The organism is Vibrio sp. 947 (assembly GCF_033339115.1).
Taxonomy (GTDB): Bacteria; Pseudomonadota; Gammaproteobacteria; order Enterobacterales; family Vibrionaceae; genus Vibrio; species Vibrio alginolyticus.
This window is the reverse complement of the sequence record NZ_JAWOTX010000005.1, coordinates 142,128-257,470: the sequence shown is the minus strand read 5'-3', so window position 1 is coordinate 257,470 and position 115,343 is coordinate 142,128. Positions and strand designations below refer to the sequence as shown.

Here is a 115,343-nt window from a genome sequence, read left to right as displayed (position 1 = left end):
TGACGCTTCGCTTTACCACAATCGATACAAGAACTCGTTGTACTACATCGACAGCTTGATTGGTGATGTGCTGAAAAACGTCGACTTAGACAACACCATTGTGGTGATTTCATCAGATCATGGTGAAGAGTTTAATGACCATAAGATGAACTATTGGGGCCACACGGGTAATTACAGTGACGTTCAAGTGCATGTGCCTCTTTACGTGTACATGCCAAATCGTCAGCCAGAGCAAGTTGATTACCGCACGACCCATTTTGACGTCGTGCCAACCATGATGAATACGCTGTTTGACGTTCAAGGCACAACGAGTTCATACAGCGTTGGTCATAACTTGTTTGATAGCTCTGCCTCTCGCGATTGGTATATTGCAGGCAGCTACTACAACTATGCATTGGTCGGCAAAGAACTGATGCTTGTGGTCAACCCTGGCGGGCACTCTCAGCAACTGAATCGCCAGTTAAAAGTCGAGAAAGAACAGAAAGTTCCTGTCGATATTATTCGTCATTCTCTGGATGAGATGTCGCGATTTTACAAAAAAGGCTAGCGTCCAACATCGACGCCGATTGAAATAAAAAAGCCTCTTGGTTGTAAGACCAAGAGGCTTTTTCCTATCTGCTATTTAAGCGTGATGAGCGTGCATCAAGCGTGGCTGAATCAACAAGTTGTTGATGTATTGTAAGGCCACATAAGAGACAACAAATGTTGCCACAATCAACTCAAGGCCAGCTAAGCCTCGCACTTGTTGAACATAGTGCGCAGCCAATCCTTGCAACTCCATCCAATTCGCCATTTTAAACAGCGCCGTCGCACCGATCACCATCGGGAAGGTAAACGCTGCATAGCCAGGGCTGAATGGCAGTCTAAGCAATTTAAAGAACGCGAGATATATGATGGCTGTCATCAATACCGCGATACCAAATAGCATAGCGATGATCACTGGTGATGGTGTCGCAGTGACCGTTAAGTACCCTGCCAATGATAGACTTGCTGGCGCTGCCATGATTGCCATTGTTGGTTTCGCTGCATCCGGAATTTCATGGGTGAACATGAAACGGTAAATCATCATCGGCAACATGATCGCGTACGCCACCATACCAAACATCAATGCACCTTGTGCCACTGGTGCTAGCATCGGGTTGCCAGAGAAAGACACATCCGCAACGATGATACCCACAGGCGGTACAAACCAACTAGGAACCATGTGGTGCAATTCAAAATCTTTGGCGCGATGGTAAACAAAGCTCACCAAGAATACGATGTGCAAAACCACCGCAATCAGCCAAAGCGCATCGCCAGCTAATGGGTAAAAATGGCCGAGAGAGTTCGATACCACCATAGTGCCCATCGCAAATGTCGGAACCACGCTGCCCACAACCGGATGAGCAAGATCTTGTCTCAATAGATGATTATGTAGCAAAAACTTGGTTGCCAATATAGCCAACAATATGCTCGCGATACCCGCACTAATCCACTGTCCGTAGCCATGTAATTCGGCGAAGTTTTCCCAACTCCAGCCCAAGCTTGCAATACCAAGAGCCAAACCCGCCATTGGAGTTGGCGCTCCCATTACTTTTGCTTTTGTTCTTTGAATCATGATGACCTCAACCAGACTCACTCTTGATGAGACGTATAATACGCTTGCACTTCGTTCCGATATATCTAATTATTTAAAACAAACGTTCAGAATTACTTAACGGTGGGGTATGGCAAGTCACATTTCTCTTAAACAACTGAAAGTGTTTACGACGATCACGCAGCACAAAACGCTCACAGCGGCTTCTGATAGTCTCTTTTTATCGAAAGCCGCAGTGAGCATGGCACTCTCAGAATTAGAAAAGCAGATCGGCCATCACTTATTTGATCGTGTTAATAACCGACTGATTTTGAACCAAGAAGGTCAAAAACTACTGCCACTGGCGGATGAATTACTCAACCGAGCCAAGGACATCGAGAGCATTTTCGATGGTGACCAAGCGCTATCGGGCCAACTTCGCATTGGTGCCAGCGACACCATTGGCAACCAAGTCGCGCCCTATTTGCTTAGCGAATTTCGTCAGCAAACGAACCATCGTTCTCAAAGTCTGTTCATTTCTAACTCCGCACAAATCTGCGACATGCTGACCGATTACGAGTTAGACATAGCCCTCATTGAAGGCAAAACACTTCACCCTGAATTGCAGTCTACCCAGTTTAGCGAAGATGAAATGTGCGTGATTTGCGCGCCCAATTCCCCAGCCGCGCACGAAGGGCCAGTAAACTTAACCGAGCTAGAAAACAGTGAATGGATATTGCGAGAGGCAGGCTCTGGTTCACGCGAATTTTTTATGCGCGTTGTCGCGCCGCGCTTGGAACATTGGCATGAAGCTTTTCAGCTCAATACCACCGAAGCGTTGATCAACTCAGTATCGGCAGGGTTAGGCTTGGGCTGTTTGTCACGTTTGTCTGCAGAACCTGCTATTCGTGACGGCCGCGTAAAACTGCTCGACATGCCTTTAGATATGAAACGTCGCTTCTGGTTACTGGTTCATAAAGAGAAATATCAAAGCCCATTGCTCAAAACGTTTATCGAATTTTGCCAAGATTGGGAGCGACCAACAAACCTTCCTTTGGCGGACAAATCCGCAAAGTGAAACCAAGATAGTTTAAATGCTAGTCAGTTAGTTGTACGTGTCTCTCATTCTGAGGCTTGTCGCTAGACTTGATTGGTCAAAAACTGTATAAAAAGCCAGTATCAATACACCAAATTAGGGGACCAACCATGGCTGTAATCGTCAAGTACGTGGTAGAACGCAATGGAGAAGAGAAAATGACTTTTACCTCTAAAGCGGAAGCTGACGCATACGACAAAATGCTGGATATGGCAGACGAGTTATTCTCACTGCTGGGTAAAAGTGAACTTCTAGAAGACGAAGGTAAGCAAGAAGATCTTGCAATGTTCCTTGCGCAAAACAAAGAAGAAGTGCTTTACGCTCTTGGTGCAAAACGTAAACCTGCACCAAAAAAAGCAAAGAAGCTTGAAGCTGTTGAAGAAGATAGCGAGCAAGAAGACGCTGCATAAGCCTCTTATTTGTTTAGAAAAAACGTCGCATTATGCGGCGTTTTTTTATTCCTTCCGTTTATCTCCATATATCTCTGAGAATATAAAGAACCGATTTAATATCCCAAATTGCTCTAAATTTCATGTTGCGGATTAGTGTGACTTAGATCTAGTCTAAATGGGTCCGGTGATGGGGTGCCACCGGAATCGAAAGATTCGAACCGCTGTTAAAGCTAATAACTCCTACAGAAACGAAAACAGGTCAGCCCTGTTGGAAGTGCTTTCGCTTATGTTGTGAAAGCGAGAGTTCTGTAGTGAGCAATTCAACTCTTCTCCAACCCCGCTCCTGTTTTCTCAAAAATTAAAAAGATATCCAAAATAGTTGTTAACTCAACAAGGCGACAAACGCATGAACCTCCTGAACATAGTTTTCTATTTGATGGAGCGAATAAGAGCAGTCAACGCCGTTGAGACTGACAAATAGGCTGGATATCGTACACTGGGAAAACATTATGCAATATTCACACGAAATCCAATCAATGTGCCCGATTCAACGCGGCGAGCTTCATGCATCTGCACCGATCCCTGTTGAAGGCGCAATGATCAATCCAAAAGACGTTATCGCGATTTCTGGTCTTAGCCACGGAGTTGGCGCTTGTGCTCCTCAACAAGGCGCAGCAAAACTGACCCTTAACGTCAAAAACGGCATCATCGAAGAAGCTTTGATCGAAACGATCGGCTGTTCAGGCATGACTCAATCAGCAGCGATGGCCGCAGAAATCCTAACAGGCAAAACCATTCTTGAAGCACTGAATACCGACTTGGTATGTGATGCTATTAACGTCGCGATGCGCGAAATCTTCCTTCAATTTGTTTACGGTCGTACTCAATCTGCTTTCTCTGAAGGCGGCTTGGAAATTGGTGCGGCACTGGAAGACCTTGGTCAAACTCAACGCAGCCAAGTGGGTACTAGCTACTCAACTAAAGCAAAAGGCGTGCGTTACATGGAGTTAGCTGAAGGCTACGTAACAAAACTCGCGCTAGACGAAAACAAAGAAGTGATTGGTTACCAATATCTCAACCTCGGCAAGATGATGAAAGCCATCAACGAAGGCGTACCTGCAGCAGAAGCCGCAGACAACGCAACGGGGACTTACGGTCGTTTTGACGAAGCCGTATCTACCATCAACCCACGCCAACAATAATTGCCACCAAGAGGAAAGAGATTATGAACACTCCAATTACTGAATCTGTACGTCGCACATTAGACGAAATGCAACTTTCTTCTCTGGAAGAGGCTTACCAATACTGTATGGATCGTGGTATCGACCCTAAAGCGCTGGTTATGGACACTCAACCTATCGCGTTTGAAAGCGCTGCCGATGCCTACACGCTAGGCACTGCTTTGGCGATTTTCCGCGGTGCAAAAACAGCAGAAGAAGCTGCAAACATCATCGGTGAAGGCCTTCAAGCCTGCACAAAACCGGGCAGCGTAGCAGAGCAACGCCGAGTGGGTATCGGTCACGGTGCCTTGGCGGCTCGCCTACTGAATGAAGAAAGTGGCTGTTTCGCTTTCCTTGCGGGCCATGAGTCATTCGCAGCGGCAGAAGGCGCAATCAAAATCGCATTGAACGTAAACAAATCACGCAAAAATCCGTTGAAAGTGATCCTAAATGGCTTGGGTAAAGACGCCGCTTACCTAATCTCACGCATTAACGGTTTCACTTACGTACGCACTCAATACAACTACCAAACTGGAGAGTTAGTGGAAGTAGAACGTCGCCGTTTCTCCCAAGGTCCACGAGGTGAGATCCTTTGCTACGGTGCAGACGATGTACGTGAAGGCGTGGCTATCATGCATAAAGAGCAAGTAGACGTGAGCATCACCGGTAACTCAACCAACCCGACTCGCTTCCAACACCCTGTAGCAGGTATCTACAAAGCAGAACGTAACCGTGAAGGCATGCCTTACTTCTCTGTGGCATCAGGTGGTGGTACTGGTCGTACTCTACACCCAGATAACGTGGCGGCGGGTCCTGCCTCTTACGGCATGACCGACACTATGGGTCGCATGCACGCCGATGCACAATTCGCGGGCAGCTCTTCAGTACCTGCACACGTAGCGATGATGGGCTTCATCGGTATGGGCAACAATCCAATGGTAGGTGCAACGGTTGCACTTGCAGTAGAGGTCGGTGAGCTAAGTCTCTAAATCGATTTATCGCTTTACAATCTAAAGCCAGTAAATCCAACAAACCCAGTGTAGGGGGAGTGACTTCGGTCCTCCCCTTATTTTTTGCTAAGCCCCCTTCTTCAACTTCACTTTGTCTTTACCCCAAATCGGTCTGATAAGGCTTTTGCGACACATTTCTCATCAGACAAACATATCTCTAAAAAGACAAAAGGTATCCATCTACGGACTTTCTCCAATTCCCCTCTTTAAACTCCCCAATACTCTCTTTATGATGACTGACAACTTAATTATTTCTTGTCAGTGAACAGACGAGACACAAGACTCAACACATGGAGATCAACTATGGCTTTCTTCTCTCTAGCCTTTGGTACGGCAACTAAAAACCGCGACGGCAAAATCATCGAAGCGTTTTTCCCAAACCCAGTTCTTAACCCAAGCGAAGCGCTTGTTAACGCACTAGCAGCAGTAGCAGGTTACGAGCAAGGCAACCAAGCTATCGAGATCTCTGCAGCACAAAGCGCAGAACTGGCAGCAGCATTTGAAGCAAACGGCGATGCGGCAAACGCATCTTTCGCAGCAAAAGCAGCAGAATCAGCACAACCACTTGTACTGGTTATCCTTGCAACTGACGAGCAGCCACAAAGCGTTGCTGAAGGTTTCCTAAAACTTCAACTTATCTCTAACCGCCTAGTTCAACCGCACGGCACGGTACTAGACGGCATCTTCGGTCTACTACACAACATCGCATGGACTAACGAAGGTCCAATCGACCTACCTGAACTAGCAGAGCGTCAAATCGAAGCTCGCCTAGCGGGTCGTGCACTAAGCGTAGATTGTGTAGACAAGTTCCCTAAAATGGTGGACTACGTGGTACCAACTGGCGTTCGTATCGCTGACACTTCTCGCGTACGTCTTGGCGCACACGTTGGCGAAGGCACAACGGTAATGCACGAAGGCTTCATCAACTTCAACGCGGGTACAACTGGCGTGAGCATGGTTGAAGGCCGTATCTCTGCTGGTGTAGTGGTTGGTAACGGCTCTGACATCGGCGGCGGCGCATCTATCATGGGTACGCTATCTGGCGGCGGCAAAGTGGTGGTTTCTATCGGTGAAAACTCGCTACTAGGCGCGAACGCAGGTCTTGGCTTCCCAATGGGTGACCGTTGTACCATCGAATCAGGTCTATACGTAACTGCTGGTTCTAAAGTGCGCATGCTAGATTCTGCTGGCCAAGAAGTAGAAGTAGTGAAAGCACGCGATCTTGCTGGTGTGTCTGACCTACTGTTCCGTCGTAACTCTGTAACAGGTCAAATCGAATGTCTTGCTAACAAGAGCGCGGTTGAACTGAACAGCGAACTGCATAAAAACAACTAATAAATAGTTAAGAAAAATCCCCCAGCAGGAAACTGTTGGGGGATTTTTAGCTTACAGCAAAATGCGTGATTACTGATTTAAAAAGCTGACCGCTTTATCTGGGAAATCAGTAAACAAACCATCCACTTTTACTTGGTTGTAGTACACATCCATCATGCCTTCAAAGCTGTCAGTGTACGCGGGAATGCGTCCTGGATCGGCGCGGAACGTGTATGGATGCACTTGCAAGCCAGCGTCTTTTGCAGCCTTCATCAACGGCTTGATGATGATATTGTCTTTGGTTGATTTATCATCCACCAACATCGGCTTCCAAGGTCCAATTCCTTCCGCGTAACTCGCTACTTTCTTCATGCCGTCGGCTTCGAACATCCAGTCATAACTGTATGGTGTTGCCTTGTCACCTTTGTACACCATAGTTTCGTTCCAGTCCGTGTAAGCCATAAGCTGAACGAGCTTTAAGTCCATGTCCATTGCAGGCATGAGTTCACTGTTGATGCGTTGAAGTTCATTCGCATCAAAACACTGAAGGTAGACTTTGTCGTCTTGAGAGCCGTAACCGTACTGCTTCAAGACTTTAAGTACTGCTTTAGAAATGTCCTTACCTTCATGACGATGGAACCAAGGCGCTTTAATTTCTGGGTAAATACCGATGTCATAACCCAGCGTTTTGTTTAAGCCTTGGATCAGCTCAATCTCTTCAGCAAATGTCGGCACGGTGAAATCAGATTTCCACATAGGGAATCGGGTTGGATAGCCCGCTACTTTGTTGCCTTTCTCATCGATGTTGAACCCTTCGGTAACTCGCAAGGATTTGATTTCCGCCAGAGTGAAATCAATCGCGTAATAACGACCATCTTTACGTGCACGATCAGGAAAACGCTCCGCAACATCCGTTACGCGATCGAGATAATGGTCATGCAACACGACCAACTGGTCGTCTTTCGTCATTACCACATCTTGCTCTATGTAGTCAGGTTTCATTGCGTAAGCAAGTGCTTTGGCTTCTAGCGTGTGCTCAGGCAAGTAGCCCGATGCGCCACGGTGCGCAATGACAAGCGGCTTCGCAATCGCACCAGCAGAAAGGCTAAGTGCTAAAAAAGTAAGACATACTGACTTTGTTTTCATTGTTATTTCCTTGATAAAGCGAAGAGGCAGTATTCCACTGCCTCTTTAAATAAATATTACGCTAGCGCTTCCTTCTCGCGCTCTTTTTGCTCGTGGTGCGCACGTTCACCTAAGAAGGCGTACATCAAACACACGATAGAAGTAATACAAGAACCCACTAAGATGATAAAGCCACCATCCCAGCCAAAGTGGTCTACGGTGTAGCCCAAAATCGCGTTTGCGGCAACTGCCCCACCCAGGTATCCAAACAGACCAGTAAGACCAGCGGCAGTACCTGCGGCTTTCTTCGGAGCGAGTTCAAGTGCGTACAAACCGATCAGCATAACCGGACCATAGATTAGGAAGCCAATTGCAATAAGCGCCATCATATCTACTGTTGGGTTGCCTGCAGGGTTAAACCAATAAACCATCACTGCAACTGTCACTAACACCATAAATAAGATACCAGCAGGTGCACGACGACCTTTGAACAATTTGTCAGAGATCCAACCACACAATAGTGTTCCTGGAATGCCAGCCCATTCGTATAAGAAATAAGCCCATGACGATTTATCTACCGAGAAATCCTTCGCTTCTTTTAGGTAAACAGGTGCCCAGTCCAGTACGCCGTAACGAATTAGGTAAACAAATGCGTTTGCAATTGCAATCGACCAAAGAAGTTTGTTGTTGAAGACGTATTTGAAGAAGATTTCCTTCGCTGTCATTTCTTGTTCATGGGACTTGTCATAGTCATCTGGGTAATCGTCTTTGTATTCTTCAATAGGAGGCAGACCACAAGACTGAGGGGTATCGCGAACCGTCATCCAAACAAACACAGCAACCAACGTGGCGAAAAATGCAGGAACATAAAATGCAGTGCGCCAATCATCGTTAAATGCCCACAGGCCAAGAATAAATAGTGGACCAATCAAGCCACCACCCACGTTGTGCGCCACGTTCCAAACCGAAACGATCTCACCACGCTCTTTACGTGACCACCAGTGCACCATGGTTCGGCCACAAGCAGGCCACCCCATCCCTTGGAACCAACCGTTTAAGAAAAGCAAAATGAACATCGCAGTGACGCTACCAGTCGCCCATGGCATAAAGCCAAAGCAAAACATCACTAATGCAGACATCAATAGGCCGCCACTAAGGAAATAGCGAGGGTTGGAGCGGTCTGAAACGCTGCCCATTAGAAACTTAGAGAGACCATATGCAATGGAAACAGCTGCCAAGGCGACACCTAAGTCTCCGCGGCTAAAGCCTTGCTCGATAAGATAAGGCATCGCCAAACTGAAGTTTTTACGAACTAGATAGTAACCGGCGTAGCCAACAAAGATACCGATAAAGAGTTGCCAACGGAGGCGAGAGTAGGTGCTATCGATGCTGCCAGGGGACAGACGATCAATGTGCGCCTTAGGTTTGAATATTCCAAACATAGGAACCTCATTATTTTGTATGCGATGGTAAAAACACAAAAGGAGCGAACGAAACAAAATAAATCTTCGTTCGAGAGTTCATGAATTGTATGAAGTTAGGATTTTATTTCTGTGACAAATGTTGCACATGGATTAAATATAAGTAAATACAGTAAATTATATGAGCATTAATTAGATCATCGTTCAACTTTACTCAAGATTCGTTAATATGAAACTGATATTCAAACCTCTCACTTGAGCATTCCAATTCGAAACCTTTGAAACAAAGGCTCGAATTAGAACATAAACTAACCGTAAAAAGGGCGATTTACGCCTGCCCTACTCGCTCCGAACCAACTAATAACTAAAAAGCTGAAAAACGATCACGTTTAGCATCAAACGAAATAAAAAAACAATTTTTATTTGAATACAAGCCGAAGCAATGATTCACAAACACAAGACATTAACAGCGTTTATTCTCTTCTCAACTCATCCTATTGGTACCAATGGGATGACGATTTTTTCTAAAAGTCCAAACATGACAGCGTATTTTTTATATCACTGCTATCCCTTGATACATTTGACATTCCGCTACTCCTTTAGGGTTAATTGCTACACAAGTTCTGTGCAATAAGTCTCCAAGCACGTAGCAGCTTCACAAAACTCCTCTTACCAGTTGTGCATTCTTTTTCACATCGGTAATTTGAGCGCTCTCAACACTGGCCTCGTGACAAATAAATTATTTTCGTTGCGTTCTTTTCCGGTTAAAAGATGCGCTATTTAACAAAAACGAAGACTTTGATTAACAAATTTATGCTCAAACGCTCATTTTTAACGCTCGTTTGTTTTCGAAAACGTTTATATATGTACAATAGTATCGTGCTAGACAGGCAAAAATGATCAAAGGACTTTTAACATGACAACGAACAAGCACCCCTCTCTGCTTGGAGAATGTTTGGCCGAGTTTATCGGTACAGGACTACTTATTTTCTTCGGCGTAGGCTGTGTTGCAGCCTTAGTTCTAACAGGCGCATCATTTGGACAATGGGAAATCAGTATTGTATGGGGCTTCGGTGTCGCCATCGCTATTTACTGTACGGCTGGCGTCTCTGGTGCACACATCAACCCTGCCGTTACCATCGCACTTGCTATGTTCCATGGTTTTGATAAGGCGAAAGTGGTGCCATACATTATCGCTCAAATGCTTGGGGCATTCTGTTCTGCTGCATTGGTATACAGCTTATACAGCAACCTTTTCACCGACTACGAAATCGCTCATAACTTCGTTCGCAGCAGCCAAGATGCACTAGCAACTGCTGGTATCTTCTCAACCTATCCGCATGCCTCCCTCTCTTTCTTTGGTGCTTTTGCTGTGGAATTCGTTATCACTGCTGTGCTGATGTTTGCGATTCTGGCTCTGGGCGATGAAAATAACGGCGCGGCACGTGGCGCAATGAACCCTCTATTGATCGGTATTTTGATTGCCGTCATCGGTGGTTCACTTGGCCCACTAACAGGCTTTGCGATGAACCCTGCTCGTGACTTTGGACCAAAGCTGTTCGCTTACTTCGCTGGTTGGGATTACGCTCTGACAGGTGCTAAAGACATTCCTTACTTTATCGTGCCTTTACTTGCTCCGATTGCAGGTGCGTGTTTTGGTGGTTGGTTGTATCCAAAAGCGATTGCCGCTTACCTTCCACAACAAGGTCACGGTTGCACGATTCCAAACCAATGTGAGACGGAAGAAGAAACAGAAGAAGCTAGAGCTTAAAACTGACGTAACTCGAACATTTACTAAAATATAAATAACGAAACAAAAGGATTCTTACCATGACTGAGCAAAAATACATTGTTGCCCTAGACCAAGGTACAACAAGCTCTCGCGCAGTGATTCTTGATCATGATGCGAACATCGTAAGCGTCGCGCAACGCGAATTTACTCAGATTTATCCAGAAGCTGGTTGGGTTGAACATGATCCAATGGAGATCTGGGCAACACAAAGCTCTACTTTAGTAGAAGCTCTAGCTAAGTCTGGCATCCGTAGCGACCAATTAGCGGCTATCGGTATTACTAACCAGCGTGAAACGACCATCGTCTGGAATAAAGAAACAGGTAAACCCGTTTACAATGCGATCGTATGGCAATGTCGCCGTACTGCTGATATCTGTGAAGATTTAAAAGCACGCGGTCTCGAAAACTATGTACGTGACAACACTGGTTTGGTGCTTGACCCTTACTTCTCCGGTACCAAAGTTAAATGGATTCTGGACAATGTTGAAGGCGCACGAGAAGACGCAGAAGCAGGTAAGCTGTTGTTTGGTACTGTCGATACTTGGTTAGTTTGGAAGATGACTCAAGGTCGCGTTCACGTAACCGACTACACTAACGCATCGCGTACCATGCTGTTTAACATCAACGATCTATGTTGGGATCAAAAAATGTTAGATGAGCTTGGCATTCCAGCATCTATGATGCCAGAAGTGAAGCGCTCATCGGAAATTTACGGTAAAACCAACATCGGTGGTAAAGGCGGTACTCGTATTCCTATTTCTGGAATCGCAGGTGACCAACAAGCGGCGCTTTACGGCCAAATGTGTGTTGAAGCGGGTCAAGCGAAAAACACTTACGGTACGGGTTGTTTCTTGCTAATGAATACTGGCCAAGAAAAAGTCACTTCGACACATGGCCTTCTAACTACTTTGGCTTGTGGTCCTGCAGGCGAACCAGCTTATGCACTTGAAGGTGCCGTATTCATGGGTGGGGCTTCTATCCAATGGCTACGCGATGAATTGAAAATCCTAAACGGTGCAGAAGACTCTGAATACTTCGCGACAAAAGTGGATACATCAAACGGCGTTTATGTCGTGCCTGCATTTACTGGTTTAGGTGCACCATACTGGGATGCCTACGCACGTGGCACGATTGTCGGCCTTACTCGCGGTGTGAATTCAAACCATATCATCCGTGCAACATTAGAAGGCATCGCTTATCAAACTCGTGACGTACTGGATGCGATGCAAGCTGACTCAGGTATTAAGCTTGCGAACCTTCGCGTCGATGGTGGTGCAGTAGCGAACAACTTCCTAATGCAATTCCAATCCGATGTATTGAACACAGAAGTACACCGCCCTCAAGTAACTGAGGTTACCGCTCTTGGTGCAGCCTACCTTGCCGGCCTTGCAGTTGGTTACTGGGATAGCATTGATGAGTTGCAGAATAAAGCGGTACTTGATCGCACCTTTGAGCCACACGATGATGAAGAAAAACGCAATCGTCGTTACAAGGGTTGGAAACGTGCAGTGAAATGTGCACAAACCTGGTCTGAACTTCACGACGAAGAAGATTAATCTCATCTCCATAAGAAAAAAAGAGCGCCATTTGTGCGCTCTTTTTGCGCTTTATCCCCGATTCCTGAACTCGCTTACTTCTCACAACGAGCAAATTCGAGCACAATAGAGCTTCGAATTTGAAGCATTGGCCGTTACCAATGCACAAGGGAGTGGTAAGTGAAGCAAATACCTCGACACCAGCAGATTGTTGAGCTGGTGAAAAAACAAGGCTATGTCAGCACGGATGAGTTAGTAGAAAGATTCAATGTCAGCCCACAAACCATCCGACGCGATCTCAATGAACTCGCCGATGACAACAAAATTCGTCGTTATCACGGTGGAGCCACTATTCCTCTCAGTTCTGAAAACACATCTTACAACACGCGTAAAGCGCTCAACTTCAATGAAAAAGATGTCATTGCAGACGAGGTAGTCAAACACATTCCAGATGGTGCCACACTATTCATCGATATCGGCACCACACCAGAAGCAGTTGCGCGAGCGCTCAATAAAAACCATAAACAGTTGCGTGTTGTCACCAACAACATCAATGTTGCGACCATTCTTTTCCCTAACCCTGAAATCAAAGTCATCTTAGCGGGTGGAGAAGTCCGCAGCAGAGACGGCGGTATTGTTGGCGAGGCTACCCTCGATTTCGTTAAACAGTTCCGTCTCGACTTTGGTATTCTCGGCATTAGCGGTATCGACTTCGATGGCTCGCTATTAGACTTTGATTACCACGAAGTCCGGGTCAAACAAGCGATCATTGACAATAGCCGTAGTGTATTTCTTGCCGTAGACCACACCAAGTTCGGGCGCAATGCTATGGTGAAACTAGGCAATATTGCACAGCTCAACATGATCTTTACCAATAAGCAGCCACCAGAAGAAATCTTGTCAATTTTGAAGGAAGCTTCTATCCCACTTGAAGTGGTTGAAGCTAACGAATCAAACTCCGAAAACGAGTAACGTCAATCGTATAACTCCCCCTCAAATGACCTCTGTCTTAATTAGACAGAGGTTTTTTTGTGTCTAAATCACACAAAACGCTCACAAACGAAAATAATAGATGATCACAAACGAAACCTGAGCTAGGATTACATTATGTTCTAAAATGCTCGTTCGCTCACCAAGAGGTCAAATTTATGAGTATACAAAATAATGCTTCCACTACTAGCTCATCCACTACCTTAGACTTGATCGTAATCGGTGGCGGCATTAACGGAGCTGGTATTGCAGCAGACGCAGCTGGCCGAGGTTTGAGTGTTGGCTTATATGAAGCACATGACTTCGCATCTGCGACTTCTTCAGCAAGTTCTAAACTGATACACGGCGGTTTACGCTACCTTGAACACTACGAGTTTCGTTTAGTTTCGGAAGCGCTCGCAGAGCGTGAGGTTATTCTTCGTAAAGCACCACACGTCGCATTACCAATGCGTTTCCGTTTACCGCATCGCCCATTCCTACGCCCAGCTTGGATGATTCGTTGTGGCCTTTTCCTTTACGATAACTTGGGTAAACGTACGACGCTGCAAGGCAGTAAAACCGTCAACCTTGCGAAATCTGGCTTGCTAAAACCAGAGATGAAAACGGGTTTCGAATACTCTGACTGTTGGGTTGATGATGCACGTTTAGTATTACTGAACGTTCTTGCGGCTCGCGAAAACCATGCTGAAGTGCGTAACTACTGCCGCGTGGAAAAAGCACACCGTGAAGGTGGTATCTGGCATGTTACTATTCACGATGTGATGACAGACCAACGTTTCGAACGTAAAGCGAAAGCGTTAGTCAATGCTGCGGGGCCTTGGGTAAAACAGTTCTTTGATGATGGATTAGAGCAAGCCTCTCCTCGTAACATTCGCTTAATCAAAGGCTCGCACATCGTTGTTCCTCGTATCCACAACGAACCGCAAGCCTACATTCTTCAAAACAAAGACAATCGCATCGTATTTATGATTCCTTACTTAGATAAGTTCTCAATCATTGGTACAACAGATGTGGAATACAAAGGTGACCCACGTGAAGTGTCGATCTCAGATGACGAAGTCGATTACCTCATTGATATCGTAAACCAACACTTTGTCCACCAGTTGACTCGCGAAGATGTAGTTTGGACATACAGCGGTGTTCGTCCTTTATGTGACGATGAATCTGACTCTCCGCAAGCAATCACACGAGACTACACGCTAGAGCTCGATGCGGAATACGACCATGCACCTCTGCTTTCTGTTTTTGGTGGTAAGTTAACGACCTACCGTAAGTTAGGTGAAGCAGCAATGAAGAAACTTGCTCCGTTCCTACCTGAAATGGGTAAAGACTGGACGGCCAACCAAACCCTTCCTGGTGGTAACTTCAGCTGTAGTCGTGAACAATTAGCGAAACAAATTCATGCTAAATACACTTGGGCGCCAGAAGCATTGATTCTTCGTTATGTCACTCAGTTTGGTACCCAAACGTGGAACTTAATGGAAGGTACAACAAGTGAAGCTGACTTAGGACAAACGTTCTCGACACAAGCCGGTGGTGTTTACCAACGTGAGATCGATTACTTAATGAACCATGAAATGGCAATGACCGATGAAGACATTTTATGGCGCCGTACTAAGCTTGGTCTTTACATGAACGAGGAAGAAAAACAGGCCTTAACGGACTATTTAAAGAAAAAGCTACAACAGAAAGTGGTTAATCTTTCTCAAGTTGGCTAACAGCTCCCCTCCCTCCCCCACAATAAAGCCTGCTTAGTTGCAGGCTTTTTGTTTTGTTGTTTAAGCACAACACCTTGGTGCGCTCCACTCGATTGCAAATAAGAACAACTATTCATAGACATTTGGCGTTAAATACAATCATACTCATTTGAAAAATAATGCATCAATGACTTCAGAGTACCGTACTCAGAGTATTGCCTCTGTATGGCAATGCAATTCTCGCGAAAGAAGTATCTTGAGGTTATTTTGGTATCGGCTCAAACAAGGAAAAGAAAATGGGTTTTATGATTGAACATTGGGACTTCTCAACCCCAGAAGCAACTCAACAATCCACCACGGCAGAGCAAATTCAAGCTAAGCATTGGTACCATTGCGAACGGCTGCATCCTGATATTCGTGGTTGGCTGGAGCAGAACCAAGTACCTCGAGCTACGGTTGATCATCTATTAGCCGACGAAAGCCGACCATCTTTCCATCCTTTGGATGACGAGAACTTCATGTTGATTTTACGAGGCGTCAATATGAACGGCAATGCATCACCAGAAGATATGCTTAGTATTCGAATTCTCTACTTTCAAGGCGCACTCATTTCAACTCGTAAAATTCCATCACGCGCGATCATGGAGATTCGCCAAGCATTAGCGGAACACAAAGGCCCAAAAAGTCTTGCCAGTTTACTTCATCAGATCATTGAAGGATTAAACAGTAAAATAGACATTTACCTTGATACGATTGAAGAAACACTAAACCAGTTCGACGTGAATGATGAGTCGACGTACAAACATATGGCGACTCAAAAAGCACTGATTTCTATCAAGCGTTTTATTCGCCCTCAGCAGTACGCTATCCGTGATCTTGTGGAGTCAGAATCAGAATTGATTGCTTTGAGACCTCATCAATATCGCTTCGCACACAATAATATTACGCGCATAAATGAAACACTTGAGTTTTATCTTGGAGAAGTGGCGCTTTTCCAAGAAGAGATCAAACATCATCGTGATGAGAAAACCAATAAAAACAGTTACCTGTTTACTTTGGTAGCAACGATTTTTCTACCAACCAGCTTCTTAACAGGTTTACTCGGTATCAATGTTGGTGGAATGCCAGGCGTGGATTCCACCATGGCATTCACCTGGTTCTGCATCGCCTTAATTGTCATTTTTGGTCTAGAGTGGTGGCTATTTAAACGCTTGGGGCTCACGAATAAAGCGGACGACGAAGACGAATAAACACTAAACCTATAAAGAACAAAAACCAAAAGAGGAGCACGCGGCTCCTCTTTTCTCTACTCACATTAGAATCTTATCCGGGGTGACCATCCACACGAGGGGTCACAAGCATCACACCAAAGCGCCACACAAATAGCCCAAACGCAACAATCCATAATCCACCGCTGATATCAATCCACAGTATCATGTTCGCTGGATCAAAGATCACGGCGAAACTGCGAACCAAAGCTGCCGCGGTAATCGCTGCAAACGCAAGGCTCATGTTTGGCCCTTTGTAGATCATGCGACCAGTATGTCCCATCGTCACCCGTGTAATCATCGCTAAAATCAAACCGCCTAACGCACCTATCGCAAACAGGTGAATGAGGTTATGGCTGGCAAATGCATCTCCCCAGACGCCTCGCAAAATTAAGCTTAGTGGTAAACACAAATACGCAGCATGCAGCGACCATACTAAAGGCTCGTTCAGGGTTAACCAAGGTTTCCAGCGAACAAAACGCACCAACTGAGCAACACCTGCAAATAGCATCAAAGGACTACCTAGTTCTGCAAACGTCACAGGGAAAAAGCTCAGCACAAATAGCATTACCAATGGCAAGTTCGCGAACCACTCTAACCAAGCCAATGGTTGCGCTTTTTCGAAATTAAATCGACGCGCAGTAAAAAATGGAATTACACGTCCGCCCATCACTGACAACAGCAAGGTAAACCACCACAGCATTGCTTGCCACACCGCTGAAGAGCTAAAGGGCGGCATACCTTTTATCGTTGCGTAGCTTGCAAAGTTCGCAAAGATGGCTAAAAGAAACAGTGGAACGAAAAACAAATTACGCCAACCTTTGGCTCGATACACACGAATGCCCACCTCATAGGCGACAAACAGTAAAAATACCGCTTCGATACTGCTGGTTAACCATAACGGTGCTTGTGTCCAAAGCAATATGCGGGGCACTAACCACAAGCCAAATAAAGCCAGAAGCATGTAATGCTTGGTACCATTAATGCCAGTCCAGTTTTGTACCGCGGTCAGTACAAAGCCAACTACAATGGCCATCGAAAAACCGAACAACATTTCATGTACGTGCCACCATAATGCAGGCACGGCTAATGCGTTTGGCTGTCCGCCTTGGAACATCCACACCCACAACGCGATCGCAACAATGGCGTAAATCGACCCAAACAGAAAAAACGGCCGAAAGCCTAATCGCAGCCATGCGGGGATTTTTTCTTCCACTTTTTTATCGGTGATATTCAGCATTATCTTGCCCTCAAGCGTCTCTTGATGCTGGTTGACTCAACTACAATATTGATGCTACCACAAACATGCATAAAAAATACATGTTTATAATTAAGATTATACTTAAGAGGTAAAGTTGTGCTTCAGAGGCGGGTTAGGTATAAACGGTGAGAGACACAACCATCAGTTAAGGGATGCAACGAAGATGTACATATTTGGCTATGGCAGTTTGATTAATTCTGCGTCACGTAAGTTAACCGGACAAACGGGAGAAGCCATTCCCGTCATTGCTCATGGACTGGTGCGCTACTGGGGGAAGATTGACGACAGCTACAGCCTCTCTCCATTAGTGGTGAACCAAGGCGATGGACAGGTTAATGGCGTTTTACTCGAAGTGAATAAAGAAGCGCTCGCAGAATTCGATCGCCGTGAGCGAGGTTATCATCGTATTCAACTGCAGCCAGATCAAATCGAAACAGATGCGAGTTTTAACCAAGAACACGACATTTGGGTTTACGTAAAAGACGAGCCACTACCACCATGCGCAAAGAGCCCAATCATGCAAAGTTATGTTGATACCGTACTGGCAGGTTGCTTGGAAGTTTCCCACGCGTTTGCAGAGCATTTTGTGCGTCACACCATTGGCTGGCAACACGCGAAAGAAAATGACCGCCACCAACCCAAATATGGCAACCTTGCAGGCGTACAAGATCACCATTATGAGTTGATTGATAATCTGATCAAAAAAGGAGCCTAACGGCTCCTCTTTAGTATCTATGTTTTGCTTACGCAAGCTTAAAACTTGTAATCAACACCAACGTACAGGCTGTCAAAATCAAAATCTTCGCTGCCACCGTTTTCGGCATCAATACTTACCGAAGAAGCACGGTAGCCACCAGATACAACCAAACCTGAAGCGAACTCATAACCAGCCTCAACACCGTAGTTAAAGCCTACATCACGACCATCATCGGTAACAGTGCTAGATGATTTCACTTCATAAGAAACACTCATTACACCAAGGCCAGCAATCGCACCAACATAGAAGCCTGTACCTGCAAATTGGTATTTAGGCTTCGCATTGAAATTGAACGCAGAAGCATCAACACTAAATTTAACCGGCCACCCCATGTAAGAAAATGTTTCTTCAAAGTCGCCAAAGTATATGTACTCACCTTCAAAAGCTAGTTTGAAGTTTTCTGAATATTGAAGCTCTTTACCTACAGCAAGGCTAAGACCTGTCGCAGAAAGATCTTTTGACAAGCTTTTAACTTTAAGATCTGAATTTACCAAATCAGCACCAACATACCAGTTACCTTTTGCTTGAACTGATGCTGAAGCAACCACTGCACCTAAAGCCAATAATGGCAATACTTTTTTCATTATAATTTCCTAATTTTTCATACTGTTAGACAGCTTTTAAAAGCGCGGAGATTATAAATAGAGTTGAATACTTTCCTATTGATTTGTTTATAAAAGGAGACACAAAACATAAACATGAACAATAAAACGTTTGCTTGATTAAACTCTAAACAGCTCGAGTCCTATTAAGTACTAGAGTTACCACAAGTAGCAAGTTTCCAAACCAGTCGCGTTTTTCAGTATTTTTACAGCAATATAATCCTTACGTTTACGGCTTTATTTATTACTCAATAGAGTCTATTTCATGAAAACAATTTGGCTTGATATGATGATTTAAAGTGTTTAGGACTGTCTTACTAAAGGTTTGTGCATATCTAAGTAGCTGTTTAAAATAGTCAGATTATTGAGCTCACACTTGGGCAGTGCCAACGGGAAATTTACATGGCAAAGCTAAAAGATATCGCCATTGAAGCAGGCGTCTCACTTGCAACCGTATCGCGGGTTTTGAACAACGACCCAACGTTGAGCGTTAAAGAAGAAACCAAATACCGCATTTTGGAAATTGCAGAAAAACTGGAGTACCGCACCAGTAGCTCGAAGAAAGGCATCAAAGAAGCTAAGCAAAAACATCACTTTTTAGCCTTATATAACTACAAACAAGAAACAGAGGTGAATGACCCTTACTACTTATCAATTCGTCATGGGATTGAAACGCAATGCGACAAATTAGGTATTACGCTAACCAATTGCTATAACAGTGAAATTGATGTTGAAACGAAAAAGATAACAGGTGTCCTTTTAGTCGGAAATGTCGACCAAAAGGTAGTAGATAAATTACCTAAACGTCTAGCCGATAGCATTTGCTACATAAACTTTTCAGATCCAACCTGCCCTTATGATTGCGTTGATGTCGACCTTATTCGAATCAGTAGGCAAGTAGTTGATTTCTTTGTACAACGAGGCCACCGCCGCATCGGTTATATTGGCGGTCAAGACAAGCACGACGCAGCTGACACTCGTGAAAATGTGTTTTTGGACTATGGCTATCTAAAAGGCGTGGTCGCAGAACATGATATACACTATTGTGCCTGCTCTAGTTTGTCCGGTTATAACTTAGCGAAAGAGATGCTAGCCAAAGGTGACTTCCCGAAAGCAGTATTCATTGATTCAGACTCCATCGCGATTGGCATAGTACGTGCAATCCATGAATTTGGCTTAAAGATACCAGAGGATATTACGCTGATTAGTATGAATGATATTCCTACTGCTCGCTTTACCTTTCCGCCGTTGTCTACAATTCGTATTCACTCTGAGTTGATGGGAACTCAGGGAGTGAACTTACTAGTGGAAAAATACCGAGATGGACGCTTACTCCCTCTTCATGTATACGTTCAAACAGAGCTTAAACTACGTGGTACAACTCAATGATACCTTTTCCATTAATCTCTTTTATGAATTAAATCTGGAACATCCCCCCCTAACCCAAGATATTCATTTTGCACAATCAGTACTGTTTCGGCGTAACGCCGATAACTCAGCGGGTAGTAAGAAGTTCAACAACAAATCACTCTAAGCACCATGAGTGCCCCAAATGTTTATCATTTAGAGGTGATGGTCGAAGAAACCAACTCGCGTAGCCAAATGCCTTTGTCTTCATTGTTTCGGCTGGAATGCCACAGCATGGCAATATCAAAATCCGCAACGGCGATCGGCGGCTTAACAGTAATGAGATCGTCCGAAAAGCCCTCCGCCAACGCCATTTTTTCTGGCACGATGGCAATGAGATCGCGCTTTTTCAATAGATGCCGAATAGTGAGAAAGTTGCGCGACGCCACGGTGACTTTGCGGCTCAAGCCATGTTCTGCGAGCTTTTGGTCTACTTGTGTCTTTAAGCTCCCATCGGGACTTACCAGAGCTTGCTCGATGTTCGCGAACGCTTCCAGAGACAGCTGTGTTTCCCCTTTCAACACCTGTTTATCACACATGCACACGTGTTTTTCGGTGTACAAGTACAAGCTCTCAAAGTTGTCATCCAACACCGGCATGCTGCCAATAATGACATCGAGCTTTTCGTGCTCAGTTAATGCCACGTAGTTGCTACGATTGACGTTAATAAAACTGATCTGCGCCTCTGGGGCGCGCTGGCGTATTTCGTCATAAAGCCGAGGAGCAAAGATAAACTCGGCATAATCCGTTAACCCGATGCGACATACACCCGCGTAATTTTCAGGTTGGAAGGCAGACTTAGTGAGCAAGTCTTTGGCGATAGAATCCAACAAGTGATGCACAGTTGGCGCGATGTGGTGAGCGTGCTCGGTGGGCTCCATCTTGTGCCCTTTTCGCTCAAAAAGCGGGTCGTCAAACAACAACCTTAAACGAGACAAACTATGACTCATCGCCGACTGGCTAACGTAACTTTTCTCTGCCGCGACGCTAACGCTTCGATAGCGATACAAGTAGGAAAACGTCACCAATAAGTTCAAGTCAATGTTGCGCCACTGAATGTCCTCTTTCACTCCAACATCCTCATCCCATTTCATTCATAGATGAAATTAAAATCATCAATTTGAGTCATTTTAGAGCATTCGATAAATTAGCAACAATGCTTTTTAGATAAACAGGCTCGACATGTTCACCATATTCAAAACTTTTTTCTGGCTGGGTTGGTTCAGCTTCGGCGGCCCTGCGGCTCATATTGGTTATTTTCGCCAAACCTTCGTTGAGAAACTGAAATGGCTTGATGACAGCGAGTACGCGCAAATTGTCACGCTCAGTCAGTTTTTGCCGGGACCGGGCTCAAGCCAAGTTGGCTTTGCTTTAGGCTATAAACGTGGCGGTTTAGGTGGCGCATGCGCAGCATTTGTCGGATTCACGCTTCCTTCAGTGGTCATCATGTTGGCGCTGGCGATGGTGAGCAGCCAAATCACCGACACCGCAGTGTTCCAAAACATCGTTCACGGCCTAAAACTGCTCGCAGTCGTCGTCGTGACGGATGCGACTTGGGGCATGTACAAAAACTTCTGCCAAAGTAAACTGACCGCGGGTTTGTGCGTCGCGACTGCGATTGCGTTGCTGGTGGCACCAAGCATCATGACGCAAATGTTCGTGTTGATCGCAGCAGGTTTTGTCGGAATGCGATATCTGAAGAAAGACTCCGCGCCATCAGCCGAGTCGTTTAAACCGTCTATCGCGCCATTGGCTCTATTTGCGGTGCTTTTACTCGGCTTACCGTTAGTGGCTCATACGTTACCTTTGCTTGGGCTGTTTAGTGATTTTTTCCAAGCTGGTAGCTTAGTGTTTGGTGGCGGTCATGTGGTTCTGCCGCTTCTGCAAAACATTGTTGGCGACCAGCTCAGCCAAGATGCATTTTTAACAGGCTACGCCGCTGCACAAGCTGTACCAGGGCCAATGTTCACCTTTGCGACTTTTATCGGTTACGAGCTTTCGGATACGCCAATTTTAGGCGCTCTGATCGCAACGCTTGGCGTATTCCTCCCAGGGTTTCTTTTACTGCTTGGCGTTCTTAAAAACTGGCAAGCACTGGCAGGCAAACCGCTGGTCTCCGGCGCCATCAACGGTGTCAATGCCTCGGTAGTAGGGTTGCTACTCGCGGCACTTTACCAGCCAGTATTTAGCAGCGCAGTTGTTGCTCCCATCGACATGGCGTTAGTGGTTGCAGGTTTTTATCTACACAAAAAGATCAACCTATCGGTGCTATGGATGATCGTGTTTTTTGTGGCAGCAGGCCTTGTCACGGGCATGATTTAGCCTGCTGATACACCAACTATTGAATCCAGATAAACCACGGGCACTCAAATACGAGTGCCCTTGCTTAGATTAGATAGCGAAAACGGAACAGACCCCGATAAAAAGAGCATCCAAAATTATGACTTAACTTCTCTCGGTTAAGCCATTGTTCATTCTTACCAACTTAACCGCATCATGACGAGAATGGACATCGAGTTTTTTGTACAACTTGTATATATGGCTTTTCACTGTACTTTCAGATAAAAAAAGTCTTGAAGCAATTTGTTGATTTGAAATGCCGTACACAAGTAGCTCTAGAATCTGTTTTTCTCTGCATGTTAACTCATCATGCTGCTGTTCTTCGGACAAATTTGCATGCCGATAATTGAGGACTAACTTCTCTAGGTACATTCTTGGTAGCCACAACCCTCCTTTCAGTACGTATTCCGCGCCATCACATATATGTGTCACTGATGCACTTCGGAGCAAAATTCCTTTTAACAACTTCCAATGCAGTAAGTCCGTTTGTACTTTTTCACAAGGGACGTTGTGAAGCATAAAGGACCACCCAAATAGATCAAAATCTGGTAACTTTCCTTGAACTTCAAGCTGACGCATAAAATCGTAATCAATAAACATCAAATCGATACTGAGTGAGTGACTTCTGAACACCACTTCATCTGGTTGCATTATCTTTACATCGACATCATGAATGGAAGATAGTTGTTTTTTTATTAAGTTACTTTGTAAATTACTCTCAGCTAGCAGTATCAAGTGCTTCTTTTCCATAGTCCCACCACATTAACTTACCTGTTTCACCAACCCCCGTTAGAAAATTAATTGGGGATAGCAAAGAGAATTTATCTTCATTTTAAGTAGAAAATATAGCACTTCAGAATGATATCGCATTGCTTTTCAGCACCGAAAAAGACTTAAAAAGTATGAACCTGTTGTGTTTTTATCCATACTTTTCAACCTGTGTTAGCATAAGGATATGATTTATAATATTAAATAATAAAGATAATAATTGGATAAAATACCATTTATAAAAAATGGATGACTGCTCCGCTCAGTGCAATAGAACGAATTACTTCTTTATATTGGCTTCATTTCATACTTGATGAGTACTTAAAGTAAATACAAAAAATAACATTATGATTATGTTATTTTTTTCTTTAACACCTTAAAGAGACGCACCTAAATACTCCCTTCCAGCCTGAATCATTCTCAATAATGAGAACAGCTTTCACTGATCCTTTCTTATAATTTCATCGCTTCCCACAACATTTGAAGGAAGCAGCAAGAAGTTAAGTGCAGTCATTTTTAATCAGGAATAACAGGAAATGGAGTAATCGTTATGACTCTAAACAAAACAGGGCTTGCTTTAGCAATGTCAGCAATTTTATTTAGTGGCTCTCTAATCGCGAATGAGATCGATGATGGAGACGACAACATGCAATGGACTGACAGCGCTAATACCGATATCGGTTTATCTGGCAGCTTCAATGATAACAGTGACAATAGCGCATCTCTCGGTGTTGGTGATAGCTTCAACGACAACAGCGATAATAGTGCGTCACTAGGTATTGGTCATAGCTTCAACGACAACAGCGACACTGACAACAGTGCAACTCTTGGTGTTGATGACAGCTTTAATAACAACAGCGACAACTCAAACTCGAGCACTAACACAGCTCAAAGCCACAACGACAATAGTACGTCTAACGCTAACGACAACAGTACCAGTGCTGATCTTGATGTGAGCCTAAATAGTGATAGTAGTGATTCAAGTACTAACACAAATAGAAGCCACAACGACAACAGCGACTCTAGTACTACTGTAAGACGTAGCAACAACGACAACAGTGACTCTAGTATCAACAGTAGCTTTAACGATAACAGCGATAATCGTAATCAAAGCGACAACCGTAACCAGAGTGATAACCGTAGCTACGCTGATTCAAGCACAACAAACTCGAACAGCTTTAACGACAATAGTAACTATCAAAGTGACTCGAGCTCAACAAATGTTGATAGCTTCAATCAAGTCCATATGGATACAGATATGGTTGTTGCGAGCTCAAGCCTAATGGGTGGTGTTACAGGTGCATCAGTTATTTATGCAACTAACGCGGATGATACTCGAGTTCGAGTTGAAAACATGAACACCCTTGGTGGTCTTGGTGGTGCAGCTGGTATTACTACCGTTGGTCAGAATGCTGGTTCAAATTCACTTGTACAACAATCTGTTACAACTAATGCAAGTGTGTTTACTGGGGGTGAGTAACCGACTAGTAGGAGAAAGCGATGCGTTTGGCAATCTGTACTTTGAGTATGATAGTTGCCTGCACTGCACTCGCTGATGACATTGCATTATCTGGCGGAGAAGTTAGCTTGGATATCATGAATGAATCAAGAGGTGGACAAAATGTTGAACTCGACTTGGTTTATGCAGAATCAGATATCAATGGTATTTCGTCAGATAATGTCGCGTCAAACACCGTGAGTGGTAACAATATACTATCAAGTGGAGCGTTCGCAGACAGTTCGGGTATATCCAACGTAATTCAGAACAGCGGAAACAACGTTTTAATCCAGAACTCTACCGTCGTTAACCTGACACTCAAGTAAACAATATGAAAGTATTAAATAACTTAATTTGGCTGATGCTCGTTTATTCAGCATCAGCCATTTCATTAGAACTGCTACCTTACCGAGCACATTACTCTGTTCCTGTTAAAAGCTACAAAGAAATAGTGTTCGGTGATGTTTTTCGCCAACAGTATGACTTCAGCTGTGGCTCTGCCGCCCTGGCTTCTCTTCTCACTTTTCATTATGCAACAGAGTCATCTGAACAAGATATCTTCAAAAGCATGTTTGAAAAAGGTGATAAAGAAAAAATCAAAGAGAAAGGTTTTTCTTTGTTGGATATGAAGTTTTACTTGGATTCCATAGGGTTACGTTCTGACGGCTTTCAAGTAGGACTGGAGAAAATTAAAGAAGTCGGCGTCCCTGGGATTACTCTCGTTAATTTCGACGGGTATATGCATTTTGTTGTCATCAGAGGTATAAACAATCACTCAGTTATTCTAGGAGACCCTTCTAGAGGAACCATGATAATGAAACTGGATGAGTTTGAAAAATATTACCAAGGAATTGTGTTACTGGTCCGTAACGAAGCGGAAATGGGACGGTCTAGCTTTATAACCAATGATAATTTCACCGTATATCAAAGATCACCATTAAAAACAGGAGTGTCTAGAGATTCCTTAGGGGTATTTAGCATTACTCTCCCAGTTTCCGGTGAAAATTAATATAACATTGTTTTAAATAACTTTAAGAACTTAACAACCTGAAAGGCCTACATTATGAACTACAATAAATTTTTGTTAGTGCTTTGTATGCTAATACCTCATTTTAATGTGAATGCTAAAGATGTTGGCCTGAAAGAACTTACTCCTCTTTCAAATTTATCTTTAGAAGAATATCGAGGTGGTTTCCAAATTACGGACGAGTATATTATTAATATTGGATTAAGCATTACTACGACTATAAATGGCGATGATATTTTGAACACAAATATTGCCAACTTAGTAATTGAAAATGGTAATTTAAAAAACATTAGCGCAAATAGTGAAAATCAAAGTGGAGATGTTTTCAACCAGGGTATTGTTAACATCATACAATTTGGTGAAGGCAATATTATTGGAGATGATTCTATAGATTCACCCAAAATGCCTTCGTCTCAAAATCCTAATATAATAAGTTCAGACTTTATAAATTCAAGTATTATCAATATTATTCAAAACACGAAAGATAACAGTATTATTGGACTTAGCACGCTCGTAGACATTGATGCTCAAGTAAATGGGGTAATACGGGAAATCAAAGCAAACCAACAATTAGAAGACGCCTTATTGAACCACCTTCAATGAGCATTTCCATTTTTATCTGAAAAATTGTCACGTTAAGCTTCTTTGATATTAGAAACGACTGATATCTATGATTACATACCAAAAGAAAGTTCGATATATCAATCGGCCACCATCATTTTAAGAATATATACCTACTTTATCCAATATAATCCAATCAATTTATAATGCGAACACTAGGCGCTAACGATAAATTAGGCCCAAGACTCAAGGGCCTAATATCCATTTTACAAATTAAAAGGTACTCGTACTGTTAATTGAAAGTCGGGAGTATCTTCTGTAAGACCAGCTTGAGCACTAACATTGATAGATGAGCGTTCACTAAAGGCATAGTTTATACCAAAAGTTAATGCATCTAATTGAAGCAACTTAGCATCATCTGCCGATCTGCCATTTACTTTGCTTTTTAAAATAGTTTTATGGCTAAGTCCTAAAGAGAATGAAAGATCAGGATTCACCGCAAACCCCATTCCCCCTGAAAGAGAAATAGTGTCTCCAAGTTCAACATCAGCTTTTGTGTCGCCAACTGTAACAGTATCCTCTAAGTTATAAATATAACTTAGACTAGCGAACAAGACCGCAGGATCAACAGGGTGAATAAGAGATAAATTAGGCTCAAAACTCCAAAAACCCGAACCTGTAGGGACATCACTAAATGAGTTGCTTCCATCTTCAATAGAAACATCATAAGGCGATCGTCCTGTATCCGACTTTACTCTAAGGCCACCTACCCAGTATGGCGCAGACTCAAAGTTAAACTGGTGCCTCAATGCGAACTCTACATCACCAAGCCCTCCGCCATCCACCGTTGTGTTTACTACTTCACTGTTTGAACCATCTTGAATGGGGCGCGTAGAAACTTGGTCATTACGATACACATACGGCACTCTAACTTCTAACTCTGTGGCGTTTGTTAAACCGTACCGAGCAGTTAATCCAACGGTTACTGTAGTCCTATCCGAATCACTCACTTCAATTCGCCCAACAATCAGAGTTGGTAAGACTGTATACCCAACAACAGATACTTTGTTTGAAGAGTTTTGTGTATAGCTTAAAGACGAATCAAATGACCATTTACCTTTAGGTGTGAGAACGCCTGGGCGCTCAATAACATCACCAACCGTTTGGGCACGCTGAGGAATATCATCTCCTTCAGCACCATATGCATTCCCCGCAATGAATAAACTACAAAGATAGGTACCCAGTAAAGTCTTCCGTAACATCACATCTTTCCTTTTGCTGATGATCGTACCCAAGTAATCTCAGGCAATAGCTTGAGGTGAAGCTCCTAACTTTCCAAAGTAAGATTAGTATAGCTACTTCAAAACCACGACATACCTTTAAGTTTGGCGCTTTGAAGAAATTAGGAGACATTTATACTTATCTTCAACACTAAGCCACTAGTTAATAAATAATTAGGATAGATTCTATGTTTTCGCAATATTATTAATAAAATAAATTGCTTACCTGTGCTCTTAGTATGAAGTCGGTATGACATAACAGCTGAAAAGCCTGTTCTCTTTTGCGTAGCATCAATCACATTGCTTTTTAGATCGAGTCGCTCCGACTTCAACCATAACTAACGCTATCTTCCCCACATATTTCATCAAAATGCATTCCCGTGTCGCGATTTAACATGCTAAAGTTAACAATGCGTTAACAATTATAAATACAATGAGAAGACATGGAGTCACTTAAAATGAATCAGCCGAATCTAAATAGCGCTGCTGGTTGCGCTCTCCCACCACCAAATGAAATGATCCTCAAATGGGCTCAAGAGCGTCCAAATGAGGTCTACCTAAAACAAATTATTAACCGACAGTTTGTTGAGTACACATTCTCTGATGTTGCAGATCAAGCCTTAAAACTTGTCAGCGCACTACGCTCGCTTGGTGTAAAGCCTGGCGACAAAGTTGCGTTAGTATCTAAAAACTGTGCAGAATGGTTTATTTGCGATCTTGCTATGATGCTTGGTGACTATGTCAGTGTGCCAATCTTTCCTACCGCCGGTGCAGATACCATCGAATACTGTGTGACTCATAGTGAAAGTAAAGCGATCATTGGCGGAAAACTCGATGATCCCAAAGCAACTCAGCAAGTCATTGATGCTATGCCTGAACTCATTAGCATCGCTCTACCTTATGACACGGCACCAAAGTGTAAGCACGAATACCAAGCGCTCATTGCAGATGCAATGCCAAGTGAAGAGCGTCCGCAGCATTACGATGACAAGCTAATGTCGTTGGTGTATACCTCAGGCACATCAGGGTTACCGAAAGGCGCGATGCTAACTTACGGCGCATTCAGTTGGTCTGTTCAGCAACTGATCAATCATATTGGTATCCAAGAAAACGACCGATTGTTCTCTTATTTACCGCTCGCTCATATTACAGAGCGTGTTTATATCTTCGGTTCATCGATTATGGGTGGCGTGCCAACAGCATTTCCAGAGTCACTGGACACTTTTATCGAAGATGTGAAGATGCACCGACCAACTCTGTTTATCTCCGTCCCACGATTATGGACGCTATTCCAGCAACGTATTCAAGACAAACTTCCACAGAAGAAGCTCAATATTCTGTTGAAAATCCCATTCGTCAATTCTTTGATCAAGAAAAAGCTAGCAGATGGTCTAGGTTTAGATCAGGCTCGAGTATTAGGCTGTGGCTCTGCACCTGTCTCGCCAGCGCTGTTGGAATGGTACCACTCAGTGGGCCTTGATATCACAGAGGCTTGGGGGATGACGGAATCATTTGCCTACAGCACGCTCAACTACCCATTTAGAGCTGACAAAATTGGTAGTGTCGGTAATGCAGGGCCAGGCATTGAGTTAAAAATCGCAGCCGATGATGAAATCATGGTGCGTGGCAAAGGGCTATTTTCTGGCTACTACAAAAATGATATTGCCACCCAAGAGTCTTTTGATTCAGAGGGCTGGCTACACACAGGCGATATCGGCGCTATCGACTCAGATGGTTATCTAACGATTCAAGGCCGTAAAAAAGATAACTTCAAAACCGCCAAAGGTAAATTTGTCTCTCCGGTTCCTATCGAGAAAAAGCTTTTCGAGTACAGTCGCGTAGAGATGATGTGTCTCATCGGTTTAGGGCTACCCGCTCCGATTCTTTTGGTTGTGCCACATGACTTCCCTAACTTTGATCGAGAGCGATACGCACGTACCACACGTAAAGTTATTGCCAGGATGAATCAAGAACTCGCCTCTCATGAGCAAATCAAAGGTGTGTTAATGATTAAAGAACCTTGGAGTATAGAAAATGGCGTACTGACGCCAACGCTTAAAATTAAACGTCATGTGCTCGAACAAAAGTATCATGAGATAGGCCACAATTGGCCAAAAGATGAATTGGTCGTGTGGGAAGAAGACTTGTAATTTTGCTTGCACTCCTCAACACCATTGGGGAGTGCAACTTAACTTTGAGCTTGAATCAAACTCATAGACTACTCTCTCCAGAATGGCTTACTCACTTCACAACTAATCTCCCTTTCACCTAATCCAATATCGTCCCAAAGGTGCTTTGGTAACTCTCTCAAGTGACGACGTGTCTTATAGTTCCTTCTCCAAGCCGCCAGTTTAGAATAAATTAACTGTAACCCGCTCTGATGGGCAGTAGGTATAGTACGCTCACAAGTGTGTGTCATGTTTTCCATTTCAAAGATCCCTATACAATGTTGACCACTTAATAATCAGCGACTACGCTGATAACCTCAAGCGATAGAATCTGCCATAGAGTTAAGGAAAACTAATGTGAAAGATCGAATGCCTCCCTTACAAAGCTTGTATTACTTTTTCGTTGCAGCAAAGGAAGGAAGCTTTAAAACGGCAGCAAAAGAACTGTTTGTTACGCCAGCGGCCATTAGTCAGCAAATTCGTCATTTAGAAGAGTTCTTAGGCACGGACCTATTTGTTCGTCAGCACAGAAAAATCGTGCTCACACCAGAGGGAGAGCTACTGTTTAGTCAGGCAGAAAGAGGGTTTGCTCATTTGCAGCAAGGGGTAAGATTAGTCAATCAAGATCCAAACCCGAACCACCTTTCGATATCAACACTCCCCTCTTTCGCTCATCATTGGTTAGTCCCGAAAATTACGGCTTTTCGTCAGCGTCACCCTGATATCGCCTTGCTATTAGAACCAACCAATGATTTGGTGTCTTTTCAAGATAGCCAGATAGATTTATGTGTTCGTTACGGTTTAGGAAAGTACCCCAATTTAGAATCACAATGGCTAATGGACGAAGCTTTTTATCCAGCTTGTCATCCGGTGTACCAGAAAGAGCACGGGATCTATAACATCGAGGATTTAAGCAAAGCTGAGCTGATTGAAGATGTTTGGCCTGATCTTGATTGGAATATGTGGTTAGCAACCTTGGGTCACTGCGCAGCAAAGCCTACCTTAAAATACAGTGGATCACATCTCGTGCTTGAGGCTGCACTATCACTTCAAGGCGTGGCATTAGTAAAACACAGTTTAGCTCATCAATATTTTCGTTCTGGCAAATTGGTCCGAATTGGAGATATCGCTATCAAGCCCAACTTTGCGTATTACTTGTGTGCGCCAAAAGGCTACTTAAAAAGACCTAAAGCTCAATTGTTTGCGCAATGGTTGAAGGAAGAAATAGAAATATTTGAAAAGTCAGTGGTACCAGACTTTAGGACCATTGACCTAAAAGGCAACAGTACTAGAACGGCATCATAACAATCGTCAAAACAAACGCTAAATAGGAATAAAACAAACACACTCTGCGTATAAGACTGCTAAATACAAAAAGCCCCGCACTAAGCGGGGCTTTCAAGTTATAGAGTTAACTTAAGAATTACTTCTTAGCGTTACGCTCTTTAACGTCAGCAATTACTTGCTCTGCAACGTTTGTTGGACATGGTGCGTAGTGTGAGAACTCCATAGAGAACTGACCACGACCAGAAGTCATAGTACGTAGAGTACCGATGTAACCAAACATTTCTGATAGAGGTACATCACCCTTGATACGTACGCCAGTAGACGCTGCTTGTTGGTCTTTGATCATACCACGACGACGGTTAAGGTCACCGATTACGTCACCAACGTGATCTTCTGGAGTGAACACGTCAACTTTCATGATTGGCTCAAGAAGTTGCGCGCCAGCTTTAGGCATAGACTGACGGAATGCACCTTTCGCTGCGATTTCGTAAGCGATAGCTGAAGAGTCAACTGCGTGGAAACCACCGTCGAATAGTTCAACTTCAACGTCTAGAGTAGGGAAGCCAGCTAGAACACCGTGCTCCATCATTGACGCAAAGCCTTTCTCAACTGCAGGCCAGAATTCTTTAGGTACGTTACCACCAACAACTGTTGATTTGAACGTGAAGCCAGAGTTTGGCTCACCTGGTTTGATGCGGTAGTCGATCTTACCGAACTGACCAGAACCACCAGACTGTTTCTTGTGCGTGTAGCTATCTTCGATTGCTTGAGTGATAGTTTCACGGTAAGCAACCTGTGGAGCACCAACTTCTAGCTCAACGCCGTAAGTACGCTTAAGGATATCTACCTTGATGTCTAGGTGAAGTTCACCCATACCTTTCAGGATAGTTTCGCCTGAATCTTCATCAGTCTCAACTTGGAATGATGGATCTTCTGCAACCATTTTACCGATCGCGATGCCCATCTTCTCAGAACCGCCTTTATCTTTAGGCTTAACTGCGATAGAGATTACTGGATCTGGGAAGATCATTGGCTCAAGAGTACATTCGTGCTTAGGATCACATAGAGTGTGACCAGTTTGAACGTTCTTCATACCAACTACAGCGATGATGTCACCAGCTTGTGCTGAATCGATCTCGTTACGCTCGTCCGCGTGCATCTCAACCATACGGCCGATACGCTCTGTTTTACCAGTTGCAGAGTTAAGGATTGTGTCACCTTTCTTCATCTTACCAGAGTAGATGCGGATAAAGGTTAGAGCACCGAAGCGGTCATCCATAATCTTAAATGCAAGAGCACGTAGTGGCTCGTCTGCAGATACAGTCGCAACTTCACCAGTTGGCTCACCAGTCTCTGAATCAGTTAGAGGCTGTGGATCAACTTCTGTTGGAGATGGTAGGTAATCAATTACCGCGTCAAGAATAAGTTGGATACCTTTGTTCTTGTACGCTGAACCACAGTAAGTTGGGAAGAATGCTAGATCACGAGTACCTTTACGGATACAACGTTTGATGTCTTCTAGAGATGGCTCTTCACCTTCTTCTAGGTAAGCCATCATTAGATCTTCGTCTTGCTCTAGAGCAGTTTCGATTAGCATTTCACGGTATTCAGCAGCTTTTTCTACCATGTCTGCTGGAATATCTTGAACTTCGTAGTTCTCTGGTTGGCCAGACTCATCCCATACGTAAGCTTGTTGGCTTAGTACGTCTACAACACCTACGAAATCTTCTTCGATACCGATAGGTAGAGTCATAACTAGAGGTGTAGCACCTAGTACGTTCTGTACTTGATCTACAACTTTGTAGAAATCTGCGCCCATACGGTCTAGTTTGTTAACGAAGATCAGACGTGATACGTGTGATTCGTCAGCGTAACGCCAGTTAGTTTCTGACTGAGGCTCAACACCACCAGAACCACAGAATACACCGATACCACCGTCAAGTACTTTTAGAGAACGGTAAACTTCGATAGTGAAGTCAACGTGTCCAGGAGTATCGATGATGTTTAGACGGTGATCGTTCCAGAAACAAGTTGTTGCTGCAGACTGGATTGTGATACCACGCTCAGCTTCCTGCTCCATGAAGTCAGTAGTAGTTGAACCGTCGTGAGTGTCACCGATCTTATGGATCTTACCAGTTAGCTTTAGGATACGCTCTGTAGAGGTAGTTTTACCCGCGTCTACGTGAGCAAAAATACCAATGTTTCTGTATTTTGATAAATCAGTCATTGTCTTACTCTGTTAATAAGGTATAAAGTGCGCGCAGAGTATATCACATTCTGTCAATACTGATACCCTTGCGTGCGGATGGAAGAAAAAAAATTTTAACGTGAAATTTCCGTCCCCAAAGCATAGTCAAACACAGCAATTTATGTACTTTATTCGCATTTTATTGAGGACGGATAGAACAGTTTGTGATTGCACAAATACCATTCTTATGAGCATTACAGCTCGTCAAAAGCCTCTATAGCTTCCGACAATTTCTTAACGCCGTGAATTTGCATGCCAGGGATGCCACCTTTCGGCATGTTGGCTGCTGGCACGATGGCTTTCTTGAAACCATGTTTGAACGCTTCATTCAAACGCTCTTGCCCACTTGGCACTGGACGGATTTCGCCCGCAAGCCCTACCTCACCAAAAATCACCACATCTTTAGGGAGTGGACGGTCACGAAAACTCGATAAAAGCGCCATAACTAAAGCAAGATCAGCGCTTGTCTCCGTCACCTTAACACCGCCAACCACATTAACAAAGACATCTTGGTCTGCCATTTGTAAGCCACCATGCTTATGCAACACAGCGAGCAAAAGTGATAGGCGGTTCTGCTCCAAGCCGACCGCAACACGACGAGGGTTGGCTAACTGCGAGTAATCCACCAGCGCTTGAATCTCTACTAGTAGAGGGCGCGTGCCTTCCCAAACCACCATGACTGAAGAGCCTGATGTTTCTTCTTCACCACGAGAAAGGAAGATTGCTGATGGGTTACTCACTTCCTTCAACCCTTGGCCTGTCATTGCAAAGACACCAAGCTCATTCACAGCGCCAAAACGGTTTTTATGACTACGCAAAGTGCGGAATCGGCTATCCGTTCCACCATCGAGTAGTACCGAACAGTCGATAATGTGTTCAAGAACTTTGGGGCCCGCAAGGGTACCATCTTTTGTTACATGACCAACAATAAATACCGCAACATTATTCTGTTTTGCGTATCGTGTCAGAGCCGTCGCAGATTCACGTACCTGAGCAACACTGCCAGGCGACGATTGAACATCAGAAACGTGCATCACCTGAATCGAGTCTATTACCATTATACGAGGCTGCTCTTTTTCGGCGATTTGGCAAATTTTGTCGACGTTCGTTTCCGATAGCATTTTTAAATGATCTTTCGGCAAGCCTAATCGGGAAGCACGCATTGCCACCTGCTGTAACGACTCTTCACCGGTTACGTAAAGCGTTGGCATTTGCGCAGATAAACTACACATGGTTTGCAACAGAAGGGTTGATTTACCAGCGCCAGGGTTACCACCAATCAAAATTGCGGCACCTGGCACAACACCACCACCCAATACGCGGTCAAGCTCTTTAAACCCACTGGTGAAGCGAGGTACTTCTTGCAGATCAATTTCGGATAGCGTTTGAACCGTTGCTTCTGTTGCGGAACCAGCGTAGCCACTTAAGCGTTCGTTGCGAGCAACGGTTGGCGATGCAGCGATACGTACTTCTGTTATCGTATTCCATGCACCACATGCGTTACACTGCCCCTGCCAACGGGGAAAGTCCGCGCCACAATCATTACAAACATACGCTCGTTTTGCTTTCGCCATGATGCCTCAATTTTTTCTACAAATGTGACTAAGCACAGCCAAGTCAGACCTGAACTGAAATGAACTATTGATATACTTAAGTATTACTTCGCTTAGCCGATACAATTTAAAGTAACGACATACTCTAACAGAAATAATGCAGCAATCTGAAATTCTCTCGCTCGCAGAACGACTCATTCCCGTTTACGGTACGAATGACTTTGACTTTGTCCTTGGCCAACTGACCGAGGAAGAGCCGCCTTCGGCCAAAATTTTGGTTAAAATGGAACTTAACCGCTTAATGGCTCCATGCAAAAAAAGTATTGATTTGCGAGGTCGCGTTCAAGGCGAATGTCGCGAGTATATTTTGGATGGTATTCCACATTGGTTGGATGATGTTGCTTTCAACGCTTACCATAAAAACATCAAAAAGTTTGGCTGCTACACGGAAGGAATGTGGGAAGCATTGGTCAACACGCGAAATAACTTTCGCGTAATGAGCAAGCGCCTTACTCAGCAAAAAACGCAATCGTTAACGGATCCTAAAAGCCCGTTCTTAGCAGAACCCGTTCACCTAGGCTACGATTTAAAGCGCCAAGAAAAACGCTTGAAAGTCCAATCTCAAGTTGAAATTTGCCGTTCTAAAGGACAGCTTCTTCATGGATTAAGTATTGATTTATCTAGCTCTGGCGCAAAGTTCAAAGTCCCTAGCGCATTTAAATATAACCTTGGGGAAATTATTCAGGTCACGTTTACTGAATTTGCCAGCAAATCTAACGTTGCAGGTATAGAGAAACCGCTTGCATACCGCATACTCGCGGTTGATGACTGTTACGAAAATGACTCAGTTCGATACCTCAGAACCATACGCTTAACTGATACCAATGTCGTCACCAGAGTGATAGATGAAGCGCTCAACAGTGCTGCTAAAAGGGCTCGTCACGACAATCAAGACAAGATTATTCGAGCTCGAACTCGCGGTTATGAGCACATCGCACTAAAGCACACCAGCAGCTTGCCTCTATTCTTTGATGGTAGTGACCTAAAATTAGCAATGTTAACGCCAAACAATCAAAAGCTTTGGCAATACTGGCACGATGAGAGAAACCAGCAAATGTTTGGTTCCTTATTCAACGAGCAACGCATCGCGTCACTCATTAAGCCTGGTGTGAAAGGAACAACCAATGTCCTTTATTCATTTACTCACGAGCACGAGAATCGAACCTATTTCTATTCGATGTTTCGCCCTGAAGCAACTCGCGAACAGCGCCAGCTATTTTGGCATTTAGGTGGCAAACGAGAGAGTTGGCGCGCCTTTAGAATTTCAATCTTTGAACTATCAGAGCAAGAACAGGAAGACCTAGCAGCATTCTCTCCAGAGTTGGCAGAAACGTCTCAATCACTGACTCATATTGGTATTTTGCAAGAAATTGCTGACGAAAAGTCAGGGCAGGATTACCTGCTAACTGAAAAGCCGCGCTTACCCGCTAATACGTTAAACGCGTTTCGCCATCCGAGAAGAGTTATTGGCAATCCAAAGGGCATTTATTTTGATGCAAAGTCTCGTCGTAAAGAGCCTCGTTATCGTTTTAAAACACCTTTAGAGTTGTACTCAGGACAAACTAAAACAGGCGGCTGTACTGTTGACCTTTCCAAACGAGGACTCGGAATTAGGCTAAGTGAGCCCACGATGTTACGTTCTGGGCAAGAGGTAAGAATCAACTTTCGAGAATTACAACTCTACGATAAAAAATTGCCGTTAATGTCGGTACCATACCGAGTAATTCGTGTAAGCCCAGATGGTTGTAGCGTGCAGTTAGTTATTGATGAAAGCAGCCAAACCATGAAGGTAATCGCTTTTTTCAACAGCATTATCGAGCACAATCAAGACAAGCTAATCCCGCAAAAAGAGACGCTACCAAGTAATGCTCTACTTGAAAGGCTGCACTGCATGTTGCTCTCGCGTACGCTGAGCACGCCCATTTTTATCAGTAAGAGTACGTCATCTTCAATAAAAACCCCCGTTATCGGGGTGAACTTGCCGCTACCTAAACACATTGAACTTTTTGCCCGTCTTGGGCATGACCAACTGTTGTCACTTGAACCTATCTTTAAAGGCCGGACAAGCACATTAATCGCAGAGCCAATAAAACGTGTAGAAGGTGCTCAAGCCAGACATCAGGATATCTACATAAGCGCCGCAAAAGTAGGCAATAAAATTACAGGCATTGAGTCAAAGCTTCATCAAGAGTTCAACAGCGTAAAAGAGCGGATTCAATTTATAAAGAAAGCGCGAATGATGGGTGACTTTTACGTGATTCGCCTTTCTACTGCGCCAATTTTCGATCCGATGACATCATTACTGCAACAAGATTTAAGTGACTTAACCCAATTTGGTGTACATCAAGCAAGCAAGTTAGAAAAAGAGTTGACGGCGCTCGTTGGTTACAGTGAATTTGAAGACATTACTGAAGAGGTAGTAATTAGATTGGAGTTAACCGAGTAAATTCAAAGTCATACCAAATTGAAAAAAACACCGCCTTTCTGGCGGTGTTTTTGAATGGATGGTTAAGGTTTAGCTTTCCAGCTGACCTTTTGCTGCTTCACCAATGCTCCAGATAAAATACAGAGCACACCGCCCACCCCTGCAAAGCGAATCGCTGATTGCGCTTGAGCTTCCACTTTTGGTTTTGCGTGATACGCAATCCCTAATCCTGCCACCGACATCATCACAAGATCATTAGCGCCATCACCGACAGCAACCGTGTTGTGCTGCTCAATTTCATATTCATCCGCCAGTTCCACTAGAATGTCAGACTTCATCTGCGCCGTTACCACATCGCCAAGTACTTTACCCGTGAGTTTGCCGTCAATAATTTCTAATTGATTGGAGCGAGCAAAGTCTAAGTCGACTTTATCTTTGATGTAATCAGAGAAGTAAGTAAAACCACCGGAGGCAATCGCTGTTTTCCAGCCCAAGGCTTTCAACGTCGCAATTAGCGCTTCAAAGTCCGGCATGAATGGTAACTGGGAACGAACTTGTTCAAGAATTGATTCATCGGCACCTTTGAGCTTACCAACTCGCTGACGTAAACTTTGCTCAAAATCCAGCTCACCTTGCATGGCACGTTCAGTGACTTCAGCTACCTCATCCCCTACTCCTGCCAGTTTCGCGATTTCATCAATACACTCTATCTGGATCGCCGTTGAATCCATATCAAATACAATCAACCCTTGGGTTGATAGATCGGGCACTTCATTAAGCGAGGCGTAATCTAGGTTGAGACTTTGTAAGATCGTTTCATGTTGAGGAGTCAACTCTCCGGCCATCAAGGCTACTTCATATTGGCCAACTTTCCACGTTTCTAGTATCGGGTTGTAAAAGCCGGTGAAGAAATCAATGTCTTCGAAGTGACTTGGCGAAAGGTACTCAGCAAATACGATCCAGTTTGCTTTTGCTTTATCTAATTGGGAGGCAAATCGAGTCTCGGGTAATCGTTTTAAAAGTGTCGTATGTTTTCTGATAGGCAAGCTTTTTGACGCGTCCATGTATATAATCCCTTATGACTTTGCTAAAACGTTACCTCAACAAACTAAAAAGGCAAGTCTTTGTTTTATTTTAAATGGATGAGTAAAGAGCATGAGTGAATCTTTGTTCTCAGTAAGGAATGCCCTAAGAATTCTGGCACTAATCCTACTGTGTGTGATGTTGTTTATCACAATAAAAAACAGTGTTGTGATCAGTAAGGGTAATGAGAAAATTCAAGCACAACAGCTTGAAACACTCACCAAAGTTTTGATTTCACAGGCGTCTCTTTCTGCCAGTGAGATGATTTTAACTAAAGATCAAGAACGATTACTTCAGCTAACAAACCAGCTAGCACAAGACCGTTTAGTGTTTGATGCAACAATCTACGATGCACAGGGTGTACGTTTAGCGTCTAGTGAAGAGGCATTATCGGTACGCGAAGTTCTTGGCCTGGATACGCCTTTGGCAACAGCTTCCATTGGTCGCCAGCAGTTGGTTGAACCAGTTTTTGCAGATGGTGCGCTTATCGGTTTTGTTCGCGTGACCTTTGAGACGGGCCGGGTGACGGCAATTTCAGACCACCACTATCGCAAGAGCGATCGTTATATGTACATGATGGTCTTAATGAGCTTTGTCTGTGGTATGTTGTTCATCTTGATTTTACGTCGACAACCGATACGTCGTAAAAAAGCGCCAAACCTGCTGCTAACCAAGTAACTAGGTAGCGCTAACAACTCATATAAAAACAGCCCGCAATGTGCGGGCTATTTTTTTAGCTCTTGAGAGCGAAAAATAGAATGACTCTTCGTCGCTTACTCTTCGTCACCAAGCAATACTGAATCTAGTGCGATTAGCATCATGTCGTTGAATGTCGTTTGACGCTCGTCAGATGTAGTCTGTTCGCCAGTCTTGATATGATCAGAAACCGTACAGATTGTCAGAGCTTTTGCACCGTATTCTGCCGCAACACCGTAAATACCAGCCGCTTCCATTTCAACACCAACAATGCCGTACTTGTCCATTACATCGAACATTTCTGGATCTGGCGTGTAGAAAAGCTCTGCTGAGAATAGGTTACCAACTTTAACGTCAATACCGCGAGCTTTTGCAGCGTCTTCTGCCGCACGAACCATGTTGTAGTCTGCGATTGCCGCGAAGTCATGACCTTTAAAGCGGATACGGTTCACTTTAGAGTCAGTACATGCACCCATGCCGATCACAACATCACGCACTTTGATGTCTTCATTCACTGCGCCACAGCTGCCAACACGGATGATTTTCTTCACGCCGAAGTCTTTGATTAGTTCAGTCGCGTAAATCGAGCATGATGGGATACCCATACCGTGGCCCATTACCGAGATCTTACGGCCTTTGTATGTGCCTGTGTAACCAAACATATTACGAACGTCACACACTTGAACGACATCTTCAAGGAAAGTCTCTGCGATGTATTTTGCACGTAGTGGATCACCAGGCATCAGTACGACGTCTGCAAATGCACCCATTTCAGCATTGATATGTGGAGTTGCCATTTTCTTTTCCTTAACCTTTCTCTAGCGCTCCGCGCTTAAGGCGATATAAGCCAGAGTATTCTCATTTCCGACAAGCAGCATTTACATACTGCAAACATAAAACTAGGAGCAATCGAGCTCCTAGTTTTCAAAAACCTAACTAATTATAGGAAGTTCTTACCGTAATCCATTGGAGAAGTACCGAAGTAACTTGCCAATGTTTGACCGATATCTGCGAATGTTTCGCGGCGGCCAAGAGAACCAGCTGGTACTTTTTGACCATAAACCAATACTGGGATGTGCTCACGAGTATGGTCAGTGCCTGGCCATGTTGGGTCACAGCCGTGGTCTGCCGTTAGGATAAGCACATCGTCTTCTTCCATAATCTCTAGCACTTCGTTGATACGACCATCGAAGTACTCAAGTGCCGCTGCGTAACCCGCTACGTCACGACGGTGACCGTAAGCTGAGTCGAAGTCTACAAAGTTAGTGAATACGATCGTGTTGTCGCCCGCTTCTTTGATTTGCTCTAGCGTTGCTTCGAACAATGCAGGGATACCTGTCGCTTTCACTTTCTTAGTGATGCCGCAGTTTGCGTAGATATCAGCAATCTTACCAATAGAAACCACGTTGCCTTGCTTCTCATCAACGAGCTTCTGAAGAACCGTTGCTGATGGTGGCTCTACAGAAAGATCACGACGATTACCTGTACGCTCAAATTGACCTTTACCAGCACCAACGAATGGGCGCGCGATAACACGACCAATGTTGTAATCTTCTAGCTCTTCACGTGCGATTTGGCAAAGCTCTAGTAGACGGTCTAGACCGAAAGTCTCTTCGTGACATGCGATTTGGAATACAGAGTCAGCAGACGTGTAGAAGATTGGTTTGCCAGTCTTCATGTGCTCTTCACCAAGATCGTCAAGAACTTGAGTACCAGACGCGTGACAGTTACCTAGGAAACCGTCAAGCCCCGCACGCTCAAGAATGCGGTCAGTCAATTCTTTCGGGAAGCTGTTTGCTTTGTCAGTGAAGTAACCCCAGTCAAACAGAACAGGAACACCTGCGATTTCCCAGTGACCAGACGGCGTGTCTTTACCTGAAGAAAGCTCTGCTGCATGACCGTATGCACCAATGATTTCAGCGTCTGCGTCTAGTCCAGGTGCGAAGCGACCTGTCGATTCTTTATGCGCCATTGCCAAACCAAGTTTCGATAGATTTGGAAGGCGAAGTGCACCTTGGCGATTGTCGTTATCTGCTAAGCCTTTTTCACATTGGTCAGCGATGTGACCTAGTGTGTCTGAACCTACATCACCAAATTCTTTAGCGTCGGCAGTTGCACCGATACCGAATGAGTCTAGTACTAAAATAAATGCTCTTTTCATTGCTCGTTCCTTAGGCCCACTCGGCTTTTTATTATGGTTGAGTAGGCCTTGTGTAATTACTTGTTCTATTAGATATCTTCTGCACGAATTTGGCGGTAAACCTCTGGAGTTGGTGTGTATTCACCACCTACTTTGATTGCACTGCGCAGTGCTTTTGCCGCTTCTTCCCATTGCTCTTCAGTGCGAGCGTGGATGACCGCAAGAGGTTTATCACTGTCTGCGACCTCACCTAGGCGGATGAACTCGTCGAAACCAACTGCGTAGTCGATTTCATCAGTAGCGACTCGACGACCACCACCCATAGCAACCACAGCCATGCCGATAGCACGTGTATCCATTGCAGAGACAATGCCCGTTTCTGTTGCGTAAACTGGCTTGATGATTTCTGCTTTTTCTAAGTAGTTGTCGTAGTTTTCTACGAAGTCCGCAGGGCCGCCTAAGCCAGCAACCATCTTGCCGAAGCACTCAGCTGCTTTGCCGTTATCCAGCACTTCCATCAGTTTTGCGCGTGCGTCTTCTGTGTTCTCAGCAAGCTTGCCAAGTACTAACATTTCAGCACATGAAGCCATGGTCACTTCAAGTAGACGAGGGTTACGGTATTCACCTGTTAAGAAACGAACCGCTTCACGAACTTCTACCGCGTTACCCGCTGAAGACGCCAATACTTGATTCATGTCCGTAAGAATTGCCGTAGTCTTAGTGCCAGCACCGTTTGCTACCGCAACGATTGATTTTGCTAGCTCTTCAGACGCTTCGTAAGTTGGCATAAATGCACCTGAACCCACTTTTACGTCCATCACTAGCGATTCCAGACCCGCCGCCAGTTTCTTAGAAAGGATCGACGCCGTAATCAGGGAGATATTGTCTACCGTTGCGGTAATATCACGAGTCGCGTAAACACGCTTATCCGCAGGAGCAAGGTCACCAGTTTGACCGATGATCGCCACACCAGCGTCTTTGGTTACTTGACCAAAAACATCGTTGCTCGGCGTAATGTTGTAACCAGGGATAGATTCAAGTTTATCCAGCGTACCGCCTGTATGACCAAGACCGCGGCCAGAGATCATAGGTACGAAACCGCCACACGCTGCCACCATTGGGCCAAGCATTAAAGAAGTTACGTCACCCACACCACCGGTTGAGTGTTTGTCGACAATTGGACCACCGAAATTCATGTGGCTCCAGTCGATAACCATGCCCGAATCACGCATTGCACACGTTAAGGCGATGCGCTCATCCATGGTCATTTCATTAAAGAAAATCGTCATAGCAAACGCCGCAATCTGACCTTCAGATACCGTGTTGTTCGCTACGCCTTGAATAAAGAAGTTGATTTCATCGGCGGTTAGGACTTCGCCGTCACGTTTTTTACGAATGATTTCTTGTGGTAAATACATTAGTGCCTCCCAAGCTCTTTTGAGCCATGGTTGTAGTAGGATAGAAGAGGTTTGGTAGCACCCGTTTAGGTGCTACCGTTCAGACGTATTATTGGAATTAGTACGCTGTTGGATCAGCGACGTCGTCCGATACTTCTAATGTATTTAGTAGGTTGGTTAGCAGGCTAGACGCACCAAAACGGTAGTGACGAGCATCAACCCAGTTGTCACCTAGGATTTCGTCAGCCATTGCTAGGTATGCAGCTGCGTCTTCAGCAGTGCGCACACCACCTGCTGGTTTGAAACCAACAGTTTCTGCAACACCCATGTCGCGAATAACTTCAAGCATCATGCGAGCGTATTCTGGTGTTGCGTTTACTGGCACTTTACCAGTTGAAGTTTTAATGAAGTCAGCACCTGCTTCAATACAGATTTGAGATGCTTTCTTGATTAGTGCTTCTTCTTTTAGTTCACCTGTTTCGATGATCACTTTAAGAAGAATGTCACCACAAGCTTCTTTACATTGCTTAACTAGTTCGAAGCCTACTTTCTCATCACCCGCCATTAGCGCGCGGTAAGGAAAAACTACGTCAACTTCGTCTGCACCGTAAGCAACCGCCGCTTTTGTTTCAGCAACTGCGATTTCAATGTCGTCGTTACCATGTGGGAAGTTCGTTACTGTTGCAATACGAACCTCTGGCGTACCTTGCTCACGAAGTGTCTTCTTAGCAATAGGAATAAAGCGAGGGTAAATACAAATTGCAGCTGTGTTGCCTACTGCTGTTTTCGCGTCATGACATAGTGAGATCACTTTTGCATCAGTGTCATCGTCATTCAACGTAGTTAGGTCCATAAGTTTAAGTGCACGTAGCGCTGCTGCTTTTAAATCGCTCATTTCTATCTCCGATCAATATTCAAAAAATTCACTACTCAGCCTTACATCACGTCTTTAACTATAATCAACAAGTCGAGACAATGTGAGTAAATGGCTAAACAGTCTATTAATGAACGGACTTGGTTCCCTGAAGACTCGGCATATACAGCGAAAATTTATCATATGCCAATTGCTATCCTTGTCACCGCACAGTACCAGTTTGGCCTATGGCACAACAATCTATGATTGCGGTGTCTTTAATATCACATCACAAAGCAAAACGCCTATTAGATCTAATATTGCAGGGCAATTCATTTGCCCATCGATTATGTAATATTCATTACGTGATTAAGAATCAAGCTTAACCACTACCCTGTGATTAATACATTATAGAGTTTCACCGCAAAACTGTAGCACCAAATAGAGCGCAAACGGTTTGTATCTCAAAATTTCCTAGCCCCTATTCCATTGACTGCGTAATACCTCGACTAAGGCAAACACCCGATGAAATTTTGGAGCCCGAAAAACGAAAAATGCCCCGCAGCAATCTCTTGCTACAGGGCATGATGTAAAACGGCGTCTATATATTAAGAACCGATTCTAATTATAGTGCTGCAAGGCTTAAGCAGAAGCCTGCAATTGTCGCTGCCATAAGGTTAGACAACGTACCTGCAAGAACTGCTTTAACACCCATGCGAGCGATGTCACTACGACGGTTTGGTGCAAGGCTACCTAGACCACCAAGTAGAATCGCGATAGAAGAAAGGTTCGCGAAACCACATAGTGCGAATGAGATGATAGCTGTTGTCTTCTCAGACATTACTTCACCAGTTGCCGCGATTACTTGAGCGTTTTCACCTAGGTATGGTGTGAAGTTCAAGTAAGCAACGAATTCGTTCACTACGATTTTCTGACCGATGAATGAACCAGCTGTTACAGCTTCTGCCCATGGAACACCGATTAGGAATGCTAGTGGAGAGAACGCGTAACCTAGAATTAGCTCTAGTGTTAGTTCTGGCATGCCGAACCAACCACCGATGCCACCTAGCATACCGTTGATTAGCGCGATTAGACCAACGAATGCGATTAGCATTGCACCTACGTTAAGCGCAAGTTGTAGACCAGAAGCCGCACCGCCCGCAGCTGCGTCGATTACGTTAACTGGTTTGTCGTCACCGCCGTCCATCGCTTCTTCGATACTTTCGTGAGGCTGGTCAGTCTCAGGGTGAAGGATTTTAGCGAACAGTAGACCACCTGGTGCTGCCATGAATGATGCCGCAACTAGGTACTCTAGTGGAACACCCATAGATGCGTAACCAGCTAGTACACCACCAGCAACAGAAGCTAGACCACCACACATTACCGCGAATAGCTCTGATTGAGTCATTTTTGGAACGAATGGACGAACAACTAGAGGTGCCTCAGTTTGACCTACGAAAATGTTAGCTGCTGCTGACATTGATTCCGCACGCGAAGTGCCTAGCGCTTTTTGTAGTGCGCCACCAAGAATCTTGATAACCCATTGCATAACGCCAATGTAGTAAAGAACTGAAATCAGTGCAGAGAAGAAGATCAGTGTAGGAAGAACACGGAATGCGAAGATGAAACCGCCGCCGCCGAATACTTCGAACATCTTGTCAGAAACAAGACCACCGAACAGGAATGATGAACCATCGTTACCGTAGTTGATAACGTTAGAAACACCTGAAGAGAAACCGTTTAGTAGATCACGGCCCCAAGGTACATACAGAACAAATGCACCTAATGCGAATTGGATAGCGAATGCGCCACCCACAGTTCTAAAGTTGATAGCTTTTCGGTTGTTAGAAAATGCCACTGCAATCGCAAGAAGCACTACCATACCGATTAGGCTCATAAACAGGCTCATAGTTTATGACTTCCTTATAAGTTATTTATTGGCGTGTTACAAAATGGAGCTATAAAGCGGGGGCAATTATACTCATGCAGAATCAATTAAAGTAATGCCAGCCTCACACTTTCCTATAAGATTCATGATTGATTCAACCAGCTTTGTGAGTTAATTCACAATAAGCAGGAAAACGTTTTCGATTTCAAACCACATCTTTAGATTTTATTCACATATCGAGAAAGCAAAATTGCTATTTTTCCACAGTTGAGAGGCAATCGATTGCTTTCGGCCGTTATGCAACTCTACGAGCTCATTAAAGACGTGAATGAGTTTGGCTGGGTGATTTGACTCCCCTTGATATCCAAGTATAGGCATATCTGGTGCGTCTGTTTCGATTACTAGGTTTTCGAGTGGTAATTTTTGAATTGCGTCGCGTGTTTTCTTGGCTCTTGGGTAGGTAATCGTTCCTCCTACACCGATAAAAAAACCTAATTTGACCCACTCCATGGCTTGCTGATAACTCCCAGAAAAAGCGTGTAGCACACCACCTCTAGGGAGATTCGCCGCTTTCACCATTTGAATGAGGCGATTGTGCGCTTTTCGGCTATGTAAAATAACTGGGAGTTCGAAGCGTCTAGCCAGCTCAAATTGAACTTCAAGTATCTTTTCTTGCAACTGTGGATCAACATCAATGGCAAAATCTAAACCACACTCTCCTATTGCCACGCACTGCTGCCCTTTTTGATTTAGATAGCCTTCTAGCTCTGTAAGGTGCTGCTCAACGTTATCTTCAAGAAAATACGGATGAAAGCCGAGCGCATAATACAAATTGGCATGTTGCTCTGCCAAAGTTTGAATACGAGCCCAGTTTTGCGGACCGACGGAAGGAATCAAAATTCTTGCGACGCCTTGCGTTTGAGCAAGCTCAAGTTGATGCGCAAAGTCATCTTGAAACACATCAAAATCAAAGTGGCAGTGCGTATCAAAGAGCTTCATCTTGACGCTTTTTATCTGTATCTGCGGGCAGAAAATCAGGAGATCGTTGGGCTTCACTCTTCTCTTCAGTTTGGTGGGCAGGGTCTTTTCGATATGGGACGCAACTGCGTTTCTGGTCGGGGGTTAACCCCATTTCTTTACACCAATTGTCGTAACGCTTTAGCCCACGTTTAAACCAGTTCATATCTTATCCTTATATAAAAACGCCCTTGGCTAAGTTTATAGCCAAGGGCGTTTTAAAATCTAGTTTGCGTTAAGGCTTACCCTAACCGCGCAAATTAGTGCTCGCGCGTCGCACGGAAATCAACGTCAGGGAAACGCTCTTTCGCTAAGTTTAAGTTAACCATTGTTGGAGCGATATACGTTAGGTTATCACCACCATCCAATGCTAAGTTCGCTTGATTCTTGCGTTGGAACTCATCCAGTTTCTTCGCATCACCACACTCAACCCAACGCGCAGTTGCAACGTTAATGCCTTCATAAATCGCTTCAACGTTATACTCAGACTTCAAACGAGCCACAACAACATCAAACTGAAGTACACCAACGGCACCAACGATCAGATCGTTGTTCTGTAGAGGACGGAATACCTGTACCGCACCTTCTTCTGATAGCTGAACCAAACCTTTGAGAAGCTGCTTCTGCTTTAGTGGATCTTTCAGGCGAATACGACGGAATAGTTCCGGAGCGAAGTTCGGAATACCAGAGAACTTCAGTGATTCACCTTGCGTAAAGGTATCACCAATCTGAATAGTGCCGTGGTTGTGTAGACCAATGATGTCTCCGGCGTAAGCGTGTTCTGCACGTGCACGGTCACCAGCCATAAAGGTTACTGCATCAGAGATACTCACTTGCTTGCCAAGACGAACGTGGTTCATCTTCATACCTTGCGTGTAAGTACCCGATACAATACGCATGAATGCGATACGGTCGCGGTGTTTTGGGTCCATATTCGCTTGGATCTTAAATACGAAACCAGAGAACTTCTCTTCAGTCGCTTCAACTTCACGTTCAACCGCTTGACGAGTTTTCGGCGCTGGAGCCCATTCAGTTAGACCGTCTAGCATATGATCCACACCAAAGTTACCTAATGCAGTACCGAAGTAAACTGGCGTTAGATCACCGGTTAGGAACATTTCCAAATCAAACTCAGGGCAAGCACCCATAACAAGCTCAAGCTCTTCTCGAACACTTTCCGCAAGGCCTGCACCAACTTTTTCATCAAGCTCTGGGTTATCGAGACCTTTGATGATTCGAACTTCTTGAATCTCATGACCGTGACCTGATTCGTATAAAATCGTTTCATCACGGTGAATGTGGTACACACCTTTAAATTCTTTACCACAGCCGATTGGCCATGTAATTGGCGCACACATCATGCCCAACTCGTTTTCTACCTCGTCCAATACTTCCATTGGATCACGAACGTCACGGTCAAGTTTGTTCATGAAGGTTACGATTGGCGTGTCACGCAGACGCGTTACTTCCATCAGCTTACGTGTACGATCCTCGACACCTTTCGCCGCATCGATAACCATCAAACACGAGTCTACTGCCGTTAACGTACGGTATGTATCTTCCGAGAAGTCTTCGTGTCCAGGCGTATCAAGTAGGTTTACCAGACAGTCATTGTAAGGGAACTGCATTACAGAAGTGGTTACCGAGATACCACGTTCTTTTTCCATTTCCATCCAGTCTGATTTTGCGTGCTGTGCGTTACCACGACCTTTAACCGTACCTGCTTTTTGGATCGCGTTTCCGAATAAAAGGACTTTTTCAGTAATGGTGGTTTTACCCGCATCCGGGTGAGAAATAATAGCGAACGTTCTGCGCTTAGACACTTCGCCTAAAAAAAGGGGATTTGACATTAGTTAATCTTCTAAATTACTTTCATGCTCACAAAATAGGCAAGCATATCTACTATTCGATATTGTGCGGTATTCTCGCTTATTATCGCTGTGCTAGCAAACTGGAAAGATATGAACTGAATTTACTCGGCTCACCAGCCTTTACCTGCAACTAACAAGGGAAAGCCAGCTCCACACAAAGAGATGTAAAAATTCAAAAAATTATTATTACATATTCAAAAGCCTCGAATCCGGATACGCATTTAAAGCATAAGTGTTGATGAGGTAATTAGTAACGGCCTAAAACTAACTCAAAAATAAGTAACTCATGATAATGGCGTCTTCCTTACCATTTCCCGATTTAGCTGGGTAATAGTTGTAACGACGGTCCACTTCATTAAAACCTGCTTGCTCATAAATATGGATAGCTGGGTGATTACTTTCACGCACTTCTAACCAAGCACTCTCTGCTTTGGCTTGTTCACAGTGTTCAATAAACGCGTCCAGCAATTTTTGCCCTAGCCCTCTGCCCTGTTGAGAAGGCGCTACTGCAATATTTAATAGTGTCACTTCTCCAACAATATTCTGTCCATAGAAGTAACCAACCACTTGAGAGCCTTCCAGCATCACATGGTGGCAAGCACCGCGACTGGATAAGTCACGAACCAAAGATTCGGCCCAAGGGTGAGAATGTGCTTGCTGCTCGATTTGCCAAACTTGGTCGAGGTGCTCTGCACGCATCGGCGTAATTTCAATTGTCACGCATTAGCTCCGTTAAGAGTACGAACAGATTTGTTGCCACAATGCGCGGCGCTGTTCGTTATTACCATCAATATCTTGTAATAGTGGCGAGGTCAGGTGCTTTGCCTTGATGCTTTGATCAGCCTCACAGCCTGCAAACCACACCCACTCTAGCTGATGTTCACCCAGCATGGATAAGCGCTCAGGCTCTAGGTGTAGCGCATCATCAAGCGTGAGCTTAATGCTTTTTAATACGCGCTCAAACATCAATGCCGTCTCGTTTTCTGGACATATTGGCGATACCAATAGGAGTTTACATGAACTTTGCAAATCCAATAATGGCGATTGATAGCCTTCCAGTCTTTCAGGATGTACCAGCTCCCATGTGCTGATCCCCATTTCACGTAAATACTGTTTCTCGTTAATTGACATTTTCCGTCACCTATTTGAACGAGGGCAATCCTATCAAATTATCGCGATTATACCTAAAGGACTTCAAGGAACACCTGAACACAATGAGATGATTTGGATATTCCTGAACATAGCGTTTTGCCAACGGCCACACATTGGGTATGACATATGAGGTACATTATGAAATTCTTAAATACGCTACTGCTTTGCACACTGGTAGCCGCCACCAGCATGAGTGTTTTTGCTAATAACAGCGACGAGTGGGAGCTGATTGCAACGAAAGCCGTTAACTTTCATACAGAAACAGATACCGTGACACCAAATAGCTTATTCCGAAACCGAAGCTTCAGTAAAATAAAACTAAAATGTGTGCAAGGAACGGTAGACATTAATGGTTTAAAAGTCGTCATGACAGATGGTAGTGAGAAAAAGCTTTCCTCTATGGGCGTACTAACAAGCGGATTGTCGACTCGTGCCTGGAGCCTTCCAGGTACAAAAGAAGCCAAGCTAAAACGGATTGAAATGACTTACAGTAGCTGGGGAAGCACAAAACTTAGCCTGCTAGGGGTAAGTAAAAAAGCGAAAATAGAGGTCTGGGGCAAAAAGAAAAGTAACCAGTCATCCTAACCTCCCTATCTCAGTTTTCAGTGAATAAGAAAGAAGCCCACTTAGTCGTGGGCTTCTTTCATTTACAACTCAGAGAACTCTGGCGCATAGTCTATACGTCCGGAGCGTCCGGCACATTGACCTTCGACCAACTCTGCGATTCGAAATGCACCTTTAGGGACATCCCAAGCACATTCAAAGCCCATCTCGTCGCATGATTGAAAACCCTGGCGCGCGTAATAATCAGGATCGCCCAACACCACACACACTGGATAGCCAAAATCACGCAGTGAATCAAAACCTTCTTTGATCAACTCTGCAGCGATGCCTTGGCGACGGTAATCTTCATGAACAGCTAATGGCGCTAGCCCTTGCCATGACAAATCTTCACCATTTAAGGTCACAGGGCTAAATAAAGCATGGCCTATCACCTCTCCCTCATCTGTACACGCGACTAAGGAAAGCGTGAATTTGCTGTTTTCGCGCAAACGCATCACAAGCTCAGCTTCAGCTTCCGTCGGGAAGGCGTGTTTCAATAAGCGGTCAATGGTAAGAATGTCCGCTGGGGCTTCAGTTCGAATAAGCATTCGCTACTCCGGTTGGTTGTGCAGGCGCTTGAACTCCTTTCTGAACAAAATCAGCCAATTGATTCAAAGCGACTTGCATTGCTTTCGGTAACTGCTCTAAGTCGACACTGTCCATTAAGTTTTTCACTTCTAAGCCAAGCTCAGTATCACCTTCAATTGAAAGGCGACGTTGGAAGAACAGTGTGTCAGGGTCTTCTTTACGACCAGCAATCAGTACTAGGTCGTTTAGATTACCACTAAAACTCACATCTTCCTGAACTGGTTTTTCAGCTACCACCAATTTTTCGTCTTGATAGCTGATGTGCCATGCTAAGTTCAAGTCTTTAATCGCAACTTTTAACCACTTGTCTTCAAGGAACTCAAAGTCACCATCTTCCAAGGCTTCTTTAAACACCATTTTTAGCCCTTCCAGCAACGCTTTTTGCTGAATTGGCTGTGGTAATAACTGGACTGGAGAACGCAAAATATTAGCTGCGTTCTTTACTAGTTGACTGCGAATCTTGTTTAACACGTTCATTATCCGTTACTTTGTCATTAGGTTGCTTATATTAAGCAATCGTGGCGATGAGATTACTGTTATGTATCAATAAAGTGCTTATTTTAGATTGGTGGTTTATTGCTCACTAACGCTTCTTTTTTTGAACTTACGTGTATTATTGATGCGAACAGGTGGATAAACACTTTTACAACCGTATTTTCAAAGTTATAGTTATCTGAGCGTATCCATGTGATTGTCGACTGCACAGCTAAAACCGCGAGCCCTTTAATGGCAGGTAACACTTTGGCTTGGTGGTAGACCGCCGCAGGCTTATCAGGGTGTCGCTTTTTATACACGGACGAATAATCTGGCTCATTGGAGATCGGTAATACCCTAATGCCTTCCCAGCAATTAAAACATTGGTTTGCCACGCTAACCTCAAATAGCCCTTTCTTTTTTGCCATTCTTGATAAAAAACACAATTATCGAATGGTAAGTGACCGTTACTGCGATATCGCAGGTTTAAGTCATGAGGAAATCGTCGGCTTAAACGATTGCCAAGTGCTGGGTGAACAGTTTTATAAGAAGCTTGCACCATACTATCAGCGCGCGTTCAAAGGGGCACATGTCGAAGCCGAAATCACGCTCGATGAAACCGACCTTGAAACCAGTCTTCACTTTAGTCTTTCGCCAGTTTTTGAAGGTAACGACATTCGCTTTGTTGTTTTTCACGCTGTCGATACTTCAGAAAAGCAGATACTCGTTCGCTCCTTAGAAGAGTCCGAAAGTAAGTTTGCGAAGTTAACACAACTGCTACCAGACGGCTTACTGCTTATCGAAGATGATATTGTCATCTCTGCGAACCCCGCATCAGCGCGCCTTCTCGGACTTAACTCTCCTCATGAATTGTTGGGCGAAGAGCTAAGTCGTTTATTCATCGATGAAAACAGTAAAAAGGTATTTAGTCATCGATTGAGTACATTAATTTCTGACAAACCTTTTGTCTGCTTAACCAGCGCAAGATGCGGCTTTGAACGGAAAGTTCAGCTACACGCGGATTCCACGGCGATATTAGGTAGCGAATCTCAAATTATCCTAATCCAAGATGCTGATGATGCGCCCAAAAACCTGTCTTCTGCATCGAATGAAGACATACACATTGACTCGCTCACCAAACTCTACAACCGCTTTGGCTTCACCAAACGTTTGGAACAGCTGATCAAAAAGCAAACACCGCTTCTGGTGTTCTATTTGGATATCGATAACTTCAAAAACATTAATGACTCACTTGGTCACCATATTGGCGATAAAGTGATTCAAGAGGTATCGGCCCGTCTTAAACGGTTACTACCAAACCAAGCGATTATTGGTCATTTGGGTGGCGATGAGTTTGGCGTCATTCTGCCGGAGCCAGAAAATACCCGCATGGCTGAAATTTTATCCGATCGCATTATCTCGTTGATCAACCAACCTTTCGACTTGCACCACTTCAGCAAACGCCTTGCCTGTTCAATTGGTAGCGTTCGATACCCTGAAGACGGACAAGATGCGCGAATCCTACTACAAAATGCCGATACTGCGATGTATGAAGCCAAAGATCGTGGTAGAAATCGTCTGATCAAATTTAACGATCAAATGAACAAAGAAGCGCGTATGCGTTTGTGGCTTGAAATCGAATTGCAAAAAGCATTGCAGCAGAACGGTTTGGAAGTGTGGTATCAACCTAAGGTTAACGCGCGAGACTTCAGTATCAACGGCGCAGAAGCGCTCGTTCGTTGGAAGCATCCAGTCGAAGGGTACATTAGTCCTGGCTCATTCATTCCTGTCGCCGAGCGAGCTGGGTTAATCGAACACCTTGGACGTGTCGTGATGCGTGATGTTTTCAATACGGTAAAACGTTGGAAACAACAGGGCATACTGCCAGGCCGTGTCGCCATCAACCTCTCTCCCGAGCAATTTGGCAACCCACAGCTGATCGACTTTATGGAAAAGTTGCTTCGCACTACCGAGCTTGATCCAAGCTGCATTACCTTCGAGCTAACCGAAAGTGCCGTGATGAGTGATAGCGAACATACACTGCAAATGTTGAATGCGATTAAAAAGCTTGGCTTCGCTCTCTCTATCGATGACTTTGGTACCGGCTACTCTTCTCTTTCCTACTTAGCGCGTTTCCCTATTGACGAGCTAAAAATCGACCGCGCTTTTATTAATGATATCGACACACTACCGAAACAAGTCACTGTGATTGAAAACATCATTAATCTGGGTAAGTCGCTCGACTTAACTGTCGTTGCCGAGGGGGTGGAAACCCACCAGCAAGCTACTTTGCTCTCTAACCTTCAATGTAATGCGATTCAAGGATTCCATTTTTATCGCCCACAGCCAAAACATGAAATTGAAGAGCTGTTTGTACAGAATCGTCGTCACAAGAACTAACCCAGACCCGATACCCTTACTCGCAAGAGGTAAATATCGACTTTATTGAGCTAAACCTAACTTAGGTCAATTTCGCTATTCATAATTCTTCATAAAATGCGGACACCTTTTTATTCTCAATGATTGTGAGCATATGGAACTCTTGTGTCCCGCGGGTAACCTGCCTGCGTTAAAAACTGCGATTGATTGCGGTGCCGATGCCGTCTACATTGGTTTCAAAGATGATACCAACGCCCGTCACTTTGCTGGCCTCAACTTTAACGGCAAAAAGTTAGAAAAAGCGGTGCAATACGTTCATGACCGCAATAAAAAAATTCATGTCGCGTTGAATACCTTCGCTCATCCCAATGGCTTCGAGCGCTGGACGAACGCAGTAGACAATGCAGCGGCGCTGGGTGTAGACGCGCTGATTGTTGCAGACATTGCAGTGCTGGAGTACGCGGCTCGCAAATATCCCGATCTGGAACTACACCTTTCAGTACAAGCATCAGCGACCAACGTCGCAGCCATTGATTTTTACAAACAAAACTTCAACGTAAAACGGGTAGTACTACCTCGCGTTTTATCGATTCATCAGGTCAAACAGCTTTCGCGCAACATCACTAGCGATGTCGAGTTAGAAGTCTTTGCTTTTGGTAGCCTTTGCATCATGTCTGAAGGTCGCTGCTACCTATCGTCTTACATGACAGGCGAGTCTCCAAACACTGTGGGAGCATGCTCTCCAGCTAAGTACGTTCGCTGGCAAGAAACAGAAAATGGTCTGGAATCCCGCCTTAACGACATTTTGATCGATCGCTACAGCACCGGTGAAAATGCGGGCTACCCTACCTTGTGTAAAGGTCGTTTCGAAGCAGAAATCGAAGGCGAGAAAAAACGCTACCACGCACTGGAAGAACCAACCAGTTTGAACACCCTCTCTATGCTGCCAGAACTATTTGCTGCAAATGTGGCTTCTGTAAAAATTGAAGGTCGCCAACGTAGCCCTGCTTACGTAGAACAAGTCACTCGAACATGGCGAGCCGCGATTGACCGTTACCAAGCAAACCCAGAAGCTTACCAAGTCGAAGCGGCTTGGGATGCCGCATTGGCAAACGTGTCTGAGGGTACGCAGACCACACTTGGTGCTTATCACCGCAAATGGCAGTAGAGGTTAAGATGGATAATTCAATGAAATACGCGCTTGGCCCGCTGTTGTACTTCTGGCCAAAACAAGACATCGAAGCGTTTTATGAACAAGCGAAATCAAGCTCCGCGGACATCATCTATCTTGGGGAAACCGTATGTTCAAAACGTCGAGAAATGAAGCCTTCGCATTGGCTTGAAATCGCAAAAGAGCTGTCTGCATCTGGCAAGCAAGTGGTGCTATCAACAATGGCACTACTAGAAGCTCCGAGTGAAGTAAACATAATGAGGAAGTACATCGACAACGGTGACTTCGCGATTGAAGCAAATGACGTATCTGCTGTTCAATTGGCATCAGAGCATAAAGTGCCTTTCGTCGTTGGCCCTGCAATCAATACTTATAACGCACACACGCTCAACTTATTTTTGAAGCAAGGTATGATGCGTTGGTGCATGCCTGTCGAACTCTCTCGCGAATGGTTAAACGATACTTTAGTTCAGTGTGACGAGCTTGGTATTCGTAACAAGTTTGAAGTTGAGGTATTTAGCCACGGTTATTTGCCTTTAGCGTATTCCGCTCGCTGTTTCACAGCCCGAGCTGAAAACCGAGCGAAAGACGATTGCGAAACCTGCTGTATCAAATACCCTACGGGTATCCAGGTCAGCAGCCAAGAAGGGCAAGAAGTCTTTAACCTTAACGGCATTCAAACACAGTCAGGGTATTGCTACAACCTCATCAATGACTTACCAAGTATGAAAGGGCTGGTTGATGTGGTCCGGTTAAGCCCTCTTGGTATCGACACTTTTTCAGAGTTAGAGCGTTTTCGCTCAAACGAATACGGCGATAATCCTGAAAAGCTCGAAAGCCGCCAATGCAATGGCTATTGGCATCAACTAGCGGGCTTAGAAGCAAAAACCATTTAATCCTTAAAGATAAAAGCGAGGCCTAGCCTCGCTTTTATCTGTTAGCTTTTGTTAGCAGGCTTGCACCCTTGGTTCGACAGAACTCTCATTAAGCAGCTTTTTCACATCTCGCCACAACATACTGATCACGACCAAACTCAATGCAATGTTAGACAATGGGAAAGCTAACCAAATACCTGTCACGCCGAAAAGTTTCGGCATAATGAATAAGAATGGCAACTGGACCAGCATGTTGCCTAGTGTTACAAACATAGCTTTGCTGCCTTTGTTTACTGATTGATAGTACGCGGCCGCCACAACTAAAAAACCATCTAAGAACAACGCAAACATGTGTAAACGAATCCCGATTACGGTGCTATCAATCAACTGTTGGTCTGCATTATTAAACACCGCAACCAGTTCGTACGGGAAAAGGTTCATCAAAACAACGAACGCCACCCCGCCAAGCACAGATGTCCCCATCGCGACCTTTAATAACTTTCTAATGTTCTCCTGATTACGCGCACCGTGGTTGAAGCTCACTAAAGGCTGCATACCATTCGCAATTCCTTCTGCTATCAGATAGTAAACCGTCACGATGTACCCCAAAATGGCGTACGCTCCGATCAACATTGCACTTCCGTATTGAGAAAATAACGCGTTGTGCAGTGCCACCATCACAGAGCCGTAGGCGTACATAAAGAAACTTGATGTACCTATCATGATAATCTTTGGTGCAGCATCAACCTGAACTTTGAAGTCGCGGATACTAAGGCGTAATGTTGCTTTTGAAGTAAAGAAGTAACCAATACCGAGCACAGTGACCACTAATTGTGCAAGTGCAGTGGCAATAGCGGCTCCGGTTAACTCCCACTCCAACCAAGCAATAAATACGTAGTCTAATACAATGTTAATAACGGCACCGATGACCATCAAAATCGTTGCTAAGTTCGGGCTGTCGTCATTGCGTAACAGAAACGGAACCGCGATAGAACCCAACGTGAATACGCACGCGACAATCAGAATATGCAAATATTGCAGCGCAAGTTCAAACACTCGCCCTTCCGCTCCTTGCCAGCGAATAAATTCATCCGAAAACAAGAACAATATTGTAGCAACGATCGGCATCAATGCCGCTAACAACGTCAATCCGGTCGTTAGGATTCGCTTAGCGCCTTCATGATCATTCTCTCCTTGCTTGATCGAAGTCAGTGCACCAGTCCCCACCCCAATCATCATTCCTATACCGAGGATCGAACCGATAATAGGCCACGCAACATTGATCCCAGCTAATCCGTCAGCGCCAACATAACGGCCAATAAAAATGCCATCAACTATTTGATACAAACCGTTCACGAGCATTGCTGCGACGGTTGGAATCGTATATTTCCAAAACTGTCTATAAATTGAGTTTTGCATGACTGCCACCAGTAGTTAGCAAAGCTAACCATTTAATTAGCAAGACTAACTAAATGGTTAAATTAAATAAAAGAAAGATGAAACAACAAAAACTAAACCATACAGCTGAGACCTTTGGTTTAGTTTAAAATGACTTATTGCTCAATGCTTTATTCAGTAAAGCTTGTAACTGCTCAGCTTCTTGCTGATTTAATTGTTGCATCATTTGTTCAGAGATATCTTTGTACACTACCTGCTCCAAAGACATTTTTTCTGCGACTTCTTCTGTAAGCAACACACGCTTAGCGCGAGCATCCTCATTACATGCGATGCGTTTCACCAAACCCTTTTTTTCCAAACGCACAACCATTGTCGATGCGGAAGGCTTAGTCACTTGCAGCTCTTCTGCAAGATCGGTTATTCGCACACCCTCAGGGTAAACCTGAATCACACGCAAATAATCGAACTCATTAAAGCTTAGATGTGATAATGGATCTTCTTTGGCATAGACACGCCAAGCTTTGGCGCAAAAACGCTCTAAATCAATCAAGCTTTCTTCTAATGCCATAAAAGCCACCACCACTTAGTTAGCAAGACTAACTATTTTAAATGAGTCACTCATCAAGTTCAATCATAAAAAAAGCCGCTCTCATCGAGCGGCTCTAAATCATTCAATTTCCAGCTTCTTGGCAGCCTTTAACTTGGCCAATCTATCTTGCTGTAATTGATCGTAAATTTGCGCCAACTCCAAGAAAGAATAGCGATGCTCAACATAATCGTAAACGTTGAACGAAATCGCGAGCTTATAAAGTGAGATGGCACTTGCGATATCACCTTCAAGCTGATTACGCTTTCCAAGGTAGAAATACGTTTCCGTCAATCGTTCAGCTAGGCGATAGTTCTCTCTCGTTCCATCCATAATTGCTTTAAGCGCGTCTTCGTCCGAGACGTCTCGTAGCATGATGGCAACAAGAACCCATCCCCACTCTTCACTACGATCTCGTAAATAACGCTGTTGAAGATTGGCTTTTGCTTGATCTGGATTTTGCTCAGCTTCGATGATGTACAGCCATAATGAACGAAAAGGATCCGTTGGCATTTCTTGATAATGCTTGGTCATATCTTCTAAAGCGAGATCGATTCGGCCACCATAATACAGTGCAATCGCACGGTTGCGCTCAGCATAGGTATTATCAGGAGCCAACTCTATGGTCGAGTCAAACGCTTCATATGCCGCATCAAACTCTCCTACTTGGGTAAAGTATACTCCCAAAAGATTGAAGATGTCCGGCTGAGCAGGATTCAACTGCAAAGACTGGTTAAAGTCCAAACGGGCAAGATCACGCAAACCAACGCTGTCGTAGTAGCTACCGCGCTCATAATGCATTTTAGCGCGCACTTCATCACTAAGGTCGGGACGTTGTAGCAACTGCGAGAGACGCGCGATTTGTACTTCTTGTTGAACACTAGGCTGAAGTGGCACCGCCATCGGTGGATATAACCACTTTTGTGCTGATTGTTGAGAAGTATTTGCACAACCGGTCAGCGCGATAGCAACACATAAAATTGCGGTTTGAAACCATTTCACTAATTGATACTCCTGTTTGGACCGCTCAAGATTTGTTTCTCTTAATGCAATATAGGCGATAACCTCGTTTGAGGTTAATACATCGAAACAAACCAAAAAAGGGGAGCGAAAATGCTCCCCTTTTATAACATGCTTTCAGGCCCTTAATCTAATAAAAGGCGGAAAGTCTCATTTTGTCTTACTCGTCTTTAGCAGTTGGTGCTTCAGCAGCAGCTTCTTCAGCTGGCTTTTCTACCGCTTCTTTCATGCTTAGACGTACACGGCCTTGGCGGTCGATTTCAAGAACTTTAACTTGAACTTCTTGACCTTCAGCTAGGTAGTCAGACACTTTTTCTACGCGTTTTTCTGCGATTTGAGAAATGTGTACAAGACCATCTTTGCCTGGAAGAACCGTTACGAATGCACCGAAGTCTGCTAGACGTGCAACTTTACCTGTGTAGATACGGCCCACTTCAACTTCAGCAGTGATCTCTTCGATACGGCGGATAGCTTCTTTCGCAGCAGTGCCTTCAGTTGCCGCAATCTTGATAGTACCGTCGTCTTCGATTTCGATAGTTGTACCAGTCTCTTCAGTTAGAGCACGGATAACTGCACCACCTTTACCGATAACGTCTTTGATCTTCTCAGCGCTGATCTTCATCGTGTGAATACGCGGAGCAAATTCAGAGATGTCTTCACGAGCACCAGAGATTGCTTCATCCATTACAGATAGGATGTGCTTACGTGCGCCTTGAGCTTGGTTAAGCGCAATTTGCATGATTTCTTTGGTGATGCCTTCGATCTTGATGTCCATTTGAAGTGCAGTGATACCAGTGTTAGTACCTGCTACTTTAAAGTCCATGTCACCTAGGTGGTCTTCATCGCCAAGGATGTCAGAAAGAACAACGAAATCGTCACCTTCTTTAACAAGACCCATTGCGATACCAGCAACAGATGCTTTGATTGGTACACCTGCGTCCATAAGCGCAAGAGAAGTACCACATACTGAAGCCATTGAAGATGAACCGTTAGATTCAGTGATTTCCGATACAACACGTACTGTGTATGGGAACTCATCAACAGAAGGCATTACTGCAGCAATACCACGCTTTGCCAGTTTACCGTGGCCGATTTCACGACGCTTAGGAGAACCTACAAAACCAGTTTCACCTACACAGTATGGAGGGAAGTTGTAGTGCAGTAGGAAGTGATCTTTACGCTCACCAGTTAGCTCATCGATGATTTGAGCATCACGCTGAGTACCTAGCGTTGCAGTAACGATCGCCTGAGTTTCACCTCGAGTGAATAGCGCGCTACCGTGAGTACGAGGAAGAACACCAGTACGTACATCTAGTGCACGAACCATGTCTTTTTCACGGCCATCGATACGAGGGTTACCTGCAATAATACGGCTACGTACTACTGTCTTCTCTAGATCATGGAAGATAGTGTGGATTTCTTTTGTATCTGCTTCAGGATCTTCAGCAAGAAGAACTTCATTTACTTCCGCAGCGATCTCATGGATGCGGTCGTAACGAGCCATTTTCTCAGTAATTTGGTAAGCTTCAACAAGTTTAGCTTCTGCTAGATCAGCAATCTTATTTTTAAGCGCTGTGTTCTCTTCAGGAGCAACCCAATCCCAAGCAGGAGTTGCAACTTCTGCTTTGAATTCGTTGATAGCTTGAATAGCAACTTGTTGTTGGTCATGACCATAAACAACCGCCGCTAGCATTTCTTCTTCAGTTAGGTTGTCCGCTTCTGACTCAACCATCAGTACTGCTGACTCTGTACCTGCAACAACAAGGTCAAGCTTAGAAGTTTCTAGTTCAGTTTGGCTAGGGTTAAGTACAAGCTGACCATCGATATGACCAACACGCGCCGCACCGATAGGGCCGTTGAATGGAATGCCAGAGATAGCAAGAGCAGCAGAAGTACCGATCATTGTAACGATATCTGGCTGAACATCTGGGTTTACAGACATTACTGTCGCGATAACCTGAACTTCGTTTTTAAACGCGTCTGGGAATAGCGGACGGATTGGACGGTCGATTAGACGAGCTGTTAGCGTTTCGCCTTCAGAAGGACGACCTTCACGTTTGAAGAAGCCGCCTGGGATTTTACCCGCAGCGTAAGTACGCTCTTGGTAGTTAACCGTTAGTGGGAAGAAGTCTTGACCTGCAACGGCTTCTTTTTTACCTACAACAGATACGAATACAGACGTATCATCCATTGTGACCATAACTGCTGCTGTAGCTTGACGTGCAATAACGCCAGTTTCTAAAGTAACTGTGTGGTTACCGTACTGGAACGTTTTAACAACTGGTTTTTCGAACATTGTTATTCCTTGTTTCTAATCTTCCTTTAGTGCTTAAAGAAATCTTAGATGTGTTAATTGACACTCAAGGCATTACGAATCGCGACTAGTAAAAAGAAACTCGGAAATTCCTTTTGAATAGTCGCGACCTTTTGGTCGACGTGGTTGACTGTAATGCTATGAGCTTTTGAGAAAACCTCTTACAAGGTTTAGCCGCCAGTATTATAACGGCATAAGTCTAATTTGGCTAAATTTAGGCAACAAAAAAGGGGCATAAAGCCCCTTTTTAGACAAACTGCTATGCAGTCGCTGATTAGCGACGTAGGCCTAGACGTTTGATTAGGTCTTGGTAGCGAGCTAGGTTTTTACCTTTTAGGTAATCTAGAAGCTTACGACGACGAGAAACCATGCGTAGAAGACCACGACGGCTGTGGTGATCGCCTTTGTGCGCTTTGAAGTGACCTTGTAGGTGGTTGATAGAAGCTGTAAGTAGAGCTACTTGAACTTCTGGTGAACCAGTGTCGCCTTCGCCTTGTGCGTATTCTGCAACGATTGCTGCTTTAGTTTCTGCATTCAGAGACATAATTCTCTCCTAATAAGAGTAGGTTTAAAGTTGTAGCAGCCAATCTCTGATTCAGCCGCTACGCGAAGCGCGGATTATAGGGAAATTTCCTATCTCGTGCAATATAAAAATACCGACACTCAGGTCGGTATTTTCAATCATTTACTTGGATGCAACGTCATCTCGGAACACGACCAATCGCTTAGGAGCGATTTTGCCATCTTCGTTCATTTCGCCAACGCCAATAAACAAGCGTTCTTCACCCATAGTAAGGCGAAGTGAGCCCTCAGTCGGAGCACCAAATACTTGAACGGGCTGCCCATGTTGGACCATATTCGCCAGTTCAGGCACCAAGTTGACTTCTGGTAAGTCTTCTACCGCTGTATCCATTGGCAAAAGCAGTGGGTCCAGTAGTTCTCGAGGCGCTCGTTCCTCGCGGTGAGCTTGCTCTAGCAACTCATTTAGTTGCTCAAGTGTTACCATATTCTCGTAAGGGTATTTAGCAACACCAGTACGACGAAGCATAGTTACGTGCGCACCACAACCTAACATTTCGCCCAGATCATCAACGATAGTACGAATATAGGTACCTTTAGAGCAGTGCACTTCCATCTCTACTTCATCGCCTTCAAAACGGTGAAGAACAATCTCATATACCGTGATCTTACGAGATTCACGCGGAACTTCGATGCCTTTACGAGCGTATTCATACAAGGGTTTACCTTGATACTTCAACGCAGAGAACATGGAAGGCACTTGATCAGATTCACCACGGAACTGATCGATGCACGCTTCTAGCTTGTCTAACGTAACATCGACTGGACGCGTCTCTACAACTTCACCATCCGAGTCAGACGTATTGGTACGTTCACCCAGCTTTGCGATCACGCGGTAGCGTTTATCAGAATCAAGAAGAAACTGAGAAAATTTTGTCGCTTCACCCAAGCAAATTGGCAGCATGCCTGTCGCTAATGGGTCCAAGGCTCCAGTGTGGCCTGCTTTCTCGGCAAAGTAGATTCGCTTTACTTTTTGCAGTGCATCATTGGAAGAGATACCTGTTGGTTTGTCCAACAGTATAACGCCATTAATTGGACGACCTTTACGACGACGAGCCATTATTCTTCGTCCTCACGACCAGAATCTTTTTGCTTTTGTTTGTCTGAACTAACGACTTCAGACACTAGGTTAGACATACGCATACCTTCAACAAGCGTATTGTCATAGTGGAAGCGGATTTCTGGCGTTAAACGTAGACGAATACGCTTACCTAACATCATGCGAATGTGCACTTCGTGCTCACGTAGCGCTGCTAGACATGATTCTGGTGTTTGCTCACCCACACACAGGAAGGTCACAAATACTTTTGCGTAAGCTAGGTCACGAGAGACTTCTACGTCTGAGATCGTCACCATGCCAAGGCGAGAGTCACGAACTTCACGTTGAAGGATCATCGCTAGTTCTTTTTGCAGCTGCTGTGCAACGCGCTGCGTGCGGCTAAATTCTTTTGACATATCTTTACTCTTATATAGAAAGAATGGGGGGTTGGTCAAAGCCAGCCCCCCATGGTGTATTCAACAACCAATTACTACTTATCTTTCAAAGACAATATTAGTAATTTTAGTCAATTAGTCTAGAGTACGTTTAATTTCAACGATTTCGAAGACTTCGATTTGGTCACCAACGCGAACATCATTGTAGTTCTTAACGCCGATACCACATTCGTAGCCATTCTTAACTTCTTGAACGTCATCTTTGAAACGACGTAGTGACTCTAGTTCACCTTCGTAAATAACAACGTTATCACGTAGTACACGGATTGGGTTGTTACGCTTGATCACACCTTCTGTAACCATACAACCAGCGATAGCGCCCAGTTTCGGTGACTTAAACACGTCACGAACTTCAGCAAGACCAATGATCTCTTGCTTGAATTCTGGAGCAAGCATACCGCCCATTGCTTGTTTCACTTCATCAATCAATTGGTAAATGATTGAGTAGTAACGTAAGTCAACAGCTGCGGCTTCAACAGCACGGCGAGCAGAAGCATCTGCACGAACGTTAAAGCCAAGGATGATTGCGTTTGAAGCTTCCGCTAGTACTACGTCAGTTTCCGTAATACCACCTACACCAGAACCAACGATGTTCACTTTAACTTCGTCAGTAGATAGCTTAACTAGTGAGTCTGCGATTGCTTCTACAGAACCTTGAACGTCTGCTTTAAGTACAACGTTAAGTTCAGCAACTTCACCAGCAGTCATGTTAGAGAACATGTTCTCTAGTTTAGATTTCTGCTGACGAGCAAGTTTCACTTCACGGAACTTACCAGCACGGTAGTTAGCTACTTCACGCGCTTTACGCTCGTCACGAACTACTGTTGCTTCATCACCTGAAGATGGTACACCTGAAAGACCTAGGATCTCTACAGGGATAGATGGGCCAGCCGAAGTAATTTCTTTACCTAGCTCATCACGCATTGCACGAACACGGCCGTATTCTTGACCACAAAGAACGATGTCGCCTTTGTTTAGTGTACCTGATTGAACAAGTACTGTTGCAACTGGACCACGACCTTTATCTAGGCGAGATTCAACAACAACACCAGATGCCATGCCTTCAGCTACAGCTGTAAGTTCAAGAACTTCAGACTGAAGAAGGATTGCTTCTAGAAGACCATCGATGTTTGTACCCTGTTTAGCAGAGATGTGAACGAACATGTTCTCACCGCCCCACTCTTCAGGAATAACGTCGTATTGAGCAAGCTCGTTCTTAACGTTATCTGGGTTCGCGTCTTCTTTATCGATCTTGTTCACAGCAACAATTAGAGGAACGCCTGCCGCTTTCGCGTGCTGAATCGCTTCTACTGTTTGTGGCATTACGCCATCGTCTGCTGCAACTACAAGAACAACGATATCTGTTGCTTGAGCACCACGAGCACGCATTGCAGTAAACGCTGCGTGTCCAGGAGTATCAAGGAACGTGATCATGCCGTTGTCTGTTTCAACGTGGTACGCACCAATGTGCTGAGTAATACCACCCGCTTCGCCAGAAGCAACGTGTGTGCGACGGATGTAGTCAAGTGTTGACGTTTTACCGTGGTCAACGTGACCCATGATAGTAACAACTGGAGCACGTGGAACTGCTTCCGCGTTAGTGTCACGGTCAGATAGTACCGCTTCTTCCAGTTCGTTCTCTTTACGAAGAACTACTTTATGGCCCATTTCTTCAGCAACAAGTTGTGCTGTTTCTTGGTCGATCACTTGGTTGATAGTCGCCATAGCGCCCATCTTCATCATTACTTTGATAACTTCTGTCGCTTTAACCGACATCTTGTTAGCAAGTTCTGATAGAACGATCGTTTCGCCAATTACAACGTCTTGCTTAGCAACCGTTGCTGACTTATCAAACCCGTGCTGCATTGAAGTCGGCTTAGCAAGTTTGCCCTTACGACCTCTACCGCCACGTTGGTTGTTACGGCCACCGCGAGCTTGGTCGTCTTTACCCGAAGCTGCTTTTTTCTTCTTACGACGACCGCCTTCTACTTTGCGATCTGCTTCATCTTCGGCTTCACGTGCGTATTGTGAAGTCGTTACATGGTAATCTGTATCTTCCATATCACCCTTTTTCTCTTCTGCAGCAGACCAACGCTCTTTATTCTTTTCAGCCAATTCGCGAGCTTCTTCAAGCTTGCGCTGACTTTCCTCTTCAGCCTTACGCTTAGCTTCTTCTTCCTGACGACGTTTAAGCTCGTCGGCCTCTTTTCGCGCTGCTTCTTGCTTAATTTTCTCTTCAGCATCACGCTTTGCTTTTTCTTCAGCATTACGTTGTGCATTCGTATCTACGTCTCGCTTCGCTTTTTCTTCAGCTTCACGTTTCGCTTTTTCTTCCGCTTCACGTTTTGCAGCTTCTTCAGCTTCACGTTTCGCAGCTTCTTCAGCTTCACGTTTTGCAGCTTCTTCTGCTGCACGTTTTGCTGCTTCTTCTGCTTCACGTTGTGCTGCTTCTTCAGCTTCACGTTTCGCTTCATCTTCAATTGTGCTGCGCTTCACGTATGTACGTTTTTTGCGCACCTCAACCTGAACATTCTTACTCTTACCACCACCCGCGTTCACACTAAGTGTACTACGAGTTTTACGCTGAAGCGTAAGGCGAGTCGGCTCTGAATCACCTGATTTATCACCGTGTTCTTTCTTTAAATGAGAGAGAAGCTTCTGCTTCTCTTCATCAGTAACATTGTCAGAGCTCGCCTTTTTAATGCCAGCGTCAGCAAGTTGTTCAATCAAGCGGTCGACTGGCGTACCAATCTCATCACTCAGTGCTTTAACTGTTAATTGTGTCATGCCGCTTCCTCCTTGCCGAAAATTATGCTTCTTCGCCGAACCAACAGATGTTACGTGCGGCCATAATTAGCTCACCTGCACGTTCTTCGGTCAGGCCTTCGATACCTTCTAAATCGTCAATACCTTGGTCAGCAAGATCTTCCAGTGTCGCTACACCTTTCGCTGCCAATTTAAATGCCATCTCACGCTCAAGACCTTCAAGTGCAAGTAGGTCCTCAGCTGGTTCTAGACCTTCAAAAGACTCTTCTTGTGCTAGTGCGATCGTCGTTAGTGCATCTTTTGCACGTCCACGAAGCTCTTCGATTAGTTCTTCATTCAAACCATCGATTTCTAGTAGCTCGTTAACTGGCACGTATGCGATTTCTTCTAGCGTTGAGAAACCTTCTTCAACAAGAAGTTGAGCGAAGTCTTCTTCAATATCTAGGTACTTCATGAAGTTTTCAATAGATGCTTGTGATTCTTCAGCGTGTTTCTTCTGAAGATCAGCAACTGTCATAACATTCAGTTCCCAACCGGTTAGTTGAGATGCTAGACGCACGTTTTGACCGTTACGACCAATAGCTTGCGCTAGGTTGTCAGCTTCAACTGCGATGTCCATTGAGTGTGCATCCTCATCAACGATGATAGAAGCAACATCAGCTGGCGCCATTGCGTTGATAACGAATTGAGCTGGGTTATCATCCCAAAGAACGATATCGATACGCTCCCCACCAAGTTCGCCAGAAACAGCTTGTACACGTGCACCACGCATACCAACACACGCACCTACAGGGTCGATACGTTTGTCATTTGTTTTGACAGCGATCTTAGCGCGAGAACCAGGATCACGTGCTGCGCCTTTAAGCTCGATAATATCTTCTGCGATTTCAGGCACTTCAACACGGAACAGTTCTGCCAACATTTCTGGCTTAGAACGAGTGATGAACAATTGGAAACCACGTGCTTCAGGCGCGACTTTGTAAAGAAGGCCACGTACGCGGTCGCCTGGACGGAAGTTTTCACGAGGAAGTTGGTCATCACGCAGGATTACCGCTTCAGCGTTATTACCAAGATCAAGCACGATTGTGTCACGGTTTACTTTTTTCACGACACCAGTGATTAGATCACCTTCATTGTCGATGAACTGTTCAACGATTTGTGCGCGCTCAGCTTCACGAACTTTTTGAACGATAACTTGTTTAGCAGTTTGAGTCGTAATACGGTCAAACGTTACAGATTCGATTTCGTCTTCTACGTAGTCGCCAAGCCCGATTGAGTCATCTTCGTATTGCGCTGCTTCTAGTGAGATCTCTTTTGTAGGGTTCTCAACGTCATCAACAACTAACCAACGGCGGTAAGTGACAAACTCACCGGTTTTACGGTCAATGGCAACACGTACGTCGATTTCGATTTCGTATTTTTTCTTTGTAGAAGTTGCTAGAGCAATCTCAAGAGCCTCAAAGATACGCTCACGAGGTACCGCTTTTTCGTTCGATACCGCTTCTGCTACCGCTAAAATTTCTTTACTCATTGTATTTAGCCTCTAAGCTTAAACTTTTTTAGGGAACTAAAATTTAGGGATCAGGTTAGCTTTGGAAATGTTACTTAGAGCAAACTCTTCTTGCTGACCGTCTACAGTAATTGTCACTGTTTCGCCATCAACACCGTGGATAATACCTTTCCACTTACGACGGTTTGCTACAGCCATTTTCAATACGATGCTGACCTCGTGACCAATAAATTGCTCGTAATGTGCTGCTTTAAAAAGTGGTCTTTCTAAACCTGGAGAAGACACTTCTAGGCTGTAAGCAACAGAAATTGGATCTTCAACGTCTAAAACTGCACTAACTTGGTGGCTAACTTCTGCACAGTCGTCTACGTTAATACCATTTTCATGGTCAATGTAGATACGTAACGTTGAGTGCGCGCCTGCACGAATGAATTCTAATCCAACTAACTCATAACCTGATGCCGCTACTGGCGCGTCAAGCATTTCAGTAAGTTGTCTTTCTAAACCAGTCATTTAACCACTCCAGAAACAAAAAAAGGGCTCAGAGCCCAATCAAAAAACCAAGCAGTATCTGAGCTATTTCAAAAAGCTCAGATAACAAAAAACCCCGATAGTCGGGGTTTTATGCTGCTGGACCCTGATACGTTAAGAATAGCCAACAATTGCTTTTCTTAACTCGTAGTGTGGTTAGCACTACGCAAACTCGCCAATCTACGATTTCCTTTTAAGGAAAGAGATTGGTTGCGGGGGCCGGATTTGAACCGACGACCTTCGGGTTATGAGCCCGACGAGCTACCAAGCTGCTCCACCCCGCGTCCGACTTGCTGAGCATTATACTCGCAAACAAGTGATTTACAAGTTTGTAAATACATGGTGCCGAGAGAGGGACTCGAACCCTCACACCTAAGGCACTAGCACCTCATGCTAGCGTGTCTACCAATTTCACCATCTCGGCATCAAAACCTTACAGCTTATTGAGGAATTTCATCACCCGCAGGGGCAGGAACTTCACTCGCTGCGTCCTTAACTTGTTCAACAACTGGTTGACCTAACGTTGGGTCTACCCATTGTGATTCAGTCTGGTGCGTAGACATACGACCAAGTAACAAGCTAACGATAAAGAATACGGTTGCTAAAATAGCAGTTGTTCGGGTTAAGAAATTACCTGAGCCGCCAGCACCAAACACTGTGTTTGAAGCACCAGCACCGAACGAGGCTCCCATATCTGCGCCTTTACCTTGTTGAATCAACACAAGGCCAATCACACCAAGCGCTGCCAACAGGTAAATCACAAGTAGAACTGAAAACATTTTTTCCACCTATGTTCCGAATTGTTGAGCCAGCGCCGTTCAAAAGAACAAATCATAATGAACAAGGCTAGCGACCTCCTAACGGGAGGCGGAGCAATACTAGCGAAAGCCAGTAACGCTGACAAGGGAAAATTAGTAAAAAATCAATGCCAATGCGTTAAGCGCTCAAAAAAAGGGCAAAAGATGCCCTTTTCATTCAAGACATGCTTTAACGCAATGATTAACAACTTGCTTTAACAGCCTCAGCGATTTTCAATGCTGAGTGTTGAACTAGTTCACCATCTTCGCCTTCCACCATAACGCGGATCAAAGGCTCAGTGCCAGACTTACGCAGCAGTACACGCCCTTTATCACCAAGTGTCGCCTCTACTTCAGCGACAGCGTTTAATACAGCTGTAGCTTCAAGAGGGTTACTTTCTCCTGAGAAACGGACATTTTCTAAAACCTGAGGATATAATGTCATTCCTTGCGATAGTTCATATAAAGACATATCGCTGCCAATTACAGAAGCAAGTACTTGAAGTGCAGCAACAATCGCATCGCCGGTTGTGACTTTATCTAATAAGATCACATGGCCTGAGTTTTCAGCACCAATTTTCCAACCTTTTTCTAGCAGTTGCTCCATGACATAACGGTCACCAACAGCAGCACGTACAAACGGAATGCCTAGCTGCTTTAAACCATTTTCCATACCCAAGTTAGTCATTAGTGTACCAACAACACCACCCTTTAGCTCACCACGACGAAGTGCATCACGAGCGATGATATAAGCAATTTGGTCACCATCAACTTTGTTACCTAGGTGGTCGACCATAATGATGCGGTCACCATCACCATCAAATGCGAGACCAAGATGCGCTTGCTCTTCAACAACACGCTGTTGAAGAGCTCGTACGTCTGTTGCGCCCACTTTTTCATTAATGTTGATGCCGTTAGGCTCTACGCCCATAGCGATAACTTCTGCCCCAAGTTCTTTGAAAACATTTGGAGCGATGTGGTACGTTGCACCGTGCGCACAGTCTACTACGATCTTAAAGTTCGCAAGGCTCAACTCAGATGGGAAAGTACTCTTACAGAATTCGATGTAACGACCAGCTGCATCATTTAGGCGGGTTGCTTTACCAAGCTCAGCAGACTCCACACATTCAATTTCTTTATCTAACTCAGCTTCGATCGCCAATTCGATATCGTCAGGTAGCTTAGTACCCTCAGAAGAAAAGAATTTAATGCCGTTGTCGTAATATGGGTTATGTGATGCAGAAATCACAATACCAGCCTCGGCACGGAAAGTCTGAGTTAAATATGCCACAGCTGGAGTTGGCATGGGACCAGTAAATGTTGCTTTAAGTCCCGCAGCTGCAAGGCCAGCCTCTAGTGCAGATTCAAGCATATAACCTGAAATACGTGTATCTTTACCTATGATAACTTTCTTTGTGCCTTGTTTCGCTAGTACACGACCAGCAGCCCAGCCAAGCTTAAGTACGAAGTCTGGAGTGATTGGGTATTGTCCTACTTTACCGCGCACACCGTCAGTACCAAAGTAACGTCTTTCATTCGACATAAACTTTCCTTTATTATTTTTAAATATTGTTTTTCGTCATCTCAACAACTTTCATCGCTTCGATTGTCTCTTCAAAGTCATGCACGCGAATGATCTGCGCGCCTTTCATCGCGGCAATCGTAGCACAAACGACACTTGCGTTCGTACACTCTGCCGCTGGCTTGTCTAACAGTTTGAAGATCATGGATTTACGAGACATGCCAGCCAAAATAGGCAGGCCGAATTCATGAAACTTTTCAAGATGAGCAAGCATATGATAATTGTGTTCGATTGTTTTGCCAAAGCCAAACCCAGGATCGAGAATCAGTTGAGATTTATCAATCCCTGCTGCTTCACACGCCGCGATACGTTCTTCTAGAAAAGCCGACACGTCCCCCATTAAATCATCATAATGAGGGTCAACTTGCATGGTCCTAGGCTGACCTTTCATATGCATCAGACAAATTGGAAGGTTTGCTTCTGCTGCGACTTCCAGAGCACCTGGCTCTTGCAGCGAGCGGATGTCATTGATCAAATCAGCCCCAGCATCAATTGCTTGACGCATCACTTCTGCTTTACTGGTGTCAACGGAAATCCATACATCATATTTTTCACGAATGGCTTTGATTACTGGGACAACACGCCTAAGCTCTTCTTCCAAAGACACATCCGGTGCACCAGGTCTTGTTGATTCACCACCAACATCAACAATACTTACACCAGCCTTTATCATTTTATCAACTTGAGCAAGAGCAAGTTCAATTGAGTTGTATTTACCGCCATCCGAAAAGGAATCCGGTGTCACATTTAGAATGGCCATGACATGTGGACGCGAAAGGTCCAAAGATTTGTTATTTGCTGTAATCATCATCATAAACACAAAAACCCCGAGATAACTCGGGGTTTAATATTATCGATACTCTTTATTCAGAGTCTTTCTTTTCAGGCGCTTCGTTAGAAGTTGTTTCAGAAGAGCTAGGCTGTTCTGCATCTTTCGCAGTCTCCGTTGCTTCTTCTTTAACTTCTTGCTTTGCTTGAGGCTTGTCGCTGTCTTCTGGTTTGCTTGCTGAGTTATCACTCCAGCCCGCAGGCTCACGAATTTCAGCTTTGCGCTCCATTAAGTCATCAATCTGGCGAGCATCAATGGTTTCATACTTCATCAGCGCATCTTTCATCGCATGCATGATATCCATGTTCTCTTGAAGAATCTTCTTCGCACGATCGTAGTTGCGGTCAATGATCTGACGAACTTCGTCATCAATCAACTTCGCTGTATCGTCAGACACATGTTTAGTCTGAGTTACACTACGTCCTAAGAACACTTCGCCTTCATCTTCTGCATACAGCAGAGGGCCAAGCTTTTCAGAGAAACCCCATTGAGTAACCATCTTACGAGCAATATCTGTTGCGCGCTCGATATCATTAGAAGCACCGGTTGATACTTTGTCAGCACCGTAGATAAGTTCTTCTGCTAAACGACCACCGTACAAGCTAGAAATCATTGATTCTAGGTGTTGGCGAGACATACTCACGCGGTCCTGCTCTGGAAGGTACATTGTTACACCCAACGCACGACCACGTGGAATGATAGACACTTTGTACACTGGATCGTGTTCAGGAACCAAGCGACCAACAATCGCGTGACCCGCTTCGTGGTATGCGGTTGACTCTTTCACTTCCTCAGACATCACCATTGAACGGCGCTCAGCACCCATCATGATTTTGTCTTTCGCCAGTTCAAACTCAACCATAGAAACGTTGCGCTTGTTACCGCGCGCAGCAAACAGGGCTGCTTCGTTAACTAAGTTTGCTAGGTCAGCACCAGAGAAGCCTGGAGTACCACGTGCGATGAGAGAAGGCTCTACATCACCCGCTAGAGGTACCTTACGCATGTGAACTTTTAGGATCTGTTCACGGCCACGTACATCTGGAAGACCAACTACCACTTGACGGTCAAAACGACCAGGACGCAGTAACGCAGGGTCCAACACATCCGGACGGTTAGTCGCAGCGATAACGATAATACCTTCGTTACCTTCGAAACCATCCATCTCAACGAGCATTTGGTTTAGTGTTTGTTCACGTTCATCATGACCACCACCAACACCTGCGCCACGTTGACGACCTACCGCATCGATCTCATCGATAAAGATGATACAAGGTGCGGCTTTCTTTGCTTGTTCAAACATGTCACGCACACGAGATGCACCAACACCAACGAACATCTCTACGAAATCAGAACCAGAGATAGTAAAGAATGGTACTTTCGCCTCACCGGCAATGGCTTTCGCTAGAAGCGTTTTACCCGTACCAGGAGGACCAACCATTAGAACACCCGTTGGAATCTTACCGCCCAGTTTTTGGAAACGGCTTGGATCGCGTAGGTAGTCCACCAGTTCTTTCACGTCTTCTTTTGCTTCGTCACAACCAGCAACGTCAGCAAAAGTTGTCTTGATTTGTTCTTCGCTCATCATTCGAGCTTTGCTCTTACCAAAAGACATGGCGCCTTTACCACCGCCGCCTTGCATTTGACGCATGAAGAAAATCCATACACCAATTAGTAAGATCATTGGGAACCAAGAGATGAAGATAGTACCAAGCAAGCTTTGCTCTTCTGGAGGCGTGCCTTGTACTTTCACGTTTTGGTTAATTAGGTCATCTAGAAGCTTTTGGTCATACACTGGCATGTAAGTGACCATTTTGGCACCGCCGCCACGACGAACAAAGCTAATTTCACCGTCTTTAAAAGTTGCTTCTTGAATCTGGCCTTGGCCAACTTCCTGTACAAACGTGGTGTAATCCACGGTTCTGCCATTGCTTTCTCCAGGGCCAAAGCTCTGGAATACCGACATCAATACGACGGCGATAACAAGCCACAGAATTAAATTTTTTGCCATGTCACTCAAGGTGTAAGCCTCTCGATAACTAATTGTAATTAAAGGTAGGGTACTACAGTTCATTAACTGTAGCTATAGTGTTAACACGCTCTCAAGAGAGCAAAATGGTTAACCTTTGTAACCAGTGGCTACGACGAAGACCTCTCGAGAGCGAGCTCGCGATGAGTCTGGTTTTCTAATTTTTACGGCTTTAAACATGTCTCGGACTTCTTTCACATACTGATCGAAGCCTTCCCCTTGGAAAACCTTTACGACAAAGCTACCATTAGGCGCTAGAACTTGTCGACACATATCTAAAGCTAATTCAACTAAATACATAGCGCGAGGTTGATCAACAGAATTGTTTCCCGCGATGTTAGGCGCCATATCAGACATTACTACGTCTACCATGGAAGGTTGGATCCTTTCTAGCAAAGCTTCCAATACTGCATCATCACGAAAGTCGCCTTGTAAAAAGCTAACGCCAGCAATCGGGTCCATAGGAAGCAAGTCACACGCAATGATCTGACCACTGTCCCCTACTATCTTAGCAGCATATTGAGACCATCCGCCCGGCGCAGCCCCCAAGTCGACGACTGTCATTCCAGGCTTTAACAATTTATCTTTCGTTTGAATCTCATCGATCTTGAAATAAGCACGTGAGCGGTAGCCTTTTTTTCGGGCTTCATTCGCGTATTTATCATCAAAGTGTTCTTTCAACCAACGACCAGAACTAGCCGAATGTTTTTGTTTACTCATTTTAATCCCAACAAGGCACAAATTGGAGCTATTGTTTTAATAGGCGCTACCTATTACTCAATAAATTATAGTCTTCAGCAATAGATGGCGTTAAAATAGCTTTTTTCAACCCTTATTTTAAAGAAAATTGGCCGCGTAATGAACCTAAGCACCAAACAAAAGCAGCACCTTAAAGGCCTAGCTCACAGTTTAAAACCTGTTGTGCTAATGGGCGCAAATGGACTTACAGAAGCCGTGCTAGCAGAAATTGAAATCGCTCTTAACCATCACGAACTTATCAAAGTAAAAGTTGCTTCGGAAGATCGTGAAACAAAACAGCTAATCATCGACGCTATCGTACGTGAGACGGGCGCTGAAAAAGTTCAGACTATTGGTAAAGTGCTTGTGCTATACCGCCAGTCTGAAGAGCGTAAAATCGAAATCCCTCGTAAGTAACTCTACTTACGTTGCTGAAGAAAAAAGGTCGCCTGAGGCGACCTTTTTGCGTTTTATCAGAGTAGTAATGCTACTCCAAACGACTTAGATATATTCTACTCGGTCAATTTCGAAGTCTTTCGCGCCACCCGGGGTTTGAATAGCAACTTCATCGCCTTCCATCTTACCAATTAGGCCACGAGCAATAGGTGAGCTCACTGAAATGCGACCTGCTTTGATATCGGCTTCGTCATCACCAACGATTTGGTACGTTTTTTCTTCTTCGGTGTCGATATCAATCAAGGTTACGGTTGAACCAAAAATAACTTTACCCGTGTTCTCCATCTTCGTTACATCAATAACTTGAGCAACTGACAGTTTGTATTCAATGTCACGGATTTGTGCTTCACAAATGCCCTGCTCTTCACGAGCGGCGTGATATTCAGCATTCTCTTTTAAATCACCTAGCTCACGAGCTTCAGCAATTGCCTCTGAGATCTGAGGACGTAGTTTAAGTAGACGATCGAGTTCTGCACGTAGCTTTTGCTCGCCACGTAGTGTCATTGGAACTTTTTCCATTTTATAACCTCAAGCCCAAATGGGTCTTTGGACAAAAAAAGCCCACCCTGTCATAGGACTGGGTAGTGCGCTTAAAGATGTATTTCGTTTAGTGTAAACAAACTCCCGGACGAAATCATCTTAATTCGAAAGACAGCAAGACTATGCCTTTTCGGCATAATGATATAACTCACTTTTAGAGCGGTTCTAGGGCGAATCACCTTCTCAATTTATTGAAAAACAACACTGTTCATTACACCAAAAACCTCAAAAAAGATAAAAACTAATCAATGTCAGGCCAATGTCATTGCCAATAATTTCAATCAAAAACAGCAATTTAAATAAAAACAACGCACAATTGAACAGTGTTCATCAGTGGGATTTATATCATTTTACTAACTCATACGGAAACTTTAGCAGTAAAACATGTCCAGCGAGTTGTTAGATCAATGGCTTACAAGTGCGAACTATATCGCTCAATTAGCCAATTTTGGACCAACAACTTGTGAGAGATCACCTCTCCCCCATACAACAATGATTATGGACAGCTAACTAGGACAAATAAGATGAAAAAGACTCTAATTGCTCTTTCTGTATCTGCAGCAGCTATGGCAACTGGCGTAAACGCAGCTGAACTTTACAACCAAGACGGTACTTCTCTAGAAATGGGCGGCCGTGCTGAAGCACGTCTATCTATGAAAGATGGCGACGCTCAAGACAAATCTCGCATCCGTCTAAACTTCCTTGGTAAACAAGAAATCAATGACAACCTATACGGTGTTGGTTTCTGGGAAGGTGAATTTGAGACTGCTCAAAACGGTACTGTAGACGGCGACGACAAGAGCGATCTAGAAACTCGTCTTGCTTACGCTGGTCTTGGCGGTGCTTACGGTGAGTTCGCATACGGTAAAACTGAAGGTGCACTAGGCGTTATCACTGACTTCACAGATATCATGGCTTACCACGGTAACTCTGCAGCAGACAAACTAGCTGTATCAGACCGTACAGACAACATGATGGCTTACAAAGGCCAGTTTGAAAACCTAAGCGTAAAAGCAAGCTACCGCTTCGCTGATCGTATGGAAAACAAAAACACTGGTGAGTACTACGACAACAAACAAGACGGTTACTCTCTATCTGCAATCTACGCTCTAGCTGACACTGGTCTTGAGCTAGGTGCTGGTTACGCAGATCAAGACAAAGCTAACGAGTACATGCTAGCTGCATCTTACACAATGTCTGATCTTTACTTCGCTGGTGTATTCACTGACGGCGAGAAAATGGAAGATTCAAACAACAGTAACACAGTTGATTACACTGGTTACGAGCTAGCGGGTGCTTACACTCTAGGCCAAACAGTATTTACAACATCATACAACAATGCAGAAACTAACAACGAAACTTCTGCAAACAACTTCGCTGTTGATGCTTCTTACTACTTCAAGCCTAACTTCCGTGGTTACATTTCTTACAACTTCAACCTGATTGATGCAGGTGACAAGTTTGGTTCAACTGACACTAGCAAAACAGTTGCAACTAAGATCGATGCTGAAGACGAGCTAGCTCTAGGTCTACGTTACGACTTCTAATTCCGGTCTTTGACTAGAATATCGAATGCCCGCTTTAAGCGGGCATTTTTTATACTTCATTTTAAGCAGCGCGCCTTTCTCTCGTGTCTCATTCATGAAGACATTTGAAGCATTTATTTAGTTACCTAGCATATTGAAAGGACTTGCGTATACTCAATCACATAACTCACCTTAGAAAGTATCATTATGCGTTTACGTTGGCCCTTGCTCATATTCTTTTCATTACTTTCTGCTTTTTCACAAGCGTACCCTCATCAAGAGGTGTTGCCTGAAGGCGCCCGCATCAGTTTAGTTGCGGAAAAACTCAGTGAAAATGCTGAGCTTGACGGTGTTCATCCTACCGAACAACTGTTCCCACCTGCGAGTACATTAAAAATCGTCACCGCATTAGCCGCAAAGCTAGAACTGGGTGATAATTTCCGGTTTCGAACCAAGCTGGAAACGTCGAACTCAGATGCAGTGATTTACTTTGTCGGCGACCCAACACTCCAAACCAACGACTTAAAATCACTCCTCACTCTAGCTAAGAAAAATGGCTTAAAACGGATTAACGGTGACCTATGGCTCGATAACAGCGCATTCACTGGTTATAACCGTGCGGTGGGCTGGCCATGGGATATCTTGGGAGTTTGCTACAGCGCTCCGGCATCGACCATCACACTCAATAACAACTGTGTACAAGCCTCTATCTATACACAAAAAGATGGTGGAACGCGGGTCTACGTACCAGAGCATCAACCTATTCGTGTCACAAGTACCGTAGAAACAGTTTCTAAAACCATTAAGAAAAGTCGTCATTGTGACTTAGGTTTAGTTGCAAATCCCGATAACAACTACAAGCTAACAGGGTGCTTGGTTGAAAGAGACAAACCATTGCCACTGAAATTTGCGGTTCAAGACCCTGAGCGTTACACCAGTCAAAGGTTGGCGGCTTTGCTCAAGGAGCTCAACATTGGGGTATCAGGAAAGATTAGGGTCGGTACGGCGCCAGAAAAGCAGCGAAAGCTCATCGCAATGCATCAATCAAAAGCCTTACCAGACATTCTCGAAGATATGCTCAAAAACTCTGACAACTTAATTGCCGACACACTAACCAAAACACTTGGCGCTAAATTTTTCGTTCAGCCAGGCAGTTTTACTAACGGGACAGAAGCGATCAAGCAGATCATTTTCGCCAACACTGGTATTGATATTCGTAATGCGCGCCTAGAAGACGGCTCAGGACTTTCGCGAAATAACCGGATCTCCGCGACCAAGATGGCTGAAATGCTGCGCTATATTTGGAAGCATGAAAACGAACTCAAATTGATTGCCATCATGCCGAAATCAGGTGAATCCGGCACATTAAAGTACCGACAAAGTATGCGAAAACTTCCAATTAAAGGACAGCTGATCGCGAAAAGTGGCTCTATCTACGGGACTTACAATATGGCTGGATATGGCTTGGATAAAAATGGTCAACCTAACACCATTTTTGTTCAGTTTGTTTCAGACTACTTCCCAGAAAAACGGGACGACAACACACCTGTCATCGCCCCGATTACACATTTTGAGCAGCTTTTTTACAATGACATTGTGAACTTTAGTCAGGCAATACCTAAGAAATAGTTCACCACGTTAAAGTAAATCCACATTCCTGAAATATCGACGATAGACGCAAGAACTGGACTCACCAATACGGCCGGGTCCAACTTGCAAGCTCGTGCAATAATTGGCAACAGCCCGCCCAATGTTGTAGAAATGGTGACTTGAATGAACAGCGCAACTGCTATTGCCAGTGCGATATCGGTCAGTTCAAAGCCTCCTGTTGATTGTCCTGCACTAAATAACATAATGCGTCCAATCATCACGATAGCGATTGCTAGCGCAATAAATAGAGCGACTCGGCTCTCTTTCCACAAAACTTCTAACCATTGGCGTTTTTTTAACTCTCCAGTAGCAAGAGCACGAATCACCAAAGTTGCTGCTTGTGTTCCTGTGTTACCACCAGCAGCTGCAATCACTGGCATGTACACTGCAAGTAAAACAAGCTGACTAAGGGTGTCCTCATACTGAGCGATGATCAAGCCTGACACTATCCCTAAAAGAGCCAGCGCAATGATCCATCCAATACGCTGTTTTACATGCCCTAAAACACTAGTTGATAAATAACCATCGGGTGTATCAACTTCAGACATATGCAGACCCAGTTGGTGAGCATAATGACGTGCGCGTTTGTCATGACCTGCTTGCTCAAGTTGAGCAATAAGACTATTCACATAGCCGACAGAGCAATGCTGTAAAATACCTACAGCCTCATCAATAGGCATAACCGTAAGCAAATGGACTTGTTGCTCTTGCTCGTACTGCAAGAATGCATTGCGAGCTGCACCAATTTCTACTTCAGAAAAGTTTGGTGTTGTTTCAATAAAAGTGTTGTTCATTACCGTCATGGCGAATCTCCCGATTGGCATTGGTAACGACCATCGACAAAGCATGAAAAGCCACTCTTGCACGCTAAAAGTCAGACAACAATTAAGATGCACAGAGAAAACCAATGCGAATGCACTGTCTATTCAGAATGTATGAAGGAAATAACGAGAAGAAAATTAGAAAAGATGCCTCACCACTTAGGTAAGGCGGAGATCGCCAATACCGAAGCGGGTTATTTCGCTCCCTTAATCTTACTCACCCAACGACTGGGAGGATGGTCGGTATTGTTCATGTAAATCTCCGATAGCGCTGCCATTATTGGCAGCGCAAGTATAGTAGCAAAGTTCATCAGGTATGGAAGTTTTACTTTGCCGTTTTTGCTAAATTTTCATACAAAAAAAGCGCCCTTCGGACGCTTTCATTTGCAGTCATTATGAATTACTGAATAGTAATACGAGCAAATTTACGTTTGCCTACTTGGAACACGTAAGTACCCGCTTCTGGAGCAAATTTGCTGTCCGCAATTTTTTCACCATCAATCTTCACAGCGCCCTGCTTAACCATGCGCATCGCATCTGACGATGATGGACATAAGCCTGCTTCTTTCAACAGATTACTCACTGGGCGACCTGCGTCAAAGTCAAACTCTGGCATTTCATCAGGAATTTGGTTCTTCGCAAAACGGTTTACGAATTCTTGCTCTGCTGCATCGGCATCGGCTTCACTGTGGAAACGAGCAATAATTTCTTTTGCTAGCAATACTTTGATGTCACGAGGGTTTTTGCCCGCTTCTACATCAGCTTTGAATTGAGCAATCTCTTCCAGAGGACGGAAAGAGAGCAGCTCGTAGTAGCTCCACATTAAGTCATCAGAAATAGACATGATTTTACCAAACATTTCGCTTGGCGCTTCGCTGATACCGATGTAGTTGTTTGCTGACTTAGACATCTTCTTCTCGCCATCAAGGCCCACTAGAAGCGGCATCATCAGTACAACCTGAGGTTTTTGACCGTGAGACTTTTGCAGTTCACGACCCATTAGAAGGTTGAACTTCTGGTCTGTACCACCTAATTCAACATCCGTTTCCATTGCTACTGAGTCCCAACCTTGTAGAAGTGGGTACATGAACTCATGAATAGCAATTGGCTGACCACCCGCGTAACGCTTTTTAAAGTCGTCACGCTCTAGCATACGAGCAACGGTTTGGTTTGCCGCAAGGCGAATCATACCTTCTGCGCCCAATTCAGACAGCCACTCAGAGTTAAACTGAATTTTAGTCTTTGCAGGATCGAGAATTTTGAACACTTGCTCTTTGTACGTTTCAGCGTTACGCAATACGTCTTCACGACTTAGCGGTGGACGAGTTGTGTTTTTACCTGTTGGGTCACCAACCATTGCAGTGAAGTCACCGATTAGGAACGTCACTTCATGACCTAGTTCTTGGAACAAGCGAAGCTTATTGAAAATAACCGTATGTCCTAGGTGAATGTCAGGTGCTGTTGGATCAGCGCCCAATTTAATACGTAGAGGACGGTCTTCTTTTAGTTTTGCGATTAGCTCTTCTTCTGGAATCAGCTCTTCAACACCGCGCTTAATCTCGGCTAGTGCAGCTTCAATGCTCGCCATTCTTGTTCACTCCCACAGATTTGGCAAAAATATAATAGCTGAACATATTACTTGAATAGCGATGCATTTTGAAACACGTTAGACTAGGTAGTTGTCACTTTTTCCGTTTAATTTAGCAATCAAGTACCTCATGCATTCGATTTTTGTCCGACTTCCACTCTTGCACAAAGTATTGATCGGTTTTTTTAGTGCGCTGATTATCTTCGCGCTCTTCTTTTTACCTGATCCGCAAGACCTAGACCCGCAGCAGAGCCGATTAAAAGTTGGTCAACATTATCCTGTGCCAGTTTCCCTCGAACTCAGTGCACTAAATAGTTCATCGCCTGCGGTTCCCGCCGTGCTACGCTGGGAGACATACAAGGTAAAAAATGGCGAGAGTGCTGCCATCTTATTTAGTCGCGTAGGGCTTTCTGCTCGTCTATTACATGAACTGGTGTCATCAGACAAAGAAGTGGAAAAACAGTTAACTCGGCTTCGACCTGGTGACCGATTGCAATTTGGTTTTGACGAAAATAACAACTTGGTGCAGCTAAGAAGAACACTAAGCGCGTTCGAGACTTTTCGTATCACATTAAAAGACGGCAAGTACGTTTCTGAAGTTGATAAAAAAGAAGTCGACTTCCAGTACAACTACGCTGAAGCCACCATCAAATCAAACTTTTGGAATGCAGGAATATCTTCTGGATTAAATGGTAACCAAATCATGGAACTGGCTGGCATATTTGGTTGGGACATCGACTTTGCTTTAGATATTCGTAAAAACGACAGCTTCCGAGTACTTTACCAAGAGGAAGTGGTAGAAGGTGAAGTAATCGGCCGTGGAAAAATCATTGCTGCGATCTTTAAAAACCAAGGCGATACCTTTACCACAATATTGGATCAGAAAAGTGGCAAGTATTACGACGAAAATGGGCGTGCAATGAAAAAAGCATTCTTACGCGCGCCGTTGGACTTCCGTCGAGTTTCGTCTAATTTCAACCCACGCCGCTTACATCCAGTGACGGGACGCGTTCGTCCTCATAGAGGCACGGACTATGCAGCACCAGTGGGCACCCCGATTTGGGCGGCTGGTGATGGCGTTGTTCAAAAATCGTCTTACAACAAATTTAATGGTAACTACGTTTTCATTAAACATAGCAATACTTACATTACCAAGTACCTGCACTTAACCAAACGTACTGTACGAGCTGGTCAACGCGTTAAGCAAGGCCAAACCATCGGTACGCTTGGCGGAACTGGCCGTGTAACTGGCCCTCACCTGCACTATGAGTTCCTTGTGAATGGTGTCCATAAAAACCCGCGCACGGTGAATTTGCCACAATCTAAATCCCTGACAGGCAAAGCGAGACAAACTTTCATGGCAAACGCGAAAATTAGCATGGACAAGCTTGAACGCTACAGCAAACTGCTAGCAATGAAGTAAGCCAGGTATTGAAAAGGGCAGCGAAGCTGCCCTTTTTGTTTTGTCGATATCATCACGATAAAGCTTACTGTTCGGAGTGATGCTCTCTCCCGAGCATAAGCAAACACGGTGTCAGAATTAACGTTAGCAAAGTCGCAAACGCCAAACCACCCGCGACAGCGGTCGCAAGCTGAGACCACCATTGAGTGCTTGGTGCGCCAAACTCCACTTTCTGATTAACTAAGTCGATGTTCATTTCTAACACCATTGGCAATAAGCCTAATATGGTGGTCACCGTCGTAAGTAAAACGGGTCTTAAACGCTGCACACCCGTACGCAAAATAGCCTCAGATTTTTCTAAGCCACGTTTACGCATCTGATTATAAGTATCGATTAAAACAATATTGTTGTTTACCACGATACCAGCCAACGCAATCACTCCAATTCCCGACATAATGATGCCAAATGGCTTTTGGAAAATAAGTAACCCGGCGAAGACACCAACGGTAGAAAACAGCACTGCACTAAGGATTAAGAAAGCTTGATAAAAGCTATTAAACTGCGTAATTAAAATCAAAGCCATCACACCAAGCGCGACAATAAAAGCATTTTGCAAGAATGCTGATGAGTTTTCCTGCTCTTCATTTTGACCCCGAATCTTATATTCAATGCCTTCCGGTAAGTCGAGCTGTTCCATTCCAGCGGCAATCTTAGGTAACTCAAGCGCCAAATTGTAACCTTCCACCATATCCGCTTTAATATTGATAACTCGATGACCGTCGACCCGACGAATAGTGTCTTGCTTATGATCTGGTTTGATTTGAGCAAAATTCGTAATCGGTACCAGACCAGCTGCCGTTTTCACTCTCAGTTGATCAAATCGACCTATGTCGCGCTTATCTTGCGGATAGCGCACCAAAATATCGACTTCTTCATCCGCATCATCGGGCAAATAATCGCCTATTTTCAAGCCGTTCGTAACAAACTGGACGGTATTCCCGACTAAGGTAGCATCCGCTGCAAAGCGAGAAGCGTCATCTCGCTGGATATCAATTTGCCAATCAATCCCTTCCTTATTAGTGGTATCACTCAAGTTGGTCAGTGCAGGATTACCATCAGCCCAATGTCGTACTTTTTTGGCCGCTTCATCTAACGCACTAACACTCAAGTTTCGTGATGATACTTCAATCACGAGATCATGCTCGACAGGCGGTCCTGCGTCCGGGAATTTATACTCAAGTTCAACACCATAAAAGCGGTCTGTCGTCTCTTTTAGTTCCTCAATAATGGTTTTCACTTTGCGTCGATACTGCCAATCCACAGGCGTTATTTGAATCTGGCCAATCTCGTCCCCATTATCGCTCGCTCCTGTGCGCGTGTAGACACTTTCAAACTCGTCATGACCGAGCATCACCTTCTCGATTTCGCGCATAACAACATCTTTTTCGTGAATAGACAGGTCACCATAAGAACGAACTTTAACGGTAAAAAAGGCAGGGTCCACTTCAGGGAAAAACTCTGCACCCAAGCCAGCTTTGTTGTAAGTGAAGCCGACACCTGCCGCTAGCAGTATCGCGCTGAGTAAGACTTTCCATGGATGACGAATCGCTACCGACAGAGTCTGGTAATAAAGCTTGGTAATGCCAGTCGCTTTTTCAAAGTTGCCGTTATGCAGCTCCACCATTTCTCGCTGAGCTTTCTGATTGACTACTTGAGGCTTGCCAATGATCCCACCGATGACAGGAACGAACAATAAAGCCATCATCAGCGAAGCGGCCAAGGTAGCAATTAAAGTAAGTGGTAAGTACTTCATGAACTCACCAGTGATGTCTGGCCAGAAAAGTAACGGAGCAAACGCAGCCAATGTGGTTGCTGTGGATGCGGTAATAGGCCAGGCCATTCGCTTTGCTGCATCTCGATAGGCTTCTTTACGTGGCGTTCCTTCTTGCATGCGCCGATCTGCAAACTCTGTCACCACAATGGCACCATCCACCAACATGCCTACCGCCATAATTAAAGCAAACAGTACGACGATATTGACCGTCAGCCCAAATACCGATAACACCAACAACCCAGTCAAGAACGATCCTGGAATAGAAATCCCCACGAGAAGCGCGGTCCTAACCCCCAATATGGCAATAATGACGATAACTACGAGGATAATTGCGGATAAGATATTGTTTTGTAGATCACTGAGCATCAATTTGACATCGTCGGATTGATCCCAAGTGTATTTAACTTGCAAATTGTCGGGCCACTCGGCGCGCTTCTGTCCCTGAGCCAGTACTTCTTTTACCAACTCAACCGTTTCAATAATGTTTTCCCCTGCCCGTTTTTTTACGTCCAAAACGATGGCAGATTCGCCATCTAAACGAGCAAAACTTTCAGGATCGCGAAATGCACGCCGTACTGTCGCCACATCGCCAAAAGTGATCACCTCTTTGCCATTCACCTTGATCGGTAATTCAAGCACATCTTTCAGTGAATCAAAAACCGATGGGACTTTTACCGAAAAGCGTCCATACCCAGTATCGACAAACCCCGCTGCCACAACTCGGTTATTCAAGGCGATTAAATTATAGATATCCGCTTGATCGAGACCGTAGCTTTCCATCAATAGCGGATCGACAACTATCTCCACGATGTCTTCGCGATCTCCTGCGATTTCAACCTCAAGAATCTGACGGAAACTTTCCAAACGATCACGTAACGTTCTGGCAATCTGAACAATGGTTCGCTCTGGTACGGTGCCATAGAGCACAACGGTCAACACAGGCTCTTCAGATGCAAACGTGACTTCGTTTACCGTTGGCTCATCACTGTCCTCTGGTAACTTTGGCTTCGCAAGATCAACCGCATCACGCACATCTGCCATCGCTTTATCAAGATCCACTCCGACACTAAATTCCAGCGTCACCGAAGCATGACCTTCTGATGCCACAGAGGTCATCTCTTTTACGCCTTCAATTGAACGCAGCTCTTGCTCTATTGGGCGAACCAATAAACGCTCGGCATCGACAGGAGAAATACCTTGATGTCCAACAGAAACATAAATGATCGGAATGGTAATATCAGGGCTCGATTCCTTGGGGATTGTGACGTAAGTAATGACACCTGCAATTAATATCATCACCAATAATGTCAGCATAGTGCGAGCGCGAGATAACGCAGCATCAATCAGAGTGTACATAGGTGCTCCTTACTGCTCATTAGCTGCTTCAAGAACTACGTCATCAACTTTATTGGCCAGTACTTGATCACCATCTCGCACAAAACCTTGTCCCAGCACGATAATGTCTACACGCTCTCCTAACCCAGAGAGCCACACACCATCATCCTCGGCCTTAACGAGTTGAATTGGAACAAACTCAACATGCTCATTACGCAGTGTCTTGACACCTAAGTTACCTTCTTCATCTAGTGCTAACATGGCAGCCGTAATCTTTACCGCCAACACTTCACTCAAAGGCAGCTGTACTTCTGCGCTCATACCGGCAGAAATTCTTGCGTCTTGATTATCAATTTCGATTTCAATTGGAAATGTATTAGTAGAAGCAGAAGAAACACGTCCAATGTAGCGCACACGACCTTGATGATGCTGTTGGTTAATGGTTCTTACGTCGGCTTCTAGGCCTTCCTTAAGGTATTGTATATGCCGTTCACTGACATCGGCTTCAATCACTAAAGTATCCAAATCAATGACCGTCGCAATAGGATCGCCAATCCCGACAAAATCACCTAACTCAACAAAGTGGTGCTCTACGATGCCATCAAATGGCGCTTTAACCTCAGTATTTCTTAAAGCCGTTTGCACGTTACTCAAATTCGCACGTGCATCTACCAACGCTGCTTGCGCTGTCGCAAATGCAACCTCACCTTGCAGTCCACGACTTTTTAGCGATTTAGCTGCATTAAACTCTTTCTCTTTAACCAACAGCATCGCCTGGGCCCGTTTAAGTTGAATGCCAAGGTCGCGCTTATCGATGTTTGCGATCACTTGTCCCTGTTTGACCGCTTGGCCTTTCTTTATGTTAAGACTGACTATTTTACCGGCAACTTCGGCGCCAAGACGCGCTTGACGATTGGGCGCTGTTCGTCCATACAATTCAATGGTTTTACTGGTAGGTTCGGCAAGAAAAGTATCAAACATCACCTTTGCAAGTGGTGTCGTGTTCGTGGATGTTGAAGAGTTAGGATGATCATCTTGTGCTTTGAGTTGGCCGATGGTTAGCCATGCAACAAGAAGTAAGACGAGGATAAGAGATACTAGCCAAGGGCGCTCGACAATTCGGCGTCCAAAAGAAAGTCCAGACATATAAAGTCCTTTTTATTATTTCTCTGCATATCTGCGAGCGTGCGCTTTACGTGACATCCTTCTACATAAAGCACAGGCAGCCATTAGCTGCCTGTTAGGTGTTAATTACACACTGAACGATGCACCACAACCACATGTTGTCGTTGCATTGGGGTTATTTACGAAGAAGCGCGCTCCTTCCAACCCTTCTGTGTAGTCAACAATACCGCCAACGAGATATTGCAGACTCATAGGGTCTACAACCAGTGTTACACCACTGTTTACGATTGTCGTATCGCCTTCGTTTACATTTTCATCAAAAGTAAAGCCGTATTGGAAGCCGCTGCAGCCGCCGCCAGTAATGTATACGCGCAGTTTCAATGCTGGGTTTTCTTCTTCAGCAATCAATGCTTTAACGCGAGATGCTGCTGCGTCAGAAAAAGATAATGGTACGTTTACTTCGCTCACGAAGACCTCTCTCACTCGTGTAATGCGTCAAGCCTGAAGCAAGACGTCAAATTTGTGCTAATTGAGACGATTATCCAATACCTGACAAACTCGTTCAAGTATTCGCCGCCGATTCTTTATAACAGATGCGGATATATAAGATTACACTGCGAAACAACACATAAATTAAGCAAAACGTTTCTAACTTGATTATAGCTAGGTACAATGCGCTCCACTTGGTCCGAGCAATCAAAAGAGGATAACCCCATGACCAAATCATCAGAGCTGTATCAAAAAGCTCAGCAAACCATCCCTGGCGGTGTCAATTCACCAGTTCGTGCATTCAACGGCGTTGGCGGTTCTCCGCTATTTATCGAACGAGCAGACGGTCCACTGATTTTTGATGCCGATGGTAAAGCGTATATTGATTACGTTGGCTCTTGGGGTCCAATGATTCTTGGCCACAACCACGCAGTTATCCGCGAAGCAGTAATTGATGCAGCGCAACGCGGTCTTAGCTTCGGTGCGCCAACAGAACTTGAAATCGCGATGGCAGAATTAGTTTCTGAGCTTGTTCCATCAATGGAGCAAATCCGCATGGTAAGTTCTGGTACTGAAGCTACGATGAGCGCGATTCGTCTTGCACGTGGCTTCACCGGTCGCGACAAGATCATGAAATTTGAAGGTTGTTACCACGGCCACGCTGACAGCTTGCTAGTAAAAGCAGGTTCTGGTGCACTAACTCTAGGTCAACCAAGCTCTCCTGGCGTTCCTGCAGATTTTGCTAAGCACACGCTAACAGCAACATTCAACGACCTAGATTCTGTACGCGAGCTATTTGCTGCTAACAAAGGCGAAATTGCTTGTATCATCGTTGAGCCAGTAGCAGGCAACATGAACTGTATTCCACCAGTGGAAGGCTTCCACGAAGGGCTACGTGAAATCTGTGATCAAGAAGGCGCGCTACTAATTTTTGATGAAGTAATGACAGGCTTCCGTGTTGCTCTAGGCGGCGCGCAAGCACACTACAACATCAAACCCGACCTAACGACACTGGGTAAAGTGATTGGTGGCGGTATGCCAGTAGGTGCTTTCGGTGGCCGTAAAGAAGTGATGCAATACGTTGCACCTACAGGCCCAGTTTACCAAGCTGGTACCCTTTCCGGTAACCCTGTCGCAATGGCAGCAGGCTACGCATGTTTGAACCTTCTAAAAGAAGAAGGCAACGAAAAGCGCCTAGCTTCTAAAACGAAACAACTTGCTGAAGGCTTTAAGTCTCTAGCAGAAAAACACGGTATTCCGCTAGTTGTTAACCAAGTGGGCGGTATGTTCGGCTTCTTCTTCACTGACCAGGAAAAAGTAACTTGCTACGAAGACGTAACGAAGTGCGATGTAGAACGCTTCAAGCGTTTCTTCCACTTAATGCTAAAACACGGTGTCTACCTTGCGCCATCTGCGTTTGAAGCGAGCTTTACTTCACTCGCTCATGGTTCAAAAGAGATTGATGCCACATTAGAAGCGGCTGACCGCTGTTTTGCTGTTCTTGCAGAAGAAGCGAAATAATCGCTAAAAACGGCGATAACGCATTTAGAAAAGGACCGTAACGGTCCTTTTTTATTGCCAATTCAAAATAACCAATATCGCTAATACCCCAACGACAATGCCAAACCACGGTATTCGCTTAGCTTTTTTCTCAGTTTGACACTTTTTATCACCGTTGCAACAACCCATAGCTCATCTCTTGATTGATAACCGACTGATTTGTAGTCATTATAGCAAGGTACATCGCCCTGCTCTAATTCGGCATTGTCATAAGCTTGAAAGAGTTAAGAGTGCAAAGTAATAAAGGTTACACGCCATCATTGAAGGCATAAACCGTAAACGTCACCTGTAAGTTGGACTAATACCATGCCAAATAATGTAAAAATAACGTCGAGTCACCGAGTACTAATGGTTGCTTTACTCGCCGCTGCTTTTGCTTGCTACTTATTGGTTGAGCCATATATCAATTCCATTGTGATGGCTTTTATCATTTCTTTGCTCATGTTTCCGATACACGAATGGTTTGAGCAGAAAATTCCCCAGCACCCCAATATGGCGGCACTGCTGTCATGTGTCGTCTTGACGTTTATTATTGTTATCCCGCTTTTATTTGTGTTTGCCGCCATTGTTCAGCAAGGCTCTGTTTTCTCACAAAATACATATAATTGGGTTACCAATGGTGGTATCCAAGATATATTCCAACATCCTTTCGTTATCAAAGGCTTAGCGATTGTTAATGAGTACTTACCTTTTGATAAAATCGAGCCCAAAGCCATTGCTGAGAAAATTGGGCAATTTGCCACATCGTTTGGCTCTAACTTAGTCGCTATCAGCGCAAAGATTTTAGGAGACGCAACCAACTTCCTAATGAACTTCTTCTTAATGCTGTTTGTGCTGTTTTTTCTGCTTCGTGACCACGACAAAATTATCTCTGCGATTCGTCATATCCTGCCACTCTCACGTAGCCAAGAAGACCGCATATTGACAGAGATAGAGCAAGTTTCTAAATCAGCCGTAATGGGCTCATTCATGACAGCGATTGCTCAAGGTTTGGCTGGCGGTATCGGTATGTGGCTCGCCGGTTTCCCTGGGTTATTTTGGGGAACAATGATGGGCTTTGCATCATTCATTCCAGTGGTAGGAACCGCGCTAATCTGGATTCCTGCAGCAGCGTACTTGTTCTTAACAGGCGATATGACTTGGGCTATCTTCTTGACGGTGTGGAGTGTAGTTATCGTTGGCTCTATAGATAACCTATTACGTCCGTTGCTAATGCAAGGCAGCGCCGGCATGAATACCCTTATGATTTTCTTCTCATTACTGGGTGGTCTGCATCTGTTTGGTTTGATTGGTCTTATCTACGGCCCACTTATTTTTGCCGTGACCATGGTACTGTTTAATATCTACGAGGAAGAATTCAAAGACTTCCTTAACCAACAAGACAACAGCTAGTCACCGCTTAATCACTTCAAGCTTGGGGCAGATTGTGCGAAAATCTGCCCCAAATTATTCCTGATGAACCAAATTTATGTCTGCTTATATCGCTCCTAGCCAAATAGCTCAGCGCCAACTTGAATACTTCAACGGAAAACACGTTTTAGTCGCTGGTGAAGTTGAAGACCTATTTCCTCTTGAGTTAGTGGCTCATTGTGAGTCTGTTGAAGTGTTTACTTCCAACTATAGCTACTACCGCCAAATTCAAACATCTGACAAAGTGAAAAGTCATTTTGGCTCTGTATTTGATGTTGAAACAAAAGCAGACATGGTCCTTTTATACTGGCCAAAAGCAAAAGCTGAAGCAGAATACTTGCTGGCGATGTTGATGGCGAAACTGGGCATTAACACCGAAATCGTCATCGTTGGTGAAAACCGCTCCGGCATCAAGAGCATCGAGAAGATGTTCCAAGAATACGGCCCTGTGAACAAGTACGACTCTGCTCGTCGCTGCTCATTTTACTGGGGTAATTGCCTCAATGAACCAAAACCTTTCAACCAAGCAGATTGGTTTAAGTCTTACACTGTTACACTCGGTGAGCAGTCGCTAGCGGTTAAGAGCCTACCTGGCGTATTCAGCCATGGCGAGTTCGACTTAGGTAGCCGATTGCTGCTTGAAACCTTACCTAAGCTGTCGGGCAAAGTGCTCGACTTTGGTTGTGGTGCAGGTGTGCTCGGTGCGTTTATGGCGAAAGCGAATCCAGAGATCGCGATTGAGATGTGTGACATTAATGCTTATGCGATCACTTCTAGCCAAGCCACATTAGAAGCGAATGGTTTATCCGGACGCGTATTTGCATCAGATATATACTCGGATACCGCAAAAGACTACCGCTTTATCGTCAGCAACCCGCCATTCCACAGTGGTTTAGACACAAATTACAACGCAGCGGAAACCTTGTTGGGTCAGGCACCACAATATTTAACCAAAGACGGCGAAATGGTGATTGTCGCGAATAGCTTCTTAAAATACCCACCAATTATCGAGCGGGCGTTTAATAATTGCGAGACGCTAAATAAGACCAATAAATTTTCTATCTACTACGCGAAAAAATCATAACTTCCCTCCGCGCAGGCACAAACCTGCGCGATTTTTTCTCATAAATTCAACACTCATAAGAAAAACTGCGTCACCCTGCACGCTTTACAACTAACTTTCTTGTCAAAGAAAAAAAACTCGTTAATTTTGTTAATTCTATCTAGTTGAACATCTTATCCGTTTTTAACGAGAACCTCGGCAGCGAAGTATGTTTTAGAACTGCCCATTATGAGTTGTAATCTTATCCATGTTTAAATTCTACAAAAAACAGAAATTTAAGCGCCTTCAGAGTACACTGATGACCGCATTTCTGGTGCTCAGTATCACACCTCTTACCATTACTGCGATCTTTTTCTTGCAGTCCCACAGTAAAGATCTGCAAGAACAAAGCACCTCACACTTACTGTCTGTTCGAGATACAAAACAGCAGCAAATCATCGACTACTTTGAGGCACGAGAAACCGAAGTCATGGGCTTTGTGCGCTCAGAGTTGGCTTACGCCAGTGGTGGCCGATTCTACGGTCTCGTCAATGCTTTTAGTCGTTTAGGCAATGATATTGAAGAGTCTCGTAAAAACGCCCAACAGCGCTACATCGAGGGCAGCGGAGACCAAATCAAAACCTCAACGTTACCCGAGTCATCCAACTATGTAGGAAGTGAACGTTACCGACTTTTGCATAAACGCTATCATTGGGCCTACTTGGAGCTCCTCAAGCGCTCTGATTTTAATGACATTTTGCTGGTCGACATCAATGGTAACGTCACCTACTCGATCAACAAAGACGATAACTACGGAACGAACTTGTTATCAGGCCCCTACAAAGACTCGGCACTTGGCAAAACTTTCAAGCGTCTCGCCGATGATGTGACTGAACGTCGAAAAGTAAACGAAGACTACACTCCTGTGATTGTGTCTGACTTCGAGCTGGAAAGGGGGAAATCAGTCGCTTGGCTAGGTGCACCAATTGTTCAGCAAGGTTATCTACACAGCTATGCCATGTTCCGCTTGCCAAATAATGGCATCACTAAGTTAGCCGCAGACGCCAACCGAGAGTCATCAATTAACACCTTGCTGGTTGGAAATGATCACCAACCTCGCACAATTAACACGAAACAAGACGACATTAAGAACAGTTTAGAAGTGATCGATAAAGCACTCTCTGGTGCATTTGGTGTCGGCACTTACACAAACGGTTTAGGTGAAGAGATCATCGCGGCTTATGCACCGATTGAAACTCGTGGTGTGATTTGGGCGCTCGTCGTACAGTTACCAGAAAACGAAGCTTTCGCTCGTATCCATCAACTCGAAAAACTATTCGTTATCGCTATGTTGATCGCCATTATCCTTGTGGTGATCGCTTCTCACTATTTATCAAACTTTATCACTTCTCCGTTGCTGAAATTGACTTGGGTTGCCGAAAAGGTCTCTGCAGGGGATCTTGATGACACATCTTTTAATACGGTTCGTAAAGATGAAATTGGTCGGCTTGCGTTAAGCTTTGAACGAATGCAACGCTCTATTCGAGAGAAGATTCAAACCATTAAGAAGCAAAATGAAGAACTAGAAAGCAACATACAGATCATTCAGAAACAGAATGAAGAACTGCAATTGGCCGATAAATTAAAAGATGAGTTCTTAGCCACGACTTCTCATGAACTTCGTACACCGTTACACGGCATGGTCGGGATTGCTGAAACCTTAGCGTCCGGCGCCAATGGCGCGATCCCCGCTAGCCAGAAATATCAGCTTGATATCATCATTAAAAGTGGTCAGCGTCTCGCTAATCTAGTCGATGACTTGTTGGATTATCATAAAATGCGTTATGGAAGCATGGATATCCAGAAATCAGCAGTGAGTTTGGGCAGTGCAACACGATTGGTTTTAGAGCTTTCTAGCCATTTACTTGGAAGTAAAACCATCCGCATCATCAACCAAGTCCCAGCGGATTTAAAAGCAGTGTCAGCTGACCCGCAACGCCTTGAACAAGTGCTATATAACCTGATTGGCAATGCGATTAAATACACCTCAGAAGGTAAAATTGTTATCTCCGCTAATGTGGTAGATGATCATGTACGCGTACAAGTCGTGGATACTGGACAAGGAATTCCCGCAGAACAACTTGAACATATTTTTGAACCACTTATCCAAGCAGGGCAAGACGCGAGCCGTTATCGTCAAGGTGCAGGACTTGGGCTCTCCATTAGCCGTCAATTGATCGAATTAATGGGAGGCTCGTTATACGTCAGTAGCCAACCAATGGTCGGAACTACCTTCAGTTTCACTTTACCGCTCGCCAGTGAAGAAGAAATCCAAGCAACCCAGACTCTAGCTGCGCACGGGCACTTCCAAATTCCTGAAGTAAATGTAGAGAACAGTGAAGACTTATCACTTCCAGAGAACCCAGACGGCCCGTTACTGTATGTTGCTGACGATGAACCAGTAAACTTACGCGTGCTTGAAAGCTTTTTACGTTTAGAGGGCTATCGTGTGCGTACTGTCTCCGATGGGCCAGAAACGTTAGCGCTCGTCGAGCAAGAGAAGCCGGAACTTCTGTTATTGGATATCATGATGCCAGGCATGAGCGGCTACCAAGTTTGTAGTGAACTACGTGAAACCTATGATCATGCCGAGTTGCCAATCATTATGCTCACCGCACTCAGTCAAACAGAAGATCGTGTAAGAGGTTTTGAGGCAGGAGCCAACGACTATTTATCGAAACCATTTAATAAACAAGAGTTGGCGGCACGTATCCAAGCGCATTTAACGGCAAGTAAAGCAGAAATGCGCCATATGGAAAACAAAGTGCTAGAGTCTGAACTTAGACAGCGTGCAGTCGTTGAAGCAAGCTTACTTGAGACTCAAGGTCGTTTGTTGGAACAGCTAGAATCGGCTCCTGAAGCTATCATCTGTCTACGTGAAGACAAGCGTATTCGCTTTGCTAACGAAGCTGCTTGTAAGCTATTCAAGCGCAGCTTAGAACAGCTAAAGCGCTCATCTGCTGATGAGCTGATTGCCCCTAAATATCTGACCGTCAAACAACCTCATTACTGTGGCAAGATTGATATCTATATTGAAGATATTCGTCAGAACATCGAAGCAGACATTCTTAAGCTCCCTGAAGGTTCAGGGTTAGATATCATGTACATCTTTAATGTCGGCGGTGGAGCCAGTGCCGCTCGCATACATAATCTAGAAACCGCCGTAGAAGTGCTTTCAAGTTATGCATTTGATGGTGACAAAGACCAATTGCAAAAGCTAAAAGAGCTTGGCGGAGAATTTACGCGCCTTGCAGACAAAGCGCTCGGTAATAAAAAAGACAAGCAAGAACTTATGCGAGAAGTTCTAGTAGACGCAATGACACATGCTTTAGAGTATTGGGAATCTGTAACGGGTGAAAGTAAGTTCGCATTTGCAGAGCAAAGTGGCTTGTGGCGCGTTTATCTAGACCGTAGTACTTTGCAAACACGCACTTTAGATAAATACATGCGTATAGAAACATTACCCAAAACACCACGTTGGAGAACGGTGCTAAGCTCGATAGAGTTCATTCTCGAACACTGCAAAGAACAGAGCCCCGAGAGAGCATACATAGAAGCACAACGAGATAAACTACAGCGACTATTGACCAGCTAATATTTATCAAAAAAACTAGCCCAGCGTGCATGCTGGGCTTTTTTGTTATTCAAGTATTCCCTTCCTAGAGATAAAAGAGACCGCCTCTTCCTACCCCATTAACATATTTCCAATAACGAACATTCGGTTAGACATCGCTATCTATTGTTGGTCTTCAAAACGTACGATCTTATCCATTTAACTGGCCTTAATTAGGTAAGTTCGAGCAACCAAAAAACTTCATTCATACAATAAAAAAAGGACGACAAACGGAAGAAAACTGTCGATAAAAAAGGCCATTTTTCAGATAACAAGCGGATTTTGACGAACTATTGATAGAGATTGCGAACTTAATCACAACAGAACGGCAGATTAATTTTTAGCTGATTAATTAACACCATTTCTGCATGTGAGCGAGATCTCCGAACCTAGAAACCAAGCAAGAAACGTATATTTTAAATGGATCACCAGGTTAGTAATCACCAACACTCATTATTAACAAGGATATAAACTGCGACGCATATCAACGTTTATTTTTTGTCCCTCTACTGGTTAAAATTAGCCAAAATAACGTTTATAACGGAGAGCTCAGAGATTTTAACGTTTTTAACGGGAATCAAGTTTGATTATTTTATGGATAAGGTGTTTTCTTACTCCTGCCTAAGGCCTACAGGCCACTCTTGGCGAAACTCAATGTTGTAATGAGTAAGGCATGTACAAGAGGTAGGTCTTAGAGAGTGTTTATCAATTGATGACATTCAATTCCATTTAGTGAAATGAAAGCAAATAGTAAGGAACAGCTATGCTTGCCAATATTAAAAAAACAGCACTAGCAACAGCAATTATTGCAACGGCTACTACAGGTTTTGCATCGGTAGCTACTGCGGCTGAACGCAGTGAACTGACTATCCACCCTAAAGAGTTTACAACTTTCGTTCGTAACTTTAACCCTTTCTTGGGTGCAACTAACCTGCACACAACAACCGACTTTATTTACGAGCCGCTAGTTGTTTTTAACGAAATGCACGGTAACACGCCTGTATTTCGTCTAGCAGAAAACTTTACCATGGCTGATGACCTGATGAGCGTAACCTTCGATATCCGTAAGGGCGTAAAATGGTCTGATGGCAAAGCGTTTACCGCTGATGATGTTGTTTACTCTTTCAACCTAGTTAAAGAGAAGCCAGAGCTAGACCAATCTGGTATCAACTCTTGGGTGACTGGCGTAGAAAAAGTTAACGACTACCAAGTTAAATTCCGTCTAAGCGAAGCAAACTCAAACGTTCCTTACGAAATTGCGAAAGTACCCGTCGTACCTAAGCACGTATGGAGCAAAGTAAAAGATCCAGCAACATTCACAAACGAAAATCCAGTAGGCAGTGGTCCATTTACCGAAATCGACACTTTCACACCGCAGCTATATATCCAGTGTGAGAACCCGAATTATTGGGATGCAGACAACCTAGATGTAGACTGTCTGCGTGTGCCGCAAATCGCGAACAACGACCAATTCTTGGGCAAAATCGTTAACGGCGAAATGGACTGGACGTCTTCATTCGTACCAGACATCGACCGTACGTACGCTGCAGCAAGTCCGAATCACCACTACTGGTACCCACCAGCGGGTACTCAAGCATTTGTGGTGAACTTCAAAAACCCAGACGCTGCGAAAAACGAAGCACTAACTAACGTTGACTTCCGTCGTGCGTTCTCTATGGCGCTAGACCGTCAAACTATCATTGATATCGCTTTCTACGGCGGCGGTACAGTGAACGACTTCGCATCTGGCCTTGGCTACGCATTCGAAGCTTGGTCTGATGAAGAGACGCACAACAAGTACAAAGGCTACAACACATACAACGCGGAAGGTGCGAAAAAGCTTCTAGCTAAAGCTGGCTTCAAAGATGTAAACAAAGATGGCTTTGTGGATACACCATCTGGCAAGTCTTTCGAGCTTCTAATTCAATCACCAAACGGTTGGACTGACTTCAACAACACGGTACAACTAGCCGTTGAGCAACTAGCAGAAGTGGGCATTAAAGCTCGTGCTCGTACACCGGACTTCTCGGTATACAACCAAGCTATGCTAGAAGGTACTTACGACGTTGCTTACACCAACTACTTCCACGGTGCAGATCCACACTTGTACTGGGATAGTGGCTACAACTCGAAGCTACAAGCTGGTGACGGCATGCCTCGCTTTGCAATGCACTTCTACAAGAACGATAAGCTAGACGGTCTTCTTAACAGCTTCTACAAGACAGCAGATAAGCAAGAACAGCTAGAGATCGCTCATGGCATTCAGAAGATCATTGCTCAGGACCAAGTAACTATTCCTGTGCTATCTGGCGCGTACATGTACCAATACAACACAACTCGCTTCACTGGTTGGTGGAACGAAGAAAACCCTAAGGGCCGTCCAAACATTTGGGCAGGTATCCCAGAGCGTCTACTTCACGTACTGGACCTAAAACCAGTTAAATAAGTAGAAGTTCATTTCAAGCGGCATACATCCCGTGTGCCGCCTATAAAAATCCCTTGTTAACGAAACCAATATGTGGCGCTCGTCGTCAGGGGATTTTTCGCTCTAAATTTCGCTAGGAGCGACCTGAAACCAGAAACAGGGAAAAAATCTGGGTGAGTAAGGTGTGAGTTATGGGTTATTTTTTAAGACGTTTGTCGTTCTATCTTGTCGCGCTCTTAGTTGCAGCGACGTTAAACTTTATTATTCCGCGAGCAATGCCTGGTGACCCAGTTACCATGATGTTTGCTAATGCTTCAGTACAGGTGACTCCAGAACGAATCGCAGCAATGAAAGAACTGCTCGGTTTCGTTGATGGGCCAATTTACATTCAGTACTTCTCGTACATTAAAAACATTCTAAGTTGGGAATTGGGCACCTCAATCCAGTTCTACCCTCTTTCAGTTAATTCTTTACTAGGTAGTGCATTTGGCTGGTCACTATTTCTAGCTGGTACTGCGGTTGTACTTTCTTTCTCCATCGCTTCTGTCCTTGGTATTTTTGCCGCCTGGAAGCGCGGTAGTAAGTACGATGCATTCGTAACGCCTGGCACATTGATCATTCAAGCGATTCCACAAATGGTTATCGCAATGTTAGCACTGTTTACCTTTGCGATTGGCCTGAAATGGTTCCCATCTGGCTATGCTTACACGCCAGGTACTATTCCTGATTGGACAAGCTGGGAGTTCATCAAGAACGTGGGTTACCACGCTGTACTACCTCTATTCTGTGCAACCATCGTTCAAATTGGTGGCTTCCTAGTTAACATGCGTAACAACATGATCAACCTTCTCGCCGAAGACTATATCACGATGGCTAAAGGTAAAGGGCTGAGTGAAAACCGCGTCGTCTTTAATTACGCCGCACGTAACGCACTACTTCCAAGTGTTACCGCACTGTCTATGTCTTTAGGTATGGCCATTGGAGGTCAATTAATCATCGAGATGATTTTCAACTACCCAGGCCTAGGTACGGTTCTTCTAAACGCAATTCACGCTCGTGACTACCAAGTACTTCAAGGTCAGTTAATTATCATGACGATGTTCATGCTGTGCTTCAACTTAATGGCTGACATGCTGTACATGATTCTAGACCCTCGCCTACGTACGGGAGGCAAATAATCATGAAAGAACTATTCAAACTTATTTTGGGTAACGCATTTGCTCGCATTGGTCTTGGCATTGTTACGCTGTTCGTGTTCGTTGCGATTGCCGCTCCTTTACTTACAAAGCATGCGCCAGACAAGCGAACCGGTAACCCACACGAATACCCAAGCTTTGTTGTAAAACAGGCACAAAACAATCCTGATGGTTGGGTCGCTAAAAACCTAGCAGACGATCGTCGTACGCTGATTATGTCTAAAAAGGCTGACCACGTATTAGGTACTAGCCGAATGGGTCGCGATATCTGGTCGCAAGTGGCTTACGGTGCACGAGTATCACTGGGTGTAGGTTTTGGCGCTGGCATCATCGTGTGCTTCTTAGCAACAGTCATTGGTATATCGGCAGGTTACTTCGGAGGCAAAGTGGATGACGTATTGAGTGCCGCGATGAACATCATGTTAGTAATTCCGCAGTATCCATTGCTATTCGTGTTGGCGGCCTTTATCGGTGAAGCAGGCCCACTCACCATTGCCTTGATTATCGCTGGTACTTCTTGGGCATGGGGTGCACGTGTTGTCCGCTCTCAAACTATGGCACTACGCGAGAAAGAGTTCGTTAAAGCTGCCGAAGTATTGGGAGAGTCTTCATTCCGCATCATCTTTGTTGAGATTTTACCAAACCTTATCCCAATTGTCGGTGCGAGCTTCATTGGCTCAGTAATGCTGGCGATCAACACTGAAGCGGTCATTTCGTTCCTAGGTTTGGGTGATGCCAACACGATCAGTTGGGGCATCATGCTTTACAACGTGCAAACCTCATCAGCCATGCTGATTGGCGCATGGTGGGAAGTACTAGCACCTTGTATTGCCCTAACATTACTGGTTACTGGTCTTGCTCTGTTGAACTTTGCCGTTGACGAAATTGCGAACCCTCAACTTCGTTCTCACAAAGGCATGAAACGCTGGAAAAAACTAGCAGCAAAAGACAAGAAAGAGCGTGAGCCTGAACTGGCACCACAAAATGCACTATGGAGCGGAGATAAATAATCATGACTGCACCACTAATTTCCATCCGTAACCTATGCGTAGACTACATCACAGACGCGGGCGATGTCCGCGCCTGTAACAACGTGAGCTTCGACATTGCACCCGGTGAAGTATTCGGTCTGGCTGGTGAATCTGGCTGTGGTAAATCCACTGTTGCCTTCTCACTAATGCGCCTTCATAAGCCGCCAGCGTTTATCACAGGTGGTGAGGTTATCTTCAACGGTGAAGATATCCTTCAGTACAGCGATGATCGCATGCAAGCGTTCCGCTGGAGTGAAATGTCGATGGTATTCCAGAGTGCGATGAACGCTTTGAACCCTGTTCTAACCATGGAAGAGCAGTTCTGTGACGTCATCATGCGTCATACCAATATGACTCGCGCTCAAGCAAAAACACGCGCTGAAGGTCTGCTGGAAATCGTTGATATCCACCCTAGCCGATTGAGTGATTACCCGCACCAGTTCTCTGGTGGTATGCGTCAACGTCTAGTAATCGCAATCGCTTTGGCTCTGAACCCAAAAATGATCATCATGGACGAACCGACTACCGCATTGGATGTAGTGGTTCAACGTGAAATTCTACAAAAAATTTACGCGCTTAAAGAAGAGTTTGGTTTCTCAATTCTATTCATCACACATGACTTGTCATTGATGGTCGAGTTCTCGGATCGTATCGGCATCATGTACTCAGGTGAGTTGATTGAAGTCGCGCCTTCTAAGCAAATTCTGGAAAGTCCTTACCACCCTTACACCAAAGGTTTGGGTAGCTCTTTCCCTCCACTAACTGGACCAAAGACCAAATTGACTGGTATTCCAGGTAACCCGTTGAACTTGCTAGAAGTACCACGGGGCTGCCGCTTCCAAGCTCGTTGCGATCGCGTACATGAAGCATGTACACGTGTACCAACCCAATTACGTCAAATTGAACCAGGTCGCCTCTCAAATTGCCATTTGTACGGCGACACCATTGCTCAAGCTAAGGTTTAACAACAAAAAAACGCTAGCTAAGAACAAAAATTACACTGGAGAGAATTATGAGCAAACAATTCGGCGAACTGCTGATTGAGGGTAAAAATGTCGTTAAGGACTTCCCTTTAAACAGTAACTCAATCAAACAATCTAAGATGCGCGCAATCAACGACGTCTCTTTCAAAATGTACAAGAGCCGCGGCTTGTCAGTGGTAGGTGAATCTGGTTCAGGTAAGTCTACTACTGCAAAAATGATTGCAAAAATGTACGCACCAACCGATGGCATCATTGAATACAAAGGTCGTGATATCCAAGACATCACCTCTCGTCACGATTTAATGACCTACCGTGAAGGTGTACAAATGGTGTGGCAAGACCCGTTTGGCTCGCTAAACCCAACGCACAATATCTTCCACCATATTGCTCGACCACTGCTAATCCACAAAAAGGTCTCACCTAGCAACAAGAAAGAACTGGAAGAGCGTGTGTACGACCTACTTGAACAAGTTGGTCTTATTCCACCAAAAGAAACGGCGCAAAAGTTCCCGCACCAGCTATCTGGCGGTCAGCGTCAACGTGTAAACCTAGCTCGTAACATCGCAGTTGGTGCAGAAGTGGTATTGGCGGATGAGCCAACATCGATGCTCGATGTATCAATCCGTGCCGGTGTTCTGAACTTGATGGAAGAGATGAAGTTCGAGAAACAAATGTCTCTGCTTTACATCACTCACGACATCGCAACAGCGCGTTACATTGCTGAAGATCTCGCGGTCATGTACGTAGGTCACATGGTTGAATGGGGCGATACTGAAGAAATCATTCACGATCCTCAACACCCATATACGCAACTGTTGGTATCTGCGGTTCCAGATCCATCGAAGTCTATTCACGAGAAACTGAAAGGCAACAAAGGGGAAATCCCACTTTGGACACCAGAATCTGTCGGCTGTCCATTTGCTGGACGTTGTGTACACGCTACCGACAAATGTCGCGAACGACTACCGGGCGTCACTCAACTGTCCGACAACCACTTTGTCCGCTGTTACTTATTTGAAGATTAATCATAACGAGGGTCAGGTTCAGCCTGGCCCATTCCTGTTTTTATCGTTTCCCGGAGACATTGAATGCTGCTACTGACTAACCACATTGGTTATGAACGTCTGGGCCCAAAGAAAGCCATTATCCAGACCGAACAACCACACTTGTCTTCTTACACTGCTCAATTGATTTGTGCCACTAGCGAGCAAACCGTGGCAACTTTTGCGGTTGAAGAACAAGGTAAAGTGGCGAACTGGCATCAGGGCTATTTCTACCTCATCGACTTTTCCTCTTTCACAACGTCAGGTGACTATTTCTTGCAAGTAGAAGATACGCGCTCTTCCTCTTTCATCGTTGGCGAACACATTCTGTTGGATCAAACTTTGTCAGATGTGATCCACTACTTCAAATCGCAACGTTGCGGCGGGATCTTCGATCAACAAGATCGACAACTTCCAGTACTAAACTCCAATAAAAAGGTTGATGTACACGGCGGCTGGTACGACGCATCAGGAGACGTTAGCAAGTATTTAAGTCACCTTTCATACGCGAATTATTTGAATCCTCAACAAACCCCAATGGTGGTTTGGAACATCCTAAAAGGGGTTTCATTGCTTGAAGGAAGCGAAGACATTGCAGCTTTCACACGTACACGTCTGATTGAAGAAGCCCTGTTCGGTGCAGACTTTCTTGTGCGTATGCAAAACGAAAAAGGCTTTTTCTACATGACGGTCTTTGACAAGTGGAGCAAAGATACTGCGCAACGCGAGATTTGCGCGTACGAAACTCAACTTGGTCACAAATTTGACGACTATCAAGCAGGCTTTCGACAAGGTGGCGGTGTCGCCATTGCAGCGCTAGCGGCAGCGTCGCGTTTAAGTGTTCACGGTGAATACGATCAACAAAAATACCGCAACGCTGCCGAAAATGGTTACTGGCACTTAAAAGAGCACAATACGCAGTACCTCAATGATGGGGAAGAAAACATTATCGACGAATACTGTGCGCTACTGGCTTGTGTAGAACTGTTTAAAGCAACCAAAGAAACTCGCTACTTGGAAGAGAGCCGTTTGTGGACGCAACGTTTAGTTGCACGCCAAATGAGCGATGAGCAGATTCAACACTTTTGGTCAGCAAACCAAGACGGCAGCCGTCCATATTTTCACGCAGCCGAAGCTGGTCTACCAGTTATTGCCCTATGCGAATATCTATCAATTGAAGACGACTCAGCACGAGCGGAATCGGTAAAACGTATCGTCAACCTAGCGTGTGAGTTTGAGGTCACAATATCGAATAAAGTGATCAACCCATTCGGTTACCCTCGCCAATATGTTAAAGGCGTAAATGAGTCAAAACGCGAGGCATTTTTTGTCGCACACAACAATGAATCCGGCTATTGGTGGCAAGGCGAGAATGCTCGACTGGGCTCACTCGCGACCATGGCGTACCTTGCTCAACCGCATATAGCGTCGCAAGAAGTACAGCAACAACTTTCTGTGTTTGCTCAAGATGCATTGAACTGGGTTGTAGGCTTAAACCCATACGACATGTGCATGCTAGATGGCCATGGTAGTAACAACCCTGATTACCTCCCTCAATATGGTTTCTTCAACGCAAAAGGTGGCGTGTGTAACGGAATCACTGGCGGCTTTGAAGACGAGGAAGACATTGCATTTAACCCACCTGCACAAAAAGAAGACGTGTTACAAAACTGGCGCTGGGGCGAACAATGGATCCCGCATGGCGCTTGGTACTTACTCGCGATAATGAGTCAAGCTCAGCATGTTTCTCAGTTGGCGACCTCTAAAAATATGAAGGAAGAATAATCATGGGAATGTATTTTGTCGGTATCGATGGTGGCGGCACGTCATGTCGAGCCAGGATTAAAGATTCACAAGGTAATTTTCTTGGCGAGGCCAAAAGCGGCAGTGCCAACATCATGCTAGGTGCTGAAATAGCAATGGCTTCGATTCTTGAATCCATCACTTCGGCTACCGAGCAAGGCGGTCTGACACAACAAGATTTCGCGTCGATGCACGTCGGCTTAGCCCTTGCTGGCGCAGAGCACAAAGCATCTTGGCAAGCCTTCATGTCTCTTCCTCATCCATTTGCCAGTATGACTCTGAATACCGATGCTTACGGTGCGTGCGTTGGTGCGCACAATGGCGAAGATGGCGCAATCATGATTGCGGGAACCGGTTCTTGTGGCATCTACCTTAACGGATTGGAGCAACACGTTGTCGGTGGTCGTGAGTTCCCTATTTCGGATCAAGGTGGCGGTGCAGTGATGGGGCTACGCCTAGTTCAGCAAGTTTTGTTAGCTGAAGATGGCATCAGAGAAAAAACGCCCCTAGCACAACACGTTATGACGCATTTCGAAAATGAGGTCGACAACGTGGTGGCGTGGTCAAAACAGGCGCTTCCTCGTGATTATGGGCAGTTTTCTCCGGCTATTTTCCAACATGCGGAACAAGGCGATGCACTGGCCATTGAAATGCTGAAGCAAACCGCAGCGGATATAGAAATGTTTCTCGTGGCATTAAACAAGCGCGGCGCAACACGTATTTGTTTAATGGGCAGCATAGCTGAACGCATTGTACGTTGGCTTTCACCACCAGTTCAGCAATGGATTGTTGAGCCACAGTTTGACGCGATTGAAGGCGCAATTATGTTTGCTGGCAAACCAGAACATAACCTTTACTCGCTCAGTGCGGCGTAGGAGTAGATATGGAATATCGTGTTGATCTCGTAGTCCTTTCTGAGCAGAAACAAAACTGCCGCTTTGGCCTCACCTTTCATAACTTGAGCGACCAAGACCTAAACAGCTGGAGCTTAACTTTCGCTTTCGATCGTTACATTCTTCCAGACAGCGTTTCAAATGGTCAACTGACTCAAATTGGTAGTTTTTGCACACTTAAGCCAGAAGGGGTGGTACTGGCTGCCAACCATCACTATTACTGTGAATTCAGTATTGGTTCGAACCCATTCCGTTATTACTCGGATGGCTTTAACGAAGCGATGATCAACTTTGTCGTTGATGGAAACCCACAGCGCGCACAAGTGGATGTCACGCCTATCGTATTAGCTTCACCATACCGTGAACGCAGTGAGATTCCTGCAAGTTTAACCCATGCACAGCCCTTGCTGCCAAAACCAAACCATATTGAGGTCAGCGATCACTATTTTAGCTTTGATCATCATGCTGGCGTCGCGGTTTATTCAAGCCTGGCCAATTCAGCTAAAGAATGGCTACTTGATGAGCTTAAGCGCATTCACCAATTTGAGTTCGCATCAGACAATGGCAGTCAGATCATCTTCAAAGGCAACCCAACCTTGGATGAAGGCGCTTACAAACTGAAAGTAGCCGAAGAGTCAATCAAAATTGAAGCAGGATCTTCGTCTGGTTTTACCCATGCTTGTGCAACGTTATTACAACTAATCAAAGTTGGCGATCAACCTAACTCAATGGAAGTAGTTTGCTGTTCAATCAAGGACAGGCCACGTTTTCGTTACCGCGGTATGATGCTGGATTGTGCTCGTCATTTTCACTCCGTTAAGCAAGTCAAACGCTTGATCAACCAACTGGCTCATTACAAGTTCAATACGTTCCATTGGCATCTTACCGACGATGAGGGGTGGCGAATTGAAATCAAATCACTGCCTCAACTGACCGATATTGGTGCTTGGCGCGGATTGGATGAGATCAATGAACCACAGTACACGCACTTTGATGAACGTTACGGCGGCTTCTACACACAAGAAGACATCAAAGACGTTATCGAATTTGCATCGCAACGCGGCATCACCATCATTCCTGAAATTGATGTACCTGGTCATTGCCGAGCCGCCATCAAGTCGTTACCACACCTATTGGTAGAAGCGGAAGATACCACCGAATACCGCAGTATTCAGCATTACAACGACAACGTCATTAACCCAGCTCTGCCGGGGAGCTATGAATTTATCGACAAAGTGCTAGAAGAAGTCTCTGCGCTTTTTCCTGCGCCTTACGTTCATATTGGTGCCGACGAAGTACCTAACGGCGTATGGTCAAAAAGCCCAGCATGCCAAGCACTAATGGAACAACTGGGTTACAGCGACTACAAAGATTTGCAAGGACACTTCTTGCGTTATGCCGAAGACAAACTTCGTAAATTGGGCAAACGCATGCTGGGCTGGGAAGAAGCTCAACACGGCGACAAAGTCAGTAAAGATACGGTGATCTACTCATGGCTAAGCGAAGAAGCGGCCTTGAACTGTGCTCGCCAAGGCTTTGATGTGGTGCTGCAACCAGCACAAACCACTTACCTAGATATGACCCAAGACTACGCACCTGAAGAACCGGGCGTGGACTGGGCAAACCCACTGCCACTAGAAAAAGCTTACAACTACGAGCCGCTCGCTGAAGTGCCTGCTGACGACCCAATACGTAAGCGCATTTGGGGCATTCAAACAGCATTATGGTGCGAAATTATCAATAACCAACCTCGCATGGACTACATGATCTTCCCTCGTTTAACTGCAATGGCAGAAGCATGTTGGACAGACAAACAACACCGAGATTGGACCGACTATTTATCACGCTTGAAAGGCCATCTACCTCTGCTTGATTTGCAGGGAGTGAATTACCGTAAACCGTGGAAGTAATACAAAACTGATGTCGAAACATCACGCTTGAAGAGTTTTTAAATTTTGGCTGCTGATGCAGCTTCGTAAAAAGGAAAGACACAAATGAAATACGGCTATTTCGATAACGAGAATCGCGAATACGTCATCACTCGCCCTGACGTACCAGCACCATGGACCAACTACCTAGGTACTGAGAAGTTCTGTACGGTTATCTCGCACAACGCGGGTGGCTACTCGTTCTACAACTCTCCAGAATACAACCGTGTTACTAAATTCCGTCCAAATGCGACATTCGATCGCCCAGGACACTACGTTTACTTGCGTGATGATGAGACAGGTGATTACTGGTCAATCTCTTGGCAACCAGTTGCGAAGAGCCTAGACGAAGCAAACTACGAAGTTCGTCACGGCTTGTCTTACTCTAAGTTCAAATGTGAATACAGCGGTATTACCGCAACAAAAACTCTGTTCGTGCCAAAAGGCGAAGACGCTGAAATCTGGGATGTAGTGATTAAAAACACCTCTGACAAACCACGTACGATCAGTGCATTCTCATTTGTTGAGTTCTCATTCAGCCACATTCAATCTGATAACCAAAACCATCAGATGTCTCTGTACTCGGCAGGTACGGCTTACAACGAAGGCGTGATCGAGTACGACCTGTACTACAACACCAACGATTTCGAAGGCTTCTACTACCTAGCTTCAACATTTGCCCCAGATTCATACGACGGCCAACGTGACAGCTTCCTAGGCCTATACCGTGACGAAGCAAACCCGTTAGCGGTAGAACAAGGTAAGTGTTTCAATACAGCGCAAACTTGTTACAACCACTGTGGCTCTTTGCATAAGCAATTTACTATTCAGCCGGGTGAAGAAGTTCGCTTTGCTTACATTCTCGGTATCGGTAAAGGCAACGGAGAGCGTCTGCGTGCTAAGTACCAAGACCTTGCAGAAGTCGACAACGCATTTGCGGGTATCAAAGCACACTGGGATGAGCGTTGTGGCAAGTTCCAAGTGAAATCACCAAACGAAGGTCTAGATACCATGATCAACGCTTGGACGTTATACCAAGCGGAAACGTGTGTGGTGTGGTCTCGCTTTGCTTCATTCATCGAGGTGGGAGGCCGTACTGGTCTTGGTTACCGCGATACAGCGCAAGATGCAATCTCAGTTCCTCACGCTAATCCAGCAATGACGCGCAAACGTATCGTTGACCTACTGCGCGGCCAAGTAAAAGCGGGCTACGGTCTACACCTATTCGATCCAGATTGGTTTGATCCAGAAAAAGCGGATGTTAAACCATCTAAATCTCCAACCGTAGTTCCAACACCTTCTGATGAAGACAAAATTCACGGCATCGAAGACACCTGTTCTGATGATCACCTATGGCTAGTTCCAACCATCTGTAAGTACGTGATGGAAACCGGTGAGCACAGCTTCTTCGACGAAGTGATCCCTTACGCCGACGGTGGCGATGCAACGGTTTATGACCACATGAAAGCCGCGCTAGACTTCTCGGCTGAATACGTAGGTCAAACCGGTATCTGTAAAGGTCTGCGTGCAGACTGGAACGACTGTCTGAACCTAGGTGGCGGCGAATCTTCAATGGTGTCGTTCCTACATTTCTGGGCACTGCAGGAGTTCATCGACCTAGCGAAATACCTAGGTAAGGAAGCCGACGTTGAAAAATACACCGAGATGGCAGCAAACGTGCGTGAAGCGTGTGAAACACACCTTTGGGACGAAGAAGGCGGCTGGTATATCCGTGGTCTAACGAAAAACGGCGAAAAGATCGGTACAGCGCAACAAAAAGAAGGTCGTGTACACCTAGAGTCAAACACACTTGCGGTACTTTCTGGTGCGGTATCTCAAGAGCGCGGAGAAAAAGCGATGGACGCTGTCGATGAGAACCTATTCTCTGAATACGGCCTCCACCTAAACTCACCATCTTTTGCAACACCGAATGATGATATCGGCTTCGTAACTCGTGTTTACCAAGGCGTAAAAGAGAACGGTGCGATATTCTCGCATCCAAACCCATGGGCTTGGGTAGCTGAAGCGAAACTGGGTCGTGGTGATCGTGCAATGAAGTTCTACGATGCGCTAAACCCATACAACCAGAACGACATCATCGAAAAACGTATTGCAGAACCATACTCATACGTTCAGTTCATCATGGGTCGTGACCACCAAGACCACGGTCGTGCAAACCACCCATGGTTAACAGGTACGTCAGGCTGGGCTTACTTCGCTGTTACCAACTTTATTCTTGGTGTGCGTACAGGCTTCGATGGCCTAACTATCGATCCATGTATCCCAACGAACTGGCCTGGCTTCGAAGTGACTCGCCAATGGCTAGGAGCAACGTACAACATCAAAGTCGTTAACCCAGACTCAGTAAGCAAAGGCGTTAAGTCGATTACCGTGAACGGTGAAGCTGTAAATGGTGCATCTGTACCAGTTCAAGCGGAAGGTTCAGTAAACGAAGTTATCGTTACTCTAGGTTAATCATCTTTTGGGGGAGTCCTTCTCCCCTTTTGATTTATCCGGTGCATTTATGTTTTACAAGTGCATCGGTTCGCTAGCAAAGATTTAAGACGCGGTGGGATGCCGCTCTTATCGAGGATCGAATCATGATCAAATTTGGTACAGGCGGTTGGCGTGCATTTATTGGTGAGGAGTTCACCAAAGATAACGTACGCTTGGTTGCCCAAGCAGTTGCAAACATCACGAATAACGAATCGGTTGCTGATCGCGGTTTTGTGATTGGCTATGACCGTCGTTTTCTTTCCGATAAAGCAGGTCGTTGGTTCGCTGAAGTTCTAGCAGCAAACGGCATTATGGTTAGCTTTATCGACAAATTTGTCCCAACACCTATCGTAATGTTTAAAGCGAAAGAAATGGGCTGCGCATACTCGGCATGTATTACCGCATCACACAACCCTGCCGATTACAACGGCATTAAAGTCTTCATTGAAGGTGGTCGTGACGCAGATGAAATCATCACCCAAAAAATCGAATCACAAATAGACGCGCTCACTGCGCAAGATGTAAAAAGCGTCGACTTTGAACAAGCGGTTGAAGATAAGCTGATTGAAATCATCAATCCGATGAACGAATTCGTTGACTCAATCATCGACTTTATCGACATCGGAGCGATCAAGAAGGCGAATTTACGTGTTTTGATCGACCCAATGTTTGGTGTCGCGAAAAACGCACTGCAAACCGTATTAATCAACGGCCGCTGTGACGTTGATGTGATTAACGATGGCAAAAACCCAGACTTCGGTGGGTTAATGCCTTCGCCAAGCGCTGCAACACTCTACCGTTTGATGCACCTAGTGAAAGAGCAAGGTTACGATATTGGCATCGGTACTGATGGCGATGCGGACCGTCTTGGTATTATCGACGAAAAAGGTAACTTCATTCATCCAAATGAAGTGCTACTGCTGCTTTACTACTACCTACTTGAATACAAAGGCTGGAAAGGCTCCGTGGTACGTAACATCGCAACCACCCACCTTCTCGATAAAGTCGCCGAAGATCATGGCGAGAAATGCTTTGAGGTTCCTGTAGGCTTTAAGCACATCAGCTCCCAAATGGAAGCGGATGACTCACTGATTGGCGGGGAAAGCTCTGGTGGCCTAACCATTCGCGGCCACATCAAAGGTAAAGACGGCGTATTCGCATCAAGCCTATTGGTAGAAATGATTTCAGTAACCGGCAAGAAGCTGTCTGAGTTGCTGGATGAAATCTACGGCAAGTACGGCTATGCCTACATGGCAGAAGGCGATTGCAAGTTCAAACCAGCGCAAAAAGACGTACTGTTCAACAAGATTTATGTTGAAAAGCAGTTGCCTGAGTTCGAGTTTGAAATCGAAAAAGTCAGCTATGAAGATGGTGCGAAAGTCTACTTCAAGAACGGCGGTTGGATCATCGCTCGCTTCTCTGGCACTGAGCCACTGCTACGAATTTTTGCAGAGATGCAAGATAAGGACACTGCGGAACGTGTTCTTCAACAGTTTAAAGACTTCTTGTCTTTATAACTGAACCTTGTGCCCGCTTCGAGCACTATGATGAGAGTCAACGCTGTCTGAAAAGGCGCTCATCAACAGGAGAAGAGCACTTGCCCGGCTCCACTGCCGGGCTTTTTTATTGTATGTTGGAAAGTCGTAAACGAGATAGCAAAGATACTCAGGAGCGTTAAGCAAATGCCAGGACGCCTTGCGTTTCAATTTTCACCGCGACGGACTCACCTATATTTAATGCTTGCGAAGCTGTAGCTAACAAACGGTCACCATTCGCGTTAATCACATAACGGCAGTGATCACCCATAAAATGCTGTTCCAATACGGTTACCGAACTATCTTCATCGGATTGAATTTGCACATGCTGCGGTCTTAGCAGTAAAGAGCACTCCGCCTGTACTGGAATATCTTGTTGAGCCGTGGCTTCAACCACGCCCAAGTGGGTTTCATATTCTGAATTCGAAACCCGTTTAGCAGCAAGGTAGCTGCCACCACCTAAGAAATCAGCGACAAATTTACTTGAAGGCTGGTAGTAAAGCTCAGATGCTGTGCCATATTGCTCGATGACTCCATTGTTCATCACTGCCATTTTATCGGCGAAAGCAAAAGCCTCTTCACGGCTATGCGTAACAAAAATGGCAGTCACACCTTGGGCCTTAAAAATCTTACGGATCTCACTTATCAACTCATGGCGAACTTGCGTATCAATATTAGAAAACGGTTCATCCAGTAACAATAAGTCTGGGCTGTAAGCCAATGAGCGAGCAATCGCAACACGCTGCTGCTGTCCGCCAGACAATTGGTGAGGATAACGATCGCCATAACCTTGAAGGTGTACGAGTTCTAACATTTCTTGAACTTTAGCATTTTTCTCTTTTGTCGAGCTCTGCTTTAAGCCAAAGGCAATGTTTTGCGCCACCGTCAAGTGAGGAAAAAGTGCGTAATCTTGGAAAATCATCCCTATGTTACGCTGTTCTGGCGGCAACCAGTTTTCCCCATCATCAATTGTGACGCAATTTAGACTCATTTCGCCTGACGTTAACGGCAATAATCCCGCAACGGCCTTTAATAGTGTTGTTTTCCCACAGCCACTAGCTCCTAGCAAACAGACAATCTGCCCTTGTTCTACCTCAAGAGACAATGATTCAAGTACGGTTTGATCATCATATTGGCACGTTAGGTTTTTAATTGATAATGCACAGCTCATCAGTGATTTTGCTCCAGTGAACGGTTAACAACAACAAGCGGGATCAACCCAACAAGAACCAACAGGACCGCTGGTAAAGCGGCCAATTCTAAATGCTCATCCGAGGCGAAGTTATAAACGTATGTGGCTAGTGTTTCAAAGTTAAACGGACGAAGTAACAAAGCCGCATTGAGCTCTTTCATTGACTCGATAAACACTAATAAAGCCGCAATCAGTGCACCGCGCTTAACCAGCGGAAAGTGCACGCGCCACAGCATGGCATTGGGCTTACAACCCATAGTGCGCGATGCCATATCTAACGACGGAGAAATTTTATTTAAATTACTTTCGATACTACCAATCGCTACCGCGGAAAAGCGCACAACCATGGCAAATACTAGTGCGAACATGGAACCAGAAAAGATAAGTCCCGGCCTTCCCCACTCCATGGCTTTAGCAACGTCGTTGACACGATGATCCATAAACAGCACAGCGACCATCACACCGATGGCTAGTACCGTTCCTGGTACTGCATAGCCCATAGAAGAAAGACGCATAAATGCCAAGCTTTCTCGTTTACCATTGACTCGATGGGTAAAGTTAACGATCAGTGCGACAGCAACACCAATAATCGCAGCAATAACAGACACAACTAAGCTATTCCATGCGTATTCACGAAACTCTGAGGTCCAACTCTGCGCAAAATAAGTGATCGCATAATCAATCAGCTGTAGTAGCGGCAAAATAAACGCGACCGAAACCAAGCCCCAGCACCAAACTAGTGCGGTCCACTTTTTCCAGCCCGTCAACTCGTAACGAAAATCTTCGTGACTGTTAAATTGGCTTTGAAAAAGCTTTTGTTTACGGCGGCTGTATCGTTCGGCACTAAGAAGCAGTACTACAATGACGAGCATCATGGCAGAAATCTTGGCTGCCGCATTAAGATTAGAGTACCCCAACCAAGTATCGTAGACCGCTGTGGTTAACGTATTCACCGCGAAGTAACTTACCGTACCAAAGTCACCGATGGTCTCCATTGCGACCAATGATAAACCCACTGCGATAGAGGGTCTTACTAACGGCATCGAGATGCGCCAAAAGCTTTCCCATGGAGAGCACTTGAGCAAACGCGCGCTTTGCAATAAAGAGACATTTTGCTCCATAAACGCAGCCCGGCACAATAAATACACGTAAGGATACAACACCAAAGCCAACACAAAGGTCGCACCAGGCAGCGTACGAATGTCAGGGAACCAATACTCGCCAGGTCCCCATCCGGTTACATCACGCAAAAAGATCTGAATCGGGCCTGCAAAATCAAACCAATCAGTAAAAATATAACCAATGATATAACCTGGCATTGCAAGAGGTAGCACCAATGCCCACTGCAACCATTTTTCGGTCGGCAGTTTACACATGGCCATTATCCAAGCGCTTGGAATACCAAGAGTTAAGGACAGCACCATTACGCCAACAGTTAGCGCAACCGTGTTAAAAATATAAGTCGGCATGACCGTTGCCATTAAATGAGCAAACAAATCATCCGTTTCACCAATTGCGGTGTAGAAGATCGCTAAGATCGGCAAAACCAGTAGCAGAGTTATTACCCCACTACTGGTTTTCCATAAAGAGTGTTTATCTTTCATCGCCTAATTACTGCAAGGCTGTATGAAATACAAATGCTGTTGCAAATACATCTCATATCCTTTAATCAAATGGGGGTACTGTTATACCCCCACAAGGAATTAAAGGTCAAATTTCACTTCGTCTAATAGCTTAATTGCCGCTTCGTGGTTGGCTGCAATATCGTCTAGAGAAAGCTTGTCTGCTTTAAAGTCACCCCAAGATTCCACAAGCTCAGAACGCTTCACGCCTTCTTTAACTGGGTACTCATAGTTAACTTCTGCGTACATTTGCTGCGCTTTGTCACCCGTTAGGAATTCCATTAGCTTCACAGCATTGTCTTTGTTTGGAGAGTACTTCGCCATCGCCATACCAGAGATATTCACGTGAGTGCCTGTAGTCTCTTGGTTAGGGAAGTTGATGTAAACTGCATCAGCCCAAGCTTTTTGCTCTTTGTCGTTAACCATTTTACCTAGGTAGTAGCTGTTACCTAGAGAAACATCACATAGGCCTTCTTTGATCGCTTTAACTTGTGCACGATCGTTGCCTTGTGGTTTGCGAGCAAGGTTTGCTTTCACGCCTTCCAACCACTCTTTGGTTTCTGCTTCGCCATTGTGAGCAATCATTGCTGAAACTAGAGAAACGTTGTACGGGTGCTTACCGCTACGAGTACAAATTTTACCTTTGAACTCTGGCTTAGCTAAGTCTGCGTAGTTGAAATCTGCGCCTAGTTTACCTACGCGATCACGTGATGAATAAACGCTACGAGAACGTAGAGTTAGAGCAAACCACTCATTCTCTTTATCTTGGTATTGAGCAGGTACGTTTTCTTCAATGATTTTGCTATCGACTTTCTGAACTAAACCTTTGTTTGTCAGTTCAGCTAGACGGCTGATGTCTGTCGTAAGAATAACGTCAGCAGGGCTGTACTCACCTTCTTGAGCTAGCTTTTCTGCTAAGCCTTTTTTAGCAAATTTTACGTTTACTTTGATACCAGTTTCTTTAGTGAACTCATTGAACATAGGTTCAACTAGGAAAGGTTGACGGTAAGAGTAGACGTTCACTTCTTCAGCAGCCATTGCTGTTGGAGCTAGAGTAGCGCAAGTTAGTGCTGAAAGAGTTAGCAGTTTTTTCATTGTTTAATCCTTTACCATGCTAATGATAACGTTTATCAGTTGCGTTATTATATGTATGTTCAATAAGAAGACAATGACGAATATTAAAAAACCTGCTCATCGGAGCAGGTTTTATTGTGTTAAGTGTGTAACCATTTATTACAAGCTAATGATTATTTCACCGTAACAAACTCTGGGTAAGCACCAACACCACAATCATGCATGTCCATACCTTCCATTTCTTCATCTTCTGTAACGCGAATCCCAACGGTTGCTTTCAAGATTGCCCACACAACTAGGCTGGCACCAAATACCCAAGCAAAGATAACTACGGCACCTAAAAGCTGTGCACCAAACGTTGCATCACCGTTGCTCAGTGGCACTACCATTAGGCCGAAGAAACCACACACACCGTGAACTGAGATAGCACCTACTGGATCGTCAATTTTAAGTTTATCTAGAGCAATGATACTGAATACTACTAGTGCACCCGACACCGCACCAATCGCAACCGCGTACAGTGGTGATGGCGATAGAGGGTCTGCAGTGATGGCAACCAAGCCAGCTAGCGCGCCATTGAGAATCATCGTTAAATCGGCTTTACCCCAAGTAGTTTTACAAACGAATAGCGCCGCAATTGCACCGGCAGCCGCTGCTGCGTTAGTGTTTAGAAAGATCTGACCTACCGCTGTAGCATTCTCAAAATCTGAAACCATCAACTGAGAACCACCGTTAAATCCAAACCAGCCAAACCAAAGGATAAAAGTACCCAACGTTGCCAAAGGCATGTTAGAACCTGGAATCGGATAGATTTCACCATTTTTACCGTACTTACCCTTACGCGCGCCAAGCAGTAACACACCAGCAAGAGCAGCAGAAGCACCAGCCATATGTACGATACCAGAACCCGCAAAGTCACTAAATCCAGCTTCTGCTAGGAAGCCTCCACCCCATGTCCAGTAACCTTCCATTGGATAGATAAACGCAGTTAAAATCGCAGAGAAAATCAAGAAAGACCAAAGCTTCATGCGCTCAGCTACCGCACCAGAAACGACAGACATGGCAGTTGCAACGAAGACAACTTGGAAGAAGAAGTCAGACTCTAAAGAGTGGTCGACCCCTTCACCTTGGGTACCAATTAACGTACCAAATGAAGGTAACCAGCCTCCTTCTCCATTATCGACATACATGATGTTATAACCGACAATCAGAAACATCGTACATGCGATGGCGTACAAACAGATGTTCTTCGTAAGAATTTCTGTTGTGTTTTTAGAGCGCACAAGGCCAGCCTCTAGCATCGCAAAGCCTGCTGCCATCCACATTACCAACGCACCGGAAATGAGGAAGAAAAAGGTGTCAAGTGCGTAACGTAACTCGGTTACTGTTGTTGCTAATTCCATAATAAGTATCTCCAATCCTTTGAATTCTTAAAGTGCTTCTGCGTCCATTTCGCCAGTTCGGATACGCACCGCTTGGTTCAGATCGTAAACAAAAATTTTACCGTCGCCGATTTTTCCGGTTTGCGCAGCTTTTGTAATTGCTTCAACAACACGATCTACATTGTCTGCGTGAGTCGCGATTTCAATTTTCACCTTTGGTAGGAAATCAACTTGATACTCTGCACCGCGATACAATTCCGTGTGACCTTTTTGAC

General features: G+C 44.8%; 96 protein-coding genes, 2 tRNA genes and 1 riboswitch (2 of these 99 cut by a window edge). Of the genes, 45 read left to right on the top strand and 53 right to left on the bottom strand.

Annotation, left to right across the window (positions count from 1 at the left end; all coding sequences use genetic code 11):
• On the top strand, positions 1–547 hold the 3' end of the coding sequence (locus R7Q39_RS08790) for a DUF3413 domain-containing protein (protein ID WP_318075999.1). The gene continues 1,277 nt to the left of window position 1, outside the view; only the last 547 of its 1,824 coding nucleotides appear in the window; the start codon falls outside the window, past its left edge; it ends in the stop codon at positions 545–547.
• 75 nt (positions 548–622) lie between these two features.
• On the opposite strand, the gene R7Q39_RS08785 is transcribed toward R7Q39_RS08790, so the two are convergent.
• Positions 623–1,597, bottom strand: coding sequence for a TDT family transporter (locus tag R7Q39_RS08785; RefSeq protein WP_017636010.1), 975 nt, complete (start codon positions 1,595–1,597; stop codon positions 623–625).
• Between the two features lie 109 nt (positions 1,598–1,706).
• On the opposite strand from R7Q39_RS08785, the gene R7Q39_RS08780 reads away from it, so the two are divergent.
• From R7Q39_RS08780 to dapD, 5 genes are all read left to right on the top strand, one after another.
• On the top strand, positions 1,707–2,633 hold the full coding sequence (locus tag R7Q39_RS08780; RefSeq protein ID WP_017636009.1) for a LysR substrate-binding domain-containing protein: 927 nt from the start codon (positions 1,707–1,709) through the stop codon (positions 2,631–2,633).
• Between the two features lie 128 nt (positions 2,634–2,761).
• Positions 2,762–3,061 (top strand): YebG family protein, encoded by a 300-nt coding sequence (locus tag R7Q39_RS08775; RefSeq protein WP_005380208.1) that lies wholly within the window; start codon positions 2,762–2,764, stop codon positions 3,059–3,061.
• Between the two features lie 156 nt (positions 3,062–3,217).
• Positions 3,218–3,293, top strand: a riboswitch (Fluoride riboswitch).
• Between the two features lie 259 nt (positions 3,294–3,552).
• Entirely contained in the window at positions 3,553–4,245 is a 693-nt protein-coding gene (locus tag R7Q39_RS08770; RefSeq protein ID WP_318075998.1) for an iron-sulfur cluster assembly scaffold protein, read from the top strand.
• A gap of 23 nt (positions 4,246–4,268) precedes the next feature.
• Positions 4,269–5,252: a GGGtGRT protein gene (locus R7Q39_RS08765; protein WP_009707468.1), complete on the top strand. Its 984-nt coding sequence runs from the start codon at positions 4,269–4,271 to the stop codon at positions 5,250–5,252.
• 324 nt (positions 5,253–5,576) lie between these two features.
• Positions 5,577–6,608 (top strand): 2,3,4,5-tetrahydropyridine-2,6-dicarboxylate N-succinyltransferase, encoded by a 1,032-nt coding sequence (dapD, locus tag R7Q39_RS08760; RefSeq protein ID WP_005391708.1) that lies wholly within the window; start codon positions 5,577–5,579, stop codon positions 6,606–6,608.
• A 69-nt stretch (positions 6,609–6,677) separates the two neighbouring features.
• On the opposite strand, the gene glpQ is transcribed toward dapD, so the two are convergent.
• Together glpQ and glpT are read right to left on the bottom strand one after the other, a co-directional pair.
• On the bottom strand, positions 6,678–7,733 hold the full coding sequence (glpQ, locus tag R7Q39_RS08755) for a glycerophosphodiester phosphodiesterase (protein ID WP_005380201.1): 1,056 nt from the start codon (positions 7,731–7,733) through the stop codon (positions 6,678–6,680).
• A gap of 56 nt (positions 7,734–7,789) precedes the next feature.
• Complete coding sequence (glpT, locus tag R7Q39_RS08750) at positions 7,790–9,154, bottom strand: glycerol-3-phosphate transporter (RefSeq protein WP_005380199.1); 1,365 nt, start codon at positions 9,152–9,154, stop codon at positions 7,790–7,792.
• Between the two features lie 895 nt (positions 9,155–10,049).
• On the opposite strand from glpT, the gene R7Q39_RS08745 reads away from it, so the two are divergent.
• From R7Q39_RS08745 to R7Q39_RS08725, 5 genes are all read left to right on the top strand, one after another.
• Positions 10,050–10,904 carry an MIP/aquaporin family protein gene (locus R7Q39_RS08745; RefSeq protein WP_005380195.1) on the top strand — a complete coding sequence of 285 codons (855 nt, stop codon included), beginning with the start codon at positions 10,050–10,052 and terminating at the stop codon, positions 10,902–10,904.
• A 59-nt stretch (positions 10,905–10,963) separates the two neighbouring features.
• The gene (gene glpK, locus R7Q39_RS08740; protein ID WP_005380193.1) at positions 10,964–12,481 is read left to right on the top strand and encodes a glycerol kinase GlpK; all 1,518 of its coding nucleotides are present in this window, start codon (positions 10,964–10,966) and stop codon (positions 12,479–12,481) included.
• A gap of 159 nt (positions 12,482–12,640) precedes the next feature.
• Positions 12,641–13,432, top strand: a complete 792-nt coding sequence (locus R7Q39_RS08735; protein WP_005380192.1) for a DeoR/GlpR family transcriptional regulator — start codon at positions 12,641–12,643, stop codon at positions 13,430–13,432.
• A 176-nt stretch (positions 13,433–13,608) separates the two neighbouring features.
• Positions 13,609–15,168 carry a glycerol-3-phosphate dehydrogenase gene (gene glpD, locus R7Q39_RS08730; protein ID WP_005391703.1) on the top strand — a complete coding sequence of 520 codons (1,560 nt, stop codon included), beginning with the start codon at positions 13,609–13,611 and terminating at the stop codon, positions 15,166–15,168.
• A 275-nt stretch (positions 15,169–15,443) separates the two neighbouring features.
• A complete protein-coding gene (locus tag R7Q39_RS08725) occupies positions 15,444–16,397 on the top strand; it encodes a CorA family divalent cation transporter (RefSeq protein ID WP_005380188.1) in 954 nt (317 codons plus the stop codon).
• A gap of 73 nt (positions 16,398–16,470) precedes the next feature.
• Here R7Q39_RS08725 and R7Q39_RS08720 read toward each other — a convergent pair whose 3' ends face one another.
• On the bottom strand, positions 16,471–17,655 hold the full coding sequence (locus R7Q39_RS08720; RefSeq protein ID WP_005380186.1) for an NnrS family protein: 1,185 nt from the start codon (positions 17,653–17,655) through the stop codon (positions 16,471–16,473).
• Between the two features lie 184 nt (positions 17,656–17,839).
• Between R7Q39_RS08720 and R7Q39_RS08715 the strand changes: the two genes are divergently transcribed.
• A complete protein-coding gene (locus R7Q39_RS08715) occupies positions 17,840–18,391 on the top strand; it encodes a gamma-glutamylcyclotransferase family protein (protein ID WP_042521366.1) in 552 nt (183 codons plus the stop codon).
• Between the two features lie 38 nt (positions 18,392–18,429).
• Here R7Q39_RS08715 and R7Q39_RS08710 read toward each other — a convergent pair whose 3' ends face one another.
• Positions 18,430–19,017, bottom strand: coding sequence for an outer membrane beta-barrel protein (locus tag R7Q39_RS08710; protein ID WP_017820436.1), 588 nt, complete (start codon positions 19,015–19,017; stop codon positions 18,430–18,432).
• Between the two features lie 420 nt (positions 19,018–19,437).
• On the opposite strand from R7Q39_RS08710, the gene ebgR reads away from it, so the two are divergent.
• A complete protein-coding gene (gene ebgR, locus R7Q39_RS08705) occupies positions 19,438–20,424 on the top strand; it encodes a transcriptional regulator EbgR (protein ID WP_025768213.1) in 987 nt (328 codons plus the stop codon).
• Positions 20,425–20,594: 170 nt separating this feature from the next.
• Here the strand turns inward: ebgR and R7Q39_RS08700 are convergent, their stop codons facing one another.
• Positions 20,595–21,512, bottom strand: a complete 918-nt coding sequence (locus R7Q39_RS08700) for a LysR family transcriptional regulator (RefSeq protein WP_115386440.1) — start codon at positions 21,510–21,512, stop codon at positions 20,595–20,597.
• A gap of 112 nt (positions 21,513–21,624) precedes the next feature.
• Here R7Q39_RS08700 and chrA point away from each other — a divergent pair, with 112 nt between their 5' ends.
• The gene (gene chrA, locus R7Q39_RS08695) at positions 21,625–22,764 is read left to right on the top strand and encodes a chromate efflux transporter (RefSeq protein WP_171345831.1); all 1,140 of its coding nucleotides are present in this window, start codon (positions 21,625–21,627) and stop codon (positions 22,762–22,764) included.
• A 123-nt stretch (positions 22,765–22,887) separates the two neighbouring features.
• Here chrA and R7Q39_RS08690 read toward each other — a convergent pair whose 3' ends face one another.
• Entirely contained in the window at positions 22,888–23,532 is a 645-nt protein-coding gene (locus tag R7Q39_RS08690) for a helix-turn-helix transcriptional regulator (RefSeq protein WP_005380169.1), read from the bottom strand.
• Between the two features lie 568 nt (positions 23,533–24,100).
• On the opposite strand from R7Q39_RS08690, the gene R7Q39_RS08685 reads away from it, so the two are divergent.
• The 4 genes from R7Q39_RS08685 to R7Q39_RS08670 are packed head-to-tail and all read left to right on the top strand — an operon-like array spanning position 24,101 to position 26,678.
• Positions 24,101–25,030: a hypothetical protein gene (locus R7Q39_RS08685; RefSeq protein WP_005391691.1), complete on the top strand. Its 930-nt coding sequence runs from the start codon at positions 24,101–24,103 to the stop codon at positions 25,028–25,030.
• A gap of 20 nt (positions 25,031–25,050) precedes the next feature.
• Positions 25,051–25,374 (top strand): hypothetical protein, encoded by a 324-nt coding sequence (locus tag R7Q39_RS08680; RefSeq protein WP_005380167.1) that lies wholly within the window; start codon positions 25,051–25,053, stop codon positions 25,372–25,374.
• A 5-nt stretch (positions 25,375–25,379) separates the two neighbouring features.
• Complete coding sequence (locus tag R7Q39_RS08675; RefSeq protein WP_005380165.1) at positions 25,380–26,057, top strand: C39 family peptidase; 678 nt, start codon at positions 25,380–25,382, stop codon at positions 26,055–26,057.
• A gap of 54 nt (positions 26,058–26,111) precedes the next feature.
• Positions 26,112–26,678 (top strand): hypothetical protein, encoded by a 567-nt coding sequence (locus R7Q39_RS08670; protein WP_005391689.1) that lies wholly within the window; start codon positions 26,112–26,114, stop codon positions 26,676–26,678.
• 224 nt (positions 26,679–26,902) lie between these two features.
• Here R7Q39_RS08670 and R7Q39_RS08665 read toward each other — a convergent pair whose 3' ends face one another.
• Positions 26,903–27,898 (bottom strand): transporter, encoded by a 996-nt coding sequence (locus R7Q39_RS08665; RefSeq protein WP_005380160.1) that lies wholly within the window; start codon positions 27,896–27,898, stop codon positions 26,903–26,905.
• A 476-nt stretch (positions 27,899–28,374) separates the two neighbouring features.
• Here R7Q39_RS08665 and R7Q39_RS08660 point away from each other — a divergent pair, with 476 nt between their 5' ends.
• Positions 28,375–30,066 (top strand): AMP-binding protein, encoded by a 1,692-nt coding sequence (locus R7Q39_RS08660; protein WP_005391687.1) that lies wholly within the window; start codon positions 28,375–28,377, stop codon positions 30,064–30,066.
• A 68-nt stretch (positions 30,067–30,134) separates the two neighbouring features.
• On the opposite strand, the gene R7Q39_RS08655 is transcribed toward R7Q39_RS08660, so the two are convergent.
• On the bottom strand, positions 30,135–30,335 hold the full coding sequence (locus R7Q39_RS08655; RefSeq protein WP_224721253.1) for a DUF1127 domain-containing protein: 201 nt from the start codon (positions 30,333–30,335) through the stop codon (positions 30,135–30,137).
• Positions 30,336–30,441: 106 nt separating this feature from the next.
• Here R7Q39_RS08655 and R7Q39_RS08650 point away from each other — a divergent pair, with 106 nt between their 5' ends.
• Positions 30,442–31,389, top strand: a complete 948-nt coding sequence (locus R7Q39_RS08650) for a LysR substrate-binding domain-containing protein (protein ID WP_005391685.1) — start codon at positions 30,442–30,444, stop codon at positions 31,387–31,389.
• Positions 31,390–31,507: 118 nt separating this feature from the next.
• On the opposite strand, the gene fusA is transcribed toward R7Q39_RS08650, so the two are convergent.
• Positions 31,508–33,598: an elongation factor G gene (fusA, locus tag R7Q39_RS08645; protein WP_005386444.1), complete on the bottom strand. Its 2,091-nt coding sequence runs from the start codon at positions 33,596–33,598 to the stop codon at positions 31,508–31,510.
• 215 nt (positions 33,599–33,813) lie between these two features.
• Positions 33,814–35,193: a DNA repair protein RadA gene (gene radA, locus R7Q39_RS08640; RefSeq protein WP_005386443.1), complete on the bottom strand. Its 1,380-nt coding sequence runs from the start codon at positions 35,191–35,193 to the stop codon at positions 33,814–33,816.
• A gap of 136 nt (positions 35,194–35,329) precedes the next feature.
• On the opposite strand from radA, the gene R7Q39_RS08635 reads away from it, so the two are divergent.
• Positions 35,330–37,678 (top strand): PilZ domain-containing protein, encoded by a 2,349-nt coding sequence (locus R7Q39_RS08635; protein ID WP_005380143.1) that lies wholly within the window; start codon positions 35,330–35,332, stop codon positions 37,676–37,678.
• A 62-nt stretch (positions 37,679–37,740) separates the two neighbouring features.
• Here the strand turns inward: R7Q39_RS08635 and serB are convergent, their stop codons facing one another.
• Entirely contained in the window at positions 37,741–38,721 is a 981-nt protein-coding gene (gene serB, locus R7Q39_RS08630) for a phosphoserine phosphatase (RefSeq protein WP_318075997.1), read from the bottom strand.
• A gap of 91 nt (positions 38,722–38,812) precedes the next feature.
• Here serB and R7Q39_RS08625 point away from each other — a divergent pair, with 91 nt between their 5' ends.
• On the top strand, positions 38,813–39,418 hold the full coding sequence (locus tag R7Q39_RS08625) for a YtjB family periplasmic protein (protein ID WP_005391677.1): 606 nt from the start codon (positions 38,813–38,815) through the stop codon (positions 39,416–39,418).
• 95 nt (positions 39,419–39,513) lie between these two features.
• Here the strand turns inward: R7Q39_RS08625 and deoD are convergent, their stop codons facing one another.
• From deoD to deoC, 4 genes are all read right to left on the bottom strand, one after another.
• Positions 39,514–40,233 (bottom strand): purine-nucleoside phosphorylase, encoded by a 720-nt coding sequence (gene deoD / locus R7Q39_RS08620; protein ID WP_005380140.1) that lies wholly within the window; start codon positions 40,231–40,233, stop codon positions 39,514–39,516.
• A 143-nt stretch (positions 40,234–40,376) separates the two neighbouring features.
• A complete protein-coding gene (locus R7Q39_RS08615; protein WP_017820430.1) occupies positions 40,377–41,597 on the bottom strand; it encodes a phosphopentomutase in 1,221 nt (406 codons plus the stop codon).
• Positions 41,598–41,665: 68 nt separating this feature from the next.
• Positions 41,666–42,994: a thymidine phosphorylase gene (deoA, locus tag R7Q39_RS08610; RefSeq protein WP_005380134.1), complete on the bottom strand. Its 1,329-nt coding sequence runs from the start codon at positions 42,992–42,994 to the stop codon at positions 41,666–41,668.
• Between the two features lie 97 nt (positions 42,995–43,091).
• Entirely contained in the window at positions 43,092–43,868 is a 777-nt protein-coding gene (gene deoC / locus R7Q39_RS08605) for a deoxyribose-phosphate aldolase (RefSeq protein WP_005380133.1), read from the bottom strand.
• Between the two features lie 90 nt (positions 43,869–43,958).
• Here deoC and R7Q39_RS08600 point away from each other — a divergent pair, with 90 nt between their 5' ends.
• A complete protein-coding gene (locus R7Q39_RS08600; RefSeq protein WP_005391675.1) occupies positions 43,959–44,093 on the top strand; it encodes a hypothetical protein in 135 nt (44 codons plus the stop codon).
• 358 nt (positions 44,094–44,451) lie between these two features.
• Here the strand turns inward: R7Q39_RS08600 and R7Q39_RS08595 are convergent, their stop codons facing one another.
• The 6 genes from R7Q39_RS08595 to R7Q39_RS08570 all read right to left on the bottom strand — a co-directional run bounded on the left by R7Q39_RS08595 (position 44,452) and on the right by R7Q39_RS08570 (position 49,733).
• Positions 44,452–45,735 carry a NupC/NupG family nucleoside CNT transporter gene (locus tag R7Q39_RS08595; RefSeq protein WP_005380131.1) on the bottom strand — a complete coding sequence of 428 codons (1,284 nt, stop codon included), beginning with the start codon at positions 45,733–45,735 and terminating at the stop codon, positions 44,452–44,454.
• Between the two features lie 204 nt (positions 45,736–45,939).
• Positions 45,940–46,713, bottom strand: coding sequence for a TatD family hydrolase (locus tag R7Q39_RS08590; protein WP_005380129.1), 774 nt, complete (start codon positions 46,711–46,713; stop codon positions 45,940–45,942).
• A complete protein-coding gene (locus R7Q39_RS08585; RefSeq protein ID WP_017635884.1) occupies positions 46,700–46,897 on the bottom strand; it encodes a DUF5363 family protein in 198 nt (65 codons plus the stop codon). The genes R7Q39_RS08590 and R7Q39_RS08585 overlap by 14 nt, the downstream gene beginning before the upstream one ends.
• A gap of 94 nt (positions 46,898–46,991) precedes the next feature.
• Positions 46,992–48,581 (bottom strand): peptide chain release factor 3, encoded by a 1,590-nt coding sequence (prfC, locus tag R7Q39_RS08580; protein WP_005380123.1) that lies wholly within the window; start codon positions 48,579–48,581, stop codon positions 46,992–46,994.
• Between the two features lie 285 nt (positions 48,582–48,866).
• Positions 48,867–49,322, bottom strand: coding sequence for a ribosomal protein S18-alanine N-acetyltransferase (gene rimI / locus R7Q39_RS08575; protein ID WP_005386430.1), 456 nt, complete (start codon positions 49,320–49,322; stop codon positions 48,867–48,869).
• Positions 49,323–49,334: 12 nt separating this feature from the next.
• The gene (locus R7Q39_RS08570; protein ID WP_005386429.1) at positions 49,335–49,733 is read right to left on the bottom strand and encodes a DNA polymerase III subunit psi; all 399 of its coding nucleotides are present in this window, start codon (positions 49,731–49,733) and stop codon (positions 49,335–49,337) included.
• 159 nt (positions 49,734–49,892) lie between these two features.
• On the opposite strand from R7Q39_RS08570, the gene R7Q39_RS08565 reads away from it, so the two are divergent.
• On the top strand, positions 49,893–50,339 hold the full coding sequence (locus tag R7Q39_RS08565) for a hypothetical protein (RefSeq protein WP_064368743.1): 447 nt from the start codon (positions 49,893–49,895) through the stop codon (positions 50,337–50,339).
• 62 nt (positions 50,340–50,401) lie between these two features.
• On the opposite strand, the gene R7Q39_RS08560 is transcribed toward R7Q39_RS08565, so the two are convergent.
• The 3 genes from R7Q39_RS08560 to R7Q39_RS08550 form a co-directional block, all read right to left on the bottom strand.
• On the bottom strand, positions 50,402–50,905 hold the full coding sequence (locus tag R7Q39_RS08560) for a GNAT family N-acetyltransferase (RefSeq protein ID WP_017820425.1): 504 nt from the start codon (positions 50,903–50,905) through the stop codon (positions 50,402–50,404).
• Positions 50,889–51,416: a ubiquinone anaerobic biosynthesis accessory factor UbiT gene (locus R7Q39_RS08555; RefSeq protein WP_085569851.1), complete on the bottom strand. Its 528-nt coding sequence runs from the start codon at positions 51,414–51,416 to the stop codon at positions 50,889–50,891. The genes R7Q39_RS08560 and R7Q39_RS08555 overlap by 17 nt, the downstream gene beginning before the upstream one ends.
• 89 nt (positions 51,417–51,505) lie before the next feature.
• Entirely contained in the window at positions 51,506–51,739 is a 234-nt protein-coding gene (locus tag R7Q39_RS08550) for a hypothetical protein (protein ID WP_053306749.1), read from the bottom strand.
• A gap of 40 nt (positions 51,740–51,779) precedes the next feature.
• Between R7Q39_RS08550 and R7Q39_RS08545 the strand changes: the two genes are divergently transcribed.
• The 3 genes from R7Q39_RS08545 (at position 51,780) to R7Q39_RS08535 (ending at position 55,865) form a co-directional block, all read left to right on the top strand.
• Positions 51,780–53,819 carry a bifunctional diguanylate cyclase/phosphodiesterase gene (locus tag R7Q39_RS08545; RefSeq protein ID WP_005380112.1) on the top strand — a complete coding sequence of 680 codons (2,040 nt, stop codon included), beginning with the start codon at positions 51,780–51,782 and terminating at the stop codon, positions 53,817–53,819.
• A 133-nt stretch (positions 53,820–53,952) separates the two neighbouring features.
• Positions 53,953–54,966 carry a ubiquinone anaerobic biosynthesis protein UbiU gene (locus R7Q39_RS08540; protein WP_005380110.1) on the top strand — a complete coding sequence of 338 codons (1,014 nt, stop codon included), beginning with the start codon at positions 53,953–53,955 and terminating at the stop codon, positions 54,964–54,966.
• A gap of 20 nt (positions 54,967–54,986) precedes the next feature.
• On the top strand, positions 54,987–55,865 hold the full coding sequence (locus R7Q39_RS08535) for a U32 family peptidase (protein ID WP_258626191.1): 879 nt from the start codon (positions 54,987–54,989) through the stop codon (positions 55,863–55,865).
• A 51-nt stretch (positions 55,866–55,916) separates the two neighbouring features.
• Here R7Q39_RS08535 and R7Q39_RS08530 read toward each other — a convergent pair whose 3' ends face one another.
• From R7Q39_RS08530 to rlmE, 17 genes are all read right to left on the bottom strand, one after another.
• Positions 55,917–57,263, bottom strand: coding sequence for an MATE family efflux transporter (locus R7Q39_RS08530; protein ID WP_170890505.1), 1,347 nt, complete (start codon positions 57,261–57,263; stop codon positions 55,917–55,919).
• Between the two features lie 124 nt (positions 57,264–57,387).
• Positions 57,388–57,810 carry a MarR family winged helix-turn-helix transcriptional regulator gene (locus R7Q39_RS08525; RefSeq protein WP_005394653.1) on the bottom strand — a complete coding sequence of 141 codons (423 nt, stop codon included), beginning with the start codon at positions 57,808–57,810 and terminating at the stop codon, positions 57,388–57,390.
• Positions 57,811–57,909: 99 nt separating this feature from the next.
• On the bottom strand, positions 57,910–58,830 hold the full coding sequence (gene nlpI / locus R7Q39_RS08520) for a lipoprotein NlpI (RefSeq protein ID WP_318072738.1): 921 nt from the start codon (positions 58,828–58,830) through the stop codon (positions 57,910–57,912).
• A 178-nt stretch (positions 58,831–59,008) separates the two neighbouring features.
• Positions 59,009–61,144 (bottom strand): polyribonucleotide nucleotidyltransferase, encoded by a 2,136-nt coding sequence (gene pnp, locus R7Q39_RS08515; protein ID WP_170890507.1) that lies wholly within the window; start codon positions 61,142–61,144, stop codon positions 59,009–59,011.
• A gap of 292 nt (positions 61,145–61,436) precedes the next feature.
• Positions 61,437–61,706 carry a 30S ribosomal protein S15 gene (gene rpsO / locus R7Q39_RS08510; RefSeq protein ID WP_005380094.1) on the bottom strand — a complete coding sequence of 90 codons (270 nt, stop codon included), beginning with the start codon at positions 61,704–61,706 and terminating at the stop codon, positions 61,437–61,439.
• Positions 61,707–61,847: 141 nt separating this feature from the next.
• Positions 61,848–62,801 carry a tRNA pseudouridine(55) synthase TruB gene (truB, locus tag R7Q39_RS08505; RefSeq protein ID WP_005380088.1) on the bottom strand — a complete coding sequence of 318 codons (954 nt, stop codon included), beginning with the start codon at positions 62,799–62,801 and terminating at the stop codon, positions 61,848–61,850.
• Positions 62,801–63,196, bottom strand: coding sequence for a 30S ribosome-binding factor RbfA (gene rbfA, locus R7Q39_RS08500; protein ID WP_005380087.1), 396 nt, complete (start codon positions 63,194–63,196; stop codon positions 62,801–62,803). Before rbfA ends, truB begins: the two co-directional genes overlap by 1 nt.
• Before the next feature lie 114 nt (positions 63,197–63,310).
• Positions 63,311–66,022, bottom strand: a complete 2,712-nt coding sequence (gene infB / locus R7Q39_RS08495; RefSeq protein ID WP_005380086.1) for a translation initiation factor IF-2 — start codon at positions 66,020–66,022, stop codon at positions 63,311–63,313.
• A 22-nt stretch (positions 66,023–66,044) separates the two neighbouring features.
• Complete coding sequence (gene nusA, locus R7Q39_RS08490) at positions 66,045–67,532, bottom strand: transcription termination factor NusA (protein ID WP_053306752.1); 1,488 nt, start codon at positions 67,530–67,532, stop codon at positions 66,045–66,047.
• A 36-nt stretch (positions 67,533–67,568) separates the two neighbouring features.
• Complete coding sequence (gene rimP, locus R7Q39_RS08485; RefSeq protein WP_005386424.1) at positions 67,569–68,024, bottom strand: ribosome maturation factor RimP; 456 nt, start codon at positions 68,022–68,024, stop codon at positions 67,569–67,571.
• A 225-nt stretch (positions 68,025–68,249) separates the two neighbouring features.
• Positions 68,250–68,326: transfer RNA gene (locus tag R7Q39_RS08480), tRNA-Met, on the bottom strand.
• Positions 68,327–68,382: 56 nt separating this feature from the next.
• Positions 68,383–68,466 (bottom strand) — tRNA-Leu (locus R7Q39_RS08475).
• Positions 68,467–68,482: 16 nt separating this feature from the next.
• A complete protein-coding gene (gene secG / locus R7Q39_RS08470; RefSeq protein WP_005380080.1) occupies positions 68,483–68,821 on the bottom strand; it encodes a preprotein translocase subunit SecG in 339 nt (112 codons plus the stop codon).
• A gap of 220 nt (positions 68,822–69,041) precedes the next feature.
• Positions 69,042–70,382, bottom strand: coding sequence for a phosphoglucosamine mutase (gene glmM / locus R7Q39_RS08465; RefSeq protein WP_005388992.1), 1,341 nt, complete (start codon positions 70,380–70,382; stop codon positions 69,042–69,044).
• A 19-nt stretch (positions 70,383–70,401) separates the two neighbouring features.
• On the bottom strand, positions 70,402–71,232 hold the full coding sequence (gene folP / locus R7Q39_RS08460) for a dihydropteroate synthase (protein WP_017820419.1): 831 nt from the start codon (positions 71,230–71,232) through the stop codon (positions 70,402–70,404).
• 52 nt (positions 71,233–71,284) lie between these two features.
• Positions 71,285–73,258: an ATP-dependent zinc metalloprotease FtsH gene (gene ftsH / locus R7Q39_RS08455; RefSeq protein ID WP_017635895.1), complete on the bottom strand. Its 1,974-nt coding sequence runs from the start codon at positions 73,256–73,258 to the stop codon at positions 71,285–71,287.
• A gap of 108 nt (positions 73,259–73,366) precedes the next feature.
• On the bottom strand, positions 73,367–73,996 hold the full coding sequence (rlmE, locus tag R7Q39_RS08450) for a 23S rRNA (uridine(2552)-2'-O)-methyltransferase RlmE (protein WP_005388985.1): 630 nt from the start codon (positions 73,994–73,996) through the stop codon (positions 73,367–73,369).
• A 138-nt stretch (positions 73,997–74,134) separates the two neighbouring features.
• Between rlmE and yhbY the strand changes: the two genes are divergently transcribed.
• Positions 74,135–74,431 (top strand): ribosome assembly RNA-binding protein YhbY, encoded by a 297-nt coding sequence (gene yhbY / locus R7Q39_RS08445; protein ID WP_005380066.1) that lies wholly within the window; start codon positions 74,135–74,137, stop codon positions 74,429–74,431.
• A gap of 84 nt (positions 74,432–74,515) precedes the next feature.
• Here yhbY and greA read toward each other — a convergent pair whose 3' ends face one another.
• Complete coding sequence (gene greA / locus R7Q39_RS08440; protein WP_005380065.1) at positions 74,516–74,989, bottom strand: transcription elongation factor GreA; 474 nt, start codon at positions 74,987–74,989, stop codon at positions 74,516–74,518.
• Between the two features lie 545 nt (positions 74,990–75,534).
• Between greA and R7Q39_RS08435 the strand changes: the two genes are divergently transcribed.
• Together R7Q39_RS08435 and dacB are read left to right on the top strand one after the other, a co-directional pair.
• Entirely contained in the window at positions 75,535–76,557 is a 1,023-nt protein-coding gene (locus R7Q39_RS08435) for a porin (RefSeq protein ID WP_005380064.1), read from the top strand.
• Positions 76,558–76,743: 186 nt separating this feature from the next.
• On the top strand, positions 76,744–78,165 hold the full coding sequence (dacB, locus tag R7Q39_RS08430; RefSeq protein ID WP_104975563.1) for a serine-type D-Ala-D-Ala carboxypeptidase: 1,422 nt from the start codon (positions 76,744–76,746) through the stop codon (positions 78,163–78,165).
• On the opposite strand, the gene R7Q39_RS08425 is transcribed toward dacB, so the two are convergent.
• A complete protein-coding gene (locus tag R7Q39_RS08425) occupies positions 78,144–78,989 on the bottom strand; it encodes a magnesium transporter (protein ID WP_005380062.1) in 846 nt (281 codons plus the stop codon). The genes dacB and R7Q39_RS08425 overlap by 22 nt on opposite strands.
• Before the next feature lie 418 nt (positions 78,990–79,407).
• Positions 79,408–80,595 (bottom strand): tyrosine--tRNA ligase, encoded by a 1,188-nt coding sequence (tyrS, locus tag R7Q39_RS08420; RefSeq protein ID WP_017820416.1) that lies wholly within the window; start codon positions 80,593–80,595, stop codon positions 79,408–79,410.
• A 130-nt stretch (positions 80,596–80,725) separates the two neighbouring features.
• On the opposite strand from tyrS, the gene R7Q39_RS08415 reads away from it, so the two are divergent.
• Positions 80,726–82,018: a peptidoglycan DD-metalloendopeptidase family protein gene (locus R7Q39_RS08415; RefSeq protein ID WP_318075996.1), complete on the top strand. Its 1,293-nt coding sequence runs from the start codon at positions 80,726–80,728 to the stop codon at positions 82,016–82,018.
• Between the two features lie 64 nt (positions 82,019–82,082).
• Here the strand turns inward: R7Q39_RS08415 and vmeK are convergent, their stop codons facing one another.
• The 3 genes from vmeK to erpA all read right to left on the bottom strand — a co-directional run bounded on the left by vmeK (position 82,083) and on the right by erpA (position 86,759).
• The gene (gene vmeK / locus R7Q39_RS08410; protein ID WP_104975565.1) at positions 82,083–85,187 is read right to left on the bottom strand and encodes a multidrug efflux RND transporter permease subunit VmeK; all 3,105 of its coding nucleotides are present in this window, start codon (positions 85,185–85,187) and stop codon (positions 82,083–82,085) included.
• A gap of 9 nt (positions 85,188–85,196) precedes the next feature.
• A complete protein-coding gene (locus tag R7Q39_RS08405; RefSeq protein WP_171343197.1) occupies positions 85,197–86,312 on the bottom strand; it encodes an efflux RND transporter periplasmic adaptor subunit in 1,116 nt (371 codons plus the stop codon).
• Positions 86,313–86,417: 105 nt separating this feature from the next.
• Positions 86,418–86,759, bottom strand: a complete 342-nt coding sequence (gene erpA, locus R7Q39_RS08400) for an iron-sulfur cluster insertion protein ErpA (RefSeq protein ID WP_005380031.1) — start codon at positions 86,757–86,759, stop codon at positions 86,418–86,420.
• Positions 86,760–87,005: 246 nt separating this feature from the next.
• Here erpA and hemL point away from each other — a divergent pair, with 246 nt between their 5' ends.
• The 14 genes from hemL (at position 87,006) to R7Q39_RS08330 (ending at position 109,780) form a co-directional block, all read left to right on the top strand.
• Entirely contained in the window at positions 87,006–88,301 is a 1,296-nt protein-coding gene (gene hemL, locus R7Q39_RS08395) for a glutamate-1-semialdehyde 2,1-aminomutase (protein WP_005380032.1), read from the top strand.
• A 345-nt stretch (positions 88,302–88,646) separates the two neighbouring features.
• A complete protein-coding gene (locus R7Q39_RS08390) occupies positions 88,647–89,732 on the top strand; it encodes an AI-2E family transporter (protein WP_085569821.1) in 1,086 nt (361 codons plus the stop codon).
• A gap of 76 nt (positions 89,733–89,808) precedes the next feature.
• A complete protein-coding gene (rsmC, locus tag R7Q39_RS08385) occupies positions 89,809–90,834 on the top strand; it encodes a 16S rRNA (guanine(1207)-N(2))-methyltransferase RsmC (RefSeq protein WP_017820412.1) in 1,026 nt (341 codons plus the stop codon).
• Positions 90,835–91,060: 226 nt separating this feature from the next.
• Positions 91,061–94,447, top strand: a complete 3,387-nt coding sequence (locus R7Q39_RS08380) for a response regulator (protein ID WP_318075995.1) — start codon at positions 91,061–91,063, stop codon at positions 94,445–94,447.
• 781 nt (positions 94,448–95,228) lie between these two features.
• Positions 95,229–96,911: an ABC transporter substrate-binding protein gene (locus tag R7Q39_RS08375; protein ID WP_005380037.1), complete on the top strand. Its 1,683-nt coding sequence runs from the start codon at positions 95,229–95,231 to the stop codon at positions 96,909–96,911.
• Between the two features lie 170 nt (positions 96,912–97,081).
• Complete coding sequence (locus tag R7Q39_RS08370; protein ID WP_005380038.1) at positions 97,082–98,068, top strand: ABC transporter permease; 987 nt, start codon at positions 97,082–97,084, stop codon at positions 98,066–98,068.
• Positions 98,069–98,070: 2 nt separating this feature from the next.
• Complete coding sequence (locus R7Q39_RS08365; protein WP_025768199.1) at positions 98,071–99,096, top strand: ABC transporter permease; 1,026 nt, start codon at positions 98,071–98,073, stop codon at positions 99,094–99,096.
• A 2-nt stretch (positions 99,097–99,098) separates the two neighbouring features.
• Entirely contained in the window at positions 99,099–100,082 is a 984-nt protein-coding gene (locus R7Q39_RS08360; protein ID WP_005380040.1) for an ABC transporter ATP-binding protein, read from the top strand.
• 47 nt (positions 100,083–100,129) lie between these two features.
• Positions 100,130–101,125, top strand: coding sequence for an ABC transporter ATP-binding protein (locus R7Q39_RS08355; RefSeq protein ID WP_054579087.1), 996 nt, complete (start codon positions 100,130–100,132; stop codon positions 101,123–101,125).
• Positions 101,126–101,188: 63 nt separating this feature from the next.
• Positions 101,189–102,928, top strand: a complete 1,740-nt coding sequence (locus R7Q39_RS08350) for a glycoside hydrolase family 9 protein (RefSeq protein ID WP_176311151.1) — start codon at positions 101,189–101,191, stop codon at positions 102,926–102,928.
• Between the two features lie 2 nt (positions 102,929–102,930).
• Positions 102,931–103,821, top strand: coding sequence for an N-acetylglucosamine kinase (locus R7Q39_RS08345; RefSeq protein WP_005380046.1), 891 nt, complete (start codon positions 102,931–102,933; stop codon positions 103,819–103,821).
• A gap of 8 nt (positions 103,822–103,829) precedes the next feature.
• Complete coding sequence (locus R7Q39_RS08340; RefSeq protein WP_005380048.1) at positions 103,830–105,749, top strand: beta-N-acetylhexosaminidase; 1,920 nt, start codon at positions 103,830–103,832, stop codon at positions 105,747–105,749.
• Positions 105,750–105,833: 84 nt separating this feature from the next.
• Positions 105,834–108,242, top strand: a complete 2,409-nt coding sequence (locus tag R7Q39_RS08335; protein WP_005380050.1) for a GH36-type glycosyl hydrolase domain-containing protein — start codon at positions 105,834–105,836, stop codon at positions 108,240–108,242.
• Positions 108,243–108,367: 125 nt separating this feature from the next.
• On the top strand, positions 108,368–109,780 hold the full coding sequence (locus tag R7Q39_RS08330) for a phosphoglucomutase/phosphomannomutase family protein (protein WP_005380053.1): 1,413 nt from the start codon (positions 108,368–108,370) through the stop codon (positions 109,778–109,780).
• A gap of 157 nt (positions 109,781–109,937) precedes the next feature.
• On the opposite strand, the gene R7Q39_RS08325 is transcribed toward R7Q39_RS08330, so the two are convergent.
• The 5 genes from R7Q39_RS08325 to R7Q39_RS08305 all read right to left on the bottom strand — a co-directional run.
• Positions 109,938–110,969 (bottom strand): ABC transporter ATP-binding protein, encoded by a 1,032-nt coding sequence (locus tag R7Q39_RS08325; RefSeq protein ID WP_017820405.1) that lies wholly within the window; start codon positions 110,967–110,969, stop codon positions 109,938–109,940.
• The gene (locus R7Q39_RS08320) at positions 110,969–112,594 is read right to left on the bottom strand and encodes an ABC transporter permease (RefSeq protein WP_132936919.1); all 1,626 of its coding nucleotides are present in this window, start codon (positions 112,592–112,594) and stop codon (positions 110,969–110,971) included. The genes R7Q39_RS08325 and R7Q39_RS08320 overlap by 1 nt, the downstream gene beginning before the upstream one ends.
• A gap of 99 nt (positions 112,595–112,693) precedes the next feature.
• A complete protein-coding gene (locus tag R7Q39_RS08315) occupies positions 112,694–113,707 on the bottom strand; it encodes a Fe(3+) ABC transporter substrate-binding protein (protein ID WP_005386566.1) in 1,014 nt (337 codons plus the stop codon).
• A gap of 152 nt (positions 113,708–113,859) precedes the next feature.
• Complete coding sequence (locus R7Q39_RS08310) at positions 113,860–115,089, bottom strand: ammonium transporter (protein ID WP_151515099.1); 1,230 nt, start codon at positions 115,087–115,089, stop codon at positions 113,860–113,862.
• A 27-nt stretch (positions 115,090–115,116) separates the two neighbouring features.
• Positions 115,117–115,343, bottom strand: the 3' portion of a protein-coding gene (locus tag R7Q39_RS08305) for a P-II family nitrogen regulator (RefSeq protein ID WP_005386570.1). It continues 112 nt past the right edge of the window; only the last 227 of its 339 coding nucleotides appear in the window; the start codon falls outside the window, past its right edge; it ends in the stop codon at positions 115,117–115,119.

Bases quoted from the DNA above. Each gene is read 5' to 3' on its own strand.
- R7Q39_RS08615 (WP_017820430.1), bottom strand. From the start codon at position 41,597: ATGAAAAGAGCATTTATTTTAGTACTAGACTCATTCGGTATCGGTGCA.
- R7Q39_RS08690 (WP_005380169.1), bottom strand. From the start codon at position 23,532: ATGGAAAAGAAGCACTTGATACTGCTAGCTGAGAGTAATTTACAAAGT.
- R7Q39_RS08685 (WP_005391691.1), top strand. From the start codon at position 24,101: ATGACTCTAAACAAAACAGGGCTTGCTTTAGCAATGTCAGCAATTTTA.
- rsmC (WP_017820412.1), top strand. From the start codon at position 89,809: ATGTCTGCTTATATCGCTCCTAGCCAAATAGCTCAGCGCCAACTTGAA.
- pnp (WP_170890507.1), bottom strand. From the start codon at position 61,144: ATGTTCGAAAAACCAGTTGTTAAAACGTTCCAGTACGGTAACCACACA.
- glpQ (WP_005380201.1), bottom strand. From the start codon at position 7,733: ATGAAAACAAAGTCAGTATGTCTTACTTTTTTAGCACTTAGCCTTTCT.
- glmM (WP_005388992.1), bottom strand. From the start codon at position 70,382: ATGTCGAATGAAAGACGTTACTTTGGTACTGACGGTGTGCGCGGTAAA.
- R7Q39_RS08320 (WP_132936919.1), bottom strand. From the start codon at position 112,594: ATGAAAGATAAACACTCTTTATGGAAAACCAGTAGTGGGGTAATAACT.
- R7Q39_RS08770 (WP_318075998.1), top strand. From the start codon at position 3,553: ATGCAATATTCACACGAAATCCAATCAATGTGCCCGATTCAACGCGGC.
- R7Q39_RS08530 (WP_170890505.1), bottom strand. From the start codon at position 57,263: ATGCAAAACTCAATTTATAGACAGTTTTGGAAATATACGATTCCAACC.
- prfC (WP_005380123.1), bottom strand. From the start codon at position 48,581: ATGTCAAATCCCCTTTTTTTAGGCGAAGTGTCTAAGCGCAGAACGTTC.
- R7Q39_RS08435 (WP_005380064.1), top strand. From the start codon at position 75,535: ATGAAAAAGACTCTAATTGCTCTTTCTGTATCTGCAGCAGCTATGGCA.
- tyrS (WP_017820416.1), bottom strand. From the start codon at position 80,595: ATGGCGAGCATTGAAGCTGCACTAGCCGAGATTAAGCGCGGTGTTGAA.
- R7Q39_RS08525 (WP_005394653.1), bottom strand. From the start codon at position 57,810: ATGGCATTAGAAGAAAGCTTGATTGATTTAGAGCGTTTTTGCGCCAAA.
- R7Q39_RS08365 (WP_025768199.1), top strand. From the start codon at position 98,071: ATGAAAGAACTATTCAAACTTATTTTGGGTAACGCATTTGCTCGCATT.
- R7Q39_RS08325 (WP_017820405.1), bottom strand. From the start codon at position 110,969: ATGAGCTGTGCATTATCAATTAAAAACCTAACGTGCCAATATGATGAT.
- R7Q39_RS08545 (WP_005380112.1), top strand. From the start codon at position 51,780: ATGCCTTCCCAGCAATTAAAACATTGGTTTGCCACGCTAACCTCAAAT.
- R7Q39_RS08715 (WP_042521366.1), top strand. From the start codon at position 17,840: ATGTACATATTTGGCTATGGCAGTTTGATTAATTCTGCGTCACGTAAG.
- R7Q39_RS08635 (WP_005380143.1), top strand. From the start codon at position 35,330: ATGCAGCAATCTGAAATTCTCTCGCTCGCAGAACGACTCATTCCCGTT.
- R7Q39_RS08680 (WP_005380167.1), top strand. From the start codon at position 25,051: ATGCGTTTGGCAATCTGTACTTTGAGTATGATAGTTGCCTGCACTGCA.
- R7Q39_RS08335 (WP_005380050.1), top strand. From the start codon at position 105,834: ATGAAATACGGCTATTTCGATAACGAGAATCGCGAATACGTCATCACT.
- yhbY (WP_005380066.1), top strand. From the start codon at position 74,135: ATGAACCTAAGCACCAAACAAAAGCAGCACCTTAAAGGCCTAGCTCAC.
- ebgR (WP_025768213.1), top strand. From the start codon at position 19,438: ATGGCAAAGCTAAAAGATATCGCCATTGAAGCAGGCGTCTCACTTGCA.
- R7Q39_RS08765 (WP_009707468.1), top strand. From the start codon at position 4,269: ATGAACACTCCAATTACTGAATCTGTACGTCGCACATTAGACGAAATG.
- R7Q39_RS08670 (WP_005391689.1), top strand. From the start codon at position 26,112: ATGAACTACAATAAATTTTTGTTAGTGCTTTGTATGCTAATACCTCAT.
- R7Q39_RS08355 (WP_054579087.1), top strand. From the start codon at position 100,130: ATGAGCAAACAATTCGGCGAACTGCTGATTGAGGGTAAAAATGTCGTT.
- infB (WP_005380086.1), bottom strand. From the start codon at position 66,022: ATGACACAATTAACAGTTAAAGCACTGAGTGATGAGATTGGTACGCCA.
- R7Q39_RS08785 (WP_017636010.1), bottom strand. From the start codon at position 1,597: ATGATTCAAAGAACAAAAGCAAAAGTAATGGGAGCGCCAACTCCAATG.
- R7Q39_RS08675 (WP_005380165.1), top strand. From the start codon at position 25,380: ATGAAAGTATTAAATAACTTAATTTGGCTGATGCTCGTTTATTCAGCA.
- R7Q39_RS08585 (WP_017635884.1), bottom strand. From the start codon at position 46,897: ATGAACTGGTTTAAACGTGGGCTAAAGCGTTACGACAATTGGTGTAAA.
- rbfA (WP_005380087.1), bottom strand. From the start codon at position 63,196: ATGTCAAAAGAATTTAGCCGCACGCAGCGCGTTGCACAGCAGCTGCAA.
- glpT (WP_005380199.1), bottom strand. From the start codon at position 9,154: ATGTTTGGAATATTCAAACCTAAGGCGCACATTGATCGTCTGTCCCCT.
- R7Q39_RS08600 (WP_005391675.1), top strand. From the start codon at position 43,959: ATGGCTAAACAGTCTATTAATGAACGGACTTGGTTCCCTGAAGACTCG.
- R7Q39_RS08405 (WP_171343197.1), bottom strand. From the start codon at position 86,312: ATGTCTGGACTTTCTTTTGGACGCCGAATTGTCGAGCGCCCTTGGCTA.
- R7Q39_RS08565 (WP_064368743.1), top strand. From the start codon at position 49,893: ATGAAATTCTTAAATACGCTACTGCTTTGCACACTGGTAGCCGCCACC.
- R7Q39_RS08665 (WP_005380160.1), bottom strand. From the start codon at position 27,898: ATGTTACGGAAGACTTTACTGGGTACCTATCTTTGTAGTTTATTCATT.
- R7Q39_RS08725 (WP_005380188.1), top strand. From the start codon at position 15,444: ATGGGTTTTATGATTGAACATTGGGACTTCTCAACCCCAGAAGCAACT.
- vmeK (WP_104975565.1), bottom strand. From the start codon at position 85,187: ATGTACACTCTGATTGATGCTGCGTTATCTCGCGCTCGCACTATGCTG.
- R7Q39_RS08380 (WP_318075995.1), top strand. From the start codon at position 91,061: ATGTTTAAATTCTACAAAAAACAGAAATTTAAGCGCCTTCAGAGTACA.
- truB (WP_005380088.1), bottom strand. From the start codon at position 62,801: ATGGCTCGTCGTCGTAAAGGTCGTCCAATTAATGGCGTTATACTGTTG.
- R7Q39_RS08310 (WP_151515099.1), bottom strand. From the start codon at position 115,089: ATGGAATTAGCAACAACAGTAACCGAGTTACGTTACGCACTTGACACC.
- R7Q39_RS08775 (WP_005380208.1), top strand. From the start codon at position 2,762: ATGGCTGTAATCGTCAAGTACGTGGTAGAACGCAATGGAGAAGAGAAA.
- dacB (WP_104975563.1), top strand. From the start codon at position 76,744: ATGCGTTTACGTTGGCCCTTGCTCATATTCTTTTCATTACTTTCTGCT.
- deoA (WP_005380134.1), bottom strand. From the start codon at position 42,994: ATGTATTTACCACAAGAAATCATTCGTAAAAAACGTGACGGCGAAGTC.
- greA (WP_005380065.1), bottom strand. From the start codon at position 74,989: ATGGAAAAAGTTCCAATGACACTACGTGGCGAGCAAAAGCTACGTGCA.
- R7Q39_RS08330 (WP_005380053.1), top strand. From the start codon at position 108,368: ATGATCAAATTTGGTACAGGCGGTTGGCGTGCATTTATTGGTGAGGAG.
- deoD (WP_005380140.1), bottom strand. From the start codon at position 40,233: ATGGCAACTCCACATATCAATGCTGAAATGGGTGCATTTGCAGACGTC.
- R7Q39_RS08660 (WP_005391687.1), top strand. From the start codon at position 28,375: ATGAATCAGCCGAATCTAAATAGCGCTGCTGGTTGCGCTCTCCCACCA.
- R7Q39_RS08390 (WP_085569821.1), top strand. From the start codon at position 88,647: ATGCCAAATAATGTAAAAATAACGTCGAGTCACCGAGTACTAATGGTT.
- serB (WP_318075997.1), bottom strand. From the start codon at position 38,721: ATGGACGCGTCAAAAAGCTTGCCTATCAGAAAACATACGACACTTTTA.
- R7Q39_RS08590 (WP_005380129.1), bottom strand. From the start codon at position 46,713: ATGAAGCTCTTTGATACGCACTGCCACTTTGATTTTGATGTGTTTCAA.
- rlmE (WP_005388985.1), bottom strand. From the start codon at position 73,996: ATGAGTAAACAAAAACATTCGGCTAGTTCTGGTCGTTGGTTGAAAGAA.
- radA (WP_005386443.1), bottom strand. From the start codon at position 35,193: ATGGCGAAAGCAAAACGAGCGTATGTTTGTAATGATTGTGGCGCGGAC.
- R7Q39_RS08745 (WP_005380195.1), top strand. From the start codon at position 10,050: ATGACAACGAACAAGCACCCCTCTCTGCTTGGAGAATGTTTGGCCGAG.
- fusA (WP_005386444.1), bottom strand. From the start codon at position 33,598: ATGACTGATTTATCAAAATACAGAAACATTGGTATTTTTGCTCACGTA.
- glpK (WP_005380193.1), top strand. From the start codon at position 10,964: ATGACTGAGCAAAAATACATTGTTGCCCTAGACCAAGGTACAACAAGC.
- R7Q39_RS08360 (WP_005380040.1), top strand. From the start codon at position 99,099: ATGACTGCACCACTAATTTCCATCCGTAACCTATGCGTAGACTACATC.
- nusA (WP_053306752.1), bottom strand. From the start codon at position 67,532: ATGAGTAAAGAAATTTTAGCGGTAGCAGAAGCGGTATCGAACGAAAAA.
- hemL (WP_005380032.1), top strand. From the start codon at position 87,006: ATGACCAAATCATCAGAGCTGTATCAAAAAGCTCAGCAAACCATCCCT.
- R7Q39_RS08370 (WP_005380038.1), top strand. From the start codon at position 97,082: ATGGGTTATTTTTTAAGACGTTTGTCGTTCTATCTTGTCGCGCTCTTA.
- ftsH (WP_017635895.1), bottom strand. From the start codon at position 73,258: ATGGCAAAAAATTTAATTCTGTGGCTTGTTATCGCCGTCGTATTGATG.
- R7Q39_RS08570 (WP_005386429.1), bottom strand. From the start codon at position 49,733: ATGTCAATTAACGAGAAACAGTATTTACGTGAAATGGGGATCAGCACA.
- rpsO (WP_005380094.1), bottom strand. From the start codon at position 61,706: ATGTCTCTGAATGCAGAAACTAAAGCAGCAATCGTTGCAGAATACGCA.
- secG (WP_005380080.1), bottom strand. From the start codon at position 68,821: ATGTTTTCAGTTCTACTTGTGATTTACCTGTTGGCAGCGCTTGGTGTG.
- R7Q39_RS08345 (WP_005380046.1), top strand. From the start codon at position 102,931: ATGGGAATGTATTTTGTCGGTATCGATGGTGGCGGCACGTCATGTCGA.
- R7Q39_RS08350 (WP_176311151.1), top strand. From the start codon at position 101,189: ATGCTGCTACTGACTAACCACATTGGTTATGAACGTCTGGGCCCAAAG.
- R7Q39_RS08535 (WP_258626191.1), top strand. From the start codon at position 54,987: ATGAAATACGCGCTTGGCCCGCTGTTGTACTTCTGGCCAAAACAAGAC.
- R7Q39_RS08655 (WP_224721253.1), bottom strand. From the start codon at position 30,335: ATGACACACACTTGTGAGCGTACTATACCTACTGCCCATCAGAGCGGG.
- chrA (WP_171345831.1), top strand. From the start codon at position 21,625: ATGTTCACCATATTCAAAACTTTTTTCTGGCTGGGTTGGTTCAGCTTC.
- dapD (WP_005391708.1), top strand. From the start codon at position 5,577: ATGGCTTTCTTCTCTCTAGCCTTTGGTACGGCAACTAAAAACCGCGAC.
- folP (WP_017820419.1), bottom strand. From the start codon at position 71,232: ATGATGATTACAGCAAATAACAAATCTTTGGACCTTTCGCGTCCACAT.
- R7Q39_RS08780 (WP_017636009.1), top strand. From the start codon at position 1,707: ATGGCAAGTCACATTTCTCTTAAACAACTGAAAGTGTTTACGACGATC.
- R7Q39_RS08425 (WP_005380062.1), bottom strand. From the start codon at position 78,989: ATGACGGTAATGAACAACACTTTTATTGAAACAACACCAAACTTTTCT.
- R7Q39_RS08375 (WP_005380037.1), top strand. From the start codon at position 95,229: ATGCTTGCCAATATTAAAAAAACAGCACTAGCAACAGCAATTATTGCA.
- R7Q39_RS08540 (WP_005380110.1), top strand. From the start codon at position 53,953: ATGGAACTCTTGTGTCCCGCGGGTAACCTGCCTGCGTTAAAAACTGCG.
- rimP (WP_005386424.1), bottom strand. From the start codon at position 68,024: ATGACTGGTTTAGAAAGACAACTTACTGAAATGCTTGACGCGCCAGTA.
- R7Q39_RS08315 (WP_005386566.1), bottom strand. From the start codon at position 113,707: ATGAAAAAACTGCTAACTCTTTCAGCACTAACTTGCGCTACTCTAGCT.
- R7Q39_RS08710 (WP_017820436.1), bottom strand. From the start codon at position 19,017: ATGAAAAAAGTATTGCCATTATTGGCTTTAGGTGCAGTGGTTGCTTCA.
- R7Q39_RS08595 (WP_005380131.1), bottom strand. From the start codon at position 45,735: ATGAGCCTGTTTATGAGCCTAATCGGTATGGTAGTGCTTCTTGCGATT.
- glpD (WP_005391703.1), top strand. From the start codon at position 13,609: ATGAGTATACAAAATAATGCTTCCACTACTAGCTCATCCACTACCTTA.
- R7Q39_RS08340 (WP_005380048.1), top strand. From the start codon at position 103,830: ATGGAATATCGTGTTGATCTCGTAGTCCTTTCTGAGCAGAAACAAAAC.
- deoC (WP_005380133.1), bottom strand. From the start codon at position 43,868: ATGAGCGATTTAAAAGCAGCAGCGCTACGTGCACTTAAACTTATGGAC.
- R7Q39_RS08560 (WP_017820425.1), bottom strand. From the start codon at position 50,905: ATGCTTATTCGAACTGAAGCCCCAGCGGACATTCTTACCATTGACCGC.
- R7Q39_RS08625 (WP_005391677.1), top strand. From the start codon at position 38,813: ATGAGTGAATCTTTGTTCTCAGTAAGGAATGCCCTAAGAATTCTGGCA.
- R7Q39_RS08415 (WP_318075996.1), top strand. From the start codon at position 80,726: ATGCATTCGATTTTTGTCCGACTTCCACTCTTGCACAAAGTATTGATC.
- R7Q39_RS08720 (WP_005380186.1), bottom strand. From the start codon at position 17,655: ATGCTGAATATCACCGATAAAAAAGTGGAAGAAAAAATCCCCGCATGG.